The following is a 115,343-nucleotide window of genomic DNA, read 5'->3' as shown; positions in this document are numbered from 1 at the left end:
ATATCATATTTTCTTCTTTTTTCCTATTAATAAGTATAAACTAATTAGATAAAAATTTGATTTTCAAACTCATACTAGACTATATTTCCCATGCCGAACAACTGTATTTGGCATTTCGTATCCTAAAGTTTTTGCATCCTTACTTGAAATTTCGACTAATACACTATTAGTCCGAACAAGAAACACTTTACCTTCATATATGTTACTTTTTCTTTCAAAAAGAATAATATCCCCTGAATTTGCCCTCTTTTGATCAGAAAATTCGTTCTTTTCTTTTTGCATTTTCTGTTATTACGCTCCTATTTATATTATTCAAATGGCTGAATTCTTTTGACTATAAGGAAGAATATACTGTTTAGATGTTTAAAATCAACAGTAAAAAGATATGAGATCTTTTTAAAAAACACTTTTCTAAAATTATCTAAACTCAGACCGCTTCCTTATTTTGTGTTATCATACTAATTGCATATTTAAGATTTTCTAAACATTCTAACCGAATTCTTTCATCGCAAACAAAATCATCTAAAATTTCTTTTTTTAGTTTTGAAGTAATGACATATAGAGAATCTTCACTTATTTCTTTTAATTGATTCTCATTCAGATAGTTGTAAATTGCTCTTTCAAAGTATTCAACCGTACCAAATAACACAGTCAATTAACATTCCACCTCCTTTTTTTTCACTTACTCGATAGTCAAGCTTCGCCAAAACTATCTCAAAAAAAAGCCCACCAAAAAGATTGGTGGACTTGTATGATAAAGGCTATTCTATCATAGGTAACAGTATCCAATCATTTGGTAACCCGACTATCATAGCTAATCACCTTAGACTCGTGGCTTTGCGTCCTTATCTTTCAATAAGTTTGCCTTTATCAAACTGATACTTTTATAATAAAACTTTAGTATGGTAATTTCCAGTAAATTCGTCATTTTTCAACACACTTTAACAAAAATAGTAGTTTTATACCATTTATAGTATAAATAAATTGATGCTAAAGTCCTAATCAAGAAATGATGTATGAGAATTTTATAATTTGATAAAATTTTTGTCTTGTAAAGTATGTCTGAAAACTACCTTTAACCTAGCATTAATATAGATAAGAAAAATACTCACCGTGCTCCCCGCACCGTGAGTATTTTTTATCCATGAAGCTGGTATCATGAAGCCTATTTGAAGAAGATTACCGCCAAGTTCGAGCGGATAAAGGAGGATTACTCAAAAAGATTAACGCGTCGTTCCATTCACTACTACTTATTCACTTAACATTCTTCAAAAGTTAACTTCCTGAAATACGTAATAAAGGGTACCTCTAACCATGACAATACCGAACACAATTCCTATCACAACAGCTACAAGGTTTGATTTCCATGTGTAGCCTTTCATATCCAATTCGGAAGTGGAACGATCGACCTTTCTAAAGTGAATAATCATTCCAATATTTATCATAACTAAAAGGAAAAAGACGATCATTACCATAAACATAAGTTCAATACGAAGAACTTGATCTGGAGAATTACGATTCAAGAAAGATAGTAAAAATAGCAAACAACCTAATATTAAGTTCCAAACATATCCTACTCTTCGTAGTTTGGACCATTCACTTCCCATTTTTTGTTTTTCATAGATGGCGACTTGTTCAAAAATAGGAAAAATCGATTTCGTTGACTCACCCTTCATCAAGCCTAAAACTCCAAGAATGATCTGTAACACCCCAAGAACCAAGAAAAAGTGAGCAAATGAGAACGTAATATTACTGATGATAACGAAATAGATAATAAGGGCTGTTAATATTAGACCATTTGTAAAAGCAATCTGCTTCATTCTCATATTACGTAAATCTGTTGATTTCATCTATATCCCCTCTTTCCTAATTGATTAAATAGCTGTTGTCATTACCTTACAAACTATCTTGAAAAGATGATCGATAAGCACCTATATTATACCATTTTTACCGATTTACTAGAGGGCTGTTATTTAGAATATATCAAACCCTCTATCAGAAACCATATGTAATTTCTTATTCATTCTCTGTTCACATTCAAATTATAATCTAAGGATGTTAGAAAGAGATTGGAGGAATAAAAGATGAATATCGCTTGGAAAGAAATGAAAAAAAATAAAGCAAGATTTTTAATATTAGGTTCTATCGTTTTTCTCGTTAGTTTATTAACGTTAATTATATCTGGTCTGGCAAATGGATTATCACAAGACAATGCTGCATTAATTAAAGATTTACCAGATGGTCAATTTTATATGACGAAAGATTCAGACCAGACGTATACACTTTCAAAAATCGATAGCAACGTACAAGATAAAGTTTTAGCTAAAGAAAAAGATGCCGCTGCTTTTTCTATTCAAATGGGATTTGTGAATGATAGTGCTGATAAACAGCAAAGTGTCGTGTTTGTTACATCAACCGAGTCAGAGTTGTTCGAGAATGTGAAAAAAGGGGAAATCGTCCTAGATAGCTCAATGAAAGATAAAGGGATAAAAGTGGGAGATGTCCTGACAAATAATCAATACAGCGGCGAGTTTACTGTAAAAGGTTTTGTAGACCAAAAGAAATTCAGTCATGCCCCTGTTGCTTTTATTAATATGGAAGACTACAAAGAAATGTATCGTACAGAAGAAATGCAAATGCTTTTCGTTCCTGGAGAGGATTCACCACAAACAGTGGATGGATTACAAGCATTTTCGAAAAAGGAATTTCTTGATACCATTCCAAGTTATAGCGCTGAACAGATGTCCTTAAATATGATTGTTTGGTTTCTAGTCGTCATTAGTGGAATGTTGTTTGCTATCTTCTTCTACATGATGAACGTTCAAAAGATTGGATTATACGGTATTTTAAAAGCAATCGGTGTCAAAACAAGTGCTTTGTTTAAAATGATGTGGACACAAATGCTGTTTATTACAGTCATTGCTCTTAGTCTATCCATTGCACTCAGTCAAGTTTTTAATAAGATCGCACCTGAGGGTATGCCATTCCATTTAACCCCTGATACAACGGTAAAATTGTCAATCGTCTTCCTTATAATCGGATTTATTGGAGCTACTCTTTCAGGTATGCAGATAAAAAAAGTGGAACCATTACAAGCAATTCAACAAGGAGAGGTTTAATATGACAGTATTTACAATAGAGGACGTTAGAAAAACCTTCACAAATGGCGAAGTGACAGAAGAAATCCTAAAAGGAGTCAATCTTTCCCTTAAAGAAGGCGAGGTAACAGCATTGGTAGGTGCTTCGGGTTCGGGTAAAAGTACGCTTCTAACAATCGCAGCTGGACTTCAGCCAGCATCAGATGGACAGATATTGTTCGAAGGGACAAACTTGACTGAAATGAATGCAGAACAAGTTCGAAAAGTACGGGCAAACAAATTTGGTTTTGTATTTCAATTTGCCCATCTGGTCCCTTTTCTTACAGTAGAAGAGCAATTGATGCTGATGTTAGATGTAGCAGGCACTAAAATGAAGAAAAGTGAACAAAAAAAGGAAATTGACGAGATCCTTTCATTAGTTGACATGAGCCATCGGAAAAAGGCCTATCCATCTTCCTTATCTGGCGGGGAAAAGCAGAGGATTGCCATTGCTCGTGCCATTATCCATAAACCGAAAGTTCTCTTTGCAGATGAACCAACTGCCAGTTTGGATTCGAAAAGATCTAAAGATGTAATGGCATTAATCCGAGAATTAACCAAAACGCTTAACATTACTACTTTACTCGTGACTCATGATGAAGAAATGCTTGCATATGCTGATCGTATTATCAAAATGAGCGATGGACAGGTTGCATAGCACTAAGCTCGAAGAATGGATATTTAGATATGAAGAAGCAAGAGACTCTCCTCCTGCTTCTTTTATTTTAAATTTAAAAAATATTTTTTTACATATAGTTCTACTTCTATCGAAGTTTTCAATTGTAAAATATGTTCTAACTGGTCATTAAGTTGGTCTTTATTTAGCTTGGAAATTTGTCCCCTTGTCTTTAATATCGATGCTGAGCTCATCGAAAATTCATCTAACCCTAATGCTAAAAGAATTGGAATCGCCACTTCGTCTCCAGCCATTTCACCACACATCCCTACCCATTTTCCATGATTATGAGCAGCATCAATAACCATTTTAATAAGCCTTAATACAGCAGGATGATAGGGTTGATATAAATATGAAATTTTTTCATTCATGCGATCGGCTGCTAATGTATACTGAATTAAATCATTCGTTCCAATCGATAAGAAATCCGCTTCTTGAGCAAATAAGTCAGCTATGACAGCAGCAGATGGAATTTCAACCATCATTCCAATTTCGATTTGATCATTAACTAATGCCCCGCCATCCAGCAGCTTTTGCTTTTCTTCAAGCAAAATCGCCTTTGCTCTTCTAAATTCATCTAAGGTTGCTATCATAGGGAACATGATCTTCAAATTCCCATACATACTTGCTCTTAATAATGCACGTAATTGGGTGCGGAAAATACTCTGTTGATCTAGGCATAATCGAATGGCACGATAGCCTAAAAACGGATTTATTTCAGCTGGCAGCTTTAAATATGGCAGCTCCTTATCACCGCCAATATCTAATGTACGAACAACAGTGGGCTTCCCATCCATTTTCGAAAGAACGGTTTTATATGCATCAAATTGCTCTTCCTCCGTCGGTAACTCCATTCGATCCATAAATAAAAATTCTGTTCGAAATAAGCCAATTCCATCTCCACCATTAGCAATAATGGCATCTACATCATTGGGGTTACCAATATTACCGGCGATTTCCACAATATGACCATCAGCACTAATGCTTGGAAGTGTTATATACTTTTTAAGTAATTCATTATCTTTCTCAAGCTCCTTTGAGGAAGCTCTATACCGGGCCTGTACATCCTCTGTAGCATTTACAATGACTTTTCCTTTTAGTCCATCAATGATAAGTGGAGATCCATTGGTAATATTCTTCGACGCATTTTTGGTACCAACAATCGCTGGAATTCCCATTGCTCTGGCTAAAATGGCTGAATGTGATGTTCTTCCTCCAATATCAGTAACAAAGCCTCTCACAAATTGCTTATCTAATTGGGCTGTCATGGAGGGAGTTAAATCTTCCGCAACGATAATAACTTCCCTTGATATTCGACTATAATCAGGAAGCTCGACATGTAATAAATGAGCCAATATACGTTTGCAGACATCACGAATATCAGCAGCACGCTCCTTCATATAATCGTTATCCATTGATTCAAACATACATGAATACATTATACAAACTTCATCCAAAGCAGACTCTGCATTCATTTTTTCATTAATCTTCGCTTCTATTGCTGAAAAAATTTCAGGGTCTTCTAGTATTAATAAATGGGCAGAAAAAATCTCTGCCTTCTCTTCTCCAAATTTATACATGGCTGCATCACGAATGGCTATTAGATCCAGTTTTGTTTTGGCCATTGCTTCTTTTAATCTATCTATTTCAGAATCTACATGAGTGATCTTAACCTTATCGAAAGACAAATCTGGCTCTGCTAAACAATACGCAGGTGCTAAAGTGATACCCTTTGAAATAGAAATCCCATTAATCTCTAACATTCTTCACCAAGACCTTGTGAAATAATGACCTCTGTCACCTTACTGATTAACTCTTCCGCATCTGTCCCGTTGGCTGAAATAGTGACAACCGCACCTGCTGGAACAGCTTGTGCCATTACACCCATTATTGATTTTAAATTTACGGATTTATTATTGTAGAGCAATTCAACACTTGCCGTAAAAGGTGAAACGGAGGAAACTAATATTGTAGCTGGTCTCGCATGCAAACCTTCAGCTGTGGTAATTTTAAATGATTTTTCCATTTGTCATGTCCCCAATCGTTTATTTCATTAATTAGTTATTATTAAAATATGGGCTATGTTAAACTTCCCTGTTGAATTCCGCTGCAGGCACTCGCTTTCCGCGGGCGGTCCGGAAGCCTCCTCGTCGCTATCGCTCCTGCGGGGTCTCCCTTTGACTCGCTCTCCCGCAGGACATTGAATAAGCTTCCTAGAATAATCTCCGCACGAAGAAAATGCGTTAGCATTTTCGAGGAGCTCGCGCCTTCCGCTCCAATCAACAACAAAATAGCATTTTCAACACTGAGCTTTAACACAGCCAAAATATAAAAACTGTTTAACTAGTTTTTATTACTGCTAAACAGTTCTTATAAGTTTATAGCAGCCCCAAAATACTACTCTTAAAAACTAAAAATAAAAATTATTTATCTATTTATTACGGATTTTTTTAACTTCATCTGCTACAAATTGGACATTTGTCCCTACGATTACTTGAATGCTTTTTGGTCCGACAATCTTAATCCCATGGACTCCTGTATCTTTAATTTTCTTTTGATCCACATGATCCATATTTTCTACTTCTACACGTAAACGTGTTGCACAATTATCGACTGAAACAACATTAGTGTCCCCGCCTAAAGCATTATAAATCTTCGTTGCCATGTCATAAAACTTATTATTAGAATCATTACCAAGGCCGATATTAATCTCTTCTTCTGTGTCATCTTCTCTGCCAGGTGTTTTTAAATTGAACTTTACAATTAAGAAACGGAATAATACATAATAAATAACTGCAAAGACTAGTCCTTGAACGAGAAGCATTAGAGGCATATTGGCAATCGGTATGCGAAGACTTAAGAAATAATCAATAAATCCTGCACTAAACCCAAAACCAGCAGTCCAATGGAAAGTAGCAGCAATAAATAGAGAAAGACCCGTTAACAAAGCATGAACTAAATAAAGTGCTGGTGCTAAGAACATGAAAGCGAATTCAAGAGGCTCTGTAACACCTGTAAAAAAGGAAGCAAATCCTGCTGCCAACATTAAGGAAGCTGCTTGTTTTTTTCTCTTAGTTTTAGCAGTATGATACATGGCGAGTCCTGCAGCTGGTAATCCAAACATCATAATCGGGAAGAATCCAGCCTGGTACATTCCAGTAACTCCTTTTTCACCTGAACTGCTCCAGAAATTCCCGATATCATTGATTCCAATCGTATCAAACCAAAATACGGCATTAAGTGCATGGTGTAAACCTGTTGGGATTAATAGACGGTTAAAGAACCCATATAATCCTGCTCCTGCAGCACCTAAACTACTTATTCCTTCTCCAAATGAAACTAGTGCCCCATATACGATAGGCCATACATAGAATAATACGGCTGATGCAACTAGCATTGCGACAGCAGACATTATCGGGACGAGCCTCTTCCCGCTAAAAAATGCTAAGAAGTCTGGCAGCTTTACCTGACTAAATCGATTGTACATGATTGAAGCTACAATACCTGATAATAAACCAATAAATGCATTTTTTATTTTCCCAAAGGCTGGATCTACACTTTCAGCATCAACCCCCTGCAATAAGGCAACTGTGTCTGTCGATAACATCGTCGTTACAACTAGGAATGCAACGAGACCACTTAGTGCCGCGGATCCATCCTTTTCCTTAGCCAATCCAAATGCTGCACCAACCGCAAATAAGATAGGAATATTATCAATAATCGAACCGCCTGCTTTAATTAAAAAGGCAGCTAGTGCATTCCCTGCCCCCCATCCATCATGGTCAATCCAATATCCGATCCCCATCAAGATGGCAGCCGCTGGCAGCACAGCAACTGGAAGCATTAGTGAACCTCCAAGTCTTTGCAGATATTTCATCATCTTTTATTCAACTCCTATTCATAGTTTTTGAAAATAATAAAATGATAGCAGTTCCAGTTGAAAGCCTTACTTCCTTAAACGCTCAATATGAAGTGTGATATACCCTAGTTCTTGTTCTGGAAAATCTATTTCGTGAATCCTTCCTAAATCCTCAGCAACCTTCTTTGCACAATTGTATGAGGAAGGAAACTTTCTTTGAATCATGAATAGCATTTCTTCATCCAACCTGTGAAGCTCGTTTTGACTTAATCTTGTTAATGCAAAGCGAAGATGAGTAATAAGCCGCTGATAAGAAATATCGTCTTCTTCAATTGCAATGGCTAAATGTCTCTTAATTGATTGAACCATATCACGGACAATCGCCGTTTGCCTTACCGTCTGATGCAAATCACCTCCTTGGGGTTTCATTGTATGAAGGTGAAGCGCGATAAAAGCAGCTTCATCTTCCGGCATTTCCACTTGGCAAACTTTTCTTATATGTTGAAGCGCCCATAGACCAATTTCAAATTCTTTTTGATAAAGTATTTTAATTTCATTTAATAATTTATTATGGATATAAATGCCTTCTATTGTTCTTTCAATTGCAAATGAAAGATGATCTGTTAGAACAATATGAATATGATCATTTAATTTCGTACCCATACATTCTTCTGCATACGTAATAATTTCTTCTGATATGGTAAAATGCTCTTCAGGTATCCTGCTTAATAATTGTTCAAGCTTTTCATTTTCCCTCATGACAAATATCTTCTCTACTTTTTCAACATTTACAGGATCATTTCGTTTCTTGTTAAAAGCAATTCCAGAACCAATCGCAATTTTCTCACGGACATCGTCAATGACAATGACTGCATTATTATTAAGAATCTTTTTTATTTTGATTGCGAGCCTCCTCCTTTCTTTACCAAATAAGTTCTTATCTTATAAAGGCGAGACAGTCATTAACACTGTTTCACCAGCAAAACCCTGCTTGATATTTTCAAACTGGATGACCCTGTCACTACTATTTGTAATGACAATTGGAGTAATAATACTTTCGGCATGTTCTTTGAGATAGGACCAATCTACCTCTATTAGCAATTGGCCAATTGAAATTGAATCCCCCATTATTACATGTGTATTAAATCCATTGCCTTTTAATGAAACCGTTTCCAATCCAATGTGAATAAGAATTTCCGTTCCATCTTTAGAACGTATTCCTATTGCATGTTTTGTGTCTGGCATCAGAATAACAGTTCCCTCAATAGGAGCATGTATATTACCTTCATCTGGCATAATGGCGACTCCTTCTCCCATCATTTTTTCGCTAAAAACGGGGTCGGGAACCTTATCAAGTGAAAGGACCTCTCCATTAACAGGTGCGAATATTTGTAATTTACGTTTCTTAAATAAATTTGAAAACATTTTTAATAACTCCTTAATATTGAAATTGTTTAGACATAAAAAGGCATGGAGGTAAATGAAAGAACTAGTGGCTCTCCCGGTTTACCGCCATGCCTGATCGTATCAGTAACATGTGATCATTATGAAATCTTAAATATACAATACCAATAAATATAAAATAAATCAATATATATCGTTAAAATTATCTGAATAAATAATCAATTTGGCCAAAAGAGTATTTTGTCGTATTTATTTAAGATTTGTGGAATTTATCATGTGTCCTGCCTCACGACGCTTTTCCCTAATTGAACTCACTCCAATCAAACCAATCACAGAGAAGATTACTGGAGTAATGAAACCGTAGTAATAGCCATCAATTACACTTCCCGAAACAGCCTGAAAATGATCCAACATTTTTCCAAATATACTTGGCAGCAATACGGCACTTAAGAAACCACCCGTGTTCGCAAATCCAGAGACAATGCCAATTTCACGAATAGAAAAAGATTGACGAACGGCAGCAAAAGTTAAGGCATTTGCTCCATAGGCCAGGCCAATAATAAAGAAAAGCATCGTTAACAGGGAAAATGGCGGTTGCCCATTAAAAAAAAGAAAGATGGACCAGCTTAATAAAAGAATTATGTGAACAACAATATATGGCCGTTTAATGGTTTCTAAACGACTAGAAATCCAGCTGCCTAGAGGAGCTCCAATAAACGCCCCAATCAGGCTAAACATCATAAGCTGACTTGCAGCTGAACGTGTCATTCCATACACATTCATCCCGTAAGGCACTCCCCATGAACTGATAAATCCAACATACGTCCCGACAATCCCAAAATGACAAAAAAATAAAGCCCATGCTTGCCGATTCGATAAAATTCTTCGCAGCAAAACCATAGTTTTTTCACGTTGTATTTCCTTTTTAACAACTGCCGATCCGTTAGGAAAGAGTTGTCTTGTTTTTTTACCAAGTACAAAGTAAAGGAGGATGCCACATAAAGATAAAAGCAGCCCCGCTGAAAAGAATGATCCCCCCCAACCAAGATAGTCAATCAAGGTGGAGAAAGGGACGGTTGCTAAAAGGAAACCAAGGCTTCCTGTCATGGCTGCCACACCAATTAATCGTGTAAATTCCTTTGCATTAAACCATTGACTCAAAATTAACACCATATTGACCCAAATGGTCGCATCTCCCAACCCTGTCATAATTCTAGCAAAAAACAAGACAAATTCATGCGTGCCAAGACTATAAATAATTGTACCTAAACCTGTAAGAAAGGCACCGACAATTAGAAAAAAATTAGGCCCAAAACGGTCAGCCAATAACCCCATCGGAATTTGCAATCCAGTGTACACAAAAAATTGAATACTTGTCAGTAACCCAATCGTTGTTGCTGTTACTTGAAAATCAAACATCACTTGGTCGGTAATCAATCCTGGAGCCGTTCGCTGGCTCGACATAAGCACATACGTAAAAAGTACAGAACCAAATACAATCCATCTAAATCCGCTTTTTTGTTTGTCCAATGGTTTCTACTCCTGTTGGCTTTTACTTCTATATATATGGATTTTTTTGTGAGGGTAGAAATCGGTGCTAAAAAGAAATTTTAAAAAAAGGGTCCTGACCCCCAATAAATTTCTGTTTACCTACATGCTCCCATTTCATTCGTCACACCACCAAGTTCTAACAAAAGGCATTGAATGATTTTCCTACACTAATCATTTATAGAAATCTGAGAGTACTCTAAATTAAACAAGGGGAGAAAAACAATCGTTTTCTCTCCCCCTTCATATGATTTTAGTTTCAAGTAAATTTTTCAAAAATTAGATTAACATTATGAATTGAAATCGTACATTTTTCCTTTAATCAAATACGCTGTACTTTCAGCGATATTAGTTATATGGTCTGCTGTTCTTTCTAGATAACGATTTACAAATAATAATTGTACAAGCTGATTTGTTTCTTCTGGATGGTCACTTAGATAATTAGTAAGCCTCTTATATGTGTCAACATGATATTTATCAACTTCATCCTCTAAGCTACTAACCTCTTTAGCAAGAGCAATGCTTTCTTCCATAAAAGATTGTAGTGCTTTTTGTAACATATGAATAGATACTTCTTTCATCTGCTCAAGATGGGTAATATGCAATAAAGAATTTGTTTTACCAATCTTGATTGTTGCTTTAGCCATATTCACCGCAAAATCGGCAATGCGTTCAATTTCAGATGAGATTTTAAGTACACCAATAAGTACACGTAAATCTCTTGCAACAGGCTGTTCTTTTGCCATTAGCCAGATGACAAACTGATTTAATTCCATTTCAAGATCATCAATGTTTGCATCTTCATCTATCACTTTTAATGCGATCTCTACATCTTGCGTTTTTAAGGCATCAAAAGCTTTTTCTAGGGCGACAATGGAGAGTTCTCCCATTTCTGTGATTTTCCCTTTTATTTTCATTAAACTATTTTCAAAGTTCTCACGAATGACCATTTGTTACCTCCAATTATCCAAATCGACCTGTTACATAATCTTCTGTTCTCTTATCACTTGGTATAGAAAAAATCTTATCTGTAGTGTCATATTCGATTACTTCCCCATTTAAGAAAAACGCAGTTTTATCAGAGATTCGTGCAGCTTGTTGCATGTTATGAGTAACGATGACAATCGTATAATCTTTCTTCATATTTGAAATTAATTCTTCTACTTTTAACGTTGATATTGGATCTAGGGCCGAAGTTGGCTCGTCCATTAGAATCACGTCCGGTTTCATCGCAATAGCACGTGCAATACAAACACGTTGTTGCTGACCACCAGACAAACCTAGTGCTGATGTTTTAAGACGATCTTTTACTTCGTCCCAAATCGCTGCACCGCGCAAACTCTCTTCCACAATTTTGTTTAATTCTTTTTTATTTTTAATGCCTTGCATTCTTGGACCATAGGCAACATTGTCAAAAATACTCATAGGGAATAAATTTGGTTTTTGAAATACCATGCCTACTTTTGTACGTAATTTGATTACATCAGTCGTTTTATAAATATTCTCATGATCGATTTCAATATCACCGATAATTTTCACACCATCGATTAAATCATTCATACGATTTAAAGTTCGTAAAAAAGTAGATTTTCCACAGCCTGAAGGGCCAATTAAAGCTGTAACCTCTTTTTCAAGAATATCAAGAGATACTCCGAACAGTGCTTGTTTCTCGCCATAAAATAAATTTAAATCCTTCACACTAATTTTCGTTTTACCTTCCTCTATATGTGAAAAATCCTTCTCTATTTGATTTTGTTTAATCGCTCTCTCATTACGTTCCATTACTGATGTGCTCATAAACATACTCCTTATTTATCTGCTTTGTTTAATTTTTTTGATAAAAATGTTGCTGAAAGATTGATAGCCAAAATAATTACGATGAGAACAATACCAATTGCAGCAGCTAGTTCAATGTCTCCAGACTCTTGTGTTACTAAATAGGAATGAACAGTTAACGTTCTGGCTGATGAAAGGATACTCTCTGGCATAGCAGCTACTGTTCCAGCCGTCAAAAATATAGCAGCTGATTCACCAACAATTCGTCCAACAGAGAGAATGATACCAGATAATATTCCTGGCATCGCACTAGGTAAAATCACCTTATATAATGTTTGTAACTTTGTTGTTCCTAGAGCTAATGAACCTTCACGATACGACCCAGGGACTGTTTTTAATGCTTCTTCTGTTGTTCGGATAATAACAGGTAAAACGATAATCGTTAATGTTAACGAAGCAGCTATGATAGACATCCCTAATTTTAATGTCGTTACAAAGAATACTGCTCCAAACAAACCATAAATAATCGAGGGAATACCGGTTAAGCTTTCTGTTGCAAAGCGTATGATTTTTACTAATCGACCTTGTTTAGCATATTCTTGCAAATAAACGGCCGCTAATATACCGATTGGTGCTGCAATAATTAATGAAATCACGACTGTGTAAATAGTTGTTACAATCATTGGCCAAATACCGCCATCTCCAGTAGGAGAATAATCGCCAAAGATGAAATCGAAGCTAATCAAATTCATTCCTTTATAAAAGATATAGCCAACAATTATTACGAGAACGGCAACGGAAAGAAGAGCTGAAAGCCATAAAAGTCCACGTAACAAGTTATCTTTCAATTGTCTCACCTTAGTTACCGCCCTTCGCACTTATTTTCCCTAATACCAAATTCAAAATTAATATAAATGAGAATAAAACAATTCCAGTTGCAAACAGCATTTCTTGATGAATGCCAGCTGCATAACCCATTTCTAACGCAATATTTGTCGTTAGTGGACGAACACTATCAGTCAGGCTAGTTGGTACGATTAAACTATTGCCAGCCACTAATATAACAGCCATCGTTTCGCCGATTGCCCGGCCCAAACCTAATACGATTGCTGTCATTATCCCTGATTTAGCTGCTGGGACAACTACTTTAAAAATGGTTCCAATCTGTGACACACCAAGAGCTAGTGACCCTTCGCGGTATGTGTTTGGCACAGCACGAATTGATGTCTCTGCTACTGTCACAATGGTTGGTAACATCATGATGGCTAGGACAAGAATAACAGCTAATAAGCTTTGCCCCTTCACTAAGCCTAAAGTATTTTGTAAAAAAGGAACGATGATAGCAAGTCCAAAAACACCATATAAAACCGATGGGATACCAGCTAATAACTGAATCGCAGGTGAAATGATTTTGGCTACTTTTTTCGAGGCTATTTCTGCTAAGAATATAGCTGTAAATAATCCAATAGGAACCCCGATGATTAATGCCCCAATGGTTGCAAAAATTGATGCAACAATCATTGGGAATATGCCGAATTTTTCTTCACTTGGTACCCAATCGGTACCAAAAATAAAGTCCATAAAGCTATAGCCCCCAGCCACAAATGGATGTGAGCCTTTATAAAAAACAAATCCAATGATTAACAATAAAGAGATGACTGAAAGAAGAGCACAAATCAAGAACACTCTTGCTGATACCTTCTCTAAAAAATACTTCCTTTTATTGGCTTTGCCGATTTCTACATTGTGCTTTGTTGGGATAGACACACAGTATTCCTCCAAGATTACTTTTAGAAATTATGTTATTGTTTTTTACTTTACAGGAATTGCTCCTGCCTCTGCTACAATACGCTGGCCATCTGGACTTAAGATAAAATCAATAAATTGTTGGCCAGCCTTCGTTAGATTCCCATCTTTGTATACAAACAAGAATGGTCGTGACAAACTGTATTTTTTTTGCAGGACATTTTCTGCAGTAGCCTCTACGCCATCAATATCGATGGTTGAAATCGAGTCATCAATGTATTCAAAAGAAATAAAGCCAACTGCATGTTTATTGTTCGCAACAGTTGTTTTTATATTTCCGTTACCACTTGCGATAATGGCACTTCTAATTAATTCACCAGAGCTATAGCCTACAATTTCTTGGAACGCATCACGAGAACCTGATCCATCCTCACGAGAGACAACGACAATTTCCATGTCATCCCCACCCAGTTCACTCCAATTCGTGACTTCACCAGTAAAAATCTGTTTTACTTGCTCCATCGTAAGATTCTTTACTTTGTTACTTGGATGAGTCACTACAACAATTCCGTCATAAGCAATTACGACTTCATTCAACCCATTCGCTTTCTCTTCTTCTTTCAAATCCCGAGAAGACATACCGATTTCCGACACACCATTGATTGCGTTTGTAATACCGGCAGAAGAACCAATCTGATTTATTTCAATATTCGCATTATCTTTCTCTTTATATTTCATAGCTAATTTTTCAGCAAGCGGCCCAACAGACGTAGATCCTGAAATAGCTATTGTAGAACCACTGCCATTTGACGCTTGTGTATCCGTATCACTATTACTTGTACATGCTGATAATACTACTAGTAAAGATAGCAACAATAATCCCATTTTTACTTTTTTAAAAATAATCATTTATTTCCTCCAAGATCATTGGTTAGCGACGATTTTGTCGTATATTGTCTAATAGTAGATTAAATGTGTAATGTAAATTCTCTACACGGACTTTGTAAAGGTTTTGTAAATTTAATTAAAAACAAGATGTATCGTGTAAATTTTTGTTAAAAGAAGGAAATGTAGAATTTGAGGATGATCTGTACATAGTGGGTTTATATTTATTTCACAATGACTCCAATTTGTTTAGAAAAAGTATACTTCGTACATCAAGGCTTACGGGAAAAATCCGCCGGCAATTTTATTTATACACAGAAAAAGCCCGATCATTCAACTTTGAATCATCGGACTTTATTCTTACACATTGTTAAGTTCAAACGTCACAACCGCTTCCACTTGGCTTGGATGGTGATCGCAGATAGAATGATGTAGAGATGTTTACCCTAGTAACATTTATTACAAATTTAAATACTTTCATTTCAATACAATTTTACCATTATCAAAATATACATACTTATAGGATTATTTATAAAAATGTCCATACAGCTTTTGACAGATATATTCACCAATATCCCCCAGATATCTATCAGATCTGATAATCTCACTGTCCCTTAGCATTTTAATTGCATCGAAAAAGTTTACTAACTCTTTTTCTATCAAAATACTTATCCCCTATACCCAATCTAATTCCTTTGCTGTAACCTTTTTATCTAATAGACCTCTTCTTCCGAAATTAATAATTTCCAAATCAACTCTACCCCGATAATAGCATGTAGATGTCGTGTTTTCTTTCGGTAAATGCCACAATATCAATAACGATTCAACATCAGCTAATTTCTTAGCTGAATATCTTCCGCCATCAGGAAATTCTAATAACCCTAATCTAATCTTAATTTTCCCTTTTACATTCCATAACCAATCTTTATTATGTTCACTTATCCTTTGCCAAAAGTTCCTGCTAGTTTTTCCTATATAAAGTAAAGTTTCCTTTTCACCGTATACTCTATAAATTGCATAGATTCCTGAATGTAAAGCTATATCCTTAGTGTAAAAATGATCAAGGCTATATGCTCCAAACCATCTTATATGTACAGCTGTCACTATCTTCACCATACTTTTTTAGTAAATAAAACGTATTTGTCTAATTCTCTTTTATATTTACGTTGTAAAACACCTAAATAATTCTTATTGCATTATCCCCTGTATTTGACAGCTAACCCTTTTAAGAAATTCCTGGCATATTTATCTCCGCACTCTTTATAATTCTTATGCCCTTCTTTTCTTAATAAAGCCCCGAGTTCTCCTTTTGAAACCGTAATTCCTGCTTTTTCGAATATATCCAGCATATCTTCAGTAGTTAATGCCAATGCTATTTTTACTTTCTTTAACAGGAGATTATTAACGTTTGCACTTTTCTTTATGGACGGTTCTGGGGTATCGGACTGTGTTGGTTTTGGATCTTGTTTTCCTCGTTTAAAAATAATAAAACCATTTAAAAATGAATCTAACATACTGTTATTACATTTTATTTGATCGTCACTTTCATCATCATACTCGTCTGATTTGGTGAGAATCTTTATGACTTCTGGTACTGTTACATCCACACCGCCAAGTTTAAATATCTCTGCCATTTCTTTATTTTTAATCTCCATTGCATATCTCAATCGAATTAATATATCGTTATTATCCACAATGAACCTCCTATATGTAAAATTAGTTACAGACCTCTTAAACGACAGGCATTATTTTTTCGATCTCCGCACCTTTCCTCGACTGTGTTGTAGTAATTAAGTAATAGTGATAGTCATGTAGTTAGAGTCTCCATGCTTATACATTTATAACCTATATACTCAAACCAGTCAAAAAAGCTTATTTTTGCTGCTTGGACTATAGATGCATATAATCCTAATTCAGTCCCAACAATGCCACTTGATAAAACGAATACTACTTCGTCGTAAATACCATATCAAAAAAGTAAATAGGCAACTCCCTCAAAGGGTTTGTTGCCTTCGTTACAGCTTCAACATGGGTTTATTAGTAATCACATATCTCCCATCAACATTCTTTTTCAAAGTTATCAAGTAATGCACGCACTTCATCTGTTGATTTCGTGTTCATCAATTGATTTCTTAATTCAGCAGCTCCAGGGAATCCTTTGACATAAATTTTGAAAAAACGATGAAGCCCTGTGATGGAACGTGGTAGTACTTCCGCATATTGATCTTGAAGATCAAGCTGCAGTCTTAAAAGATCAAGGTATTCTTTACTGCTATGTTCTTTTGGTTCTTTTTCAAAAGCAAAAGGATTTTTGAAAATACCTCGCCCGATCATAACGCCATCAATACCATATTGTTCAGCAAGCTGCAGCCCAGTTTGACGGTCAGGAATGTCTCCATTGATTGTTATCAGCGTATTTGGTGCAATACGGTCACGTAATTTTTTGATTTCCGGAATTAGCTCCCAATGCGCATCTACTTGGCTCATTTCCTCTCTTGTACGTAAATGAATAGAAAGGTTCGCAATATCCTGTTTTAAAATATGTGTTAGCCACTCCTCCCACTCATTTACCTTCTTAAAGCCAAGTCGTGTTTTCACGCTGACAGGCAGTCCGCCCTCTTTTGCTGCTTGAATAAGTTCTGCCGCAACGTCTGGACGTAGAATAAGGCCACTCCCCTTCCCTCTCGATGCCACATTTGGAACCGGGCAGCCCATATTAATATCAATGCCTTTAAATCCTAGCTCTGCCATGCCAATACTCATTTGACGGAAATATTCGGGATTATCCCCCCAAATATGTGCCACCAATGGTTGTTCATCTTCTGTAAAAACTAAACGGCCACGCACACTTTTCATACCCTCTGGATGACAATAGCTATCCGAGTTTGTAAACTCTGTGAAAAATACATCCGGTCGACCGGCTTCACTTACTACGTGACGAAAAACAACATCTGTCACATCTTCCATTGGTGCAAGTACAAAAAATGGTCGTGGTAAATCACGCCAAAAATTATCTATCATTTCAAACTCAAATCCTCTCACTATGGATACACCTTCAAACTCTCGGTCAAAAAATATAAAGTGAAACTATAATCAGTGGGGGTTTTTCGACGCACAGGACGTGCTAGTGCCGACGTTGCCACATGACGTGGCGTTCTTAGTCGGCTTTCATCCCCCACCTAACTTCTTTGCTTTCGCTGAATTTTGAGGTGGGAGTATTACTGCCCGTTAATGCGGGTTAAAGCCAAATGTTCCACTTCTTTTACACTTATATCATGCTTAATAACTTATTATCAAACACAAGTACATTTGGGCATTTATAATTTATGAAAAAACTATTGTGAAAATCGGCAATGTTTATTTTAACGAAAATCGGTCCTGAATGGTATTTTTATAAACAAAAAAGCAGATGGTATAGATTTTTTCTATATCAACTGCTTTTCTATTATACCAGCTCCAACCACGCGACCGCTTCACAATGTGGTGAATGTTGAGGGTGGTGCAAAAATTTAAAAGATGTAGTAGAACACCCTTTATTATAGAGTTAGTTAAATAATCCTTCTAAATCCACGTTCAATCCTAATTTTTGATTTAAATTTGTTATAGCAATCACAAAGCCAAAAACACGGGGACGGTTCTCATGTTTCTGGGCGAAAATGTATTGCATATATCATACTTGCGGCTATATAAGATTAAACCAATAGGGAAACGCAGGAACAGTCCCTATGCCCTCATCGTTCTATATAAAAAATAAATTGTTCTTAAAAAGGGTTAAAATAAATGGATGAATGTATTATAATGACAATATGTTATTTATAAAGAACAAATCTGTTCTATAATAAGAAAAGGGGGGGATTCGAAAACAATGGGAAAATGGGTTAACTTCCTTTTTCTTTTCATATTAGCTGCTGGATTTTGGGTAAGTCTATATTTTATATATTTTGATGATAAAAAAGGAGAAGTAGAGAGTCCGGATTCGTTAAAGGGAATACACGACAATACTGAGATTCATGTAGATGAAAGTGAAGCTGAAACTGGCGAATCGGAGGTAGAAGAAATGGTGAGCCATAATGGGTGGGAGCTTGTTTGGGAAGAAGATTTCGAAGGCTTTCATTTGGATCAAAGCAAGTGGAATATTGAAGAATGGGCAGCAGAAAAGAATAATGAATTGCAATTTTACTCGCATCAAAATCTAAATGTTGAAAAGGGCTTTTTAAATATCATTAGTAAAGAGGAAGAGAAAGGTGATAGAAAGTATACATCTGGGGCAATCCATTCCAAGGATAAATTTAGTTTTTTATATGGAAAAGTTGAAATGAGGGCCAAACTTCCATCAGGCCAAGGGGTTTTTCCAGCTTTCTGGATGATGCCGAACGCGGATCATATTTGGCTGCCAGAAATAGATATTATGGAGATGCTAGGGCATAAACCAGAGGAAATTTGGATGGTGATGCATTGGCAAGGGGAGGATCGTTCTTTAAAAAGTCTTTCCAGTAACTATATAGGTGAGGATTATTCCAATGGGTTTCACGTTTTTGGAATTGAATGGACTCCAAAAGAGATTATATGGATTATTGATGGAGTTGAACGGTTTAGAGTTGATCATCATATTCCTCAAGAGGAAATGTATTTATACTTAAATACAGCAGTTGGTGGGGATTGGCCGGGAAGTCCCGATCACACAACCCAATTTCCAGTTCTTTTTCAAGTTGATTATGTCAAGGTTTATCAGCAAACTGGGGGATAGTTCGTTATTTTTTTTACCCAAACTGTTCTTAATAAAGAATATTTTTCTTGTTTGTTATTTAGTATAAAGAACAATCCATCAAACTATTCATAGTGGTCCGAGGAGGATGAAAAGTGATCTTAATAATGACAATCGTTCTTTTTTGTATTTTTGGCCTTTTTCACACTATATATATGTTTATTCCTTTATATACAAGCAGACCTCAAAAACAGAATGATCCAAGCAAAGAAACAGGAATTTGCATACTTATTCCTGCTTACAATGAGAGCCTTGTTATAAAAAATTGTCTTATGGGAATCCAAAATGTGAATTACACAAATCTTGAAGTTTTTTTCATAAATGACGGTTCGATTGACAATACATTAAAGATATTAGACGACTTGCTTACGCTTAAAAAAACTTTCAGAGGGAAATTAGGGCGATTAAATCACGAAAGGGTGAACGATCTGTATCGCTCTCAAAGATTTCCTAATATCTTTGTGATTGATAAAGAAAATGGGGGGAAAGCAGATGCATTAAACACAGGTATCGAATTTGCGGAAAAGGAAATTATTATTACTTTGGACGCTGACAGCGTATTAGAACCAAACGCGTTAAAAGAGATGAACAAAGCCTTCTCCAATAACAAAGTCGTCGCTGCCGGCGGGTTGGTGAACATTGTTCAAGGATATAAAAATGAAAGGAATGCCTTCACACCGTCTTTTAAAATTTCCGGACTTATTCGTTTTCAAGTTGTTCAATACATGACATCCTTTTATTTGCATAAAGCAACTCAAGCTAAATTACAGTCCATGACTGTTATCGCCGGTGCGTTTGGGGCTTTTCGCAAAAGCATTTTGCTTGAGGCTAAAGGTTATAGAAAAACGGTTGGTGAAGATATGGATATTACATTAAGAATTCAAGAATTGATTGGAACGAAAATGAAAGGTAAACGGATTGCTTTTGTCCCAGAAGCTGTTTGTTATACAGAATGTCCAGAAAGCTTCAAAAATTTATTTAAGCAGCGCATACGATGGCAAAAGGCATTTGTGGATTGCGTTATTACGTATCGAAAATCCTTTTATCGAAAAATGAACTTTACAGCATCAACTTATCTTTTATTCGATTCTCTTTTACTAGGAACTTTAAGTGCGTATTCAACACTTCTTGTCCCTGTTGTTGTCCTCATAACGATGAGTCATTTAAAATTAGCATTTCTTCTTTTAACCATTTCAATCTCACTAGCGATTTTGCAAAATATTGCTACTCTAATCGTTTCTAGTAGATATGGCCACCAATATGAAATAAAAGATTTTGTTTCACTTTTATTTTTTATCCCATTTGAGGTTATGTTTTATCGTGTAACAGGCCTGCTCTTTGTATCCATTGGCACAATTATCTATTTTTTTGATAAGGAAGGGTGGAGTCGATCTGAACGGATTGGAAAGCAGATCGTATTTCATAAAGAAGGAAATGTGACTAAAAATATTGGAGGTTAAATGAATGAAAAAATATGTTGTATCCAATGTTATTTTTACAACCCTTTTTTTGATGATTATTTTGCCTCTTTGTTATTTACTTTATGACTATATTATCCATTATGGAGCTATTCCTGCTGCCGCCAAAGGACCATTAAATGTATCAAATGTCCCATACAATACTGTGAATAAAGATTTTACGGGAATGGAGGAATATGCTAGTAAGGTTGTCGTGCTCATGTATCATCAAGTGATTCCAAAGGAAAAATTGGAAAAGCACCATTTCCAAGATAATGGAGAGTTAGAGGAGACGATTATCACTCTTGAAAACTTTCAATCCCAGATGGACTACTTAAAGGAGAATCATTATACGGTATTATCGTTAAAGGAATTCGAACTTTTTATGACTGGAGAGAAAAGGGTACCCGCTAAAAGTGTCTTACTTACCTTTGATGACGGCTTTAAAAATGTTTTTGAATTTGCCTATCCTGTATTAAAAGACCATGGTTTTCAAGCAGTACATTTTTTGATAACTGGCTTAATTACAAAGGAAGACGTCCATTATAAACCAGCTCTCCATCAATATGCCAGTATTGATGAGGTGAGAAAAAGTTCGGATGTATTTGATTACGGAAACCACACGAACATGTTCCATCAAAAAAATAAAAATGGTATGTCCTTCGTGACGGCCTACGATAAAGCAGAAGTCAAGGAGGATTTGGTTCGGGCAAATGAATGGCTTGGACAATCCATAACATTTGCTGCTCCATATGGAGAATATAATGAAGAAACGTTGGAAATTTTGCAGGAACTAAATACAAAAATGGCTTTTACCGTTAACCCTGGTTATGCTGAGCCATTTGGGCGATCATTGGAAATCCCAAGGTGGCAAGTATTCCCCAAATTATCATTGGATGATTTTAAAGATATTTTAGGTGAGTGAAAGGAAATTCCCTGAAAAGTCCCTGTCGCTCATCGAATTTTGTCGAAAGATCAGCTGACAAATAGTTAGGGAAAGCTCTGTGGAGATTACATCTCTGCAGGGCTTTCATTTTGTTTTTGGGAATATTGCTGTTAAATAAAGCATTGCTACAATCTAAACAAGTTCAGAAACAAATATACATGAAGCGAAAAGCCCTGCAAAAATTCATTAGCGAGAACATTTTAAAAGAGGATTATAAAAACCTCGTTAGTTTGGTACAAGATAAACTACTACAATTAGAAGTTGAAAAGCAAAAAACAAAAAAAATAATGGCAGAAAGTCACTCAACAAGTAAACTAACTACCATCAAAAAACATTTAGAATGAGTTTTTGTAATTTGATACTTTAACCCTAGAAATGCTATTGCGTAACTATGATAAGATTGAAGTGAACGAAAGCAAAGTTGTTAAAATATATAACAAATTCGCAAAGGTTGGGGGGGCAATAATCTCACTCAATCATTTTTTAAAACTATCTGTGAAATACACTCAACATGACTCGTCTGTGGAAACATATCCACCGGCTGAATCATATCAACCTTATAGCTAGCACTCAAAACCTCAATATCCTTAGCCAAAGTCGATGGATTACATGACACATAAACAACCTTCTTAGGCTTCACTTTCAAAATCGTTTTTATTAGTTGCTCATCAAGCCCCGTTCTAGGCGGATCCACAATGATCACATCAGGCTTCCATCCCTCTTTCACCCATTTCGGCAGCAATACCTCTGCTTTTCCAGTGACGTACTCAGCATGCTTAATACCATGTCGTGCAGCATTTTTCTTCGCATCCTCAATCGATTCAGGAATAATATCCATTCCACGGATATCAGCCGCTTGGTCAGAGACCCATAAGCCGATTGTGCCAACGCCGCAATAGGCATCCACTACTTTTTCTTTTCCCGTTAGGCCTGCCGCCTTCTTTACTTCATTATATAGTTTGACGGTTTGCACAGGGTTAAGCTGGAAGAATGTTCGAGCAGACAGTTCGAATGAAAGATCGCCTAGCGTCTCCTGGATAAAATCCTTTCCTTCAAGATTGATTGTTTCTTCTCCAAAAATTAAGGACGTTTTTTGCCCATTAATGTTTTGAATGATGGATTTTACTTCGGGCAGGCGTTTTTTGATTTCTTGAACAATCAATTGTTTTTTAGGCAGTTCTCTTTTCGTTGTGATGAGAACAATTTGCAATTCTCCTGTTTGGATGCCGACTCTTGTAACAATTGTTCTTACGAGTCCCTTTCTTGTTCTTTCATTATAGATTGGGATTTGTAAGTCTTGGAGAATTCGTTTCACCTTGCCAGTCGCTTTGCTTGTTTTCGGATGCTGAACAGCACATTGATCAATGTTGATAAGCTTATGGGAGTTCATTCCGTAAAGCCCAGCTAGAACCTTGCCATCTCTAGAGCCTACTTGGAATTGACTTTTGTTTCGGTAATTCCATGGATCTTCCATTCCAATAGTCTCTTTAATTTCAATCTGATCAAGACTCAGTTTTGTATGTCTTTCTAATGCCTGGATGACAATGTCACGTTTTTCTTTTAGCTGCTGGCTATATTGTAGATGCTGTAGCTGGCATCCTCCGCATTCCTCATATACAGGACAAAGCGGCTGTACACGATGCTCTGATTTCTTGCGGATTTTCTTAATTTTTGCTTCTGCAAACTTCGGATGGACTTTCAAAGCTTCTACCACAACTTCTTCTCCTGGTAAGGCACCTGGTACAAAGACAACCTGCTTTTTAAAATAGCCTACGCCTTCACCATTGATTCCGAGGCGTTTGATTGTTAGTGGAAAAGTTTGGTTTAGTTTTATTTTTACGGACTGTTCTTGTTTCATGATGATTATTCACTCCAGATTATTCGATGCTCCTCCATAAATAAAGGGAAGCATAGCTTAAGTAAGGTTCCCACCCTTTCGAGAATGTCTCCATTTCTTCTAAGGTTGGTTTTGCTTCTAATTGGTAAAGCTTTTTCAATGCATTTTGAATTCCAATGTCGGCAATTGGAAAAAGATTCAATCTGCCAAGCCCAAACATGAGGAAATTTTGGACGGTCCATGGACCTACCCCTCGAAGCTTGATCATTTGCTTAAAAATATCTTCATCAGACTTGTTTTTCATTTCTTCAAAGTTTAAGTTTCCATTTACGATTTCATTGGCAATGCCTATTACATATTCCGCTTTACGCCCGCTAAATTGCAGCTCCCGAAGATCTTCCACTTTAAGAGTAGCCACTTTTTCTGGCAGCGGATAGAACCACACGCCATCTTTTTCAAACCCAAATGTTTTAACAAACCGTTCTGTTAATGTATGGGCAAAAGCTAAATTCAGCTGCTGGTGGATAATACATTTTACTAAACAACTGTATGGAGAAAAATCTAATACGATGGGCGTTCCATAGTGCGTGTTGAATATTTCCTTGAGATCGGTATTTTTGAAATGCTCAGCGATGCTTTCAAGCGGGACATGCCATTGGAAAATTTCCGCGAGTCTCTGATCGGCTTTTTCTTTCCATCTTCCTACTGTTCCTTCGATCACAAATTCAGGTGCAAGAGTCGTTCCTGTTGCTTTCACCTCGGCTACTACCGGCTCGTTTTCAAATAACAACGGCACTTTTACCGATCGATTTTCCAGATTGACATGATTAAGAGGGTCTATGGATAGCCTGTCCAATACTAGATCAAAATTATATGGTCCTTTTATTTGTATTGTCTCCAAGAATGATCCGTCCTTTAACCATTTTTCCGTAATTATAGCATTATTTCATGAAAAATCTTTAATTAAGTTTTAATTAAAAGGTAATATGAGAAAATAAAAAACGTAAACGGTTGTCACTCTACTTTTCCCAAATCCTTAGCAGTAGGGTATCTCATTACCCTAATACGAAAAAACAATCTCGGTTACAACCGAGCAGTAATGTATTTAATCTTATTACCATTACTGCTCAAACATGCTATGATTCATTCTTAGAATCATCCACCAATATAACCTTTGCTGATTCAGGAAACGTTGCAACATCGTATTTTTCCTGCTGTGTAATAAGCTTTAATGTTGTATAAGCCAATAAGAGCATGAAAAACAAAATCGGAAAGCCTGCTATCGTTGCAATTTGCTTTGTAGCATCGATCCCGCTAATCTTTCCGCTGGCAGACAATAGATTGATAATAGCCATTGAAGACATAATGATTCCCCAATAGATTTTTACTCTGCCTGGAGCTTCAGAAACTCTGCCTCCTGAAGTTTTTACTGTTAAAGAAGAAATAGTAGTTGTCATCGAGTCAGCCATCGTAACAATTGATATATATACAGTAATGATAAAAACAAGGCTCGTTATTGTCGCTAAAGGGTAATGTTCCAAAAAGGAAAAAACGGATACTTCCATCCCATGTTTTTCAATGGATTCCCAAATACCTGCCCCATTTAATTGAAGATTAATAGCTGAACCACCAAAAATAGAAAACCATATTAGACCAAATATAGCTGGTACCCCAACGTTCATAATCATAAACTGTTTAATGGTTCGTCCTTTTGAAATTCTTGCTAAAAACATTCCCATTAATGGTGCATATGCCAACCATATGGCCCAGTAATAGATTGGCCACCATCTTGGCCATTCTGAACCATCTATTGGGCTCAAATACAGAGATCTAATGAAGAAGTCTTGAATGTAATGGCCAAATGACTGTGTTCCAAGTGATAAAATAAATGACATTGGTCCAAAAATAAACACAAAGATTGCTAAAACAATAAATATTTTCGTGTTTTTGTCAGCAAGCCAACGAATCCCTCTATTAATCCCGGTATAACTCGAAATGATATACGTAGCCACAATAATACTAACAATAATAATCCATGTCACTTTACCATTAGGGATACCGGTAATGATGTTTAAGCCTGTTGCAATTTGCATTGTTCCTACACCGAGTACAGCAGCTATACCACCGACTATAGCAAATAAACATAAATTATCGACTATGGCTCCCACGGAACCGTTAATTCTCTTTCCAAACACTGGATATAGTACAGAACTAACCTGGTAAGGAAGTTTTGCATTATATACAGCAAACGCGATCCCGACTCCTGCCAATCCGTACATCGCATAGGGAGAAAACGTCCAATGAATGAATGTTTGAGACAATGAGAACATTGCCGCCTCTTCACTTCCTGCCACTATTCCTAGTTCTATAGGAGGGTTCATAAAATGGGTGATAGGCTCTGCAATGCCCCAAAATAAGATCCCCGTTGCAATACCTGCAGTTAATGAAATCGTAAGCCAATTCCATGTTGACAATTCGGGCTTCGCATCAGGACCACCGATCCTAATTTTTCCATATTTTGAGGCCATTAAATAAATACAAATACCTAAAAATAACACACTTGATAGCTGAAATAACCATCCAAAGTTTTGGAAAGCAAACTGAACGATTGCATTTTCAATATTATAAAAAGATTCAGGCGCAACTACCCCGATAATGATTGCTAATAAAAGAATAACGGACATCGGTATAAAAACAGATAATCTTATATTTGTGAATAACTTCATAATAGCCCCCTTTTTTTGTAGCCATATAAATATTTATGTACAAATTTCTGTATCATTCAAATTTGATTATTAATTTACAAAAAGAAACCCGAAGTTCCTAAGAATTTCGGGTTTCTTTTGCATATTCAGAAAGAGAATTTTCCTTATATCGGTCACTTCTTCAATTATATCCGTCACTTTTTCAACTATATCGGTCAGTTTCCCTGAAATATCGGCCACTACCCAATTACATAAAACTTTTCTTCTACGATCATTCGATTATATCCGCGACTTTTGAGCATATATCCGCCAGATTTTTATTATATCCGCCACTTCTGTCGTTATATCCGCGACTTTCCAGATATATCCGCCAGTTCCCACTTTAGTAAAGCATTCGATCCTCAAAAGCCTCACTCATCATTAAATCATCCAAACTTTTAAAACTATATCCCCTCTTTTTCAAATCCTGGATGGCTTTTTCAAGGGCATCGGCATTGTCCTTCGAAATGCTATGTATCAATAAGATAGCACCTGGGTGGATTTGCTTCATAATATTATCATAGGCATATTGCCAGCCCTTTTGCCGGTCAACATCCCAATCCCTATAAGCTAATGACCAGAATACATGAATATAGCCTGCTTGTTTGGCCACTTCGATTGTCCTTTCGCTAAAAATGCCACGAGGTGGGCGCAAATATGCCATATGCTTAATCCCGGTTAGCTTTTCTGTTCCCTCTCGAACCATTTCTAATTCCTCAGCAATCCTCTCATTGCTAATCTTTGTCATATCGGGATGGTGCCAGGAATGATTTCCAATAATATGACCTTCCGCAGCCATTCGTTTGACGAGATCAGGGGCACTTTTTAAGTAATGGCCAGTAATAAAAAAGGCGGCAGGCACTTTTTCCTTTTTTAAAACGTCCAAAATTTTTGGCGTATACCCATTTTCATATCCATTATCAAAGGTTAAATAAATATCTTTTTTGCTTGGGTCACCTTTGTAATACGCTCCGAGTCTGTTAAGCATATCATCTAGCGGTTTTCCTGCATCTGCTGGCTGTTCGTTTGATCCCCTTTTAAACCCCCAATGAAGTGGAGAATTTGCGTAATCTGCATAAACAGTTGAAGAAAAAAATACAATAATGACACTCAGGATGACCAGATGCTTCATAACTTTCATCTGCGCTCCTCCTCTATTTTTTTCTTATTGTTTGTGCCGCTTAAACAAAACATTCACTGCATCCAATACCAAAAAACGCCATCAAAAAAGCTCCAGCCATATTAATGACTAGAGCTACCATTTCATTAAAACACACGCTCTTTAAACTGAGCTAACTTCTCTAAAGATGATTTATCCACATCAGCATGTAAGCTGTTTCCGTGAGAATCCATTGTAACAACTGCAGTAAAGCCTTCTACCTTCAAGTGCCACATCGCTTCTGGAATACCGAATTCCATTAAGTCAACGCCTTCAACGCCCTTAATACAATCTGCATAATATTGAGCCGCTCCACCGATTGCATTTAGGTACACACCGCCATGATCTTTGAGAGCTGCTAATGTTTTTGGTCCCATTCCGCCTTTTCCGATCACTGCGCGAATGCCAAATTTTTTCATGATATCGCCTTGGTATGGCTCCTCGCGAATACTTGTCGTTGGACCAGCAGCCTTTACATGCCATTTCCCTTCAGCGTCCTTTAGCATAACAGGACCACAGTGGTAAATAACTTGTCCATTTAAATCAACTGGTGCATCATGTGACATTAAGTGATGGTGAATTGCGTCACGGCCAGTGTACATTCTTCCGTTAATTTGAACAACGTCGCCAACCTTTAAGCTGCGAATTTGTTCTTCAGTAATTGGAGCTTGTAAAGTAATAACCTCCGCATTTGTTTCAGCAGCTGCAGCTGTCTCTTTTTCTGCTTCAGTCGCAACGAAGTCGATGTTTTCTCCTTCTTGGTACATCCATTCGTTGATTTCACCTGTTTCAGGATTAACCGCAACCCCTAGACGACGGAATGCCCAGCAGTTGTAAGCTACTGATACGAAGAAGCTAGCAGGAATACGGTTCATAACACCAATTTTACAGCCTAAAAGAGTTGTTTCTCCGCCAAAGCCCATCGTACCAATACCAAGCTTGTTGGCATTCTCCAAGACATATTCTTCAACCTTGCGAAGATCCTCATTTGGATTCACATCGTCGTTTGAACGGAATAACTGTTCTTTTGCAAGGTCATAGCCTGAAGAACGGTCCCCGCCGATGCCAACACCGATAAAGCCAGCGCTGCAGCCTTGTCCTTGAGCTTGATATACGGAGTGCATGATACATTTACGGATCCCATCAAGATCACGTCCGGCACGTCCTAATCCTTCAAGCTCGCATGGCAGGCTATATTGGATATTTTTATTTTCACAGCCGCCGCCTTTTAAAATTAAACGCGCATCAATATAGTCTTTTTCCCATTGATCAAATTTAATAACTGGAAGCCCTAAACCTAGATTGTCCCCGCTATTATCCCCAGTAAGCGAGTCAACTGAATTCGGACGAAGCTTACCATCCTTTGTTGCTTGTGCAATCGCATTCTTGATTGCTTCTTTCATAACAAGCTGGTTTGCTCCAACTGGAGTCTTAATTTTGAAGGTTGGAAGACCAGTATCCTGGCAAATCGGTGATACATTATCATCAGCCATTTTAATATTATTCGTGATTGTAGCTAAGCTCATCGCTGATCTAGTTCCAGCGCTTTCTCTTTCCTTTGCTGCCTTAATCGCACGGCGTACATCTCTTGGAAGCTTTGTTGATGTTTCAACAATCAGTTGATACATGCTTTCTTGAAACTTTTCGATATTCATCCTCGTTCCCCTTCCCCTTTGCTTCGTGTTTATATCTATTTCTTTATGAAAATTATAATAATTACCGTCCTTATTATACTCCTAACATAATGTTAATGAAAGACAAAGCTTCCAGTCCGGCGCGGGAAAAGAAGCCCAAAATAAAAAGAGCCCATTTTCAGGCTCTTACATATCGCGATGATTAAATTCACGGCATTTTGATTCGATATCATCAATCATCTCAATTAGACGATCGATATCATCAATATCAGTCTCTTCTGGCTCAATTGCCTCAAGAACATCAAGAAACATATTTAAACGCTGCTTTAAAAATTGAACTTGGTTGCTTTTATCTTGTATAGGACTTCCCAAAAAGCCTCTCTCCTTTCACTACGTTACCATCCTACCGAAAATTTCGGCTTTATGCAATTCCATTTCGCTTTTCTGTTATTATTTCCTTAAGTAAGCCGATCTTATTTGACGTATTCGACCAAAAGCTCTCCTTCTCGCTCCACCATTTGAATCCCTAGCCAACCCAGTGCAAGCTGCGATCGTTGAGCTGTAATTTCCTTCATGGGAATGAAGATACTATCACCCCATCCTTGCTCTCCCGATTCTTCCAAATCCTTCACAAAAATATAACGCATACTACCACCGTATTTTTCCTTCAATGCAGCAATTCGCATCCCTTGTGAAAATTTATCCTTCAAGCTGGGAATATTAAAGGGCGCAACCGTACAGCAAACATATCGATAGCTGTGACTCTGCTGTCCTAACTCTTTCATAATTAGCGATGCAAGAATTTTCTGCAGCTGATTCCCGCGATAAGCAGGCAGCACATTCGATAATTCCTGATAGATCACCTTTTTCAGCTCTGATTCAGGCAATCCAATATCTATCCCTAAATGTTCACTGTCAATAATAGGCTCTAACAGCGCCCGAAAAGCAATAAGCTCTTCCTCAACGAAAGCACCAATCATCAGCCCATTCCCCTCAAGAATGAATTGAAACTCTTCTTCTGTTAATGGCTGAAGTATATTTTTTTCATTAAGATGGGAGACAACTTGTTCTTGTACAAGTAAAATCTCTGGCAAATGATCCATCGTTAATAGTTGAACTGTATAGGGAAAGGCCTGACCATCTTTTATTAGCGTTCCTTCATAAATAGGATTCATTCCTTTCCCTCCTTAACGAACTATATCCTGATGTATTGTTAATTCTCCCAATACTTTTTCATTCATCTCTATACCTAATCCCGGCTTATCCGTTAAGTGGATAAATGGAACATCATAATGTAGATTACCTACATCCTTCGAAAATTTCAAAGGACCAGTCAGCTCTACACTTGTGATGATTTTCTTGGAAAAAGCAACATGAAATCCTGCTGCCGATCCAATAGATGATTCGACCATCGAGCCAATCTGACATTCAATTCCAGCAAGTTCTGCTTGATGAGCCAGCTTCACTGCTGGAAGAATCCCTCCACATTTCATTAATTTAATATTTACTTTATGTGCTGCACGTTTCTGGATGATCTCAAGCATTTCTCTCTGACCTCTTAATCCTTCGTCAATCATTAGAGGGATCATCGTCTTTGACTTGATTTCCACCATCCCATCTATATCATCTGCAACGACCGGCTGTTCAACCCAATCAAGATCACAATCCTGCAATTGCTTTAACGCTACAAGTGCTGTTGCACTGTTATTCCAGCCTTGATTGACATCCACACGAATGGCGATATCTTCTCCTACACATTCGCGAACAGCTTGTATGCGCTCAACATCTTTACTTACATTCGTTCCCACTTTCATTTTAAAAGATTTATACCCTTCCTCGACCATAAACGCAGCTTCAGCAGCCATCTGGTCAGGCTCGGCAATACTTAACACATGTGTAATCGGAAATTCGTCGTGATAACGTCCGCCAATAAGCTGGTAGACTGGCTGCTGCAGCTTTTTCCCCATAATGTCAAAACAAGCGATATCGATAGCCGCTTTTGCAGTCGGAGCCCCATAAATGGTTTTATTCATCAGGTCATGAATCTTCTCAATTTCTAATGGATTTTGCCCGATCAAAACAGGGGCTAAAGTGCTTTTAAGAATGTGGTACACACCTTCCAATGATTCGCCTGTTACATGCTCATCCGCTACTCCTTCACCATACCCAATAATTCCTTCATCCGTTTCGATTTTCACGATAATGGATGGCATATAATCGTATGTATGATAGCTAACGACAAAAGGAACATGGAGTGGCAAATGAATCGCATAAAGTTCGATTGTAGTAATTTTCATTAAAATAACCCCTTTTCTATTTTATAAAAAATTGATAAACTTGTCGGTAAATAGTCGTTTATTAATCAAAATTGCCCATAACTGGATGTGAATGTATGAATACAAAGATTGCAGTCATTGGCTCAGCAGAATTTATCGATAGTACAAAGTCTGTTGCCGATCAAGTAGCAGATATTGAGTTAGACTTTTATATGTATCAGCAGCCCCAGGAAGCATTAAAGCTATTAAAACAATTAATGCCATGCGATGCTGTGTTTCTATCCGGTGCACTGCCCTATTATTTCTCCAAAGATTATCACGAACAGCTGCGGATTCCTGTTTTCTATTTAGTTCAGGATGAAATGACCATTGCCTCTTCTTTATTGGCTGCATTATACCATAAAAAGATCTTACTTGAGCGAATTTCCATTGATTTATTCGACGCAGCCATTGTCTCGAATGTATTAACCGCTGTTGATATCGAAGCCACTCCGATGCATGTCATGGATTATGAGCATTTTTTACGGAAAGATCTTTATGATTTTAATCAGCTTGTTTCCTTTCATCAGTCACTTTGGGAAAAAGGTGAAATTGACTTAGCGATAACAAGTGTACATGCCGTTTATAATCAATTGCACCATCTAGGGATACCAGTCATGAGAATGGCGGACCCGAAAACAGCTCTTATTCGAGGGCTGGAAAATGCTAAAGAAAAAGCTGAATATAAGAAAAGCAAAGCATCTCAAGCTGCAGTTGGCTATATTTCAATCCATTCAGTCCATCAAAGAAAAAAATTGGAATCCTTTGCCCATGCTATTCATGCTACTGTCCAAGAAATAAATGATTCCTTGTTCGCATTATACTGTACGCGCGGAGACATTGAGGCTTTAAACTCAGATGTTCTCCAACAATTATTTACTGAAACAGAGGAAACAGCTGTTGGTTTTGGTTATGGTGTTTCCATCAAGGACGCCAATAAAAATGCCATGATTGCCCTAAGCTTCGCAGAGAAAGATCAAGAAAAAGATTGCTGCTATATTTTAACAGAAAGCAAGGAGTTACTAGGACCTTTCCCTCATAAGAAAATGCAGCAAAAACTAGTGAACACCCATCCTGATTTATACCTTATCGCCCAAAAGGCAAAATTAAGTCCTGCCAACCTATCAAAAATGATTGAATTTGCCAAAAACGAACAAATGCATCACTTTACCTCTGCAGACTTGGCAGATTATCTGCAGGTCACAAGGCGCTCCGCAGAAAGAATGATAAAAAAGCTTTCTGACCATGGATATATTCAGATTATCGGCGAGGAAATGACTTATCAGCAAGGACGGCCTCGCGCTTTATATAAACTTAATATCCCGATTTACTTTTAGAAAACGAAGCATTCTCCTGTATAGGCGTATGCTTCGTTTTTCTTTTGAGATCTTATTAGCTAAGAAAAAGGAAAGCTCAAGCGCACATGAACTTTCCTTTTCCTTTTATTTAGATATCATCCCTTCAGGATCAATTCATCCTTTTTCTGAAGTGCGATCTTCTCAGATTCGGTTAGTTTAACAATTGTAAAACCAGTCATAGCAAAAATGATTGAGATTACGGGAACGATAAAGTTTAATATTGCGTAAGGCGCATAATCAAATGCATTAACGCCAAGTGTACCCAAAATAAAGACACCACATGTATTCCATGGAACAAACACAGACGTTAATGTTCCCCCATCCTCAAGGGCACGAGAAAGATTTTTGGAATGAAGTCCTTTCTCACGATAGGCCTTAGCATACATCCTGGACGGAATAACAATCGAGATGTATTGCTCCGAACAGGATGCATTTGTTGCAAAGCATGATAAAACAGTTGAAGCGACAAGAGCTCCTGTTGACTTGGCAAGCTTTAGAATTTGTTTCACAATTGCTTCAAGCATGCCTGTGTTTTCTAGAATTCCTCCAAAGGTCATGGCGACAATCGTCATTGAAACGGTATACATCATGGAATCTAATCCGCCACGATTAAAGAGTTCATCAACCATTACATTTCCTGTTTTAATAACAAAACCGCTTTGCAGTGATGCAACCGCATCGGAAATAGATCCACCTTGAATGAAGATTTGTGATAAAAACCCTAATAAAATACCAACAATTAAAGCTGGAATCGCCGGAACTTTTTTAGCTACCAGAACGATAACAAGAACCGGAATAATTAATAGAAAAGGAGATATTACAAAGCTATCTTGAAGAACTTGAATGGTTTGTTCAATGTTCGCTGTATCCATTGCTCCATTTTTAAATTTCATCCCCATAATCGCATAGGCAATTAATGCAATTACAAGACCGGGAATTGTGGTAAAAAGCATATGACGGATATGTACAAATAAATCTGTATCTGTTAATCCTGCCGCTAAATTCGTTGTATCAGATAGGGGTGACATTTTGTCTCCAAAATAAGATCCAGAAATAATGGCTCCTGCAATCATTGGAGCAGGAATCCCCATACTCAGTCCAATGCCCATGCCTGCAACACCAATGGTTCCCATTGTTGACCAGGAGCTTCCGATCGCAAGTGATACAATCGCACAAATCACCGTGATGGAAACGAGGAAAAGCGAAGGGGTAATGATTTTCAATCCATAATAAATCATTGTGGCAACAATTCCACCGCCAATCCAAGCACCAATGGTCATCCCAACCAGCATAATGATAATTACTGCCGGAAGTGCCAGACGAATCCCCTTATACATGGCATCTTCAATTTCATTCCATTTATATCCACAGCGCCAAGCAACAAGTGAAGCAGTAGCTGTTCCCACTATTAGCGGAATATGTGGTCCTTGCTCAAGCACAACCACCGTAATCACCATCGTGACAATCATGACAAAAAGTGGAATGATTGCTACTATAAATGGCATCTCCTTCTTCATCGCTAACTCCCCCTTGAAATTTCACCCTAAAAATGTAATTTTTAGACTATTTGTAATTGTCGTTAAATGGTCGTTAATAGGCTTATAATAAACCTTCTTTGGCTTTGCGTCAATTTGTTTTTTTGATGATTTAAAGTGAACAAAAACAATACGTTTAAATAATACGTATTAAATCTGTGTTTTTAGGCATGAACGGTTGACAGAAGTTCATTTTAGATGAATAATTTTTCAAGGGATTTAATTTAAAAGGAGAAAACGATGATTTCTAAACATTTACAAATAAAACCTGAACGTGATCCGTGGGAAGCCTATCTTGATATGGACGAATATGGAAAGCTAACATTATCCAATATAGAATTTACTACAACCGTTTTATGCAATATGCGCTGTGAACATTGTGCTGTTGGATATACTCTTCAGCCAAAAGACCCGAATGCTCTTCCTGTTGAGCTAATGCTCAAAAGATTAGATGAGATTCCTCATTTAAGAGCACTAAGCATCACTGGTGGAGAACCAATGCTATCCACTAAATCAGTGGAAGAATATGTCGTGCCATTGCTTCGATATGCCCATAATCGAGGAGTCAAAACCCAAATCAATTCAAATTTAACACTCGAATTAGCCCGTTATGAAGCCATTATCCCTTATTTAGATGTTCTGCATATTTCACACAATTGGGGGACGGAAGAAGAATTTATTGAAGGCGGCTTTGCGATGATGGATCGTAAGCCAACGATCGAACAGAGACAAAAGCTGTTTAGACGCATTATTGAAAACAGTCGGGAGTTAGTGAATGCTGGCGTAATCGTTTCAGCTGAAACGATGCTGAATAAGCGGACCTTTCCCTATCTTGAAAAAATCCATAAGCAAATTGTAGAAGAAATGAAATGCCAGCGTCATGAAGTTCATCCAATGTATCCTTCAGATTTTGCTTCCAACTTAGAAACACTTTCATTAGATGAAATTCGATCAGCGATTCATCACCTATTAGATATACGTGATGAAAATACCTGGATGTTATTTGGAACTCTGCCTTATTACGCATGCAGTTCAAATGAGAAAGACTTGGAGCTTTTGAAACGATTATATTCTACAAAAAATGTAACGGTTCGTAACGACCCTGATGGACGTTCACGCTTAAATATTAATATTTTCACCGGGGATGTGATTGTGACTGATTTCGGTGACACACCACCTCTCGGAAATATTCAAAACGACATGCTCACAGACATTTTTGATAAATGGATGGGAACAAGCCTTGCGCAATCATTAAATTGCCATTGTCCGAATATTCGCTGCCTCGGCCCTAATGTTCTTGTGAAAAATAGCTATTATAACGATACCGACTTTCTTACGATGAAATCTAAAATAACCAGCTGTTAATTTTAACAGCTGGTTATTTTGTGTTTTACCTACCTTGGTCTCTCTGATGCTAAAAACCCAAATGATACATGATCCTGAATCGGGATCCATGCTCCCACTCCTTGGGATGTTACATTTTTAATGATAATCATTTTCTTATTGCCTTTTAACATTAAATACACTTCCCCATAAGTGACTTTTCCTTTTTCATTCACGGCAGGAGCATAGCCATATAGATAACCTAATCGCTTAGGAGGAATATTGTATTTATGATCCTTTTTTGTCCCTGCCCCGATAATCGTTTCGAATGCAAGAGGAAGACCCGATTTTTCCATTGCTTTTAATAGCATCATTTCTTTAACATCCTCTGTATTTGGAACTTTTGCAGTTAATCCCCCTCTTACGATTTTCTGAGCTTCTTGAACATAATGAATTTGATAAGGCATATTCGCGCCTCGATTATCATGATAATTTGTATTAATTTTTTGGTATTCCCAGTTTGGTGATGTTTCCGCTGATTCATAATTTAATGGCCATTGACCAAGGTAAATGATGGCGCGATACCCAATTGCAAACGGAGTGCTATTTACCGTTGTTTCATTTAATAATCGAATTAAATCTGGATTTTCAATCTTTACTTTCGCTGAATCAATGAGACTTTGTGCAAGCTCACTAGGCTGAAGAGTTGGCATATCCTGAGCCGGATTTGGATATGTGTTCTCTTTTGTGATTTTCAAAACAGAGTTTGGCACAGCAATCATTTTCTGTGTTTGCTCTGCTTTTTTCTCCTCTTTTTCTGCCCATATTTGCTGTTGAAATGAAAACATGGCTATTAGACCTAATAAGATAATGTACATGTATTTTTTCATGATGCGAACTCCTTTCAACTCACTATTCTTTTAGGTTTGCTTATAGTTTTTTCGGAGATTAGGTTTATTATCCATTTGAGAAAAAATATTTCTTTCTACAATAAATGAATTAAATATTTGTAATCATTTTGTAAAAATCAGAATATTTACAAATATCTAAAATCAATATATAATAAACCTACCTTTAAGAAAAAGGAGGGCCGTAAAGTCAATTCGCTTATCAAAAAGGAGGATGAATTTTTTATTGCATAGTAGTCATCATTCCCATATAGGTTTCATGGTCAAGTAACAACGTAAAGGTTGGTGATCAATGCCTTAAAGCGAGTAGATTTACATTCCTTTTTATTAGAAATTTTGTACGCTAGAAGAACTTCAACCTAAAGAAAACTCGCCGATTGGCGAGCCTTGGAAAGGCGAAGACAAAGGCGTAGTTGCACTTACACTTAATTCCTAAAATTAGAAACTGCGTCGAATCATCTTCTGCGCTGGCAGTTTATACTTACTTAATGTGTAAAAAAAGTCGAATTCCTTACTATGCTAAGGATTCGACTTTTTTTAAAACAGTTATAAAAATTGACTAGCATCTATCCTAGTAGGACTTTTTCCCTTAACCTGCTTTAACGTCGCTACTATAAGAAAGCTAACAATCACTAATAAGAGCCATGAACTCACCTTTCCTAAATGAACGAGGCTCCATGCATCGGCTTGGTTTGGATATTCCCAAGCTCCAAAGAACGTTGCAATATTTTCGGCTATCCATATAAAAAATCCGATGAGCACAAAAGAAAGTGCGAGTGGCATACGGTAACGAGTTCCATCAACCTCATATGTGACCCATGATTGCCAAAAGACGATAATGACAAGTCCAGATAACCACCAACGAACGTCAATCCAAAAATGGTGGGTGAAGAAATTCAAATAAATCGCAGCTGCAAGAGGTACAACGACCAAAAACGGTGGCCACTTAATCAGTTCAACCTTCAACCTCCTCCATGCCTGGCAAAGATAACTCGCTACACTTGCATACATGAATCCGCTATACAAAGGCACTCCAAAAATTTTGAAATATCCTTCCTCTGGATAAGACCATGAGCCCATGTTTACTTTGAAAAGTTCAAGAGCAAGGCCAATAAGGTGGAACAGTGTAATCACCTTTAATTCATCCCGTGTTTCAAGCCCAGAGCGCACCATCCACCACTGCATCAGCAGGCAGATGATGAGCATCCAGTCATAGCGTGGAAGGAAGGGAAGTGGCATAAATTTTGTAAAAGCCAATGAGGCAAAAATAACGACAGGAAACAAACATGATAGGGCCTGCTCCCAGCCAAAACGAACGAGCTGTTTTAGTGCCCTCATGGAATTGTGCCTCCAACTTTGAATGGTTAAATTCATGAGTAGCCCCCCTTTTCTAAATTTGATTCATTGAAAAAATGGAAAAAGTTATTAATCCTGAGTGTCTTCATCACTTCGGTATTCTAAAATATCTCCAGGTTGACATTCTAAAGCCTTACAAATCGCCTCTAAAGTTGATAATCGAATCGCTTTTGCCTTTCCATTTTTCAATATAGAAAGGTTAGCCATTGTGATTCCAACCCTCTCCGAAAGCTCTGTTACGCTCATTTTCCTTTTAGCCAGCATCACATCAATATTGATTATAATTGCCATATTATTCACCTCAGACCGTTAAATCATTTTCTGATTTTATATCAATCGCTTCTTGTAAAAGTTTTTGGAGAACAGCCGCAAAGACTGCGATAACCATCGAAGCAAAAGGAACAACCAATCCGATAAAGATAACACCTGGGGCGTCTTCTTTATCCGCAAAAAGATAGAAGAGCGGCAAGACTAGCACATGCAAAATACTGATTGTGATGGCACATTGTTTGATTTTCTTTAAAGCATTTACAGAAATTTGCGAGAAAGCTTTATTTTTATCAATATAGCGTAAAAGTTTGAAAGCCTGATACAAAGCAAAGTAAAAAGGGATCGCCGATGCATAAAAAACGATGGAAACGGGATATTTTATATAAGCTAACTCTGGTAGCAATTTTTCTGTAATATTCACTATCTCAGGTACCAAAAAGATGCACATTGCAAGAATCGGAATTCCAATAAGAATAACAGCTATCTTTAAAAAGAGCGTTGACACTTGTTTCATAAAAGCACCCCACACATTTATTGTTAATTTGAATTTAGCATATTATTTATCGTTTTACAATAAATTTTTATTTATTTTTATGATATTTTTATTGATATGAACTGTTATTTTAGACAAAAATAAAAAGCATTCCTCATTACAAAGAAATGCTTTATACAATTTAAACTATTCAATTTATAAAATGTTCAAATAACTTGCTAAAATAGAGTCTCATGTAAAGAATGGAGAAACAGAGAAATTATTTATGTGACGCTAGCAATAGTCCTTTCCAGTAATAAAAGCCTTGAGCTGTTGGTATAAAATAGATATTCGTGTCATTCCTCTAGAATCCCTTCATGCTTGTAAACATGATTAGTAAACCGTTCAAAAGCAATATTGCACTCCTCAAATAAAGCTACGGACATATCTTGTAATTCACATAAAAAATAATCCCTGCTCTTAATTAAAAGGAGCCATTTTTTTAATCTCCGCAATTCCACCTCATTTTCTTCAATCTCACTAAATGAAAAGTTAGCTTTTTTGCTTTCATTTTCTATTTCATCCAGGAATTTATTTGCTTCCTGAATGAATTCGGTGTATTCAATCATGCGCTCTTTATTGAATTCAGATAAAATCAATGGCTCAGATTGCGCTGAAAGTTTTTCTATTTTTAAAAAAGTCGTCTCTCCTCCATTTTCAGCAATAAGCAACTCCAATTTTTTTAATTTCTTCATTAATTCATCCCGGTATGGAAATATGCAAACTGATTGCTGGATGTAATGTACACCTAGTGTTTTCAAATTCCTCCACACCCTCACCCTAACAGAGGAAGGTTCAGCCGGTATTTTGTAAGAGAAAATAATCCAATGTAGCTCAGGCATGTGTTTTACCCCCTAAAGAAATTTTTTTTATTTTACCACAAAATAATAAATGTAACAGTTGTTGCATCTCGCAATAACATAAGATACAATTTATTTGAATTCAAACTTAGGGTGATTTACATGAAAGAAACTTTGTTAAAAATAAAAAAAAAGGCAAAGCATATAAAGAAAGAAGTTTTTGTGCTGGTCGAAGCCAATAAACATCCAAAAGTACCTTTGTATGTCAAACTCCTGTCAATTCTGATTGTTGCATATACATTCAGCCCTATCGATTTGATTCCTGATTTTATACCAGTTCTAGGCTATCTTGATGATATTATTCTTGTCCCCTTGGCTATTAATCTCGTCCTTAAATTAATTCCGGATGATGTACTGGAAGAATGCCGGGAAATTGTAAGAAGATCAGAAAAGGTAAAAAAGTAAAACTGGACAGCTGGAATCATCATTATACTGATATGGATTGCTGCACTATATTGGATTGCTTCATTTTTTTTGAATAAATAAAGATTTAAATTATAAATAGAAAACTGGATTACAGAGACAATAAATAATGATGGTTATGTGGGTATTCCTCTATTCATGGCTTTGGAGGATATTTTTTCATTTCATTAGAAGTCTTTTGGCGGATTCATGACGACAACCGAAGAATTAAGCATAGTCAGTTTCATTTTCGTTTCCACATTGTTGTTTTTTCGGATGGCAATTCGTTTTTCAAGAAAAAAGAAAGATTAAAAAAAGAGGCGCATCATGATTAACAGAAGAAATCAACTAATTTTGTGTTGTTTTTTTATCCTACTCGTCTTAACAAGTTGTTCACCCACGGAGTATGTAAATGATGTAAAGGTAGATCTCAGTAAACTTGATGTATACAGTAATACTGTGATTTATGATAAAAACGGTGAAAAGATCCAAGAACTCCATAATAAAGAACACCCGGAAGTCGTATTCCTGAAAGATCTACCGGAATATCTGAAAATGGCTTTCGTGGTCACAGAAGATAAACGTTTTTTTGAACATAAGGGAGTAGATCCAAAGGGGATCCTGCGGGCATTATACAAAAACATTGAATCAGGGAGTCGCACTGAGGGTGCAAGCACCATCACCCAACAGCTTGCAAGAAACGTTTACCTTTCAAACGAAAAGACAATCGAAAGGAAAACAAAAGAGATGGTAATCGCAGCAGAAATTGAAAGGAAATACACAAAGGAACAAATATTGGAGATGTACTTGAATCATATATACTTCGGCAGTGGAGCATATGGGATTCAGGCAGCAGCACAAGAGTATTTCGGGAAGGACGCAAAAGATTTAAATATAGCGGAATCAGCTTTATTGGCTGGGCTGCCAAAAGCACCGAGCAAATATTCTCCGCGCAGTAATATGGATCTTGCCAAAGAAAGAAGAGCAACCGTCCTTTCACTAATGAGAAAGAACAACATAATCACAGAGGTGGAAGAAAAAGAAGCCAACAAGGAGGAAATCAAACTTCCGCCTAAAACAACTCAAGAATATAGTGCCTATCAGTCCTACATTGATTACGCCTTGAAAGAGGCTACTTCGGAATACGGTGTGACATTGGAAGATTTATATAGGGGCGGTTATAAAATTTATACAAACCTCGATACCTCCATTCACCAAGCCATGAACCAGGCTGTTGAAAATTACCGTTTTACGGAAGATGAACCGGATCAGCAAGTCGAGGTCGGCATGACTGCAATTGATCCAAACAGCGGTGCAATCTTAGCCATGTATGGGGGAAGAAACTATGTGTACCAAGATTTCAATCATGCGACAGCAAAATACCAGCCAGGTTCAACGATTAAGCCGCTTGCTGTATATGCACCCGCATTAGAAACGAATGAATGGGAACCCGATTCTTTACTTAAAGATGAGCCGATGAATTTCGGAAACTACTCACCGGAAAATGCAGAGCACCGCTATTATGGTGATGTATCAATGGAGGAAGCGGTTGGACGTTCCTTGAATGTGCCTGCTGTTTACCTACTACAGCAAATTGGTATTAATAAGGGATATGACTTCGTAGAAAACGCGGGTATCGAGTTGGATCCTAATGACCGAAACCTTTCGCTAGCATTAGGTGGTTTAACATATGGTGCATCCACTTTAGACATGGCACAGGCCTATTCCGCTTTTGCAAATGGAGGAAAGATAACAAAGGCTCATGCAATTAAGGAAATAGTTGATTCGCATGGAAAAGTATTGCCATCGCCAGCAATAGAAACAAAAATCATCATGAGCGAAGAAACCGCCAGTGAGATGACAAAAATGCTGCAAGGTGTCATATCAAAACCTTACGGGACTGGAAGGCTTGCGGATATAGGTACACCTCTGGCAGGGAAAACAGGCACCACAGAAGCCAATCTTGAAGGAATTAATGGCAATAAAGATGCTTGGTTTGTCGGATACACGCCAAATTTAGTCCTATCTATCCATAGCGGTTTTGATAAAACAGACCGAAACCATTACCTTACAGGCGGCGGAGGAAAGACGCCTGCTGAATTGTTTAAATATGTAATGATGTATGGAATTTAAAAAATTTGACCTTAAAGTAGAACTGGGGAGGAAATAATTCTTCCCCACGTCAACTTCAAAAAATTCATTTGTCAGCAAGGGTGGTGGCTATAGGAAGTTCCCTCACCGTGATCTCACAGGACCATCTCCTGTGATCTAATTTCATAGAAGTATCTGAAAATGAGAATTTCAAGTTAGGGAGCAAGCCTGCATCCGTAATAGGCGGGACGAACATATTCGGATTTTGTAGATCCCGCATAATATTACGCTGTCCGGAATCAATCCCTCCAGCTCCATCACTTCGGATTGGTTGAGGCACATTCCCACCAGTAAGGACATTGGTTCTTCTTACCATCATTTGCTCCTCTTTAATGGGATTATTAAAAGAAAATTATTCATCATAGTGTAAGACTTGGGCTTCAAATGGTTACTGTGCCTATTTAAAATACCACTTTCCTATTCAAAACTATTGTTCAAGGAAAATAATCCAATACAAAAAGATGCCATCTTATTAAAGAATGGCACCCAATATTTCAAGATCGTACGCGATGCTAGGCAATCGTTTAACATCTTACATATTTTCGTTTGAAACCAAGCCTCTCTTTATCTACTTCCTTTTGAATATTTTCGGAAGCGTGTAGGAAGCTACTTTTTTTCTTGTCCCGTTTGACTTCTACTGGACCTACTGCCTTTGCAGTTTCGACCGCCTTTTCATGGAGCGGCAAATATGAAACCCCAACAGTGTATAGAAAATTATTCATAGCAGATTTCGTTCGTTCTGGCGAATCGTGAATCGTATTTTTCACAATTTCAAGCATGTTGGCAATTTTGCTTTCGGAAAATTCAATGTCCGGGCGATTCCCTAAAAGCCAACAGTAGCAACTCCAGCCCGCTGACATTCTCAGCTCTTCACCGCTTGCGATCCATTTATCTGCAACGTCTTGTGCAATATCTGCTTCCGCTAAAGTTACTGCAACCACATAATCTGACAGCATATAAAAATACGCTGAATCCATCCAACGATCATAATCCGATTCAGTCATTGCATTTGGATCTGCAATAATGCCGGCAAAGTACATCGCGTCGTAGTTCCCTGTGGCATAAAGCTCTTCAGCTAAAGGTTGATTTATTTTTATTTTCTTTGCTATTGGCTTCATTGCACCTGTAGCCACGCCAAAAAGCGGCTCATGCGCACCATTAGATATGTACATTTTTTTAGTTCGTTCCTTGCCGAGGGCTTCTAGCTCATGCATAACCATTTCTAAATTCATCCTTTAACACTTCCTTCTTTATCGAATTATCCCCGTAATATTTTGTCCATCATATACATCACCATTATCCTATAACGAACTACCATTTGTCAGCAAAACTACCGTTTCATTAAGCTAGTTCAACAAAAAAGAGCATTGATCCTGTCTGGATCAACGCCCCTATTAATTGAAGAAATAGCGCATATTTCTCTTTAATAGAAATCGACAATTCGTTTATTCGCTATACGTTTAGCGTGACGCTTTTGGAGGTTGGCACACGTCACATTTACGTTGATGATTATTCTTAAATTTCGTAAACGTTTTTTCAAAGTTGCTACCACATGCACATTTAAATAGTAACTTTTGAGAAAAACCGTGATATTCTGTCGTAAGCAACTTACTTTCCGAATTGTTCTCAACAAATTCTTTAATTTTACTAATCGTCCATCGTTTGTTCATTCTCTTACACCTCTATATTTTACGCTTGCGCGGAGGCTTTTCTCGGCATCCGTTCAATCATGAGTAAAATTCGTAATTATCCTAAGTTCCTTATTATAACATGAGCTGGTACATAATTAAACAGATGGAAGGTATCTTATTAAACGAATGCTACCCGTTAGCCTACATATTTATTTATTTTTACTTTATAAAGGTATCGCACATCCATTTGTTAAATTTTTCCTTCTCTTCAAATTGTGGATAATGAGCTGATTGCTCAAAAGGAATAAATTCCTTTTTATCCGCTTCAATCATATCAAAATATTTTTTTGCTGCATTAGATGAAGTCATACCGTCGTATTTACCCATTACAAAATAAAATGGTAAATCGAGTTTTGTAACTATCTTAGTTAATTGCTTATCAAAAGTATCTTTTACAAGTTGTTCTTGTGTCTTAGCAAGTCCATAATTATAGCGAATTAAATCCAATAAATTATATTCACTACTTAATAGCATTCCTAGTATATCGCCATCCGGCATATCAATAAGCCTTGTAGCTCCGCCGTACTTACCCACATAATCTCTTGGTGTAATTGCCTCACCATTATATATTTTTTCAGTAATCCCCTCTAAATACTTCACATCTTCTGTATTTCCGGCTTTCTTCGCTTCACTTATTGTATAATTTAAATTATCTATTTCGCTTTCTTTCATATTACTCAGCTGACCAATCCCAATATAGGCTTCATATTTTTCTGGAGCTTTATAAGCAGCTTTTGTTGCAACGTATGTACCGTAAGAATGACCAATTAAGATCACTTTCTCTTTACCAAATCGTTCCGAAATATAATCAGTAAGTTCTAATAAATCATCTACAAGTAAATCTGCAGTTAAATTAGAATAATCCTCATTAAAATGATACGACTTGCCGCTTCCTCTTTGATCGTAATTAACGACAGTGAAATCCTTTTCTAATAAGTTTTGGTACTTAGCTGCATAAGGAATTTCGGAACAGCCCGGTCCCCCGTGTACATAAATAATGACTGGGTTATTTTGATCACGACCTCTAATCATTATTTGCTGTTTTGTACCATTGATCTTAACTTGTTCTAAAACACTAATACTGTTATCACCTTTTATATTCGAAGTCCATGTGGGGCGAAAAAGTGTTATTGCCAGAATTATAATAATAAATATTCCAATATATTTTATTAATCTCTTTATATTTTTCATCTAATCCCTCCTACTAAATACTCTACAAATGAAAAGTAATATACTGTAGTGCCGGTAAGTCATAAAAAAACGACAAATTATGACCATTGGCTAATATTTATAACTTCAAAAAAAAAAAGCGTAGAAAAAGTCAATTGAACTTTGTCTACACTCTCTTACTTCAATTTTTCTTTTTTTCTATAAGACTCTCTTCCATAGCCTTAATAATAGCGGAAGATCTATTTTTTACATTTAATTTCGAATAAATGGTAGAAATATAGTTTTTCACAGTTCCCATTGAAAGAAACATCTTTTCTGAAATGTCTTTATTGGATAATCCTTGAGTTAAACATTTTAAAACTTTTAATTCTTGATTATTTAAATCATATGGATGATTCATAGAGTTATGGTCAAGTTGTTCTGAGTGTGCGGTATTATTTAATTGTATCTGACCAAACACCTCTTTTGCTAATTGTTGAGGAATGAGGGAACCTCCGTGATACACCATTTTAATTCCTTGAACTAAAAATTCAGGATCAACAGCTTTTAATATATACCCCTCCGCACCAGCATTTAAGGCATTCAAAACGTGTGTAACATCTTGAAAAGTAGTAAGGATGATAACTTTTATATTGGGCCAACGTTTTTTAATTTCATCTGTCGCCTTTACACCATCCATCACCGGCATTTGAATATCCATTAAAACAATATCAAGGTTTTCCTTTTCGCATAGAGCAATTGCCTGTTCTCCATTTTCCGCAGTTCCAACAATCTTAATGTCTGAAATACTTTCAATTACAATTTTTAAGCTTTTTCTTAAAATCTCTTGATCTTCAACTATTGCCGCATTAATCATTATTATTAAACTTCCTTTGCCATAGGTATGTTACACGTTATCCTCATACCGTTATTCAATTCAAAATAAAAGTTAACTGTACCCGCTAATGCCGATATTCGATCTTTCATTGAGCGTAAGCCAAACCCTATATTTAATTCATTACAACCATTTCCATTATCTTCAATAAGAACAATCAATTCTTCTTGTTTAAACGAAATATTTATTTTAATAAAACTTGCCTGACCATGTTTTTTCGCATTTGTAAGTCCTTCTTGTATACAACGAATAATAGCTAACTTTATTCTTTCACCTACTTCGGTCACATCCCCTTCGACATTAAGTTGTATATCCGTTGATGTATGTTTCATAAAATCAGCTATCAATTCTTTAACCGATTCAACAAGCGTTTGATGATTCGTTGGTGACATATGGTGAATTGTTTTTCTCACATCGTTCAATCCATTTCGTGCTAAATCTGAAATCTCTTTTATACTTTTTTCTGCTTCTTTTTTATCTGCCTGATATAGAAAAGGAAGGGCATCTAAACTTGTTATGACCGATGTGAAAATATGGCCAACTGTATCATGCAAATCTTGAGAAACTCTATTTCGTTCTTCCTTAATCGTCAGTTCCTCAATCTTTTTTGAGTAATATTCCAAATCCTTGTTTTTTTCCTCAATAGAGGCAATTAAATCTTTATTTGTGTTATTGACAATGGTCATCCTTCCTAAACAAAACCCAATGCCATAAAAAATAGTTGTGTCAACAAAAAGTGCATAGATATCCATATCAGTGAAGAGATTGCCGACCCATGTACCAGCTAATAAGGAAAGTCCTAACCAATTTAACGGCTTAACTTGACAAGCATAAGCAACAGTAAGAATAGGCACGAATAAAAAACTGTAAGTCACAGATAATTCATATTGACTCGATAAGTAAATAAACAAAGAACCCGTTAACAACACCTCTGCAATTAAATAATATTGGAATCTAATAAGCCCAGGACGATAAAATAGATGGGGTATTATATAAGAACAACTAGCCCATAAAAGTAAAACCCACTTTCCCGAACCTGTCGTACTAATAAATATCGAATAGCCATTAGAAGTAATCCATATCGTTCGAATGAAAAAGAGAAAATAGTCCAACCAATGCCATTTCCTTTGATCCATTACTGCTTTCATACTTTTATCCCCCATCTTCGGTGTCTATACCATCGTGTATTTTCAATTGAAATAAATTTACGACCGTTTAATTTATCCAATAAAATCTGCTTTCCCTTTTACATTTTTCTTAAATTATACCATTTCCTTCTTCATCTATACTGCACCGTTAGTCGAATAAGAAAGAAGGATTACCCAGCCCCCCTCTATCTTCAACACTTGCCCCAAATAGTTTAAGTACAATTTTTCACAATCTTGTTTTCCTCATAAAAAAAGAACTACCTAAGTAGTCCATGGTGTTCGAAGGTTATTGGTCAAAATTATCAGCAAGACACACAACCGTGAATTTGTATATCCCCTAGAAAGCTACAAGTACTTTCTGGTGAATGCTTCAATCATTTCCCTTACATGTTTGTTCAGTATAATCTTTAGGAGTCCTCAACACTGTTTGTTCTTCTTCAGATACAATTTGATGTGCCAATACTTGTTCTGCCATCAATTGATTTGCGTAGTCAGGATTATTACCTGAACGTACTTCTTCAAAAAATTCTCTAACAATTTGTTCTGCCGTCATTACAAAAAAAACGACGTGTGCCAATTCACACGTCATTCCTTATTCCATTTATCAAAAGTGCACCCGAAAACAGAACCCTTTTGATTTCGTCAGAGCCGTTTTTGTGTGGGACATATCATAATAAATAAAACCCGATTCCCATAATAAAATACGCTGCTAATAGGGTGGCTCCTTCAAACCAGTTGGTCTCCCCATCATTCGAAATCGTAATCATCAGGAGAGCCGCAGTAACCATCGTGATTAACTCTGGTAATGTGAAGACTAAAGGCATGGCTACAGGAAACATCAATGATAAGAGAACTAGCAATGGGGCAACAAACATCGCAACCTGTAATGTAGAGCCGACTGCAATTTCAACCGCAATATCCATTTTATTTTTGTACGCCATAATAATAGCGGTTGCATGCTCTGCTGCATTTCCAACAATGGCAACAATCACAACACCAATAAACAACTCTGACCATCCAAAGGCCTCTCCTACAGATTCAAAAGTATGAACTAAATTTTCGGAAACATAAGCAACAGCTAGTGTGGCTAGCGCGAGTATTATTAATGCCTTTCTTGTTCCCCACTCAGGCTCTTCCTCGTGATTCCGACTTTCATTCTTATCATCTGTCAAATAAACTCCTCGATGGGTGACAAGCTTGAAAAATAATGCAGCCAAATATAAAGTAATTAAAATAATCGATATCCCTACACTAAAGTTGAGCGTATCATTCTTTGTCATTGTCTTTGTAAAGATTTCTGGAATAACAAAAGCAACAATGACACCAAACATCAACAATCCTGAATTATGCCTTGCATCAAAGACATTGAAGGACTGGCGTTTATACTTTAAGCCTCCAACAAAAAAAGACAAACCAGCAACTAATAGCAGATTTCCAAGAACAGAGCCTGTTAATGACGCTAGGACTACCCCAATTAATCCCTCTTTAAGGGCGAAAATTGAGATAATTAATTCAACAGCATTTCCAAAAGTTGCATTCAGCAATCCCCCAATTCTAGGACCTGCCACAACGGCCAGACTCTCAGTAGCCCTTCCCATAAAGCTTGCAAGAGCAATAATCGTTATACAATAAATGATAAAAAGTAAGATACTAGACCAATGCATAAATGTACCTACGACAGAAAGAGGCACACCAATAAAAACAAGCGCGGTAAATATTTTGTTCATATAAAAGATCCTCCCAACATCAAAACCAGGTCTAATGACTATTTCCATTCATTACCACGAGGGATCATTCCCTTTTAATACAAATTCGCAATTGGCTCATGAGCGGTGATTTGAGTTCACTCTTCGGTCAAACCTGTCTCGCCCTATTCTTCCCTAAAAACTGAAAAAAATGATTTTTCTTGCCAAGGATTCTAATTACAGATACCATTTTTATTGTGGCTCTTTTTCCGTGAAAAAATGAAATTGTAGTAGGATTCGTTGAGCAAGCCTTGATGTAGAAGAATTCACCAGCGCAGAGAATGAAACCGACGACATTTTGCATACATAGATATTCATGATTGTTTTTTAATTTGAAATTTTTATTCAGAGTAGAGGTTAAGAAAATGATTAAAGAAAATATGAGATTTTGGATTTTGGTAAGTATTGTTGCAATTTCAGGATTTAGCCAGGGCATGCTGCTGCCATTAATCGCAATTATTTTTGAAAACGAGGGCATTTCCTCCAGTTTAAATGGACTAAATGCTACTGGATTATATATTGGCATCTTGCTTGTATCCCCATTCATGGAACATCCTTTAAGGAAATATGGCTATAAACCAATCATTGTTTTGGGAGGACTGCTTGTCGTTGTATCACTCATTTTATTTCCAGTTTGGAAGTCCTTCTGGTTTTGGTTTTTCCTGCGGCTTTTAATCGGAATTGGCGACCATGCCTTGCATTTTGGAACACAAACATGGATAACTTCTTTCTCTCCGGAGCATAAGAGGGGCCGTAATATTTCAATATATGGACTGTTTTTCGGAACAGGGTTTGCGGTCGGACCTTTGATGGCACCGCTGATCAAAATGAATGAGGCTCTTCCTTTTATTATTTCTTCAGCATTATGCTTAATTGCTTGGTTATTTTTATTTACTTTAAAAAATGATTATCCAGAGCAAACGGTAGAGGTAAATTCATTTAAGGAAACGATGAAGCGGTTTTCAAAAGCAACAAAATATGGCTGGGTAGCCTTTCTTCCTCCATTAGGATACGGTTTTCTTGAATCATCATTAAATGGAAGCTTTCCTGTTTACGGGCTGCGGATTGGTCTTGATGTTTCGAGTGTCTCCCTGCTTCTGACCTCATTTGCTATTGGAGGGATTGTTTTTCAATTACCGCTTGGACTATTAAGTGATCGATATGGGAGAAGAAATATTTTAATGGTCATTTTATTTGCTGGATTTTTAAGCTTTGCTGCTGCAAGCCTCTTAGAAGAAATGATGATTGCTCTTGCCGTATGTTTATTTATAGCTGGCATGGTTGTCGGATCCACTTTCTCCCTTGGCATCAGTTATATGACCGACTTAATGCCGAGAAATATGCTTCCAACCGGGAACCTGCTTTGCGGGGTAGCATTTAGTATCGGCAGCTTAATAGGCCCCTATTTCGGGGGAGTATTCATCCAATACTTTAAATCAATCAGCTTTTTTAATATTATTAGTGCTATGCTTTTCCTTATATTCTTAACAGTTGTCATATTTGGACAAAAACAAATGGTCTCAAAAAAAGAATCGTATATGTAACTTTTTCCCAACATAGACGTCAATTGGTATGAGGTGAATGAGATGAAAAAATTTCAGTTTATTCTTTTCGTACTTTTATTCCTATCAGGTTGCTCAAATCTAAATCCAGTTCCAAGTTCCACTACATACGAGCCACAACAGAAAGATGTTATTAACAATCACGGAGGAATTGAAAATATCGAACAAATTGATCAATTTGTCAATAATATAAACAATGGAGAAAACGATGAAGTTCGGATTATTCATTATACAATTGAAGGGGACCCCATAATATGGGATTTAACGTACGATGGGACATCCATTCAATCAAGATACGATACTACCTATGACAAATTCGGATCTGGTAAAGTTGAAAAACACAGTTGTGAAAGAATAACTAAAAGTGAGATGGATACTGAAATTGCGTATAAATTAGAATGTAACGGGCAACAGGAAGATGTGTTAACCGTTCAATATGATACTGAAAAACAAGATAAATTCGAATTTCATTTCAAGTACGGGGTAGATAAGAAAAACGAAGTAGATACGGCTAATCAACGACTAGTAAAGGACCTCCAAAATGGGGAAGTTTCGACCGTCAGTGATTTCCAATTTAATCGTAAAGAATTAAACCAAATCTACAAGGCAATGGTATTAACAAATTATCTTGATCAAAAGGACTTATCAAATAGCTGTAACAAAAAGCCATATGAAAGCTATGAACTTACGATTTGGATTAATGGTGGAGAAAGACATTTTGAATGGACAGAATGTGATATTAGCAAACATGGCTTGCAAATGAATAAGATGAAAAATAACATCCTTCATGTAATCCGGGATAACGAAACATATAAATCTTTACCTCCAACAAAAGGGGTCTACCAATAATAAAATTTCTAATTTAATAATTATTTTTAATTAAGGAACATTTTTCTGTTCATTTCATAGCTTATATAGTAAACTATAAATAACTTGAAATATCTTCATCTGTAGTATCTATATTTTTTGCTGTCGCCTATTCGGTGGCAGCTTTCGTCGTTTTATAGGGGTATTGATTGTGATTATTTTTCTCAATTATAAAAAATAATTGAAAACAATATTCATTTAGGGGAGGAAAAACACATGAATGCAGAGGCTAAAGTAATATTAAAAAGCACGGTAAATGAAAATGAAAGTATGTTTGCTAAAGTAAAACAGCATGCCGAATTAATTGCCGCCCTTTTAAGTGGGGTCCTTATTGCGGCAGGTTGGCTATTAGATAGAAATGAACTTACTACTTCTTCGATTGTCACCTATCTATTTGCCTTTATTATTGGAGGCTTTGCAAAAGCGAAGGAAGGTATTGAAGAAACGATTGCCAATAAGGAATTAAATGTTGAAATGCTCATGATATTCGCCGCCGTTGGTTCTGCTATCATTGGCTACTGGACAGAAGGAGCCATCCTTATTTTTATCTTTGCTGTAAGTGGTGCTCTTGAAACATATACGATGAATAAAAGTCATAAAGAAATTTCCGCGTTAATGGAAATTCAGCCAGAGGAAGCTTTAAGAATTACAGGTGGGAATGAAGAAAAGATTCATGTATCTAAATTATCTATCGGAGACCTTATTTTAGTAAAACCTGGGGAAAGAGTTCCTTCTGATGGAAAAATTATTAAAGGGCATACAACCATTGATGAAGCTGCCATTACAGGTGAGTCACTCCCTGTTTCTAAGGATAGTGGGGATTATGTTTTTGCTGGAACAGTCAATTTAAATGGATCCATTACTGTTGAAATAACAAAACCGAATAGTGAAACCCTGTTTCAAAAGATCATTCAGCTCGTTCAGTCTGCACAAAGCGAGAAATCTCCTTCTCAGCTGTTCATTGAACGATTTGAAGGTACGTACGTGAAAGTCGTATTAGCCGTAGTTGTCCTTATGATGTTCGTCCCCCATTTTCTATTAGGGTGGAGCTGGACAGAAACCTTTTATCGGGCGATGATTTTACTTGTTGTTGCTTCACCATGCGCCCTCGTTGCTTCGATTATGCCGGCAACACTGTCTGCCATTTCGAACGGTGCAAGGCACGGTATTCTTTTTAAAGGCGGCGTTCATTTAGAAAATTTAAGCCATCTGAAAGCCATTGCTTTTGACAAGACGGGAACACTTACAAAGGGAAAGCCTGAAGTAACAGATATTATTGCTGCGGATGGCCTTTCAAAAAATGAAATCTTACGAATTGCTTCATCCATCGAAAGTCACTCGACTCATCCATTAGCAAATGCGATCGTTAAATATGCTAAAGAAAACCTAGAAGAATCTCTCATTCATCCTGAAAGTATTGAAGATGTAGCAGGATGGGGTGTAAAGGCTCATATTGAAAACGAGGAATGGAAAATTGGGAAAGCAGCATTTGTTGGCATTGAAGCAGCCCAAAGCTTTAAAGACGGTGCGGCAGCTAAAATGGCTAGTGAAGGTAAAACCGTTGTCTTTGTACAGAAGAGTGAAGAAATTGTCGCAATCCTTGCCCTTCAGGATGTTGTCCGAGAAGAAACAAAAAAAGCGATTGATCAATTAAATAATCAAGGAATTTATACGATTATGCTGACTGGAGATAGCCGAAATACCGGTATGGCAATCGCAAAAGAGTCCCATGTTCATGATTATATCGCTGAATGTTTACCAGAAAATAAGGTAGAGCATCTTAAGAATTTACAGGAAAAATACGGAACCGTTGCAATGGTCGGAGATGGAATTAATGATGCACCTGCTTTAGCAACAGCAAATGTAGGAATTGCCATGGGGGAAGGAACGGATGTTGCCCTTGAAACAGCCGATATCGTTCTTATGAAAAATGACCTACCTCGTATTGCAGAAGCCATTAACCTTTCAAGAAAGATGAATAGCATCATCAAGCAAAATGTTATTTTTTCAATCACCGTTATTATGATGCTGATCGCTTCAAATTTCCTCCAGTTTGTTGACCTTCCTTTTGGGGTCATTGCTCATGAGGGAAGTACAATATTAGTCATTCTTAATAGCTTAAGATTACTGAAATAATAGGATGATGATCGTTATGAAAATAGAGCTTGAAGAATTGTTCTTCAAGCTCTATTTCATTCATACATTAATGATATCCATTTTGTCCGTTAGCAGAACCTGAGGTTTTTTGTTTTGGTTTATTCTGACCCTTTTGCTTTGTTCCGCCGTCTTTTTTCGTTTTCTTCGTCATAAATATAAGCCTCCTTTAAAGACCAATATCTTTCCCCTTTCTTATTCTTTGATAATGGCCCCATATTATTGTAGGAAACTTATAGCATTTTCTTAACAATCCTTATTTTTGTATTTACTATATATAGCATTGATTTCTCCACCTATTATGATGATAACTCCGGTTATGTAGAACCATATCATAAGGACAATTATTGCTCCAATACTTCCATATGTTGCAGAGAAATGGCCAAAATTAGACACATAAAATGAAAAGGCAAGAGAAGATAATACCCAGCCTATCGTGGCAAAAATGGCTCCTGGAATAGCACTTATACAAGTTATCTTTTTATTTGGACCCATCCAATACAAGCCTGTAAAGACAATAAACAGTATGATGGAGCTTATTAGCCAGCGGAAAGTGTTCCAAAGAGACATAAACTCATCCGAAAGGCCAAATTTAGCGAATAAATATATTCCAAGATATTCTCCGAAGACTGGTAGCAGCAATGCCATAATAAATACAAAGAGCATAGCAAAAGTAAATAAAATAGCCATTCCTCTAGCCCGGAAAAATGGACGGCTTTCTTTCACATCATATGCTTTATTGAAGGCTCGTACAATGGCATCAATGCCATTGGATGCTGACCATATCGTAGCAACAAACCCGAAGGAAAGCAGATTTAGATTTTTTTGTGAAAGCTGGTTAATATTGGACTCAATTAATTCCATACTATCCTCAGGCGCGAAATCTCGAATAACTGCTAGTATATCCTCTTGAGTAATTGGTAAATAAGGCAGGAGTGTAACTAAAAAAAGAAGTAATGGAAAAAGCGATAGCAGGAAGAAATAGGCCAACTGTGCAGCAAGCCCAAATAAGTCATCTTCCATCACTCTTTTCCATATTTGCGAAAGCAAAGTTGAAAAGGCTCGTCCCATTCCATCGCCTCACTAAATGATGTACTAATTCAAAGATCTTTTATAAGATGTCTCGTTATTATTTGGTTCATCCTGATCTTCTTCAAAAAAGGCATCTTTTGTATCCTCAACTAGCCGAGAAACCTGAGGAGAGCTCTCTTTCAACTCCTCTACTTTTTCTACAATAAAAGAAAGATCCTCACTTACTTGTTCATACGTTGATTTTAAGTTATTGGTCATTTCTTTCACCTGACCGATCGCTTCACTTGGGTTCTTTACATAATAAGAAAGCTCGCTCGTTGCTTTTTTACAATTTAACATAACAGATTGACGCGTGTTTTTATCAAAAAGGGTTACTGCACCACCCGCAATGGCTCCAAAAATAACACCCTTCCAAAATAATGATTTCCCCATTTCATTCACTCCATTTTTCTATAGTTTTAGGTATTTCCGAATGGTTCTCCTCAGTATATAAATCAAGCACCCATCCTATATATTATGTGTTGTACGAAGTTGTTTTAGCAATTGTTCACAGCCTTTTTTCACAAGCTCGTACACTTCTTCAAAGTTACCGGTAAAATACGGATCAGGGACATTTTTATCTACAGCATCCTCTAAATAATCAAGCAGTCTAACAATATGTGCTGTAGAATTACTCTTCTTTAACTTTTCGATGTTTTGAATATTAGATGTGTCCATCGCCACGACGTACTGGAAATCATGTAAATCCACTGGACCAATTTGTCTAGCTTTTATTCCATCTGAAGATATATTGTATTTTTTTAATATATTTCTTGTCCCTTCATGGGGCGGATTTCCAACATGCCAATCCCCTGTGCCTGCGGAATCTACAATGATCATATGCTCTAATCCTTCCTTCTTTACTAAATCACGAAACATCGCCTCAGCCATTGGCGAGCGACAAATATTTCCTAAACAAACAAATAATACTTTAATCATATGTAAACTCCCTCCTTGCATCCATTTTCTTTTATATTTTATTCTTCTGCAACCTTGAAACACTTATTTTTCCGTTGACATTTAATAAGGAACATGGAAAGATGAGTATACTTATAAGAAAAATGATGTACAAATAACAAGGAATAAAAAGCTAGCTGCAGCCATAAAGTGAAACTTTAATCTGTGGGGGTTTTCTTCATCCCCCACTGATTATTAGTTGAACCAATCACGCTCAAAACACCACGTCCTGTGGCTTTCGCCTGACTAGGACATCCTGTCCGTCGTCGGGCTTTTACGGGCAGTTTATCTCCCACCTAACTTCTTTGCTTTCGCTGAATTTAGAGGTGGGAGTATTACTGCTCGTTAATGCGGGATAAATATTTCCTAATTAGAAAAATTTGGCATTCGCCAAGTCCTTTTTGGGGAATGTCTTAGTTTTTCTTATGCGATCTTATTAGCAGATAATTAATTGATAACACACTTTACTTTAGCACATTAATAAACTTAAACATTCCTATTAGCCAAGAAAAGCGGACGTCCTGTACGAACGCTAGACATTAAAGGAGGAGAGCAGAATGAATTTAGCTCAAAAATCAACTGAGAATGTAGAATATATGATTGAAAAAATCAAAGAAAAGCTTAAGGTTCTGAACTTTGGAGCCATTAAGCCATCACATTTTGATGAGGAAATGTACGAAGAATTAAAAGATATTTATGATCTCGTTATGAAAAAGAACCATTTCAGTCCGAATGAAATGCAAGCTTTAGCAGAAGAATTAGGCAATTTAAGAAAAAAATAAAGCAGCATCGATAGCTGCTTTATTTTTATATGATTGTAAATTTTGACAAACCCTAATTAAGCCGCTTCCTGCCAATCTTCTTGCATCATTTTTATATAAAATGATAAAAACTCTTTAAAAAATGAATGCTTTACTTTAGTCAGAGCATTTTTCTGTAGTGTTGGGAGAATGGGCAAAATATAATTACATATAACAAATTGTTTTAGTTCTGCTAGTTTTCTTTTGTATTCTTCATCCTTTTCAACATCAGCTTTTATGCTCTCCTGGATTAAAGAACCGAGAAAAGCAGTAATGCACCCAAAATGATCCGGATAAATTTCTTTTTCAAGCGGATACAAGAAGCCTGTCTTCTCATATAAACCAATCAGGCATAACAAATCTTTTTTCCGTTCTTCGTGTTCATCATGTCCCTTTTTAATATAGGAAGAAAAGTAAGGCGAGACAAAATAGTCACCTGGAATGAAAAAATAATTTTCATACCATAACTTGACGTCTTCCTGATCATAATGAGAATGAAAAGGGAAATTCTCTTTCAATTTATCATCCATATTCTGAAATAACTCTTCATAACGATCCCATTCTCCAAGCCATATGCATGATAAAATATTAATTAGGACAAGCTGTCCATATTGTTCCTCTTTCGTCATTTTCATCATTATCACCTTTTGTTTAAACTTTTTTAATGTCGACAAAAACGTCCTGCTGAGCTGGCCCTCCGATTAAAAGGTCTGCTAAAAACCCTTCAAAATAACTATCGTCTTTATCAGCAAGAGCATTTACAGAGAATCCATGTCCTCTTCCTCTCGCATATCCAGATTCTTCATGCATAGGTGTATTCGTATCAAATGGCAGATGACCGTATTTCTGTGCCGGTTTTATGGTTTTCCCATCAATTTTTTCCTCTTTTGAACCGTATGCATAGTGGCCAAAGCTAAAGTTTGCTCCTACAACACCTGGTTTAATCCCTGGTGTAACGAGCACTTTTGCCTTTTCTTTTGTACTGTTGGAAATGATATAGACAAAATCAGCCGTTTTAATTCCTTTTTTCTTTGCATCTAAAGGGTTCACCCATAAATAGTTCTCATCTCGAACTTCACGAAGCCAGGCATTACTTTCATTTCGATGGGTTCCCATATTTCTTGATTTCCAGTTAATAAACTGAAAAGGTTTATTGGATGTATATACTTCACCGTTATATTTTCTAATTTCATCTGCAAAAGGAACTCCCTCAAAAAACTTGCCTGTAAAAGAACTTTTAAAACCTGCTGCCTTTTCATCATAGAAATGAACGAGATTTGCCCATTGATATTTAATATGAGGTCCGATATGTTCATCACCCTGAGCCTCAAATCTTCCTCCACGATTGAGGACATATACAACTTTTTTCCATTCCTCTGGTGTAACAGCACTTTTCAGCTTATTCAAATCAAAATACTTTCCTAAAGCTAGTTTTCTTGCTTTCTCAAAAATAGCCATTTCTTCAGAACTTGCATCATTTACTGGTTTTTTGCCATCAAAGGCAATATTCGCAGCCATTTTAATATAATAATCTTCTGGACTATGAATGGAAGATCCATCTGGAAGTGCTTTATCTCCAACACCCGGAAGACCCATTTCTTTCAAAAGATCAATATACACTTGTTCTGTTTGTCTTGCATTTGGTACAACCCGAGTTACTGGCTGAATAACACTCGCAAATTTATATTTCACTATCGGGAAAATAGCCTCTGTATTCCAACTTTCTAAATAAGATAAATCAGGTAATACATAATCTGCATATTTCGTTGATTCTCCAATGACAATATCAGAAGAGATGACAAGTTCGACTACTTTTGTATCTTTTAGAAATTTCTCCTGCATATCTGACCTTGGACCTGACACAATCGGTGATGTTCGGTTCATAATAAGTGCTCTAATCTTATACGGGTAGCCTTCCGCAGAACTTGGAAGAACATCTTGAATTAGTTTGTTCCCTAAAGGATACCAAGGACGTTTTGCCGGATAACCATCTTTTTTGAACAATGACGTTTTTTCATACGGAGTTTTATGACGAGTAACTGCAATTCCCCAAGAATTATTTGGATTTGGTACAGCAGCTAAATCATAACGTCCTTCAGTTATTTTAAATTTTGCACCTAGTGAAGTGTCACCACCTACCCAGTCATGATTTCCTACTAAATGATTTAGCATATTTATTGCACGAGTACTGTAATATCCATTTGTGTGCATGGCTGGTCCTCGATAGGAGTGGATTCCCACCTTCTTGCCATGGGAAGTGAACTCTTTCGCTATTTGGACAATTAAATCTACGGACACATCACACTGCTTTGAATATTCTTCGATTGTTTTTTCAAGCACTTTTTCTTTAAAAATTGTAAATGTAGATTTCACCTTAATCCCATTAATTGTTGTACTTACCTCTAAGTCACCATTTGTCGCTTTTATATGTGGAACAGGTTTTCCATTTTCAAGAACGACAAACTCTTCTTCACCTAATCCCAAATCCTTAGCCCTTACAAAAGGTCTCTTTGGATCTCCTACATTTACAAGATAAGTGGCATCACTCCAGGTTGGTTCATTATCTAAATGTGCCGCTTTCTCATTAGGGTTGCGTAGGTATGTCTCATCATAACGATTATTCTCAATGATCCATCTGCACATTGCCATTGCAAGAGCCCCATCACCACCCGGCTTTACCGGAACCCATGTATCTGCTTTTTCAGCCGTCTTGCTATAACGAGGATCAATGACAACCATTTTCATCCCGCGATCTATCGCATTCGTAATTTGTGGTGCAAATGTAGTTGGGCCACGATTAGCTATCATCGGATTTGTTCCCCATACTAAAACATATTCCACTTTTTCATAATCAGGGATCATCCGTTTCTTCTGCTTTGTTGAATCGTAAGAACGAACATTTCCCATTACACTCGTAATTCCACAATAACCGCCATGATCATAATAATTCGCCGTACCTAGACTTTTCGTTGCTATACGTTCAATGAAATCTCTTCGATGTCCAGACATGATCGCAATTTGATTTGATTTAGGTCCAAAATCAGGATGATTCGTATCGATTAATACATCTTTATATTTTTGATCGAAAGCGGATTTTTCCATTTCTCCTGCTTGTACTTTTTCCCAATCAGCCATAACACCTTCTTCAGGAACAAATGCCCATATTTCTTTTAATCCCGGTGTTTTTAAATCCTTGCTGCCTTCTAATATCTCTTTATAGGCTTCTTCCCAGCTGACTGTTTTCCAAACTCCGCTGCCTCTTTCCCCTACACGCTTTAATGGCTGCTGTACACGAAATGTATCATACGTTGTCTGAATTCCAGCTTGACCTTTTAAGCAAGTTCGTCCTCCACGGAAACCTCTCCCGCTTTTAGCCACATCTCCGGTTCCTTTTACAGCTTGTTCAAGTGGAGTATCATAGTTAATATGACCGTAAGGAACCATATTGATCGGACTATATTGATTTCCCGCAATTTTTCTAACGATCGATGAGTATGCTCCTCCAGCACTTCCAGCAACAACATAGGCTTTAATTGTACATGTGGAGTTACATTGCTGACATGATGTAAAAATGACATTTTCTGCTGTGTAGTCCTGATAATCCGTCCCTACTCCATGTAAATCATCTGTCCATACTCCGTTTATTACCTGTTTGACCGGACCAACAAACGCAGGACCAATAACGGCAACCGCTCCAAATGCTCCTAATGCTTTAAGAAAACCTCTTCGATTCACTTTATCTTTACTCATGTTTACTCACTCCATTTTCATGAGAGTCAATTTCATCAATTGGAAATAGCTTCTCGCCAATTGTATACAGGATTAAACACAATGCGATAATACCAAAAGATGTCAGCCACTCTGAAAGATTCATATAATAATTTCCATACGGCATTCCATCTATTTTTGGCATAATTAAAGTTGGAATGACCATATTGAACCTTACCCCAACAACTCCAATTAGCACCATAACTGAGGCACCTAGAATCCAATTTATCGATTCTCGTGTTTTTTTGATTAATAATATGACCAATGGGAAAAACAAAGCAAATCCCATTTGGAAAATCCAGAAGGACCATGAATATGGGCTTCCCATTATTAATTGAAGTGTTCCTAGTTCTTCATGCTCTAAACCATAAAAACCAACTAAAAATTCATACCAGACCATAATGATTTCAATGACGATAAATAAGGAAAGCATGCTTCCAAGAGATTTAATCATTGAAATATCCACTTGCTGTTTTTTTACTTTGCATTTAATCACATAAATGGCAATGGATAATGCTGTACCAGATACTAATGCAGATATAATAAAAATTAATGGGAACAATGCAGAATTCAAGTAAGGCTGTGCTTTAAGAACCGCAAAAATGGACCCTGTTCCACCATGTACACCAAGAATGGCAAGCGGAATCCCAATAATACCCATTATTTTTAGTCGCTTTTTATCCTTTACTTTATCGATATCTGTATATTCCTTTTTATTGAAAGTAAGGAATCGTGATAATTTTCCTTTGAAATTATCATTTTTGGCTACAACGATAAGGTCATTTCTCATTGAAAAATACAACTCAACTATTAGAAGAACAAGATAGACAATATAGAAATGAATTTCCCATGACATTGTACTCGTTACATTCCAATAAATGACTGAGTTCATGACGTGATCCGGGCGACCGATATCCAAAAAAACAAACAAAATGCCCGTAATCATACAGACAATCGCAGAAAGTAAAGCAGATCTGCCGATTTTTTCGAATTTCTCCATCCCAAATCCATAAACTAATGTGGATAATAAAAAGGAACCAGCACTTAAACCAATAAAATAAATATAAAAGGCAATCCACCCACCCCAAGGTACTATATTAGATAGATTAGTAGATTCCATTCCTTCCATAAAATACCCAGTAATGATTGAGTAAATTCCTATACCAAAAACGATTAAGATGGAAATCCAGTATATTTTTTCAAGCTTCCCATTCTTTTGTTTAGGAGCATGCATCTTGTTATCTATATTTTCTTTCAAAATCATTAAAACCACTCCTTTTATTGAAGCTATAATGATTGCTTCTTTATCTTAAATACACAACTCTCGGCTTTGTACCTAGTTCTTCCTTCAGACGAAATGCTCTTGGGCTTGCTGCGAGCTTCGACACAACACTATTCGGGTCATTCATATCTCCAAAATAACGTGCATCTCCAATACAAGTCTCCACACATGCAGGCTCTTCGCCCCGCTGGAGGCGATGATAACAAAAACTGCACTTTCTAACCGTTTCCTCAGGGATTGCTCCTTTTTTGCGTTTCCCGCGATCTACTCCATATTCCGGGCTGGTTACATCATTAAAACCAACCATTTCTTGTTCATAGCTAGTGCCAAAGTCATAAGATCTTGAACCATATGGACAAGCTACCATGCAATAACGACAGCCAATACAGCGATCATTATCAATTGTGACGATTCCATTCTCCATTTTATAGGTTGCCCTTGTTGGGCATACTTGAACACATGGAGGATTGTCACACTGCATACAAGGCTTCGGCAAATTCGTTATTGAAAAGTTAGGAAAATCACCTTTAATCGTTTCGAGTACAACATTATAAGATACTCCTGGTGGTGTTCTGTTTTCTGCTTTACAAGAAACCGTGCATGTATCACAGCCAATACATTTTTTTAAATCAATGACCATCCCCCATTTGGGACCTGTTCCGGATTTAGCTTTAGAGCTTTGATTAGTATCAATCGGTCCACTAGCATATTGATCACCAAATTCTTTGATAAGCGATGCTGAATAAACTTTATGAAAATCTTCAATTTTTAAATTTCCATTAATGACCTTTCTTGCATCTCTTGCCATATTCTTACCTAACTCAGAATCATACGGACTAGAAGCAAGCACTTTATTGGAATCAGGAACAAATTGATCTGCTAGTTTTGAGTAATCTTCAGGTTGTAAATGATTATTTGAATTGAAGGCCATGATGATAACTCCTTTCTATTTAGATAATGTTTCTTTTGCCTCTTTTATATCTTCCTTAATGTCCTCTGTAACTTCACTTGTCAGTTCACGAGCTGATTTTTTAAACTCTCTTAATGTTTGTCCTACTGCCCTCCCTATTTCAGGAAGCTTTTTCGGGCCAAAAATGATAAGTGCCAAAACTAAAATTAATATTAAACCTGGAATACCTATGTTTGATAACATCGTCTTTCACATCCTTTTTTATTGTTCATTTATTATTTTTGCAAGTTTCGTGCCAAAATGTAGATTCTTAAAAAAAACGCTATATCCTCATTCTTTACAGCAAAAAAAAGACAGACAGAAATAAGTAATTTCTGTCCGTCTTCATGAATCATGACTTTTTGTCATACTATGTCGAATTGTCATATGCCATTTTGTCATTCTTCAATTAAATTGTATTGATCAATTTTCCGGTATAAGTTTCTTACACTAATCCCTAACACCTCAGCCGCCTTGGTTTTGTTCCAATTCATATTATTTAGCACACTTTCAATATGTTCTATCTCCAATTCCTCTAATGAGCAAAGAAGATCTTGCTTTATTTGACCATTTGCTCTGCTCCGGTTCGGAAGCAATAAATCTTCCACTTCAATTTGCTTACCAGCCGATAATAACTGGCCTCTTTCTATCAAATGATGCAGCTCTCTTACATTCCCCGGAAACTCATAGTTTTGGAGCTCTAGCAGAGCTTCATCAGAAATCAATTTCTCTGGAGACTTTCCATTCTTAATGAAGTGGTGAATTAATAACGGAATGTCTTCCTTTCTATTTCTTAGAGGTGGAATCGATAACCTGACGACATTTAATCTGTAAAATAGATCTTCTCGAAAATGCCCCTCTTCCACCGCTTTCTCCATATTACGATTCGTTGCCGCAACTACCCGCACTTTTACTCTTCTTTCCCTTACGTCTCCAACCCGTCTAAATTCTCCTAGTTCTAAAAAACGAAGTAGCTTTACTTGCAGTGCTAGAGGCATTTCCCCTAATTCATCCAAAAACAATGTTCCCCCATCAGCTGCCTCGACAAGTCCTTTTTTGTCTTGATTTGCTCCAGTAAAAGCCCCTTTAACATGCCCAAATAGCTCACTTTCAAGCAATTGCTCCGGAAGGGCGCCTGAATTAACAGCTACGAAAGGCTCTTCTGCACGGCAGCTCCAATAATGTAAAGCCTTCGCAAACAGCTCCTTTCCTGTTCCGCTTTCACCTTCAATAAGAACAGGGACATCACTATCTGCAATTCTGCGGGTTAATGCGAGCACTTCTTTAAAAATTGGGCTTTCTCCAATAATATGAAATTCATTATGCTGCTTAATAATTTTTTTCATACTTTCATTTTTTACTTTTAGCTTTTTATTTTCCTCAGCTTTCTTAATCGTTAATTCTAGTTCTGATAGATTATAAGGTTTTGTTAAATAGTCAAACGCGCCAAATTTCATTGCTTCTATAGCAGTCTCTATCGTTCCATGACCTGTCAGCATTAAAATTTCCGTCTCAGGCTCCATTTTCTTTGTTTCCTTTAAAAGGGAGATTCCATCCATCTTTGGTAGACGAATATCGTAAATAGCAATATCAAAAAATTGCTGTTTTAATAATACCAAGGCATCCTCTGCCGTTTCAGCGAAATGAACCTCATACCCTTTTCTCGTTAATCTTTTAACAAGCAGGTCGAGCAGATCCTTTTCATCATCAACAACTAAAAGTCGCACTCGACTCATGACACTTCCCCCTTTTTCATATTTCTAACTGGTATTCTAATTTTTACAGTTGTCCCTATACCTACTTTACTCTCAAATTCGATCGTACCTCCAAATTCCTCCACAATCCCATAGCATACAGATAATCCTAATCCCGTTCCTTTTCCAACTGGCTTCGTCGTATAAAACGGATCAAAGATCTTGCCTAATCTATCTTTCGAAATCCCGCAGCCATTATCTATTACAAGGATGGATACAAAATTCTCTTCGGCTTTTGCTTCAACACCTATTACGCCTGTTTCTTCAACTGCATCCCTCGCATTATTAATTAAATTCACAAGAACCTGCATAAGCTTTAAGCTATCACCGAGCAGGAGAGGCAATTCTTCTGCAATTTTAATCTTTAGTTTTATTTGCTTCTTTTTTAATGATGATTCCACGAGACTTATGCTATTTTGAATCGTTTTATTCACATCGATCTGAGATAATGTCCAGTTTGTCTTCCGAGAGAAATTCAATAGATTACTAGTTATTCGCTTGCATCTTTCCGTGTTTTCTTTAATTTTACTTAAGTAAAAGGACATTTCAGTCACATCTAGTTCTTCATCTGGAGAAGCTAATCTGTCACTTAAATCCTCAGCATAAACATTAATAGTGGCAAGTGGATTATTGACTTCGTGGGCAAAGCTTGATGCCATCAAGCCAAGTGCACTAAGTTTATCCGTTTGAATGATCTTTTCTTCCCATTGTTTTTGTTTCGTAACATCCTCAATTACAACGAGGAATTCCCCCTCATCCTGAATCGCATGATTTAACGCAAATACCCTATGGCGAAAAAGCCTATCTTCCCCCCCTTCCCTACTCATATTCATAATCATCTCTCCATTTCTCTCAATATCAGGATAAGTAATCGGACAATTTTCACACGGCGCATTCTTTCCACCTATTAATGTATAGCACGGCAAATGAATTTCCTCATTTGAAAGCCAGTTGCTCAGACGTGGATTCATCCAAGTTACGCTATAATTTTTCCTTACAAGCGCTAAGCCTGCACCAATGCCATTTACGACAACATTTAATCTTTCCTTTTCCTGCTCGAGCCGAAGTGACTTTTCTTGAAGTTCCTCACTCATTTCGTTAAATGCTTGTGAAAGCTTTCCTAACTCATCATGACGGATTAATCCAATCGGAGATGGCCTTTTTCCAGCTTTTAAATGATTCATCCCTTTTTCTATGTGGATAATTGGTGTTGTGAAATAAAACCCTGCATAAATACTAATTAGGCTGACGATAAGTGTAACAAGCGCTACAGCGAATAATCCATTTTGAAACATATTATTGATTGGTTCATATATTGTCTCTGCGGGCTGTTCCATTACCATTGTCCAACCTAGATCACTAATTTCCGTTTTTAACCCCAGTACATCGCGATCTGTTTCCACAGTTCTTTTTTGCCATAGTTTGCTGTAGTCCTGATGGGCAATTACTTTTCCCTCTCGGTCCATAAGATATAAGTAGGCAGAATCCTCCTGTCTCATGGAAGAAATGTGACCTATGATCTTCTGGAGCTGAATAACTACTCCAATCCCTTCCCTATTTCCATTTTCTACATATGGGATCGCAAGCTTCATCACAGGCTGGCCATATCTATTAAATTCGACTTCTCCATAAACTTTATTTTTCGTTTGGAAGTCAAGCCACATAGTATCAGAGAACCATTGCTCATTTGATTCAGGCATATTTAGGTTATACCTGGAAACCTTTTTTTCGACGAATCCTTTGTGATCGGTCACGACTACTTCTTCTATTGATTCATTTTGCTGGAGAAGTTCATAGAAAGCTGCTTTATTTTTCTCATGCTGTTTAAGAGAAGAGAAAATTTGAAGTTGCTGGAATGTTTGATTAAACTCCATTTCAATTTCGCTTGATAAGATCTGAAGCATTAATTCTTGTTTATCCAGAATTCTTACTTGTAGATCTGCTTTAACATGTGAGTAATAGTAATAGCTAATGAATAATAGAGGAATGGTTGACATGATTACCCCAAAGACAAGTACCTTAATTCGAATCGGTTGTGAAAGAAACCAATTTATTAGACGCTTCATCATCATTGGCCTGCCTCACTCTCATCATCAATGAAATCAGCAATATCCATAAGATCATTATTTAATTCAATCCCTAGCTCATCCTTGATTTTGGGGTTTACGATAAAGCGGATGCTGTCAGGAAGCTCGACAGGAATATCAGCAGGCGAATTCCCTTGAATGATAAGACTTACATATCTTGCAGCCTGATAACCTTGGTCATAAAAACTCGTTCCATAGCTTGCTAGAAACCCTTCCTCTACTTCATCGCCATATATCCCCATTACAGGTACTTTGTGTTTCTTTGAAAACTGAGAGATATCTTTTATAAGAGATTCAATTCGGAAACCTGGCAAGATTATCATTGCATCATTTTTTTGTAAATTTCGTCTTAAATTTTCTGCAAAATTTGGGTCGCTTACATTCGTTGGGAGAATTTGAAGCGAAAGATCTGCAGCAGCCTCGATTGTATTCTCCAAGCTCAATACACTTACTTCAGTGTCCTTGTCATAAAGAATGTGAAACCTCTTTACTGACGGGACTAATTCATGAAAAAGCTCCAATCTTTTTCCTGCTAAACCCGTGTGAAAATTATTTATCCCTGTAAAAAGACCGCCTGGAGAACGATAATCATTAATGATTCCAGTTTCCTTTGGAGCAGCTACTCCAGCAAAAACGACTGGAATTGTTATTTTCTGCTCCTCCATTTTTTCCTTTAAGGCTAATGTTTCAACTCCGCCGAGAGTGACGATTAGAGCTGGCTTCTTTTTTAGTAATTCATTAATTTTGTTATCTAGCAATGCCTCATCATCCTTAGCATTTTTCACTTCAAAATCGATTGCATTTTCCTCATACCCAAGGTCTTTCAACCCTTTTTTTAATCCAGTTAGCTTTTCCTGTCTGCTATCGCCAATCATCAAAACACCCACTTTAAATGGAGTATTTTCATGTACGTTAAGATAGTTATTAATAAAGACTGAAACAGTCACAATCGTCAGAATGAAGAAATACCATTTGGTTTTCATTGTAAAACTCCTTGTACTAAAGTCGTTTTGTTATCTCCCTCCACTATACCGAATCATCTTCATATTCCACCTTCATAAAAAGGATAATTATATGAATTTTCTTTTATAAACTATGATAAACTTCTCTGTTGATTTCCGCTGCAGGCACTAAAGCGTAGCTGGCGGTCTGGAAGCCTCCTCGTCGAAGAGCGCTCCTGTGGGGTCTCTCTCCCTTGACTCGCTTCTCCCGCAAGACATTGAATTATCTCCCCCGAATAAACACCACACGAAGGAAATGCGCATGCATTTTCGAGGATCTCGTGCCTGCAGCAAGAATCAACAACAAAATAGAAATACCAAAACCGAGCTTTAACACAGCTTTTAAAAAACAGAAAATAAACATTTTTAATTCAAAATGCAATTGGGTTTTCAATCTGTTCATGAATGGATAAAATAAACTTATAGATGTAGACTCGGAGGAAATAGTATGAGAGAGATAAGTATTGACCAATTCCTTACCTTAAAAGATGCCGTTCCTGTTGATGTTAGATCACCAGGTGAATTTGACGAGTTTAGAATTCCTGGAGCGGTTAATATTCCTTTATTTACAAATGAAGAGCGAATAACCATCGGAACTGTTTATAAGCAGGAAGGATCAGATGCAGCAAAATGGATGGCTATGGAAGTGGTATCACCAAAACTCCCTTCTATATTAGGTCAAATAAAAGCCTTGAAGGAAAAAGGCATGCAACCTGTCATCTATTGTTGGAGAGGCGGAATGCGAAGTAAAGCCGTTGCTACATTTCTATCATTTGCAGGTATATCCATCCCTCGATTAATAGGAGGATACAGAGCTTATCGTCAATTTATATTAGAGGAAATTCCAAGCTTATTACCTGAAAAGGCCATTACGATACATGGAATGACAGGCGTGGGAAAAACAGAGGTGCTGGAAAAGCTAAGAGAAAGAGGCATGCCTGTTATAGATTTAGAGGCATGCGCAGGCCATCGTGGCTCCATCTTTGGAACATTTGGATTATTCGAGGGTCATAATCAAAAAACCTTTGACTCGCTGCTTTTTCAAACATTAAATGAAATCAAAGATTCACCATTTTTCTTAGTAGAAGCTGAAAGTAAACGGATCGGAAAAGTAGTTCAGCCTGATGAATTACAAGATAAAAAGCATCAAGGCTTCAATATATACCTTCAAGCATCATTATCCTCACGAATAGAGCGAATTTATCGTGAGTATGTGAAGCCATATCTTCATGATAAATGGTTTCATGAAAAAGTAATCGAACGCTTATCCCATATAGATAAACGTATCAAAGATAATGAAATCATTGCCGCATTAAATGATGCAGCAATGAGCCAAAACTATCAAGTAGTCATTCAAATTCTATTAGAAAAATATTATGATCCCCGATATGCACATAAACAGCTTGACTACGAAGGGCCCTTTCACCATATCAATGCAGAGGATACTGATGTGGCAGTTGAAGAAGTCATTCAAATCATTCAATCACAAAGTGCCCTCGTCAGATGACGAGAGCACTTTAATTTTTCTTTATTCGATTAGCCCAGTTAATTTGACTCATGTACAGTCTATGCACACGATAAATCCTTTTAAATTTTTTCGATTTCTTTTCAAAAAATATGTATATATTCTTTTTAATCTGTTAAAATTTTATGTTAATATGTAAATATATATTTTGAACAATTCGTTCTTGATATAGAACCACCTATTTGCTTTGATGATTATTTTATTCTTATTGATAAGGTGTGTGAGATTGGATGATCGGTAATCGTGTAAAAATACTTCGCAAAGAAAAGAAAATGTCGTTATCCGAGCTTGCAGAACAAGCTGGCGTTGCCAAGTCTTATTTAAGTTCACTCGAAAGAAACTTACAAACCAATCCTTCTATACAATTTCTTGAAAAAATTGCTGCAGTACTCAATATACCTGTAGATCATTTAATACATGAACAGCCAAATACAGATGAATTAGACTCTGAATGGATTGATATTGTTCAAGAAGCAATGAACTCTGGGGTTACAAAAGAACAATTTAGAGAGTTTCTCGAATTTAATAAATGGAGAATTGATCAGAGTAAAAAAGAATAATCGATTGCTTACATAGATTAAGGCTATTTCATAAATGATCAAACTTTTTAAAAAAGACGTTAGGATCAAAGGGTTTACTCCCGCTTCTACGTCTTTTTCTTTCGAATAAAAAAAGTATTTCTTAAATAGCTATATGCCCAAAAAGTATTTCTTAAATAGCTATATGCCCATTAAGAAACACTTAAGCATATCAGCCAATTTTTTGGCAACCTTCTATAATTAGCTCCTTAGCTCCATTTTTCAGAAGAAATTCCCTTATTTCTTCTTTCTCTATTCCCATATTCTTAGCTTCAACGATTAATTTCATCCATTCAAAATCTAATTCTTCCATTTTCACTGTAGTCCCCACCACATTATTCCCCCTAAAATACTTATCGTATCTCAGGCAATCCAGCCATCTTAGTATGGAGCTTAGATCTATCTAAGAGATTGTTGCCATACTATAAAATATGCAACAATACCTACAAACATTACCTAATCTCTAATTCATACCTTAGATCTGTGACTTTGCGTCTCTATTTTTCAATAGGTTTGCCGTTTTCTGAATATTTATTATTAGGAAATTTTTCATCTATTTGTATTTTATTGAATTCCCAAGGATTAATAGTGTTATTTTTTGTCTTCCAATTAAAAAGTTTAAGGTCATTTTTCAACATTAATTCGACATTTTCCCCTCCAAAAGACTCTTGAAGGATTTTAGATTGGATTTTAACTAAGAAAAGCTTTAATTTAATTGCGGATAAATAGAAGAATTTGCAAGAACTAGTCGAGTGATTTTTTGAACAAAAAGAAAAATATGTAACTTAAGTCACTGACTAATTAAAAATACCTATATCTTTTGATAGGTAATTAGAAGCGAATATTTAGAATTGAAATATTTGTAGGATCCATACCCCATGATAGAGGCAAACAAATGTGTATAATAATGATGCTCCAACTGCCAAATATTTAATTGAATTGCTCAAAGGCATCTTTTTCAAAATGATAAATGCAAATAATATACATGAAAGAATTATTTTATATGCAAGAAAGCAAAGGGGATTATATTTATACAGGGCATCCATAAAAGGATTACTTTCCTCGATTAAGGAGAAATGAAGCCCGAAAAAGGTGAATGCCCCATCAAATAAATTCAATAAAGCTAGATAGGAGAAAACCTTCTTCATTTTCATCACCTCTTATTACGATAAGTGCTATCAGAGTATGAATTTGTATGCTAGCTTTATTAATATAAATACTAGCTTAATTTATTTTGGTAACAATCAATTTTCTTTTGAAACGGTAGGACCTTAACATTTATTCTTTCCAATGTCATCGCGTCGAAGAATGGATACTCTGTTAAATCATTTTTACAAATTGGACATAACCAAATACCGATTTCACTGCTGCTAAATGATGGCCGAAAGCAACGATCACAATTCTTTTGATACATATGACACCTCCTTATTAGTAAAACTAAAGCCTTAATGATTAATAGTTTTTCGTCAGCCCCTATTTTTAATGCTCTTGACGAAATTTTCTGAAGTATAAAAGTAATAGAATACCTCCAGAACCAAGAAGAACTCCACCGATAAGAAGAATGTTATAATTATTTGTTGCTGTATTTGGAAGAAGTTTTTCTTTCATTTCAGGGGAAACAATAATTTGGTTCTTTGAATCCACTGGATTCGTTTCTTCACCACTAACCTCTTCAGCCTCATTCCCTTTCTGTGGATCTTCGTCACTTGGAGGAGTGGTATTTTCTGAAGGATTCTCTTCTTTTGGTGTGTTTTCTTCACCTGATGGATTTTCATCTCCAGGCGGATTCTCTTCTCCAGGAGGTCCTGGCGGTTCGCCGCCACCCGGTTCACCAATTGCTTCAGCTACGAATAAAATCTCTACTTCTGCCTCAGAGCTTTGAAAGCTATTCCCTAGGTCATATGGCACTGTAACTTGAAAAAAGAGAGTTTCAGTACTTCCCTTTGCTAATTTTCTTGGTGTAAAGCCCTCAAATTCATTCATTTTTCCTTCGTATAAAACATCCTCACCTTTTTTCACAACTAGATCCAGCTCTTCTAGTAAGTTTTTAACAGATTTTTTCTTACCCAAGACAGCCATATATTTAAAATCCTGGATACCTTCGTTTAATATGGTGATATCCCTTGGCATCCAGTCACCTGGTTTTAAATTTCCTACTTTAAAAAGGTAGCCGTGCGGAATTGTATTAATATCAATCTCTCTTTTTGCTGCATTGACGTTGATTTCTTGAAAAAACATAAAAAAGACAAGACCAGCTACAATATAGATTCTTATCGATTTTGCCAGAATATCTAGGTTACTCATGCTTTACCTCACAGAATTTGATTTAACAAAAGGTGGGAACGAGTTCCCACCTTTTTGAATAAATATCGGCCTTGATTATCTTAGCTCACCTTCAGTTTGGTGTGCTGTAAATGTCCATTCAAGGTTCAATTTATCACCTTGGAATTCGTTTTGATCTTTATCATTGTCAACGAATTCAAAGGCTACATACATTTGATCGCTAGTGCCAGCTTCCATGCCGCTATCTTCACCATTTAATCCAAAGAACCATGTAATCCAATGCTGGACGTTCTCAACCGCATCAGGAGTCATATTTTTCAGGTCATATAATGTTGTTTCAGAAATGACATCATTATAATCGCCAATAACCCAACCATCACCTGTTTTATCTGCATTTTCAAGGAAAAGCACCTTAATATGTTTACCAAAATCATCCTTGTTGTTACCTTTAGCATCGACAACATCATATAAAGTTTTTATATCAACAGAGGAGATATCTAATGAACCGTTGTTTTCTAATTTAAATGCTCTAACCATGACATCCCCTGGTTTAATGTTTTCAACATTAATGACAGTTGTTGGATTTACTGCTAGATCCAATGTACCAGCTGCAAATGTATTGTTTGTTACTTCTGTGTCGCTAAAGTATGCAAATGTTCCTCCTCCAATTAATGAAAGACCTAGTGCTGCTGATGCAATTCCCATTCCTAATTTTTTCTTAATACTCATTTTCTTTTTTCCTCCTCTTACCCTTTGGGTATGTATAATATTTTTTATATTGACCCTTGTATTAACAAGGTGTTCAATCAAGCTAAGCAGTCTTTTCTTCGGTATCTTTCTTTTTGGATTTCGGATCAAGCTCTCTCAATCCTTGCATAATACTAATTGCTGCATATCCAAGTAGTAATACTCCTGGTCCAATTAGTAGAATAGTGCTTCCCTCTTTGGATTGGGCAAAATCTATAAAATATCCAATATAAGGAATTGTAAAACCAGTGTAAACGGCAGTAACATTATCAGACAGGACTGGATCCAAGTCAGCAGCATTATTGTTATCCCCTTTTGTTTCGTACATGACATGTTCCCCACTAGTCTTTATTCCAATTACACGGTGAGTTATTAATTTTTCATCACTAGCTACAAAGGTAATGACATCTCCCTTTTGGAGATTTCTTTTTTCATCCTTTTCCAGTGGCTTTACTGCTATTACAGACCCTGTTAAAAAGGTCGGCTCCATTGATCCAGATAAAACGGTTTTAAGCTGGTAGCCCATAATTTCAGGTTCTCCTCCTGATGCTTTTGAGGATACGACTAAAACAGCCATTACTATGAGATTAATAAACAATATTGTTGTCACTAGATTACTAATAAACTTTCTTGTTTTTTTCCAAAAAGATTTCACAGCTTTTCCACCTTTCTGATTTAGCGTTTAAGTATTCTCTATTACATATAAATATTTTTGTTCTTTAACTAAGACCCTATCGTTCTCTTTATCGAACTCACAAATTGAGTATAGTTCAATCGGATTATTTTTTAAAATTCCAAATTCAGCCGTTTTTTCGTTTTAAAGAACAATTTTCAATCATTTGCTCAATTTTTCTTCATTTTTCTCAATATTTTGTATTTTTTATTGAACAAATTGTTCGTTATAATGAATTAAAATATAACTTCATATTCATAGTGGAAAATATATTGCCTGTAATTTTAGGATAAAAGGGGAATTCATTATGGTGGGGATGCGTATAAAACGATTACGAATAGAAAAAGGATATTCTATTAATGAGCTTTCTGAAAAATCAGGAATATCTAAGTCTTATTTAAGCTACATTGAAAGGGGAATTCAACAGAATCCTTCCTTGCAAGTCTTATCAAGATTAGCGAATACTCTTGAAACAAATGTGGAGGATTTACTAGATAATAAGAAAAAAGAGGATACTATTGAGCTACAAAATATTGACGATGCCTGGATTCAGCTAGTCCATGAGGCCATTCAAAATGGAATTACAAAGGAGGATTTTGCCTATTATTTAGACTTTATTAAATTTAAGAAACTGAATGGGGGCAATAATCATTGAGAATTGGAAAAGGTATTTTCTTAATAGCTGCCTTTCTCTTATTAATATCTGGCTCTAGTCTTGTTTATATATCCATTTATGATATTTATAAGCTAGAGAAAAATAAAGATATTTCATTAATTGCAGCAAAGGAGAAAATCCAAATAATTAAAAAAGATCCAACTCAGCCTATGCTAAATAATGAACAACTGGGTGATTATTCATTTAAAAAAGGGGAAGCAATTGGAATATTAGAAATCCCACGCCTTAATGCTGAGCTTCCCATTATTGAGGGAACAGGTGAATACGAACTAGAAAAAGGAGTCGGTCATTATTCAGGCACTGTTCTTCCTGGCCAGCCAGACCAAATATTGCTTTCTGGTCATCGTGAAACTGTCTTTCGCCAGCTTGGAGAATTAGAAATGGGTGATATTTTTCAAGTCATCATGCCATATGGAACATTTAGCTATGAGATCACACACGCACAAATTGTTGAGGCTGATGACTCAACTGTTATTAAGTCCACTGCACCAACCGAAACACTGACCGTCTCAACCTGCTACCCCTTTTCATACATCGGTGATGCACCATATCGATATGTATTAACTGCTGATCGAATAGATAATCCGGTTACAAATTAAAAAAGGCCAGTCCGTCCAATGCATCGCATCTGACGGGACATGGCCCCATTCTTATTTCTGTAGATTCACAGCAATTTTTGAACCAACTTCAGCATTATGCTTAACAAGTGCAATATTTGCTATTAAGCTTTTACCCTCGGTTAATTCCTTCACTTTTCCTAAAAGGAACGGCGTAACTTTTTTACCTGAAATATTATTTTCTTTTGCTTCTTCCAATGCTGTAGCAATTACATTTGTAATAAAAGCCTCTTCTAGTGCATCTGCTTCTGGGATTGGATTTGCGATAACCACACCGCCATTTAGTCCAATCTCCCATTTCGTACGAATCATATCCGCTACTTCTTTTGCAGTATCAACACGATAGTTAACACTGAATGGGCTTGTACGTGTGTAGAATGCTGGTAAAAGATCAGTTTCAAAACCGACAACTGGTACTCCATGTGTTTCTAGGTATTCCAATGTAAGTCCAATATCAAGAATTGACTTGGCACCTGCACATACAACTGCAACATTTGTTTGTGCCAATTCTTGAAGATCCGCTGAGATATCCATCGTTGTTTCCGCTTCACGGTGAACCCCGCCGATTCCCCCTGTCACAAACACTTCAATGCCTGCTAGCTGAGCACAAATCATTGTAGCAGCAACCGTTGTTGCACCATTTTTCTTTTGTGCTAATAAAAATGGAAGGTCACGTCGGCTAGCTTTTTCAACATCCTTGCTTTGAGCTAAAAATTCAAGCTCATCATCTGAAAGACCAATTTTTATTTTTCCATTTATAATAGCAATTGTTGCTGGGATAGCACCATTTTTACGAATAATTTCTTCAACTTCTTTTGCTGTTTCTACATTTTGCGGGTATGGCATCCCATGTGAAATAATCGTTGACTCCAATGCTACAATTGCTTTATTTGCTTTCTTAGCTTCTAGTACCTCAGTTGAATATTCTATCCAGTTTTCTAACATGATGTCATAACTCCTTATTAAAAGTATTGTTTAAACGTTTCTTGTAATCGAAGATGATTTAAATTTGGATTAACTGTTTCATGTGATTGAAGAGTCAATATGGAGCAGGCAATTCCAATTTTACAAGCATTTTCAGTCTCTAAGCCTTTCAAATGAGCATACATAATTCCTGCGACAAGGGAATCACCTGCACCTGTCACATCCTCAACATTGACCTTTGGAGGAAGAAGTACGCCTGCTTCGCCCATTTTTGTAAAAAAGATTAACCCCTTATCTCCTCGAGTGATAACGACTTTTTCTACCCCTTTTTCCAGGAGTTTCTGTGCCGATTTGAAAAAATCCCCCTCATCATTGATCTTCATTCCTGACAATGCCTCAGCTTCATCTTTATTTGCAATCAACCATGTGACCCCTTGTAGATCTTCAGGTAGCTTTTTTGCTTTTGGCGAAGAAACAGGTGTAATGCAAAGGGGAATTTTTTCCTCTTTACAACGAACAATGATTTGTTTTAACACTATGTCTGGAAAATTCGTATCGATGACGACCATTTCCGATGATGCTAGATAGCCCCACCTTTTTTCAATAAAATCAATATCAACAGAGTCATAAATAGACATATCTGCAAGAGCGACAGCCATTTCCCCTTCATTATCAAGAATCGCTGTATAGGTTCCTGTAGTCGAATGGGAAGTTACGAGAGATGGGCTAATATCAACATAGGATTTTGTATCTTCTAGAAGCCATTTCCCTTCATGATCGTCCCCAACAATCGTCACAAGAGCGACATCACAGCCAAGTCTTCCTAGATTTTCTGCAATATTTCGTGCGACCCCTCCGCATGATTGAGAGCTTTCGGCAGGATTAGACGTTCCAAATTGAAGATTACTTAAAGCTTGAATTTTTCTGTCTACATTGGACCCGCCAATACAGACAATATCCTTTTTTTCCGGAAGAACATAGGCTCTTCCAAGCAGCTTCCCTTCTTTTGTTAGCGAAGAAATATAACCTGCAACAGCTGATCTGGACAGCCCTGTCTTTTCCGCTAGTTCAATTTGCGAAATAAATGGGTCATCTTTAATAAGCTTTAATATTAACAGTTCTTTTTCATTCATCATCCTTCAGTCCTCAGTAGTAAACTTATGTTTATATAATAAACTTATGTTCGTAATAAAGCAATAGTTGTTTTTAAATTTGTAATAATTTCCTTTATAACCTCACTTTTATTCCTTAATCTTCTCATTTTTTTATCACAATTATTCATTAAACTGTTCTTGAGAATAATTACTGGGGGTAAAACAAATGAGGAAACTAGGTTTATTATTGCTAAGTGGATTGACAGTAATCGCTTTAGCTGCCTGTGGAGACAAATCGTCTGAAAGTGGGACAGCCAAAGACAAGCCAAAAGTAGAAACTGAAAATATGAAAGAGGGGACGACGGCTCAAACAGCTAGTTCAATTGAACCGACAGAAGAACATAAATGTGCTTTTTGTGATATGAAAATTTATTTAAAGGACGAAACAATGGGTGTCTTTACTGCCCAAGCGCTTAACTCTAAAGGGGAGAATCTTTTTTTTGATGATTCTGGCTGCCTGTTAAACTATGAAAGAAAAACTGGTGAAAAACTAAATGAAAAGTGGGTTCGGGACTATCTATCAACCGATTGGATTGACGCAGAGAAAGCAATTCCAGTCCACTCTGACATACAAACACCGATGAAATATGGATATGCTTTTTTTGGAACACAAGATAGCGCAGATAAATTCACAAGTGAGAATACAAATACGAAAGCTACTCTTTCAAGTTGGGAAGAAATAGATAAGGTTTCAAATGAAAGATATATAAAAAAGATGGAAAAGATGAAAAATAAAGAAGCAGGCGATCATAATGAGCATGACGATGAATCTGAAAATAGTCATTAAACATTAATATTCGAATAAAGTGAAACTTCCATCAGTGGGGGTTTTTCGACGCACAGGACGTGCTAGTGCCGACGTTGCCACAGGACGTGGCGTTCTTAGTCGGCTTCATCCCCCACTGATGGTTAGTTGAACCAATCGGGCCTTTACGGGCAGTTGATCCCCTAGTTAGGTTTCTTTGATTCTCTCGTAACCTTGAAGTGGGGGTCTACTGCCCATTAATCTGCGATAAAAACCGCTGCAAACTTTGCAGCGGTTTTACTATTTTACACCGACTATTTGTTTTTCAAAAAATACTTTTTCTAGAGAATTATACTTTCCAGCAGTATTAGTTAAAACATCTATATTCTCATGATATATTAGCTTACCTTCTTCAAGGAAGACGGCTGTATCAGCAATCTCCTCTACGATTGACAGAATATGAGTGGAAAAAAGAATCGTTTTCCCTGCCTCTTTTTCTTCTTTTAATATTTCTTTAAAACGAAATACCCAGAAAGGATCAAGCCCGTTCGTTGGTTCATCAAGGATAAGGAGGGGCGATGCTGAAAGGAGAGCCTGAGCAAGCGAGAGCCGCTGCTGCATTCCTTTTGAATAATGCTTAATTAATTTCCGACGATCTTCAAATAAACCAACCCTTTTTAGCACTTCATCGACTCTAGACTTTGCAATCCCTTGCAATCCAGCAAAAAAATGGACCATTTCCAATCCTGTTAGCTGATTAGGAAAAATCATATCATCAGGCATATAAGAAAAAAAAGCCTTATATCGCTCACTCATTGGATCAACTGGTTTCCCATCTGCCTTCAATGTCCCGCTCGTTGGCTTTATTATCCCCGTCAACAATTTAATAAGCGTACTTTTTCCAGCTCCATTTCCACCACAAAGAGCTGTTATTTCTCCTTTTTTAATAGGAAAAGAGATTTCTCCAATTTGCTTATGTTCAGTATAACGTTTCGTTATACCTTCTAATTCTATTAAATATTCTTTACTCATTTCCTATTCTCCTTTTAACAAACAGGTGGCTAAAATAAAATGGTAGCGTTACCCATAAGAGTGATGCAATAACAAATAGACATTGCCCTATCCAGTTATTTGCCCATACTGTTAAATCGTACAAATTTGGTCCAAAAACAGACGCTCCATCTAAAGAAAGGATCGCCCATACTCTAATTAGTTCCACCGGGTTTAAGAAGATTGAAATCGACATTATTGTAAGAATCCACTCTTTGGCAACAAATATACTCAGTCCCATGACAATGAACTCATAAAATAAAACTGAGATGGCCCAAACAATTAAACTCATACCTAATGCCTGAAAACGCGTTCTCGACCATAAACCAATCATCATCGACAATGCTAAATAAAATACCGCTAATAATAAAGATAGAAAATAGAATAAAAACATTACAGAAATAGAGGTATCTGCATTTCCAATAAACATGACAATGGCCGCTGCCCCATATCCAAAAGTAATAACAGACCATAGCGACAAGAAAAGACCTATATATTTTCCGACTAGAACAGATTTGACTGAAACAGGATAGGTTAAAAGCAGTATTAACCCCCTATCTTCTTTTTCGCCGGCAATAAATAAGCTCCCTATTAGAAGTGCTATTAATGGAATTAATAATAGGTTTAAATTAAGGAGGCTGGCAGTCATGCGGCTGAATCCAGTATAGCCTGATTGGCCTGAATTTCCAAAATATGTGACAAATACAGCTAAGAGAGCAAACAGCATACCAAAACTGCCAAGCCACTTACTTCTCATAATAAGAGTCAGCTGCTGTTTAGCAATTTTGTATATACTCATTGTTTCCAACTCCATTGGTGCTTGAGAAATCGTTCGTAATTATATAACTCACCTTTTCCCTGCTCCTTCATATAACTTTCTGCCCTTTCTTGATCTTTAAAAGTGACGATGCCATTTGCCATCGGGGTCCAAAACTCAGGGTGAAAGGCATGAAAAGCGTCTTTAAGCTCAAGCCATTCTCCTGTTTCCGAATCTCTAACGAATTGTTTTGCTACTTTATCCTTAGCAAGGGACTTATCCTTTTCTAAAAACTCAACCATGCATCCAATATCATCAAACTTAAATACATCTCCTTCAGATGAAATAATTTCAGTTGCATAATTTTCATGGGCAATGCTCATATTGCATATTTCGCAAACATCAATTTCTGGATTAATCTCTACCGGCTCAAAAGACTGTGTTCCTGCACAGCCAGAAAGTATTATAATTCCGATAAAATAGACTAGTATTTTTCTCATTCCATACGTCTTCCCTTCAATAGAATAAATACTGACGAACTCGTTAATATTAGGCCGAAAATTAATAATGATAACTTGCTTTTCTCTTTTTGATTTTTCTTTTCTTTTTCAAAATGCACCGGTAAGATTAGCGGTTTTTCATCATATACATTTGCTGTCCCGATGGAGGGAAACATTGATTCTGCTTTACTCCATATTTTGATAGCAGGGCTTTCAAAATAAAACTGCCAATACGGATGACTCTTTAGAATCTGATCATAAATTGAGCCTGCTTTATATGGTATTTCCCCAATACCATCACCTGTTAAATCATAGCTGCTATAATCATCCCAGTAGTTTCCTTTTTGTTGTCCATTAAGAAGCATATCCTTATCGGCAATCTTCGACTGGACTACATTCCCGATAAAGTTATTTTCCGTCAACACGTTATCTATGTTATCTCCCTTAAACTCTATCCCTACTTGATTCGCAGCTATTAAATTTTGCCTAATATGTGTCTGCTCCGCATTTTCAAAATAAAGCCCTGAGCTATTCTGCCTTATTTCATTTTCTTCGATAACAATATTGGAAGAATCATAAATGAGAATGCCAAAGCCTCTAAAATGAAAATGATCGGTAATTTGATTTCGATTAAACTGAAGATTTTTAGAATCCATGATCATAAAACCGGTCACATTTTTTTGAATGACGTTATCTTCTGCTGAAATGTCTTCACTGAACATGAAATGAAAGCCGTATCTTGAATCTTGAACGGTATTATTCTGAATGTTACTTTTTGTAGTAGAATCAAAATAAATCCCATCTTGGACATTTTTTATCCGATTATTCACAATGAAATTCCCATGCCCATAATAAAGATGGATGCCATTGCCTCGCTTAGAAAAATGGGTATCAAAACTTTCGATGTCATTATTTTTGATAATATTGTTCGAACTTTTTTCAGAATAAATCCCAAACAATACATTAGAAATATGGTTAGAATCTATTACAACGTCCTTTACTTCCTTCAATAATATCCCGCTGTTATCCTTATCCTTTCCGCTATTCTGGATCGTAAATCCCTTTATGGCAACTCCATCAGAAGCAATCGTTATGACATTTCCATTTCCTCTTCCATCAATGATTGCTCCATTTTGTGCGACGAGAGTTATTGGTTTAGAAATTGTGATAGATCCACGATATAACCCCTTTTGAATATTTAATGTATCACCAGGTTCTGCATGATCAATCATTTCCTGAAGATTCATATCAGATTCCACTGTCACTTCTGCTGCTGCAGCATCCGTATACCAAGGGATGAACAAGAAAAATATGCACCCATAGAACAACAGCAGCCCATTATTTATCACTTTCCCCATTGTCCACACCCTCTGCCTTATATATTTACCAATCTAGCAAATACTTGTGAAAGAAAGTTGAAAATATTATGGTAAATCGATGAAGTGAATATGTGTCTTTATAATCACATGTGTAGACATTTCACATATAAAACTATATAGTTAGCTAGGTAACTATTATTCAAAGGGGATTATATGAAAAACAATCAAAGCGAGCTATTTCATCAGATTAACCAATTTACACGCCATTTTTCGAAGCTGTTAAACGAAAATCTTGTGCCGCTAGGTCTATATTCCGCACAATGGGCCATAATCTATCGGCTAAAAACAGAAGGTTCGAGTACACAAAAAGAGCTGTCTTCTTATCTTGGAGTGGAGGCTCCTACTATGACACGGACATTAGGAAGGTTAGAAAAGTCAGGATGGATTGCAAGGATACCTGGCACAGATAAACGTGAAAAGAAAATTAAACTAACTGATGCAGCACTTACAGAGTATCCTAATTGGTTAAAAGCTGTTCGTTCATCAGAAGAGCAAGTTCTACACCGAATTACCAATACAGAAATCGTACAGATGTTGGATTTAATGAAAAGAATGAAAGATAATTTTTATTGAAGAAAATAATGAACTAAATAATTAGAGTCAAACCTTTTAGTTGGAGGACATCATGAAGAAACAAACATTATGGACAAAAGACTTTTTAAGTATTTCAATTACAAGCTTTTTTCTTTTTATAGGATTTTATATTTTGCTTACAACATTACCTATTTATGTATTAGAGGATTTGAGTGGCAATGAAACACAGGTCGGGTTAGTCCTTTCTGTTTTTCTCATTGCAGCTGTGCTATGTAGGCCTTTTACAGGCAAATGGATTGATGAGTTAGGACGCAAAAAAATATTGATTTTTTCAATGGCTATTTTCTCAATATCCTCGATTCTTTATTTCTGGACAGATTCTCTCCCTTTATTACTCGGTTTACGATTTTTACATGGAATCGGTTTCGGAATGGCTACGACTGCTACAGGGGCCATTGTTGCTGATATTATTCCAAATGAACGTAAAGGCGAAGGTCTTGGTTATTACGCTATGTTTATGAACTTGGCGATGGTTATTGGACCTTTTGCAGGCTTAACCATTATTCAGTATGCAAGCTTTAATTGGATATTTGGCTTATGTACAATCCTTTCCATTTTTGCTCTGCTAATATCCTTACTAGTCCAAGTTCCAAAAAGCATGCCAAGTCCTAAAAATACTGCAAATGCTAAATTTTCTCTTTCTAGCTTCTTCGAAAAAAGTGCTATTCCTGTTTCCATCGTTGCCGGTATTCTAGCCTTTGGTTATTCTGGGATCCTTTCATTCATTTCTGTTTATGCTAAACAGCTTGGCTTACTGACAGCAGCAAGCTTCTTTTTTGTTGTTTATGCTGTGTTCATATTAATTTCCCGACCATTTACTGGACGATGGTTTGATGTATACGGAGAAAATAAAATTATTTACCCAACAATTATTTTATTTGCAATCGGGATGCTGTTGCTAAGTCAGGCTAATAATACGTTTCTGTTTTTACTCGCAGGTGCCATTATTGGGCTAGGCTATGGTACTCTTACTCCAAGTCTGCAAACAGTTGCGATAAAAAATTCTGATCCTTCAAGGAGAGGATTAGCAACATCAACCTTCTTCACATTTTTAGATTTAGGTATAGGACTTGGCTCCTATACTCTTGGAATAATCGTTGTCTATACTGGTTTTTCATCCCTATATTTGATTCTTGTTGGCGTTATTTTGTTTGCTTTCATGATTTATTACTACCTGCACGGCAAAAAAACCAATGAAGATCAACCTGTTACATCGAAAGCAGATTTACCAATATAAAGTGAAACTTCAATCAGTGGGGGTTTTCCTTCATCCCCCACTTAGAAATTTATTTTTAACTCAACTTCTTGAAGTGGGGGTCTTACAGCCCGTTAATCTGCGATAAAGTGGAATTTCAATCTGCATGTGGAAGAAATCGGCTAACTTGCCGATTTCTTTTTATATAACGGATATTTTCGTAAATGGTGTGGCTTTTTACAAAGTTTAAAATTGCACTTTGTCAGCGAGTTTCATTTATTTTTCAGCCAATGGGTGTTTGTCAACCAAATCCCACTGGTTATCAGCCAAATTGGGTGTTTGTCAGCCAATCAATGAAAACATCAATCTTTTTATAATATGACTTTAAAAAAATAAAAAAACTAAACCTACTTTGTAAAATTAAAGATAAGTGAATGTATGTTTTTATTATGATAATAATAACTTGTCCTTAATGTCACACATAATATAAAAATTAGTACATCACTTATATATTTGTGGTGTACTTTTTTATTTATATGACCTCAGTTACTACTACAACAAAGTGTAAGAAAATTATGGAAATACAACAACATTTTATGCTAAAATAAAATAAGAACATATATTCCTAGAACGTATATTCTTAATTAGGTGGTGTGGGTATTTGAAAGAATACACTGTCAAAGAGGTAGCTGATCTCTTAGGTAAACACGAAGAAACTATTAAACGTTGGATACGTTCAGGCAAGTTACCTAACTCTTACAGAAACAGTGACAAAGAAGGTTGGAGAATTATTGAATCTGATTTATTGAGCCTTAACAAGGCTATTCCAGTTAACAAACCTGGACAAGATAATGACGATGTAAAATTGGAGGCTGATGAATCAGAGTTAGTTAAATTAGCATATCAAGCGGTAACGCTTACTACTCCTTCTGATGAAGTATTATCTATTCTATCTTTTGTTGGAATCAAAAGAACATTAGAAATACTGCTTATTATGCAGCAATCCACTACCAAAGCTAAAAACCCTGACGGGTTCATTCGAAAGGCGATACGGGAAAATTGGACACCAACTTCTACTCTAATTAAATTAGCTAGGAGAGATAGAAATAAAAGAGTTTACGATTTAACACCACAAGAATTTAATGGAAGATTTGGCACAGAGGAAAACCAAGTATCAAGGGTACCCTTTTATAATTGGCTTGAAGAATAACGAAGGGAAAGTAGGGATTACCCCATGTCTAAGTATTCATATTTTTATCGTCCTGAGGGTATTGAAAGTCGTTTTGAACTTTTAGTATTTGATTGTCAAAACCAACCATTCCTTCCGTTAACAGAGCATTACCATGATTGTATTGGGAGAATCGATAAAAGTTCTGCCCTTTCGTATATTCAGTGCCTTCTTCCCTTTTTTACATGGTTAGATCAATTTAGTAACTATCAAGGAAGACAGGTTCAATGGGATGATTCACCTGACATTATACGAATAGCCATCGAAGATTACCTTATGAATGAAATGGCCTGTAAGGTTAGAGAAAATGATACATTCCGTTTTGTGAATCGAACAAATAAAAGTCCTAATACAGTTAATCGCTTCCTTTCTGCATTAAAGTCATTCTATAAGTCTCTTATTCGATTAAAGCAATATAATCATTCAAACCCATTAATAGATTCATATGCGATTTTAAATGATTATAAGGGGCATACCGAAGGTGTTAGGAAGGACAAGCCGCGTATGCCATTAGAAGCTGGAACAGAGGACGCAACACCACACAGAAGATTAACGGATTCTTATTTCAAATTAATTAATGAAGAATGGCAACCTAAAATCATTGGTGATATTCAACTTCCCTATCAAGTTTATCAAGCAGGTAAAAAAGTGAATTGGTCATTAAGAGAAGTAGTGATTGCTCGGAAACTATTTGAAACAGGTGCAAGAGCTTCTGAAATCATTGAATTGACTATCGGTGATTACCGTTCCAGAAAGTCACTTCAAGAAGCCCGAACATTCAATAAAGGCAGTCATGGGAAAAGGGTAAAATTTATTCGTTTTAGTAAAGATACTGTTAAGCTATTAATGCGGTACATCAATAAAGAAAGAATACATTATGATGAGCTTCATCGTAAGTTCAATGATTTGCCTGATGAAGCACCATTGTTTCTTACAGAACTTGGAACACCTTTAACCTATGAAGCTTGGTATTACCATTGGGATAAGGCTATGAAAGAATGTGAGATTAAGTTAAATCCACATAAAACAAGACATTGGTTCGTTACTTCAAGGTTAAGTGAAATCTATCGTACCACTAAAACTGAAGCAGAAATCAAGCAAAAGAAAAAGGAACTCATTAAATATATCAAATGGAAAGATGAAAAAACCATTGAGGTATATGAGCATTACTTTGACGAAGAAAGCCATCGTAAAGCCCACGATGGGATGTTGGAGAGTATGGCACAAAAAGAAAAAGAATACATGGAACAAAAGAAACCTAAGTATAGGAAGAAGTCTAAATTAACAGTCATAGAAACTAGCCTTGATCGTATTGAAATAGATGACGAAATACAAGAATTATTAGATGGATTGGAGTGATTACACTGACTGTATTAACAGATAATCCACAATCACCTTTTTATGAACAATTATTGTGTGCAGTTGATAAACAACTTCTTCATTTGCAGGATGCAAGAGGAAAATTCCTTTTAGATAAGGTTCATGAAAGAAATATGAAATACTACATTCATAATGTAGTAGACAAACCTTGGAACAATCATTTATTACTCGTAATTTATGTTTATTCCGATAATAATGCTGATGTAGGAACAATTTACAATGTAATTGGTAATATCCATTCAAGATTAAAAGATATATTTGATGTTTTTCAGTTGGAAAACATGACAGAGTTTGATGTTGAAACTCATATGTATCAGTATTTAAAGGGTTCCTATTATCAAGAACATTCAGATAGCAAGAGAAAAGAGTTATTAAAATGGTATAGAGCTGTTTCTTATAATAAAAAGAAATGGATAACAACAAAATTAAACAGTAGCAAACAATCTTATTTTGACCAATACTTATTCCCTATGCCATCTTACGATTCAAGAGATTTCCCATTTACTAAATCAGCTACGGAACAGGCTCATAACACTCGAAAAAATGAAACAGATGTTATTGTGCCTTTACTCCCGCAAATTAGAGCAGAAGGACACTTCCGGTGGAATCAATTAAATCGGTTACGACAAGCTTTTTTAAAGGCGTGTGAACAGGCTAAAAAAACAAATTGTCCACTCCCCTTAGAGTTTCATTATGATGAACCTGAACGTATTGGAGAACGCTTTTATTTTCGTCTGTGGGACAAACCTGCATTTGCTTTGCTTCATCCAGACCAATTCCCTTCTTCATCTTTAAAGTCAGCATATAAACGTATAGGTGCATATTCGGAGGATAACAATCAATATTTCGTTGAATTTATAAAAGCAGAATGCCTAGAAGAAGACGATGAAGCTGAAGGTCTTTGGTTTATGGAACTCTTTGAAAAAGGGGTTATTGGACAATGGTTTGCGAATGCCACTGATGAAGAAATCAAACAAAAACGTGCGTTGTTATATTCATGGGGATATGGCGAGGAAGGCAAGGGAAGAAACCCTCAACCTTTTTCTAGTAGGCATAAAGGAGTGCTTGCAACTAGCACCTTTATTTCTAGATACCAACATATAGCGGAAGGAACTTTGTTGGATGTAGAACCACTGTATGCAGCAGTAACCTTTGGTTTACTAGCTGTAGACATTTTTACTACAACTGGTGCAAGACTAAATGAATTATTGCAGATTAGTAATACAAGGGAATGTATCCGAAAAGTTAAAGTGGAGAACAAATTAAATTATTCTTTTTATGCTATTCCAAAAGGTCGGGACGAAGTAGAACCTTTTTATATAAGCGAACAAACGATGAAGTTAATTCAATTGGTAGCAAAACTTTTAAAGGATCATTATGGTAGCGAAAAGATACCAAGTGTTAAATATCGTTATTCAAGAAGTCACTTATTTCCTGTTCCTAAACCATATTTCTTTCAGTATCATAACAACTCTTTCACTGAGTTTACTGTTTGGGCATGTCTTCGATTTTTACTTCATGGGCTAAATTTTGAATCAAAGGAAGGCAAGCCAGTTGTAATTAAGACACATTTACTCCGTCATGCGTTCGCTACTGAAGCAGTGCAACGACAAGGACTTCCTATCGACATTGTAGCTAAGATCCTACATCAACGTGATATAGGAGTTACAGAATACTATGCAGAACCTACCCCAAGTCAAGTTGCTCAATCTGTTAGTGATTTACATGATGTTATCTCGGATTATGTAGACTTAGATGAAACTGTTTTACGAAGTCCTGAAGAACTTGAAAAAGAACTGGAAGAATATAAACAACAAGTTGGAGTATTTAATAATGTTTTGGGCGGTACGTGTGTTACAGCTTTTGTATGTCCTACTAAAATGCAATGTTTGGGATGCCAAGCCAAAGTTCCTCAACCAGAAAAGAAGCAAGAGTTAGAAGAAGTCATTGAACTTTCAAAAGATATGGAGAAGCGTTTTACAAAAATGAACTTGCCAGTAGAAGTTAAGAAAGCAAAAACAATGCGGAAATACGCTCGAAATGAGTTGAAAGAGATTGAACTCATTGAGAAATATAGGGAGGAACAAAAGTATGAGCCGCACATTCAATTCGACAGAAGATAGACCGTGGCTTAAAGAAAGTCATAAAAAACGTATTAACCGTTCAGTTGATATAGGTAAAAAAGCGATTGATTTATTGATTAAGAAAGGTGAACTTATAACATACACTAATATAGCTAATGCATCCAAAGAAATTGATCCCGAAGGGAAAGGGATACATCCAAATACCATACGAACAAATGAACAGTTGTATGAGTATTACAAGGAACATAGTCTAACGTATAAGCAAAAAGTGAATAGCAAAAATATCAAACCTAACCCCAAAACTAATATGGAAGTTATAGATTTTCGAAAAAAAAAACCAAATCGAAGTGTTGAGAATACACAAAGAAAGTACATGAAGTTATCCAAAAAGGAACTTGTGCAACGCCTAATCCTTGCAGAACAATACATTGCAGAGAATAACTCAAAATGGGTAGCGAATTATTTTGAAATGTTTAAGTAGATGATACTTTACCTGTATCACCTCATGTTCCATAATCGGGCCATTTAATGGAATAAGACTTTAAACAAAAGTTGGATATTTATGTGGGATTGTGAAGAAATGTACTTAAACTAAAGAAGCAGGATAGTTGAAGAAGGGTGGATTCAAAACTCTTGAGTATTGACATCACTTAATGTTGGTTATTGAATTAACGTAAGAATCACTGTTAAAGCGATGTCATTTTATATAGTAAAAAATTAAGAAAGCTCTAGCTTACTTTAGACTAAAGCATTTCTTTTTCTTTTTTCTTCTTATCATCATGTTTAGACTTTAAGTGCGAGATTAACTTATATCCACCATATCCAATAGCGCTAATAGCACTTACACCAATAAGACCTTTACGCAAAACGATTGCTCGAACTATTTTATCATCAGGGTTTCCGTACCTGTGATTATCCCATGCATTTATTTGTTCTAATGTTTTCATTTTACCATATCTTAAAACTACCTTTTTAGGGTCATAGTCAGGACCATAATACCAATCTTTTTCAGGATATTTTTTCATTATTTTAACTTTAAATTCATCCCATGTTTCTCCCATAATTCTCACTCCTTTAAGCAGATATTTTTAAAAATGAAAAACCTTATCTATACTCAAATTATACTACAAAAAATATTAAGGAGCATAGGGAAGTAAATGCTTTAGTTCAATAACGATCTTCAACAATCGGGCGCGTTTATTTAGGAACGTGTCTTTTTTATTTATAGGGCCATTTAATGGAGGAAGTATATCAAGAAAAATTAAATACTTATGGTAATGATAGTATGGTGTTTGTGAAAAATTGTACTTAAACTCCATCAGTTTAATAAGATTTTCTCCCGAATACTCGCTTATTCGCAGGATTTCATACAACTTGATAACCAGTAATGATTAAATGAAGGGGAGGACAGATCCGTTAAAGGCACGTGAAGGCATAGTGAAATAAAGGAGTTTTATAAAACTCCATGATTTACCATATAATGTACATTCTCCACGCCGCCCCTGGAGGCTTTCCCTCCCATGTCTCAACGGGTCAATTGCCCTTTCATTCCTTCGTCATGCCTATCCAAGAGGTGGAGGCCAGTTTTGCTATCGGGATGGGTCTGTGCCCTTTTGTTTAAGTAATCTGGTACTCCGTACATATTTGAAATCCTACGAATAAGCCAATAATTGACTTGTGTAAACTCTATTTAATACAGAAAAAGTTTATTTTTAAATGTCTAATTAAAACTTGAGTTCTAAGCTGCTAAAAGTGTTAAAGCTTGTACCTTATCAGGGTTATAAGATTCATTTCGACGAGCGATTCCCACTAAAACTCTAGTAAATTTACCAATCAATTTCATAATTGATTTCATTTTCTTCATTTTTTTAACCTTAACATTCTGGGTGTGGATTGCCTGAAATTCTGGGTTATTCACCACAAGGCTTATTGTGGCTAAGTAAAGGAATCGCCGTAGCCTTGACCTTCCTCGTTTTGATAACACAATTTGCCCTTTCCACTTTCCAGAACTAGCTTCAGCGAGGTGTAATCCTGCATGTCGAAGTAGCGAATTACCGTGAGAAAATCCACTAATATCTCCAGCTTCACCTAAAATGCCAGCTAAGGAAATTTCACTAATTCCTTTAATGGTAAGCAACTTTTTGGCATAAGGGATTTTATTCAATACATCGGTAACTTGCTTTTCAACTCTTTCGAGTTGAATTACTGCTAAATCATATTCTTCAAGTAATTGCTCCAAATGAAATTTATAAGCATCGAGTGCTTGTCTTGAACCGATAGAGGTCTTGGCTACCTGAAGAAGTAATTGAGCCTTTTTTAATCCAGGTTGCCGCTTCATCAGTGATTTCCAGCCCATAATAATCTCATGAGGCTGCTTGGTGGCCAATTCCATCGGAGTAGGAAAAAGACGAAGGGTTGCGATTGCCCCTTTAGCAGTAATGTTTTTGAAAACTTGACGGAGTTCTGGAAAGACAATATCTACCCAGCGATTTAATTGATTAACAGAACTAACAAGTCGTTTAACAACTACATCACGGTTAGACATAAGAACTCTTAGTTTTTCAAATGATTCTGATGTGAATCTAACCTCGGAGTAGTAGCCGTTCTTTACCATATCAGCTATAACTAAGGCATCTTTTTTATCGCTTTTTGACTGAGTATTATCACGGTTTTCTTTATTCCTTTTTACTAAATGTGGGTTCACAGTTACTACTTCAATATTTTGTTTAAGAAGCCATTTTGAAAGATTGATCCAGTAGTGTCCAGTTGGTTCCATCCCAATAATAACTTCATCAAGGTTGTTTAAACTTTGAAGATTTTTAATCCATTTTAGCAAACTAGTAAATCCTTCTTCGTTATTTTTGAACGTAAGTGGATCTCCGACTACAATACCACGGAAATTTACGGCTCTGGCGACGTGAAATTGTTGAGCAATATCCACGCCAACAACAAGATGTTTAACGGAAATTCTTTCTATTAGTTGATTTTGTTTGTTCTGCATTTTAAACTTCATTGTAGGGTTCCTCCTACAGTTGTGAGTTAGAGTGGTGTCTATACTCATATCTTACTGAGGAGCCCTATTTTTTTCAAAATCGAAAAATAACGATCTACAGGAATGCTATCGGGGCAGTTTAGTAAAAGAAGGTTTATTTTTTAACTCCTAATAATTAGAATATTGTGAAACTAATCAGGTTGTTATTCGTCTAAAATAAGAGGAGGTTTTATATAAAATGAATGTTATAAAAAAGATTTCAGCATTATTAGTTTTAGTTGGAGTGGCACTGTTAATAGGTTGTACATCAAATAAAGCAAATAGTGAGGTATTGCTGCCTGAAGGTATTCCTGATTTCGTTCAAGAAAGTGATTTTGAGGGTATTGATTGGGACAAAAAAGCGGACACATTTAATGATAATATTATAGGTAATGAAAACAAATCAGGTGTAATTGGTGCAGATGCACCGAGTTTAAATGGGCAAAAATGGATGTGGCATCTTTGGGGAATCGAAAATCCAAGGCAAACAGAATTAACAGTAGTCGGTTATCATAAAGAAACAGGTACTGTTCATCAAGTATTAACAACTGGTTGGACAATAGGACTTGGAGGAGAAAATAATGGAGCAGATGCTCACGCACCTTCAAGTGTAAAGATCCCTAAGTCGGGAGAATGGGCAATTCTACTTTATACTGATGGAAAATTATTTGATACATTGATTTATGAAATCAATGAATAATTTAAATTGTTTTATTAAAGTAACAGGGGCGTTGGTTTAACAAAAAAATTAGTTAAGAAATTTCAACAATCGGGCGCTATTCTGAAATAAGAATAGCGTCTTTCTTCATGAAAAGGGCCAGATTGTTTAATAACGCTAGTAGGATAAAGTGAAGAAGTACAATTAAACTAAAATACATTTACTTCAATAAATTATGTGGATTGACAATAAGAATAATGTAAAAAAACGGACATACCTTCTTAATAGGAGGCGGTATTTTGAAAAAAGTACTAATAGGTTTTGTTGTGTTATTACTCATAATTACGGCATCTTATATGTTACTTAAAAAAGATTCAAATAAATCAGCATCTGTAAATACGGAAAAAATAGAAAATACTTTAGTTAAAAGTATGGAAGAAAGTAAAACGGAAAAAAAGAAGTTAGAACAGTTTTTAACAAAGAGTTCACAGGTACTAAACGATAATGGGTATCAAATTGGTTTAGGTTTTTCACATGAAGAACGAAACTTAACTGTACAAGTTCAGGATAAGGCGTTTTTAGAAGCCAATAAAATGAACATTGAAAAGATCATTCATAACACTGCAAAAAAGATTGGATTTCAAGATTTTAAAGTAGATTTTCTCACTTTCGATAGCTATCCTACATTAAGTGAAGAAGATGAAAAGTTAAGGAAATCTATGATGAAAGTATTTGAAGAGATTTCGGCTTTATTAAAGGAAAAGGGATACCATTCTAACTCAATCTCAACTAATCCGATTAATGAAATCATTATTGAAATACAAGGAACGAAGGAAGATTTAGAGAAAAGTAAAGAAATTGAAGAACTCGAAAAAATCATCGATCAAACGATTCACTCAAAAACGGACTTAGATTTTACGGTTAAGATACGAAAAAAAAGCGAAAGTGCAATACGTGATCAAGAATGGCAACCAATCTTTGATGCAATAAGAGAAGAAACGAACAAGAAGTTTAATGAATATCGGGGGTTTGCCTATTCATTCCACCCTGAACCATTACAAATTATTATTAAAACTAACATCAATTCAGCTAAATGGTTCGGGAATTCTGATAAAAAGATAAATCAAATTACAGAGTATGTAGATAAAATCATAGAGTTGAAAAGAGAAGAGTTTTTGATTGAAGAAATTCCATACGAAATTATTATTAGGGATAAAAATAATAAGGAAGTAAATTAGTTAGATTTAGGGCAATTGTATTTTCTAAAGCTCTTTTAAATATTTTTGTTATTCAATAAAAGGGCGCGTTTATTTAGGAACGTGTCTTTTTTATTTATAGGGCCATTTAATGGAGGAAGAATCCCAAGAAAAATTGAATACTTATGGCAATAATAGTATGGTGTTTGTGAAAGTTTGTACTTAAACTAACGGGACATTTAGTTTAACAATGAAGAAGTTTTTCCCCCCTTTTAGTATAAGTGCAGTAAGGAGTGATTTTTTGAATATAAAGGATAGACCCTAGATCCTATATATATCACACTTTAGAAATGGGAGGGATTATAAGTGAATTTGAAGAAAAACTTTAAAACATATACTCTTGCATTATTAGTAGTATTAGCGACGATAGCTATTTTAGATAACCTAAGAATTTCAGATTTAGTAGAGGAAATGCAAGAGGATAAAGACAAATTAGCTGATAAAGTCGCAAGCTTAGAAAAAAAATTAGGAATTAGTTCTAATACCTCAGACGAGTTGGAAAAAGAAAATAAACGATTAGTAGAAAGTCTTTTTCAATTAGAAGAAGAAGTTGATGCTTTAAAATCTACCGTTGAATATCAAGACTTTATTGATGCTACAAGTACCATTGAATCTTATATGGCAATGGAAACATTCAAGGAAACATGGGGGTTTATTGCACTTAAAAACGGGACGAGTTTCTCGATGAGAGACAGTGTAGGTAATTGCCCTTGTAGCTTTGCATTTTATGGAAAAAGTTTTGAATGGGTACCTAATACAGTTCTTACTCTGAAGGAATTTAGAATTGAAAAAGAAAAAATACTTCTCACCTATAATACGGTTGCGGATATTAAACATAATTATCAATTTGTTATGACCAAGGCGGCAGGAAGGAATGACAAAGTAGAAAGATGGAGGATAGAAGAAATTAAACTTAAAGTAAAGGGAAATTAAAATAAGAGTTGTGTTTTTTAGTTATTTAGATGCATAAACGAGAAATTTATTTCTTTAATATTGCACACTTGACACATAATGCGCATTACGAAAACATGAAATCTGCTAACTTTATCGTTTTTGTCTTATTAAAAACAGTTCTCTTATAAAAGCACCAATAGATCCTGAAAGAAGAATAATAGTTAAGATATTTATGAATCTGATAATTGGATTATGTGATATAACCACCTGAATGCTAGAAATGACAATTATTATTCCAAAGAGTATTGACATAAAAATTAAAAACTTTGTGGAATTTCCCTTCAACTTACTCACTCCCATTCTCAGAAAAGATCCAGTATTATCAAAATTATTATAACTCGAAACAGTAGTTCTTGCTGAACATTTCAATGACAATGTGCAATTAAAGAGTAGCTTATTCAATAAAAGGGCCAGATAATGGAGGAAGAATATTAGGGGGATTTTTATAATTGTGGTAATGATAGTTTCGTGTTTGTAAAGGATTAGAAAGAAAAAATAATTTATTTATGATTGAGATCATATTTAGTTATTCCATTAAAGGAGCAATTCGAGAGTAAGAATTGCCTTCTTTCTTTGTAAATGGGGCAGGAGATGATTATTTTTTAAAAAAATAAAAAGACCACCTGATATAAAAGTGGTCTTTATAATATAAAATTACAGAACATACTTTCATTTTAATTCAATGGGTTTATCACTTAAAGGGATTGCAGAATTCGTTAAAGTTTGACCAAATACTATCTTCCATTGACCATTTTCCTTACAAACAGCATAGTTTTGCATGGATCTGAAATGTTCATATTTTGTCTCTATTTGTGCAACAGCGAATGTATCAGATATAACACTTATTCCAAATGTAGTAACCTCTGGTATCGGCTCTGAGCTTACTGCTTTAAGATGTTCTTCTGTCTTTTCTTTATCTGTTAGAGGCAATATTTTTATATACTTTTTCATTTCGGTTAAATTTCCAGACTTTAAGGCTACAAAGTAGTCTTTGATGGCCTTTTCCACTTCAACTACTTTCTTGTCTCTGTTCGATTTTTTTGAAAGGTCAACAAATCCAGGACCAGTCATTCCTTTGATGATTTTCCATTGTCCATCCCTTTTTATAACTGGTGATGTACCAATAAAGATCCTATCTTTGTATGTTGATATAATAGATACCATAGCTGAAGTCTCATTAATAATGCTAATGTTAGTAATTTCAGCTTTTTGTAAAGGATGTTCTCTACACATATTAGTATACATTTCCTTTATATTACTCATTCTGGGATATTCCGAGTAATATACCATTCCATCAACATTACAATTTTTTTGAGCGTTGAGGAACTTCACTACTGTATTTAACACATCTTCATTTGTTTCTGCATTGCCACTCGGTAATATGCTAAAACCGTTTAAAACTACGATAAAAATCAAGAGGATAGTTATTCTGCTAATCCAACTTACTACACCCTTGGTATGTTTTACCACTGCACTACATCTCCTTTATAATAACCTCCCTTGTAATCTTTACAAAAAGACATAAATTATTCATTGGAAGGACATTAAAGTAAGTTTTAAGAAAACATATATTAATCACCTATTAAAAATACTCAACATATTCCATTAAAGGGCCAGATTGTGGAGCAACACTTTAAAAGAAAATCGGATACCTATGTTCCATTCTAGAAAAGATTGTGAAGATTTCTTGAAGAATAATAAAGTTTAAAGGTAACTTATATGTTAGAATTAAGTAACAGTGGAAATTATTGGTAATGATGATTTTGTGAGAAAGTTATTAGCATTCCTTGTAGGTATCATTTTGTTATCTGGATGTAGTTCAGAATTATCTTTTTCCGCGGTAAGTGTGAAAGGTGTTAATAAAGATATTCAATCGTTTATTATCGATGTTAAGAATGAAAATGGCATTCATCTCTATTTTGATAACCAAAAAGCTATTTATATGTATTTGAATGGTGTAAACGTAATACAGGGTGAAAAGCTTTTCATTTTACTAATTTTAATGTTGAAGAAGACGATGACACATTAAACATTTTATATAGCAATGCTGAAACAACTGACTATTCAAACCAGTCTTTAAACCATGAACTTTTATATAAGGTGAATTTAGAAAGTAATTATCAGTTTTGTATAGTAACTCCCCTAATTAACTATTATCAAATTTTAAACTGAATAAGGGTAAAGATTACAAGCTAAAATATTGAACTAATGGGTGCGTTAATCTAAGAAGGATTAACGCTTGTTTTTGTTGAAGTTATTTTGCTAACGAACAAGTTAGTTAAATTATGGTAAATAATAATGTGGTAACTAAATAAATAAAAAATCGAGGTGCCCTATGGAAATTGAAAAAGTATTCATCGATTTACCTACCATAGAAACAGAACGTATTAAACTTAGAAAAATAACTTTAGAAGATGTTGATGATATATATTTATATGCTTCAAATGAAGAAGTTTCAAAGTATGTTCCTTGGGACACTCATAAAACTTTATTTGATACACAAAAATTTGTGGAGTTTATATTAAAGCAATATGAAAACAAATTGATAATCCCTTGGGGTATTGAGAATAAAGGAAACGGAAAGCTTATTGGAACGATAGATTTATTTTCTTGGCAACCAAAACATCAAGTTGCTGAAATCTCCTATGTACTCTCACAGGACTATTGGAGAAAGGGTATAACTACGGAAGCAACTAATGAAGTTATTAAATTTGGATTTGAAAAAATGGGCTTAGTTCGTATTCAAGCAAGAAGTTTCTTAGATAACCTAGCTTCGGAGTTGGTAATGAAAAAGGTGGGAATGTCATTTGAAGGTGTAATTAGAAAAGGTATGTTTATAAAGGGTAAGCATCAAGATTTAAAAATGTACTCTATTTTAATAGAAGAATTTCAGAAAGATTGTGAATAAACATACTTAAACTCCCTCAGTTTAATAAGATTTTCTCCCGAATACTCGCTTATTCGCAGGATTTCATACAACTTGATAACCAGTAATGATTAAATGAAGGGGAGGACAGATCCGTTAAAGGCACGTGAAGGCATAGTGAAATAAAGGAGTTTTATAAAACTCCATGATTTACCATATAATGTACATTCTCCACGCCGCCCCTGGAGGCTTTCCCTCCCATGTCTCAACGGGTCAATTGCCCTTTCATTCCTTCGTCATGCCTATCCAAGAGGTGGAGGCCAGTTTTGCTATCGGGATGGGTCTGTGCCCTTTTGTTTAAGTAATCTGGTACTCCGTACATATTTGAAATCCTACGAATAAGCCAATAATTGACTTGTGTAAACTCTATTTAATACAGAAAAAGTTTATTTTTAAATGTCTAATTAAAACTTGAGTTCTAAGCTGCTAAAAGTGTTAAAGCTTGTACCTTATCAGGGTTATAAGATTCATTTCGACGAGCGATTCCCACTAAAACTCTAGTAAATTTACCAATCAATTTCATAATTGATTTCATTTTCTTCATTTTTTTAACCTTAACATTCTGGGTGTGGATTGCCTGAAATTCTGGGTTATTCACCACAAGGCTTATTGTGGCTAAGTAAAGGAATCGCCGTAGCCTTGACCTTCCTCGTTTTGATAACACAATTTGCCCTTTCCACTTTCCAGAACTAGCTTCAGCGAGGTGTAATCCTGCATGTCGAAGTAGCGAATTACCGTGAGAAAATCCACTAATATCTCCAGCTTCACCTAAAATGCCAGCTAAGGAAATTTCACTAATTCCTTTAATGGTAAGCAACTTTTTGGCATAAGGGATTTTATTCAATACATCGGTAACTTGCTTTTCAACTCTTTCGAGTTGAATTACTGCTAAATCATATTCTTCAAGTAATTGCTCCAAATGAAATTTATAAGCATCGAGTGCTTGTCTTGAACCGATAGAGGTCTTGGCTACCTGAAGAAGTAATTGAGCCTTTTTTAATCCAGGTTGCCGCTTCATCAGTGATTTCCAGCCCATAATAATCTCATGAGGCTGCTTGGTGGCCAATTCCATCGGAGTAGGAAAAAGACGAAGGGTTGCGATTGCCCCTTTAGCAGTAATGTTTTTGAAAACTTGACGGAGTTCTGGAAAGACAATATCTACCCAGCGATTTAATTGATTAACAGAACTAACAAGTCGTTTAACAACTACATCACGGTTAGACATAAGAACTCTTAGTTTTTCAAATGATTCTGATGTGAATCTAACCTCGGAGTAGTAGCCGTTCTTTACCATATCAGCTATAACTAAGGCATCTTTTTTATCGCTTTTTGACTGAGTATTATCACGGTTTTCTTTATTCCTTTTTACTAAATGTGGGTTCACAGTTACTACTTCAATATTTTGTTTAAGAAGCCATTTTGAAAGATTGATCCAGTAGTGTCCAGTTGGTTCCATCCCAATAATAACTTCATCAAGGTTGTTTAAACTTTGAAGATTTTTAATCCATTTTAGCAAACTAGTAAATCCTTCTTCGTTATTTTTGAACGTAAGTGGATCTCCGACTACAATACCACGGAAATTTACGGCTCTGGCGACGTGAAATTGTTGAGCAATATCCACGCCAACAACAAGATGTTTAACGGAAATTCTTTCTATTAGTTGATTTTGTTTGTTCTGCATTTTAAACTTCATTGTAGGGTTCCTCCTACAGTTGTGAGTTAGAGTGGTGTCTATACTCATATCTTACTGAGGAGCCCTATTTTTTTCAAAATCGAAAAATAACGATCTACAGGAATGCTAATGGGGGCTTTTGTTCAATAAGACTTTATTATAATCTTCAACAATCGGGCGCAATTCTTCAGCAAGAATTACGCTCTTTCTTTATGATAAGCGCCAGATTGTTGAACAACACCTTTATAGAAAACTAGATCTTTATGGTAAAGTAATTGGTGATTGTGAAGAAGTGTACTTAAAGTAAAGCAGCAGTTAAGTTGAAGAAACACTGAAAATAAAGGGGCTTTTAGAAATGAAATATTTATTATATGAATTGCATTTAGCTCAAAATATGGATGGCACGAATGATGAAGAATTGGATAAATTAGATAATCAGTGGATGGAAAAAGCAAAGAAATACAAAGAGGTATTCAGTACATTATCTGATAGATTACCTCAAGATATTTTTAATCGTTTTAACTCTTGGGGGTTTCATGATTATCGACTTGTAAAAATGGAAATTGAACATAAAAGTCTCCTTCACTCAAACATTCACTTCACTGTTTCCAGTGACGATGTTTGGATATTGAGTTTTAACAATGTCTCTTTCTTTCAATTTCAACATTTGAATTATGATAACGATAAACCTATTTACAATCGTGAAATAGATGACTGGTTGTATGAAGAAATATTACCAATTAACGAATCAAAATTATCGTTTGAATTCATCTTGTCATCAGGAGGAAATGTACTATTACACTTCCCAGATAAATCGGTATCGATGCAAAAGTTAAAATAGCTACTGCATTCTTGTTCGACTGCATGGGTGTCTACCATGAATGAACAAGTATCTTTCAGTCTCTGTGGTGAATTTCTGATTCATGGAAGGCTAACGGGGGCTTTACTTCAAAACAATATTCAGCAAACGGGCGCGATTGTTGAAGAAACAAATGATTATTTATTGTGGTATTGTGGTGAAAAATTTAATGTTGTAGTAGTAAATGTGGTCATATGTTGTACAAAAAGGATAGATACAAGCAGGTATAATTCCTGTTCATCTATCCTTTTCTTAATACCTTATATAATGTGTGACATTATAATTGGATATTTAGTTATCGGGTTCTTTAATTATTTTCTTGACTTTTAATAAAACGCTAAGGTTTAGTTTCCCGTTCTTGGTAGTATCAATATTTCTACCCTTCTATTTCTGGCTTTTCCTTCTGTTGTATCATTAGAGGCCACCGGTTGAAATTCTCCAAACCCTTTGGCACTAAACCAACTTGGATCTAACTTTTCATTTTGTAATATGATTTTCATGAAATTAATTGCCCTCATAACACTTAATTCCCAGTTCGATTCAAAAGGAGCATTCCCGATTGGTACATTATCTGTATGTCCACTTATAATAATATTTCTAGGTGGATCCATCACAAGAAGATCTGAGATTTCTTTTGCAACCTTTATATCTTCCTCTCTAACTTCAGCGCTTCCTGGAGCGAATAAAACATTATCTCTAATTGAAACCAATAATCCTTCGTCCGTTAATGACGTTTCTAATTTTTCACCCAAGTTGTTTTTATTAATATAAGAGTTTACTTTATTTTGAACCACTTGAAGCTCTTCACGATCAATTTGCTGCTGTAATTTTTGTTCTTTTTCCTTATCTTCGTTCTCATCTTTCTTCTCACCTTCATCAACACTCGAAGTTTCCATTTCTCCATCAGGCATCGGACTAGGGAATTCAAACATTCCTGTTCCTCCTGAAAAGGCGCTATTAAATGCTTTTGAAAGTTCTTGGAATTTTTGTGCATCAATAGAACTCATCGCAAAAAGTACGATAAATAAGGCTAGAAGCAAGGTTAATAGATCCGCATATGGAAGCAGCCATGATTCATCGACATGTCCATCATCATGACCCTTCTTTTTTCTTTTACTCATCTTTCTTCACACTGCCTTCTTCAAGAAAAACCTTTCTCTCTCCTACAGGTAAATAAGAAGCTAGTTTTTGTTCAATTACTCTTGGCGCCTCACCTTCGAGAACCGACAATACCCCTTCAATCATCATTGCTTTCAACTTTGCTTCCTGCCTGGATTTCCGCTTTAACTTATTGGCAAAAGGGTGCCAAAGCACGTATCCAGTAAAAATCCCCAATAAAGTAGCTACAAAGGCTGCACTAATGGCATGACCTAATGTATCCGTATCACTCATATTCCCTAATGCAGCAATTAGACCGATAACGGCTCCCAATACCCCTAAAGTAGGAGCATAAGTTCCTGCCTGAGTAAAGATTAGTGCACCTGCCTGATGTCTTTCCTCCATTGCATCAATCTCTTCACTCAAAACATCACGTATGTAATCAGCGCTTTGTCCATCGACAGCAAGTGAAAGTCCATTTTTTAAAAATGGGTCATCAATTTCACTCGTCTTCGCTTCAAGGGCAAGTAAGCCTTCTTTTCTAGCAAGCTGAGCCCAATCAGAAATCATTTTTATTAAATCGACTGGATTCATTTGCTCTTTTTCCTTAAAAATAATGCCTAATAATTTTGGGATTCTTTTTATTTCACTCGTTGGAAACGCGATTGTTACTGTCGCTACTGTTCCAAGTAAAATAATTAATATGGCAGCTGGGTTAATTAACACTGCTGGACTGACTCCCTTTAAGATCATTCCAACCCCAACCGCGATGATTCCTAAAATAAGACCAATTATCGTTGTTTTATCCATATTCTCTCACCTATCTTAAATAAAGATTCTCTATTGTTATTTCGACATTTTTCTCGCAAACTTTAGAATCAAATTAATTATTTGTTATTAACAATAGAAAACACACTTTAATTTAAGGATAATAGAAATATGAATAAAGCTAATCACAAAGAAAAGAAAGGAATATAACTCCCTACCTTCCTTTGATCATAGCCTTTTCTAAAAAATTTTTGCCCTAATAAATAGCTTTTATTTCCATTACGATATGCTTATTCCGTTTGAGGTAAGCCATCGTGAAGCAGTATCTTACCTAACAATCTCTCTTTGAGTATTACTAGAAGAAGAAACCTCTACAAAAACATCTTCTTCTGCAGCAAAAATCACTTCTTCGTCTTCTACAATCAGTTCGTCTTCTATCAGTTCTACGATCTGTTCGGCGGCGATCTGTTCTACGATCTGTTCGGCGACGATCAGTTCTTACAATAACTCTATTGGCGAAAATTGTAATTTCATTGGCCTTAATGACTTTTCTTCTTCCTGTTTGCTGGGACATTAATATCCCCCCTTTCGGTTTCACTAATATAGAATATGTTATAGGTTTAATCTGGCATGGACAAAAACCCAGATTCATTTACCTATTTTCTAAAAATGCTCATCTTTTTTTGATTTGATAAACCACCTTATCCCTAAACTAGTTGAGGCCTAGTTTTTTCAGTTCATTCTTCATATAGTTGTTTCTATCCGTAATATATTGGCATATGAATTCCGGCTCCATGTCAAATTGTTTGATATAATCTTTTTTATATGGATCTTTTAAAACAAAAGGGCGGAGAAGTGTATGCAGTTCCTGTATTCTAGGTTTCATAAAGTCGACTGTAAATTGATTTTGGAGGATTTTAAGGAGGATTTTATAATATAATTTTCTAAATGAAGGAACATCGAGCAATCTTGCTGATAATGTATTAAATCCATCTATTCGAACAAAGTCAAATTCCATAATATCCCCATGAACATCTCTTCCCCAAGTGCCATCATAATCCCATGGAAGGACCTCGAATAAACCTGAGTCTCCTGTCCTGCACAGGGCATAGTTTTGAACAAATCCATCGAAGTTCTGGGTACAGACTACGCCTGCAAGCCAACGCAAATACTTTTCAACATCAATGTAATTTCCTATCACTTGTTCAAATTCTTTCCTTAAGAGTGTATTTACTTTAAAAATAAATTCTTGTAAGATCAATCGTTCTTCGTCCATTCCATACTTTATTTCATAGCCCATTTCTAGAGATTTTTTAGGAGCATTATCATATTCACTAATCAGCGAAAAATTAGCATCTCCATCAATTGCATAGAAAATCGACTCTACTGGAATATTCCTTTTCTTGAAATAGTACTCATCTACTGACTCTAATTGCAGATAAACACCTTCTGGCTTTCCATTTAAAACAAGAAAAACATGCTCTGCCGAGGGAGTCATTACACCAATTTCTGAAAAAAAATCAAAAGAAAGCTTATTTCTTAATAATGAATGGTCTTTATATTCTGCATTTAAATGCAGCTCTTTTGCCCCTTTCCATGTCTTAGGTTTATAAAAGTGAATATGATACGATTTCTTATTTAATTCTCGAACATAAAATCCTCGGAACATAACATCGATGTCATACTTTTTATTATCAATGTTTATTTTTCCTATCACAGAATTTTCGGACCAAATATTCTTCTTTAAATCGGTGAGACTTTTCGGATTAATAAACAAATTATAGATAGGTATATCTTCTTTTTTCAAAATAAATCCCCCCTAACTGAACCGTTATTAAATCGTATGACAGACATACGTAGGGTGACAGTCCCTAACCATCCATTTTACTAAAATACACAATAGTCTAAGTCAAAACCCCACTAAAGTCCGTATGCTATTAATACGAAAAAGAATGATGTTTTTAGAGTGCAAATTAATAAGGAGGATTTGATTTTGAGAAGGTATACTGAAACGGAAATTCGCCGTGCAGTTGCTGAAGTAGTAGCTGCAGGAATGGAAAAGTTTCTTTATCAAGAGCCAATTTCTTCAGAGAGTTCGAGGCAGTCTACGGGAAGGAAAAGTAATAACACTTTTGACAGGAAAAAAAGTACATGAGAATTTAAATTTAAAAATAGGCAAGGGACTGTCCCAAAGCAAAGGTGTCAGAATCCAAAAGCAAAGAGCTTCTCAAAATTGAGAAGCTCCTCTCTTTTAATTTCAAAACCATTTTAGGATATTAAAACATTTTTTTACTTATTTTTTGGTCATAGTTTTTAAAAAGAGAAGAATTCGTGTTTTTTCCCCTCTTCGCCATCATACTGTTAAAGCGAAGCATTTTTTCATTTAATTTCTTTTGCAATTTTTGTTTTTCATCTGGATCCTCACATTTTCTTATTAATTCCTCTATTGTAAGCATTTCTTTTTTTAACTGATTATCCTCTTCGGTATATCCTGCATTTTTCAATACCCGATACGCCATCCGTATATCCTCTGGAACTGATGCTAAGTCATCAAATGGAAGTGGTTTCCCGTAGCCGGGTAAATTTTCAAATTCCTTTTCTTTATAAGCCTTTTTTATCCGATCTTCAGAAATAATTGAAAAAAAGTCCATGCCAATAACCTCCCTCTTCTGTTTCCAAGGTGTATACGTTCATTGTTACCTTTATTATATACTTTAATAAATGAACTGACATGACTTATGCAAGAAGAAAGACATTTTTCGTTGTACATAGGATTTTTCTAATTAGGAGAAACTACATAAAGAAATATGAAAGGAGTTGATACTTTGGCTCGCGGTGCAAACTTTAATCACAAAAATAAAAACCATCCAGGCAATTTCCCTAAAAAATCAATTATAGAGAACAAGGCAACTGAGGCACAGGAGGATGAAGAGTTTCTCGTTGTTCAGGAAGCCTTTAAAAACCGAATAGAGGGACATGACGGAACAGAATTTAGAGATAAATGAATGTAAAAATAGGGTCTGGCAGACCCTATTTTTTGCATTTTTACAACATAAACGAGTTAATATCAAGCTTCTTCAGCCATGTAGAACATGCCTCAGTATCTTTTGAGAATATACGATCCTTCGTAATAGAAGGCACTATTTTTCTTGCCTCTAAATAGAAGGCCTTCGTCTTGTCTGCCATTTTCTCAACTCCCTTGAACTCTGCAGCCTGTAAGGCACAGATCAGTTCAATTGAAAGGACATTATTAGCATTTTGAATAATTTGATAAGCATGTCTGGCAGCGATTGTTCCCATGCTGACATGATCTTCTTGGTTAGCTGAAGATGGAATTGAATCCACACTTGCCGGATGGGCTAATGTTTTATTTTCGGAAACAAGGGCAGCTGCACAATACTGAAGAATCATTGCCCCTGATTGCAAACCAGGCTCCGGACTTAAAAATGGCGGCAGATCATTTAATTGAGGATTGACTAATCGCTCAATTCTTCGCTCCGAAATGTTGGCAAGTTCTGCTACAGCGATTTTCATGAAATCCATTGCAAGTGCAATCGGCTGTCCATGGAAATTTCCGCCTGAAATGACACTTTCCCCTTCATCAAAAACAAGCGGATTATCTGTCGCAGCATTCATTTCAATTTCTAACTTTTCCTTTACATAGTCAAGCGCTTGCCATGAAGCTCCATGTACTTGTGGGATACAACGGATGGAATACGCATCCTGTACACGAATTTCCCCTTGCTTTGTAATTAACTGACTGCCTGATAAATAGGCTCTTATTCTTTTGGCAGTATCAACCTGCTGCTGATAGCCTCTTGCAAGATGAATTTTCTCGTTAAAAGCATCGATAATTCCATTTAAGCCTTCCATTGTAACAGCAGCAATTAACTCACTTTGATAGGCAAGCTTTTCTGCTTCAAGATAAGCAACTACTCCCATAGCTGTCATTGCTTGAGTTCCATTAATGAGAGCTAGTCCTTCCTTTGCTTCCAATGTAAGTGGAGTTAATCCTTCTTCCATAAGAACTTCAATTGAAGGTCTTCTCTTTCCTTTATAAAAAACTTCTCCTTCTCCTACAAGAACTAATGCTAAATGTGAAAGTGGAGCTAAATCCCCACTTGCACCAAGAGAACCCTGCTGCGGAATAACCGGATGAATTTCTCTGTTCACCAGTTCAAGTAATCTTTCAATGATAATTGGTCTAGCTCCAGAAAAACCTTTCAGTAAAGCATTCGCTCTTAATAACAGCATTGCTCGTGAGACAGACTCAGGAAATGGCTCTCCTACTCCACAAGCATGTGAACGAATTAAATTTAGCTGAAGGTCTTTGACATCCTTCTGGTTAATTAGCACATCACTAAACTTTCCAAAACCAGTGTTGATTCCATATATGACTCTTTCTTCCTCAACAATTCTTTTTACTGCGTTATAGCTTTCTTTTACGGCCAGCATACTTTCTTCAGTTGGCTCGACTTTTTCTTTCTCAAATAATACCTTCTTAATTTCTGCAAGCGTTAACGTGTTTCCTGTTAGAATAACCATTTTTATTCCTCCTCAGTACATTAGCGGGATAAAGAAAAGGCTGTACTTCAAACAGGAGTTTGAAATACAGCCTTTTTGTATGGTTCATTATTCAATAGAAAGCTTTGAATCATGATCATCAATCCCAATTAAAAAATTTTCCGAATATAATTAATTGTATGTTTATAATTCAAGCCTTGTCAATTATTATTTTACATTTTATAACAAATTAGATCATTAGATTATTAGAGTGATAAAGTGAAACTTCCATCAGTGGGGGTTTTTCTTCATCCCCCACTGATGGTTAGTTGAACCAATCGGGCCTTTACGGGCAGTTGATCCCCCACTTACTCTTCTTTGTATACGCGAATCCTTGAAGTGGGGGTCTTACTGCCCGTTAATCTGCGATAAAGTATTAGTAAAAAATTTTTTACTTGTATTTTTAATCGAATCTCGTATTAATACATATAAGAGGGTGTCCAGCCGGAGCAACGTAGATTCTTACTGGTGCAATTAACAGCGTTCCTTCTTAATAAAAAAGCTGTGTTAAAACTCAGTGTTGATAATGCTATTGTGTTGTTGATTCTCGCTGCAGGCGCGAGCTCCTCGAAAATGCTAACACATTTTCTTCGTGCGGTGATTATCGGGGAAGATTATTCAACGTCCTGCGGGAGAAGCGAGTCAAAGGGTGACCCCGCAGGAGCGCTCTTCGACGAGGAGGCTTCCGGACCGCCCGAGATCGCTAAGTGCCTGCAGCGGAAATTAACAGGGAAGATTAACATAGACAATAAAAATTGAACTTAAGAAATTTGTAAGGTTTGAGACAGAAAAAAGAAAATTTTGAACTGTAAGATAAAAATATAGAAGGAGGGAACAGTATGAATCATGTAGTAAAGACGACTGGACTTACTAAACGAGTTAAAGGGAAAAATCTTGTAACGGATATTAATCTTCATATACAAAAAGGTGAAATTTATGGGTTTCTTGGGCAAAATGGTGCAGGTAAAACGACCATTATGAAAATGCTCACAGGAATTACAAAGCCAACAAGTGGTGAAATAGAATTATTTGGCCAAATGCTTAACGAACGGTCTAAGACGGTTTTAAAGAGAGTAGGCAGTATCATCGAATATCCGATATTGTTCGAACATTTGACAGCGTTAGAAAATTTAAAGCTTCACTGTGAATATTTAGGATATTACGATGAAAAAGGGATGAAGCATGCGCTTGATATGGTTCATTTAAGAGGGATTGAAGACAAAAAGGTGAAGGAATTTTCACTTGGGATGAAGCAACGGCTTGGTTTTGCAAGAGCAATCGTAGTGAAGCCTGAACTCATTATTTTGGATGAACCGACAAATGGGCTAGACCCAATTGGTATTAAGGATATTCGAGATTTAATCTTTATGCTTAATAAGGAATATGGGATCACCTTTCTTCTATCCAGCCATATTTTAGGCGAAATAGAGCAGGTTGCAGATCGAATTGGCGTTATTAAGGATGGAAGGCTTTTGAATGAAGTAGCCTTAGCAGATATCCGAAATCAGCAAACTGATTATATCGAGCTACTGACAACAAATGCAGAAAAAACTGTATATTTACTTGAAAAAGAGCTTCATATATCAAATATGAAAATAATCCAAGGAAACAGAATTCGAATCTACGATTTGTCTCATACTCAAAATGACATTTCCAAACTATTGATTCAAAATGATATCGGACTGGAAGAAATCCAAAAACATTCAAGTTCATTAGAGGACTATTTTTATAAGCAAATTAATGGGGGTGGGTTGGATGACTAATTTGATTCGATTGGAATGGAAGAAATTAAACCAAAAAACCGTTTGGATGGAATTATTCATTTACATGTTGATTCTTATCTTTTTTCCTACATTTTTTATCAAGGTGGTAATACCTGCGTTCGGGCAAAGCTATGCTGCTGCAATTGAATTAAACGGGTTTATCCAAATGGGCTATGTTTTGTTTGGTGGATCGCTTATCAATCATGTTTTCATTGAAGAATATAAAAATAAGACCATCTCGCTTTCTTTCGGGTATCCAATAAATCGAAAAAAATTGTTTACAGCAAAAGTGCTGTTCATCGCCCTGTTTGTCTTTTTTGCCACCATTATTTCATTTATTTTATCTGGATTGACAACTTATTTGCTTGATCAGTTTTTTCCCATTATTAATGGAAAGCCGACAACTTCGGATATGTTAGAATTTTTAAAAAGCATGATGATTGGTTCCGTTTTGATTACTCTAATTAGTTTCATTCCTCTCTTTTTCTTTGGAATATGGAAAAGGGCAGTCGTACCAGCCATTATATGCTCCCTATTTATTATGCAATTGCCTAATTTTTCATCATTTTTCAATATCGAACCAGATGTGGTAGTCATCATACTGAGCATTTTAGGCGCAATAAGCATATTTCTTTCTTTAAAGACTGCGGAAAGTGTTGGGGAGATATAGGAGAAAAGTTTCCGCAAACCTTTCCGGTTTATATGATTTTCAACAATGGGGAGTGTTAACCAATGAAGGATTAACGCTCTTTTTTTGATGAAGTATAAGTAAAAAAATCGCCAAACATTTTCTATAATAAGCTTTAACATAAGACTATGATTCGATAAGGTGTGGTTTTGGCGGGGACTCTATTTGTAACAGGCCCATAGATAACAATTAGATCTCGGTTGGCAGGGTTTCTTGAAAAGAGCTGCCCATTTGTTAATAAAACCTTCGTAAATGGAGATATATTTAATTGTAATCGTCCATCACTACTCACCAACTGACTATTAAAATAATCTACTTTTACATTCTGATTTGGGGTATCTTTAACCATAACAAGTGCTTGATATTGCGGAGGGTAAATAAGAAGGGCTGGTGCATCCCCATCATAATATCCAGTTACGCGATCTCCTACTGTCACCATTACATGGTCTACAAAGTAAGTGGCAGGTGACACCACGAAATTTACTATGGCTCCTAATCCGTTTTCTACAGTTATTAATTTATAACAGCCTTCTCCTTTACCATTTTGACCTGTAAAAAAATCACTAATCAAAGTGACAGTCCCATGAAAAGAATAAAAATTTGTCATACAATACCTCCATTTCATTAAAAAATTGTACATATGTTTGTACTTGAAATTGCCTGTACAAATAACCTCTCTATAACATTAGAAAATGACTTTGTGTACCATATGTAGGTTAATACCTAAATGAATGTGCTGGTGCCTAAAGAGCTAGCCATTTTTAGGGTCTAAAGGAACACTTAAGAAATAACTTTTTTATAGGTAAATACACATTTATGTGTGAACAAGCTGTTAGGTTAATGACTAAAGAATATAATGATTTGAGATCAAAAAAAGTAATGGAATGCATTTTATTTATCCAAGTCAAATGTATCTGTATTACAACAATCCATTTAATAATGAAGCATATTTATATTCAACTCCATTCCAAAAGGAGGAATAATTTTGCAAAATGCTCAATATACATCGGTTAGTTTGCCCTTTCCGTCAAGATGGGGACTTAGTACTAATATTGCAGGAAGACCGATTTTTAGGGGGGAACTTACTATCAACTCTGTCTCAGGCAACACGGTAATAGGTACCGCCAATTTTCGAGGTTCACCGATTCCGATCAATGGCTACTGGGACGAAAATACGAAACAACTAAAGTTTGAATCACCTTATGCATCGTTTTCTGGTAAATTAAATATTTTTGATGACCCAACAATTAAAGTTCGTCATTTAATTTTAATTGGACAGTTTGTTATGAAAACCACTTCAGAGCAAGCAGGAGATAGCGGAGATTGGATTGCTACAACTAATAGAGTTCTTACTGGGCCTCCAATAAGCACGGGTGCCCTGCCGCCTGTCGGAGCGTTTTTAACATCCACTCTCCTTTTTGGAAGTCAAAGGGAATTTTAGCAACATACTAATATGAATTTTCTCGCTAATAAAAGTTCCTCGTTTATCATTCAGCTATTAGACGTGCTGCTTTAAAACAAATCACCGTCTTTTTATGTTTTAGGCCCATATTTTAGCTAAAAAAAAGAGATGTTCCCATGGAACATCTCAGAAGTTTTAATATGAAATTTGCTTAAAAAGACAAGTGAATCTCGTTTTTTCATATGGCTTGCTATCTAAGTGAATCGTACCCTTCATCGCTTCTGTTAAGTATTTTGTAATACTTAGGCCTAGACCGCTTCCTTGAAAATGAGGATTTCTGGCATCATCTAATGTGTATAACCGCTCAAACACCCGATCTTGATGAATCTCTGCAATACCTTTCCCTCTATCCCAAATCTCAATCACAACAAACTCATCAACTTCCCTGAGTGTTAATCCAAAAATCCCTCCATCACTTCCATATCGGATTGAATTTGAAATTAGATTGTTTAATATACGTTCTAAAGCATCTTCATTTCCCCAAATATATAATGGCCGATCTGGAATATCAATCTCTACTTGAAGTCCTTTAGAGAAGAGCAAATCATAAAACTCCAAAACACTTTTTCTACAAATTTCATTAAGTGGTATTTTACTTAAAGGCATGACATAATCATCTGATTCTAACTTTACTAAGTCAAAAAACTGATTCAGCAAACCAGTTAAACTTAATACTTTTTCATGCAGACGAGTCATAAGCATTTTATTTTCGTCAATTGTCATACTTTCATCTAGTTTCAACTTTTCCACATACCCTAAAATAACCATAAGAGGTGTTTTCAAATCATGAGACATATTGGATATTAGCTTTCTTAAACTATCTTTTGTTTTTGCATAGTCCGCAATGACCTTTTGGTTATAATCCAGAAGCTTGTTAACTTGTATAAGCAATAGTCGAACGGCTTGCCAATCCGTAGGAACCAATACTTTTTCCGCTGTCTCCTGTTTGATGATATCACTTATCTTATCACTGATTTCATTAATATCTTGTGTAAGATTCCTCCGAAACAAATATTGTAATATATTCATAATAAGCAAAACAAAAATGATTATACAAAGAATAGGAACCATGGTTTAATCACCTAATTTATATCCAATGCCCCAAATCGTTTTAATGTATTGTGGGTTGGACGGATCCACTTCAATTTTTTCACGTAGCCTTCTTATATGTACGTTAATGACATTTTCATTGCCGAAATAATCATCTTCCCAAATCAAATGGTAAATTTGTTCCTTTGTAAATACTCTACTTTGATTAGTCAAAAACAACTTGAATATCTGAAATTCTTTTGACGTTAGCTGGACCGTTTTATCCCCTATATTTGCAGTGAATGAATGCATGTCGAGGGTGATATCTTTATAATGAAGATTATTTTGGTAAGAGCTGCTATCCTGTGGAAGATATTCCGTTGACCTGCGAATGGCCGCATGGACTCTCGCTGTTAACTCAATCATCGAAAATGGTTTGCTTATGTAATCATCCGCTCCAAAGCCAAGTCCAAGTGCTTTATCAAGATCACTTCCTTTTGCCGAAATGATCAATATAGGAATCTTGCTCTTTTCTCTTACTTTTTTCAATAATTCCGTGCCGCTCAATTTAGGGAGCATTAAATCAAGTAAAATTAAATCTGGTTCTTTTTTATTAAAAAATGCTAATGCCTCCTCTCCATCAAATGCAGCAGTTACTATAAAACTCTCATTCACAAGAGTATCGGCTATCAATTGACTAATTTCTATGTTGTCCTCCACTAGCAGAATGCTTTTTTTCATACTTCCACATCCAATCTCACATGTCCAATTGTAATATAATAATATTTCTATATTTTTTAGATAATTCCTTTTTAAACTAACCTGCTGAGAATGATTCAAATTAACCAATCTTTATTTATAAATAACACAAAGGCGAAGAACATTTGAATGCTTCTTCGCCTTTACATTTTATTTAATCCAACTTCATTCCTTTTAATAATTCGGCAAACGGATTATTAATTGGTTCAGCTTCTTTTTCTTGCTGCTTTAAATACTTTTGTACAGTACGTTTATCAACTTTTCCACTGCCTTCTTTTTTGCGACGAGCTTCAAAAGCAGATAACTTTTCACGATAACCACATTTACATGCGAAGATTTGACCTTCCCCTTCACCACGAAGTTCTAATTTCTTTTTACACTGTGGACAGCGTGCGTTTGTGACACGAGCCACGTTCTTTCGGTGACCACATTCACGATCCTGGCAAACAAGCATTTTACCTTTTTTCCCATTCACTTCAAGCATTGGCTTTCCGCAGTCAGGACATGATTTTGTGGAAATGTTATCGTGTTTATATTTTTTATTACTTGCTTTAATTTCGGACACGATTTCTTTCGTGTAGCCTTTCATTTCTTTAATAAAGACTTCTTTTTTCAGCTTGCCTGCAGCAATTGCTTCAAGTTTTTGTTCCCACTCAGCTGTTAAAGCAGGAGATTTTAATTCTTCTGGCACTAAGTCAAGCAACTGACGGCCTTTAGATGTAAGATGAATGTCTTTGCCGCGTTTTTCAATTAAGAATGAGTTAAATAGTTTATCGATAATATCTGCACGCGTTGCAACCGTACCTAATCCGCCTGTTGATTTTAATGTTTCAGCTAATCTTTTATCTTGGGTATTCATATATTTCGTCGGGTTTTCCATCGCCGATAATAAGGTTGCTTCATTAAAACGAGCTGGTGGTTTTGTTTGACCAGAAGTTTGCATAATTAATTTTACGTTTAATACATCGCCCTTCTCAAAGCGAGGTAAAATTTGTTCTTTTAAATCATCCGTTTCTTCTTCATCGACAAAACGGTTGTCATATACTTCTTTCCAACCAGCGTTAATAATCGTCTTTCCACGGGCAACGAAGTTCTCATCTCCTATTTTTGCACGAAGTGTTAATTGCTCATATTCGTATGCTGGGAAAAGTACTGCTAAAAAACGTTTTATAACCAAATCATAAATTTTACGTTCTTTGTCTGTGAATTTCGCCATTTGTACGAAGCCTTCAGTTGGGATGATGGCATGATGATCTGATACTTTACTATCATCTACAAATGCTTTAGATGTTTTTATCGGTTTACTTAACACCTTGTTTGCTAATGGACGATATTCCCCTATTCCACATGCTTTTAAACGCTCTGGAAGTGTTGCGATAATATCTGATGAGATATATCGTGAATCTGTACGAGGGTATGTTAATACTTTGTGCTGCTCGTACAGTTTTTGCATAATATTTAATGTTTCTTTTGCAGAGTAGCCGAAGATTTTATTTGCATCACGCTGCAGCTCTGTTAAGTCATAAAGACCCGGTGAGAATGATTTCTTCGGTTTTTTCTCAATTTCAGTAACAATCGTCTTTTCCCTAGTGAGTTTTCGAATGATTGTATCGATCTTCTCTTTATCGAAGTTACGTGTATTTCCGTTTGCATCTTGCCAAGTAAGCTTAAGTTTATCAGCTGTTTGTGCTTCAATACCGTAGTATGTTTGCGTTTTAAAGCTTTTAATTTCCTCTTCACGTTGGGCAATCATGGCAACAGTTGGTGTTTGCACACGTCCACAGTTAAGCTGAGCATTGAAGCGCGTTGTCAGAGCACGAGTAGCATTTAAACCGATATACCAGTCAGCTTCTGAACGTGCGACTGCTGATTGATACAAATTGTCATAGTTTTTACCTGGCCTCAAGTTGGCAAACCCATCTTTAATCGCTTTGTCAGTGACAGATGAGATCCACAAACGTTTTATCGGTTTATTGATTTTTACTTTATCAATAATCCAGCGAGCGACTAGTTCTCCCTCTCTCCCGGCGTCTGTCGCCACGATTATTTCACTAATATCCTTTCTAGTCAGTTGACTTTTAACGGCATTAAACTGTTTTCCAGTCTGCTTTATGACTGTCAATTTCAAACGATCAGGCAGCATAGGCAGATCTTCTAAATTCCATGTTTTATATTTCACATCGTAGCTTTCTGGCTCAGCAAGTGTGACTAGATGTCCTAGTGCCCAAGTTACGATATATTTATCTCCTTCTAGATATCCATTTCCCTTTTTATTACACTTCAGCACACGTGCGATATCTCGTGCGACAGAAGGTTTTTCAGCAATTACAACACTTTTTGCCATATTTATAACATCCTTTCGAGTTTCCGTAAGATAAATATAGCATACGTCTCTAATTGATTCAGTTATTCCGATCATTCTAATAAAAGGGCTACTACGGAAAACAAAGCCAAAAATGAATAATTAGACAGTTAGTTGATTAGAAAATTGTTCTATTAAAGGGATATTCAATGAAAAAAGGATTATTGCAGTTCAACTTTGTAATGGATGATCAAATTTATTTCCCTGAATAATTCCCCTTATAAAGGTAACCCTAAATTTTAGAAAAATCTCCAGACTTCTATAATTAAGGTGGGATTTGTAATGAAGAATCTAATTTCCTATATTCCAGAATGGAAGGTGTTTTTTCAAGCTAGTATCGTGTTTATTGTCCCCTATTTTTTTTCGAAAACTTTTAAATCCGTGAATCAAGCAGCTGAGCAAAGAAAATGATATGGAACAAACACAGCAAAAAATCCCATCTCTCCCAAAATGTAAATACTCATGTTACAGGAAATTATCATTTGGATTTAACAGCGATTAAACAAAAGCTTGGTGAAAATTCAGATGTTCAATACCGAGAGTTTAAACTAAAAAAATCTGATATATCAGCTGTTCTCATCTTTCTTGATGGCCTGTCAGATAAAGAATTGATTGATACCGATTTGCTTCGACAATTAATGATGCCCTTTAACTTAGGTGACCTTGAGATACTTGAAAAAGTTGGAACTAAGGATTTTATTAAGAATTATGTCCTATCCATAAGTGATATTCAAGAATCAAACGATATTAAATTCATAACTACTAAAATCCTGAATGGATCGGCAGCCTTATTTATCGATGGATCGCAGGACGTATTAATATTGGGGCTAAAGAAAGAAAAAACCCGAAATTTGATGGAACCATTATCAGAGTCATTGGTTCGAGGTCCAAGGATTGGATTTACCGAATCTCTTAGTGATAACACCGCCATTCTTCGTAACAGTGGTGAAAATGAAGATTTAACACTACTTAAAATATCTGTCGGGAAACGTTCGAAGAAAGATTTAGTCATTGCTTATATAAATGAAATTGTAAATCCAAAATTGTTGGAGGAAATAAAGAGAAGAGTCAAATCCATTGATCTTGATTATTTGGCAGAATCCGGCTATGTAGAACAGCTTATAGAAGATAATTTTTTAAGTCCTTTTCCTCAAATCCAAAGTACAGAACGACCTGATCGTGTAATAAGTGCTCTTATGGAGGGCCGAGTAGCAATATTACTTGATGGGTCACCCTTTGTATTGATTGCCCCTGTTACCTTTGGTATGTTACTTCAATCACCAGAAGACTATTATGAGCGTTGGATTCCTGGTTCTCTTATAAGGATGCTTCGATTTATAACAGCTTTTATCTCATTGTTTGCACCTGCCCTTTATATTTCATTTGTTTCCTTCCATCCTGGTTTGATTCCAACAAAGCTTGCCATATCCATGGCCGGCTTCCGACAAGGGGTTCCATTTCCAGCCTTTATTGAAGCGATAATAATGGAAGTAGCGATAGAAATACTTAGAGAAGCAGGACTCCGTCTGCCAAAGCCAATCGGACAGGCAGTTGGAATAGTTGGGGGTTTAATTATCGGAGAAGCAGCTGTGCAGGCAGGGATTGTTAGCCCTATTATGGTCATTGTCGTTGCATTGACAGCTATATCTTCCTTTGCTATTCCGCAGTATAGTTCTGCTATTGCTTTACGTTATTTGAGATTCATTGCTATGTTAGGGGCAGCCATGTTGGGGCTTTACGGAGTGGTTTTGTTTTTCCTATTGCTCTGCAGCCATTTAGTCAGGCTCAAGAGTTTTGGTGTACCTTATACCAGCCCTGCAGTACCTTTTCGCCTTAGAGATTTGCAAGATTTTATCATTAGGATGCCAATGTTTATGATGAACCGTCGACCAATGATACTTGATACTAAAGATTCTAAACGTAAGGAATAGAAAGAGGGCTGA

Annotated in this window: 111 protein-coding genes, 2 pseudogenes and 2 riboswitches; of the genes and pseudogenes, 38 read left to right on the top strand and 75 right to left on the bottom strand. The window is 36.1% G+C overall.

All coding sequences use genetic code 11. From position 1 onward, the window contains the following. Window positions 1-69 precede the first annotated feature (69 nt). The 3 genes from FSZ17_RS05920 to FSZ17_RS05910 form a co-directional block, all read right to left on the bottom strand. Window positions 70-282: a DUF2187 family protein gene (locus FSZ17_RS05920; RefSeq protein WP_057775252.1), complete on the bottom strand. Its 213-nt coding sequence runs from the start codon at window positions 280-282 to the stop codon at window positions 70-72. A 145-nt stretch (window positions 283-427) separates the two neighbouring features. Continuing rightward, a complete protein-coding gene (locus FSZ17_RS05915) occupies window positions 428-655 on the bottom strand; it encodes a hypothetical protein (protein WP_057775255.1) in 228 nt (75 codons plus the stop codon). 137 nt (window positions 656-792) lie between these two features. Then, window positions 793-876: riboswitch (cyclic di-GMP riboswitch) on the bottom strand. 392 nt (window positions 877-1,268) lie between these two features. Next, window positions 1,269-1,850 (bottom strand): hypothetical protein, encoded by a 582-nt coding sequence (locus FSZ17_RS05910; protein WP_057775257.1) that lies wholly within the window; start codon window positions 1,848-1,850, stop codon window positions 1,269-1,271. 234 nt (window positions 1,851-2,084) lie between these two features. On the opposite strand from FSZ17_RS05910, the gene FSZ17_RS05905 reads away from it, so the two are divergent. Both FSZ17_RS05905 and FSZ17_RS05900 read left to right on the top strand, forming a co-directional pair. Beyond that, window positions 2,085-3,119, top strand: a complete 1,035-nt coding sequence (locus FSZ17_RS05905; RefSeq protein ID WP_057775259.1) for an ABC transporter permease — start codon at window positions 2,085-2,087, stop codon at window positions 3,117-3,119. A gap of 1 nt (window position 3,120) precedes the next feature. Further along, window positions 3,121-3,795, top strand: a complete 675-nt coding sequence (locus tag FSZ17_RS05900; protein WP_057775262.1) for an ABC transporter ATP-binding protein — start codon at window positions 3,121-3,123, stop codon at window positions 3,793-3,795. Between the two features lie 62 nt (window positions 3,796-3,857). Here FSZ17_RS05900 and ptsP read toward each other — a convergent pair whose 3' ends face one another. The 14 genes from ptsP to FSZ17_RS05830 form a co-directional block, all read right to left on the bottom strand. Continuing rightward, window positions 3,858-5,576 carry a phosphoenolpyruvate--protein phosphotransferase gene (gene ptsP, locus FSZ17_RS05895; protein WP_057775263.1) on the bottom strand — a complete coding sequence of 573 codons (1,719 nt, stop codon included), beginning with the start codon at window positions 5,574-5,576 and terminating at the stop codon, window positions 3,858-3,860. Continuing rightward, a complete protein-coding gene (locus FSZ17_RS05890) occupies window positions 5,570-5,839 on the bottom strand; it encodes an HPr family phosphocarrier protein (RefSeq protein ID WP_057775266.1) in 270 nt (89 codons plus the stop codon). Before FSZ17_RS05890 ends, ptsP begins: the two co-directional genes overlap by 7 nt. Window positions 5,840-6,244: 405 nt before the next feature. Next, window positions 6,245-7,693: an N-acetylglucosamine-specific PTS transporter subunit IIBC gene (nagE, locus tag FSZ17_RS05885; RefSeq protein WP_057775268.1), complete on the bottom strand. Its 1,449-nt coding sequence runs from the start codon at window positions 7,691-7,693 to the stop codon at window positions 6,245-6,247. 66 nt (window positions 7,694-7,759) lie between these two features. Further along, entirely contained in the window at window positions 7,760-8,575 is an 816-nt protein-coding gene (locus tag FSZ17_RS05880) for a PRD domain-containing protein (RefSeq protein ID WP_057775269.1), read from the bottom strand. 39 nt (window positions 8,576-8,614) lie between these two features. Further along, window positions 8,615-9,097: a PTS sugar transporter subunit IIA gene (locus FSZ17_RS05875; protein WP_057775271.1), complete on the bottom strand. Its 483-nt coding sequence runs from the start codon at window positions 9,095-9,097 to the stop codon at window positions 8,615-8,617. 228 nt (window positions 9,098-9,325) lie between these two features. Beyond that, window positions 9,326-10,606 (bottom strand): MFS transporter, encoded by a 1,281-nt coding sequence (locus FSZ17_RS05870; protein ID WP_057775273.1) that lies wholly within the window; start codon window positions 10,604-10,606, stop codon window positions 9,326-9,328. A 308-nt stretch (window positions 10,607-10,914) separates the two neighbouring features. Continuing rightward, on the bottom strand, window positions 10,915-11,574 hold the full coding sequence (phoU, locus tag FSZ17_RS05865) for a phosphate signaling complex protein PhoU (protein WP_057775275.1): 660 nt from the start codon (window positions 11,572-11,574) through the stop codon (window positions 10,915-10,917). A 13-nt stretch (window positions 11,575-11,587) separates the two neighbouring features. Then, on the bottom strand, window positions 11,588-12,406 hold the full coding sequence (pstB, locus tag FSZ17_RS05860) for a phosphate ABC transporter ATP-binding protein PstB (RefSeq protein WP_082625355.1): 819 nt from the start codon (window positions 12,404-12,406) through the stop codon (window positions 11,588-11,590). A gap of 26 nt (window positions 12,407-12,432) precedes the next feature. Then, complete coding sequence (gene pstA, locus FSZ17_RS05855; protein ID WP_057775277.1) at window positions 12,433-13,257, bottom strand: phosphate ABC transporter permease PstA; 825 nt, start codon at window positions 13,255-13,257, stop codon at window positions 12,433-12,435. Between the two features lies 1 nt (window position 13,258). Further along, a complete protein-coding gene (pstC, locus tag FSZ17_RS05850; RefSeq protein WP_057775281.1) occupies window positions 13,259-14,167 on the bottom strand; it encodes a phosphate ABC transporter permease subunit PstC in 909 nt (302 codons plus the stop codon). Window positions 14,168-14,212: 45 nt separating this feature from the next. After that, window positions 14,213-15,055, bottom strand: a complete 843-nt coding sequence (locus tag FSZ17_RS05845; protein WP_057775284.1) for a phosphate ABC transporter substrate-binding protein — start codon at window positions 15,053-15,055, stop codon at window positions 14,213-14,215. Between the two features lie 651 nt (window positions 15,056-15,706). Further along, window positions 15,707-16,144 carry a GIY-YIG nuclease family protein gene (locus FSZ17_RS05840; RefSeq protein WP_057775427.1) on the bottom strand — a complete coding sequence of 146 codons (438 nt, stop codon included), beginning with the start codon at window positions 16,142-16,144 and terminating at the stop codon, window positions 15,707-15,709. Window positions 16,145-16,227: 83 nt separating this feature from the next. Next, the gene (locus tag FSZ17_RS05835) at window positions 16,228-16,725 is read right to left on the bottom strand and encodes a YehS family protein (RefSeq protein WP_082625349.1); all 498 of its coding nucleotides are present in this window, start codon (window positions 16,723-16,725) and stop codon (window positions 16,228-16,230) included. A gap of 364 nt (window positions 16,726-17,089) precedes the next feature. Further along, on the bottom strand, window positions 17,090-18,073 hold the full coding sequence (locus FSZ17_RS05830; RefSeq protein WP_057775286.1) for a tRNA dihydrouridine synthase: 984 nt from the start codon (window positions 18,071-18,073) through the stop codon (window positions 17,090-17,092). An 823-nt stretch (window positions 18,074-18,896) separates the two neighbouring features. Between FSZ17_RS05830 and FSZ17_RS05825 the strand changes: the two genes are divergently transcribed. The 3 genes from FSZ17_RS05825 to FSZ17_RS05815 all read left to right on the top strand — a co-directional run bounded on the left by FSZ17_RS05825 (window position 18,897) and on the right by FSZ17_RS05815 (window position 22,178). Then, a complete protein-coding gene (locus FSZ17_RS05825; RefSeq protein ID WP_057775288.1) occupies window positions 18,897-19,778 on the top strand; it encodes a glycoside hydrolase family 16 protein in 882 nt (293 codons plus the stop codon). Between the two features lie 113 nt (window positions 19,779-19,891). After that, a complete protein-coding gene (locus tag FSZ17_RS05820) occupies window positions 19,892-21,256 on the top strand; it encodes a glycosyltransferase family 2 protein (RefSeq protein WP_057775289.1) in 1,365 nt (454 codons plus the stop codon). Between the two features lie 4 nt (window positions 21,257-21,260). After that, window positions 21,261-22,178: a polysaccharide deacetylase family protein gene (locus tag FSZ17_RS05815; protein WP_057775291.1), complete on the top strand. Its 918-nt coding sequence runs from the start codon at window positions 21,261-21,263 to the stop codon at window positions 22,176-22,178. A 493-nt stretch (window positions 22,179-22,671) separates the two neighbouring features. Here the strand turns inward: FSZ17_RS05815 and rlmD are convergent, their stop codons facing one another. From rlmD to FSZ17_RS05775, 8 genes are all read right to left on the bottom strand, one after another. After that, a complete protein-coding gene (gene rlmD, locus FSZ17_RS05810; protein WP_057775295.1) occupies window positions 22,672-24,057 on the bottom strand; it encodes a 23S rRNA (uracil(1939)-C(5))-methyltransferase RlmD in 1,386 nt (461 codons plus the stop codon). A 19-nt stretch (window positions 24,058-24,076) separates the two neighbouring features. Then, window positions 24,077-24,937, bottom strand: a complete 861-nt coding sequence (locus FSZ17_RS05805; protein WP_057775297.1) for a DNA-3-methyladenine glycosylase family protein — start codon at window positions 24,935-24,937, stop codon at window positions 24,077-24,079. A 235-nt stretch (window positions 24,938-25,172) separates the two neighbouring features. Further along, window positions 25,173-26,762, bottom strand: a complete 1,590-nt coding sequence (locus FSZ17_RS05800) for a BCCT family transporter (RefSeq protein ID WP_057775300.1) — start codon at window positions 26,760-26,762, stop codon at window positions 25,173-25,175. 361 nt (window positions 26,763-27,123) lie between these two features. Then, a complete protein-coding gene (gene pdaA / locus FSZ17_RS05795) occupies window positions 27,124-27,912 on the bottom strand; it encodes a delta-lactam-biosynthetic de-N-acetylase (protein ID WP_057775431.1) in 789 nt (262 codons plus the stop codon). A 134-nt stretch (window positions 27,913-28,046) separates the two neighbouring features. Continuing rightward, window positions 28,047-29,594 carry a fumarate hydratase gene (locus tag FSZ17_RS05790; RefSeq protein ID WP_057775302.1) on the bottom strand — a complete coding sequence of 516 codons (1,548 nt, stop codon included), beginning with the start codon at window positions 29,592-29,594 and terminating at the stop codon, window positions 28,047-28,049. A gap of 165 nt (window positions 29,595-29,759) precedes the next feature. After that, window positions 29,760-29,945 carry an SE1561 family protein gene (locus FSZ17_RS05785; protein ID WP_057775304.1) on the bottom strand — a complete coding sequence of 62 codons (186 nt, stop codon included), beginning with the start codon at window positions 29,943-29,945 and terminating at the stop codon, window positions 29,760-29,762. A gap of 101 nt (window positions 29,946-30,046) precedes the next feature. After that, window positions 30,047-30,748 (bottom strand): hypothetical protein, encoded by a 702-nt coding sequence (locus FSZ17_RS05780; RefSeq protein WP_057775307.1) that lies wholly within the window; start codon window positions 30,746-30,748, stop codon window positions 30,047-30,049. Between the two features lie 12 nt (window positions 30,749-30,760). Next, window positions 30,761-31,870, bottom strand: a complete 1,110-nt coding sequence (locus FSZ17_RS05775) for a mandelate racemase/muconate lactonizing enzyme family protein (protein WP_057775309.1) — start codon at window positions 31,868-31,870, stop codon at window positions 30,761-30,763. Between the two features lie 95 nt (window positions 31,871-31,965). Here FSZ17_RS05775 and FSZ17_RS05770 point away from each other — a divergent pair, with 95 nt between their 5' ends. Continuing rightward, a complete protein-coding gene (locus tag FSZ17_RS05770) occupies window positions 31,966-33,225 on the top strand; it encodes a helix-turn-helix domain-containing protein (protein WP_057775311.1) in 1,260 nt (419 codons plus the stop codon). Between the two features lie 116 nt (window positions 33,226-33,341). On the opposite strand, the gene nhaC is transcribed toward FSZ17_RS05770, so the two are convergent. Then, window positions 33,342-34,763, bottom strand: coding sequence for a Na+/H+ antiporter NhaC (gene nhaC / locus FSZ17_RS05765; protein WP_057775312.1), 1,422 nt, complete (start codon window positions 34,761-34,763; stop codon window positions 33,342-33,344). 258 nt (window positions 34,764-35,021) lie between these two features. Between nhaC and yfkAB the strand changes: the two genes are divergently transcribed. Further along, the gene (yfkAB, locus tag FSZ17_RS05760) at window positions 35,022-36,146 is read left to right on the top strand and encodes a radical SAM/CxCxxxxC motif protein YfkAB (protein ID WP_082625350.1); all 1,125 of its coding nucleotides are present in this window, start codon (window positions 35,022-35,024) and stop codon (window positions 36,144-36,146) included. Between the two features lie 29 nt (window positions 36,147-36,175). On the opposite strand, the gene FSZ17_RS05755 is transcribed toward yfkAB, so the two are convergent. The 5 genes from FSZ17_RS05755 to FSZ17_RS05735 form a co-directional block, all read right to left on the bottom strand. Next, window positions 36,176-36,994 carry a YfkD famly protein gene (locus tag FSZ17_RS05755; protein WP_057775314.1) on the bottom strand — a complete coding sequence of 273 codons (819 nt, stop codon included), beginning with the start codon at window positions 36,992-36,994 and terminating at the stop codon, window positions 36,176-36,178. Window positions 36,995-37,558: 564 nt separating this feature from the next. Continuing rightward, complete coding sequence (locus tag FSZ17_RS05750) at window positions 37,559-38,350, bottom strand: DUF817 domain-containing protein (protein ID WP_082625356.1); 792 nt, start codon at window positions 38,348-38,350, stop codon at window positions 37,559-37,561. A gap of 87 nt (window positions 38,351-38,437) precedes the next feature. Next, entirely contained in the window at window positions 38,438-38,659 is a 222-nt protein-coding gene (locus FSZ17_RS05745) for a helix-turn-helix domain-containing protein (RefSeq protein ID WP_057775318.1), read from the bottom strand. 10 nt (window positions 38,660-38,669) lie between these two features. Beyond that, window positions 38,670-39,152, bottom strand: coding sequence for a DUF2975 domain-containing protein (locus FSZ17_RS05740; protein WP_057775320.1), 483 nt, complete (start codon window positions 39,150-39,152; stop codon window positions 38,670-38,672). Window positions 39,153-39,466: 314 nt separating this feature from the next. Next, window positions 39,467-40,012, bottom strand: a complete 546-nt coding sequence (locus tag FSZ17_RS05735) for a Chromate resistance protein ChrB (protein WP_057775322.1) — start codon at window positions 40,010-40,012, stop codon at window positions 39,467-39,469. A 120-nt stretch (window positions 40,013-40,132) separates the two neighbouring features. Between FSZ17_RS05735 and FSZ17_RS05730 the strand changes: the two genes are divergently transcribed. Together FSZ17_RS05730 and FSZ17_RS05725 are read left to right on the top strand one after the other, a co-directional pair. Continuing rightward, window positions 40,133-40,435 (top strand): YkvA family protein, encoded by a 303-nt coding sequence (locus tag FSZ17_RS05730; RefSeq protein WP_082625351.1) that lies wholly within the window; start codon window positions 40,133-40,135, stop codon window positions 40,433-40,435. 324 nt (window positions 40,436-40,759) lie between these two features. Beyond that, on the top strand, window positions 40,760-42,565 hold the full coding sequence (locus FSZ17_RS05725; protein WP_057775325.1) for a transglycosylase domain-containing protein: 1,806 nt from the start codon (window positions 40,760-40,762) through the stop codon (window positions 42,563-42,565). Between the two features lie 73 nt (window positions 42,566-42,638). On the opposite strand, the pseudogene FSZ17_RS05720 reads toward FSZ17_RS05725, so the two are convergent. The 8 genes and pseudogenes from FSZ17_RS05720 to cax all read right to left on the bottom strand — a co-directional run. Then, window positions 42,639-42,902: pseudogene (locus FSZ17_RS05720) on the bottom strand (oxalate decarboxylase); the annotation flags it as partial. Between the two features lie 205 nt (window positions 42,903-43,107). After that, window positions 43,108-43,815, bottom strand: coding sequence for a DNA alkylation repair protein (locus FSZ17_RS05715; protein WP_057775328.1), 708 nt, complete (start codon window positions 43,813-43,815; stop codon window positions 43,108-43,110). Between the two features lie 228 nt (window positions 43,816-44,043). Further along, complete coding sequence (locus FSZ17_RS23635; protein WP_057775330.1) at window positions 44,044-44,253, bottom strand: hypothetical protein; 210 nt, start codon at window positions 44,251-44,253, stop codon at window positions 44,044-44,046. A gap of 180 nt (window positions 44,254-44,433) precedes the next feature. Further along, a complete protein-coding gene (locus FSZ17_RS05705; protein ID WP_057775333.1) occupies window positions 44,434-45,465 on the bottom strand; it encodes an alpha/beta fold hydrolase in 1,032 nt (343 codons plus the stop codon). Between the two features lie 160 nt (window positions 45,466-45,625). Beyond that, window positions 45,626-46,300, bottom strand: coding sequence for a response regulator transcription factor (locus tag FSZ17_RS05700; RefSeq protein ID WP_057775335.1), 675 nt, complete (start codon window positions 46,298-46,300; stop codon window positions 45,626-45,628). Window positions 46,301-46,305: 5 nt separating this feature from the next. Next, window positions 46,306-47,466, bottom strand: coding sequence for a sensor histidine kinase (locus FSZ17_RS05695; protein WP_057775337.1), 1,161 nt, complete (start codon window positions 47,464-47,466; stop codon window positions 46,306-46,308). 363 nt (window positions 47,467-47,829) lie between these two features. Continuing rightward, window positions 47,830-48,019: pseudogene (locus FSZ17_RS05690) on the bottom strand (ester cyclase); the annotation flags it as partial. A 115-nt stretch (window positions 48,020-48,134) separates the two neighbouring features. After that, window positions 48,135-49,193, bottom strand: coding sequence for a calcium/proton exchanger (cax, locus tag FSZ17_RS05685; protein WP_057775339.1), 1,059 nt, complete (start codon window positions 49,191-49,193; stop codon window positions 48,135-48,137). Window positions 49,194-49,576: 383 nt separating this feature from the next. Here cax and FSZ17_RS05680 point away from each other — a divergent pair, with 383 nt between their 5' ends. The 3 genes from FSZ17_RS05680 to FSZ17_RS05670 all read left to right on the top strand — a co-directional run bounded on the left by FSZ17_RS05680 (window position 49,577) and on the right by FSZ17_RS05670 (window position 53,776). Continuing rightward, window positions 49,577-50,755 (top strand): MFS transporter, encoded by a 1,179-nt coding sequence (locus tag FSZ17_RS05680; RefSeq protein WP_057775340.1) that lies wholly within the window; start codon window positions 49,577-49,579, stop codon window positions 50,753-50,755. A 42-nt stretch (window positions 50,756-50,797) separates the two neighbouring features. After that, on the top strand, window positions 50,798-51,622 hold the full coding sequence (locus tag FSZ17_RS05675; RefSeq protein ID WP_057775342.1) for a DUF4362 domain-containing protein: 825 nt from the start codon (window positions 50,798-50,800) through the stop codon (window positions 51,620-51,622). A 234-nt stretch (window positions 51,623-51,856) separates the two neighbouring features. After that, window positions 51,857-53,776 carry a heavy metal translocating P-type ATPase gene (locus tag FSZ17_RS05670; protein WP_057775344.1) on the top strand — a complete coding sequence of 640 codons (1,920 nt, stop codon included), beginning with the start codon at window positions 51,857-51,859 and terminating at the stop codon, window positions 53,774-53,776. Between the two features lie 264 nt (window positions 53,777-54,040). Here FSZ17_RS05670 and FSZ17_RS05665 read toward each other — a convergent pair whose 3' ends face one another. The 3 genes from FSZ17_RS05665 to FSZ17_RS05655 all read right to left on the bottom strand — a co-directional run bounded on the left by FSZ17_RS05665 (window position 54,041) and on the right by FSZ17_RS05655 (window position 55,804). Continuing rightward, complete coding sequence (locus FSZ17_RS05665; RefSeq protein WP_057775347.1) at window positions 54,041-54,865, bottom strand: YihY/virulence factor BrkB family protein; 825 nt, start codon at window positions 54,863-54,865, stop codon at window positions 54,041-54,043. 24 nt (window positions 54,866-54,889) lie between these two features. Then, window positions 54,890-55,258 carry a YtxH domain-containing protein gene (locus FSZ17_RS05660; protein WP_057775349.1) on the bottom strand — a complete coding sequence of 123 codons (369 nt, stop codon included), beginning with the start codon at window positions 55,256-55,258 and terminating at the stop codon, window positions 54,890-54,892. 75 nt (window positions 55,259-55,333) lie between these two features. After that, complete coding sequence (locus tag FSZ17_RS05655) at window positions 55,334-55,804, bottom strand: low molecular weight protein-tyrosine-phosphatase (RefSeq protein ID WP_057775351.1); 471 nt, start codon at window positions 55,802-55,804, stop codon at window positions 55,334-55,336. 575 nt (window positions 55,805-56,379) lie between these two features. On the opposite strand from FSZ17_RS05655, the gene FSZ17_RS05650 reads away from it, so the two are divergent. Then, window positions 56,380-56,604 carry a DUF1128 domain-containing protein gene (locus FSZ17_RS05650; protein ID WP_057775353.1) on the top strand — a complete coding sequence of 75 codons (225 nt, stop codon included), beginning with the start codon at window positions 56,380-56,382 and terminating at the stop codon, window positions 56,602-56,604. Between the two features lie 56 nt (window positions 56,605-56,660). Here the strand turns inward: FSZ17_RS05650 and FSZ17_RS05645 are convergent, their stop codons facing one another. From FSZ17_RS05645 to FSZ17_RS05610, 8 genes are all read right to left on the bottom strand, one after another. Continuing rightward, complete coding sequence (locus tag FSZ17_RS05645) at window positions 56,661-57,296, bottom strand: molecular chaperone TorD family protein (protein ID WP_228460285.1); 636 nt, start codon at window positions 57,294-57,296, stop codon at window positions 56,661-56,663. Next, entirely contained in the window at window positions 57,274-60,372 is a 3,099-nt protein-coding gene (locus tag FSZ17_RS05640) for a molybdopterin-dependent oxidoreductase (RefSeq protein WP_057775355.1), read from the bottom strand. Before FSZ17_RS05640 ends, FSZ17_RS05645 begins: the two co-directional genes overlap by 23 nt. Then, on the bottom strand, window positions 60,365-61,654 hold the full coding sequence (nrfD, locus tag FSZ17_RS05635; protein WP_057775357.1) for an NrfD/PsrC family molybdoenzyme membrane anchor subunit: 1,290 nt from the start codon (window positions 61,652-61,654) through the stop codon (window positions 60,365-60,367). Before nrfD ends, FSZ17_RS05640 begins: the two co-directional genes overlap by 8 nt. A gap of 40 nt (window positions 61,655-61,694) precedes the next feature. Beyond that, window positions 61,695-62,603, bottom strand: coding sequence for a 4Fe-4S dicluster domain-containing protein (locus FSZ17_RS05630; RefSeq protein ID WP_057775359.1), 909 nt, complete (start codon window positions 62,601-62,603; stop codon window positions 61,695-61,697). A gap of 15 nt (window positions 62,604-62,618) precedes the next feature. Then, window positions 62,619-62,825 (bottom strand): twin-arginine translocase TatA/TatE family subunit, encoded by a 207-nt coding sequence (tatA, locus tag FSZ17_RS05625; RefSeq protein WP_057775361.1) that lies wholly within the window; start codon window positions 62,823-62,825, stop codon window positions 62,619-62,621. A 194-nt stretch (window positions 62,826-63,019) separates the two neighbouring features. Beyond that, window positions 63,020-64,357: a sigma-54-dependent transcriptional regulator gene (locus FSZ17_RS05620; RefSeq protein ID WP_057775363.1), complete on the bottom strand. Its 1,338-nt coding sequence runs from the start codon at window positions 64,355-64,357 to the stop codon at window positions 63,020-63,022. Continuing rightward, window positions 64,354-66,447 carry a PAS domain-containing sensor histidine kinase gene (locus tag FSZ17_RS05615; protein ID WP_057775366.1) on the bottom strand — a complete coding sequence of 698 codons (2,094 nt, stop codon included), beginning with the start codon at window positions 66,445-66,447 and terminating at the stop codon, window positions 64,354-64,356. The genes FSZ17_RS05620 and FSZ17_RS05615 overlap by 4 nt, the downstream gene beginning before the upstream one ends. Then, entirely contained in the window at window positions 66,444-67,445 is a 1,002-nt protein-coding gene (locus FSZ17_RS05610; protein ID WP_057775368.1) for an ABC transporter substrate-binding protein, read from the bottom strand. Before FSZ17_RS05610 ends, FSZ17_RS05615 begins: the two co-directional genes overlap by 4 nt. 466 nt (window positions 67,446-67,911) lie before the next feature. On the opposite strand from FSZ17_RS05610, the gene mnmH reads away from it, so the two are divergent. Both mnmH and FSZ17_RS05600 read left to right on the top strand, forming a co-directional pair. Then, window positions 67,912-68,970 carry a tRNA 2-selenouridine(34) synthase MnmH gene (gene mnmH, locus FSZ17_RS05605; protein ID WP_057775370.1) on the top strand — a complete coding sequence of 353 codons (1,059 nt, stop codon included), beginning with the start codon at window positions 67,912-67,914 and terminating at the stop codon, window positions 68,968-68,970. A gap of 248 nt (window positions 68,971-69,218) precedes the next feature. After that, window positions 69,219-69,548, top strand: a complete 330-nt coding sequence (locus tag FSZ17_RS05600) for a helix-turn-helix domain-containing protein (protein WP_057775372.1) — start codon at window positions 69,219-69,221, stop codon at window positions 69,546-69,548. Between the two features lie 190 nt (window positions 69,549-69,738). Here FSZ17_RS05600 and FSZ17_RS05595 read toward each other — a convergent pair whose 3' ends face one another. The 6 genes from FSZ17_RS05595 to sipW form a co-directional block, all read right to left on the bottom strand. Beyond that, on the bottom strand, window positions 69,739-69,879 hold the full coding sequence (locus tag FSZ17_RS05595) for an anti-repressor SinI family protein (protein ID WP_082625357.1): 141 nt from the start codon (window positions 69,877-69,879) through the stop codon (window positions 69,739-69,741). Window positions 69,880-69,929: 50 nt separating this feature from the next. After that, window positions 69,930-70,094, bottom strand: a riboswitch (cyclic di-GMP riboswitch). A 317-nt stretch (window positions 70,095-70,411) separates the two neighbouring features. Then, on the bottom strand, window positions 70,412-70,714 hold the full coding sequence (locus tag FSZ17_RS05590; protein WP_057775374.1) for a DUF5658 family protein: 303 nt from the start codon (window positions 70,712-70,714) through the stop codon (window positions 70,412-70,414). 71 nt (window positions 70,715-70,785) lie between these two features. After that, a complete protein-coding gene (locus FSZ17_RS05585; protein ID WP_057775376.1) occupies window positions 70,786-70,980 on the bottom strand; it encodes a hypothetical protein in 195 nt (64 codons plus the stop codon). Window positions 70,981-71,045: 65 nt separating this feature from the next. Beyond that, window positions 71,046-71,870 (bottom strand): TasA family protein, encoded by an 825-nt coding sequence (locus tag FSZ17_RS05580; RefSeq protein ID WP_057775378.1) that lies wholly within the window; start codon window positions 71,868-71,870, stop codon window positions 71,046-71,048. A 75-nt stretch (window positions 71,871-71,945) separates the two neighbouring features. Continuing rightward, window positions 71,946-72,578, bottom strand: a complete 633-nt coding sequence (locus FSZ17_RS05575; protein WP_057775380.1) for a CalY family protein — start codon at window positions 72,576-72,578, stop codon at window positions 71,946-71,948. An 82-nt stretch (window positions 72,579-72,660) separates the two neighbouring features. Further along, window positions 72,661-73,251 (bottom strand): signal peptidase I SipW, encoded by a 591-nt coding sequence (sipW, locus tag FSZ17_RS05570; RefSeq protein ID WP_057775382.1) that lies wholly within the window; start codon window positions 73,249-73,251, stop codon window positions 72,661-72,663. Between the two features lie 325 nt (window positions 73,252-73,576). On the opposite strand from sipW, the gene FSZ17_RS05565 reads away from it, so the two are divergent. Continuing rightward, window positions 73,577-73,924 carry a helix-turn-helix domain-containing protein gene (locus FSZ17_RS05565; protein WP_057775384.1) on the top strand — a complete coding sequence of 116 codons (348 nt, stop codon included), beginning with the start codon at window positions 73,577-73,579 and terminating at the stop codon, window positions 73,922-73,924. After that, window positions 73,921-74,544, top strand: coding sequence for a class D sortase (locus FSZ17_RS05560; protein ID WP_057775386.1), 624 nt, complete (start codon window positions 73,921-73,923; stop codon window positions 74,542-74,544). The genes FSZ17_RS05565 and FSZ17_RS05560 overlap by 4 nt, the downstream gene beginning before the upstream one ends. A gap of 51 nt (window positions 74,545-74,595) precedes the next feature. Here the strand turns inward: FSZ17_RS05560 and FSZ17_RS05555 are convergent, their stop codons facing one another. Continuing rightward, window positions 74,596-75,507, bottom strand: coding sequence for a pseudouridine-5'-phosphate glycosidase (locus FSZ17_RS05555; RefSeq protein ID WP_057775388.1), 912 nt, complete (start codon window positions 75,505-75,507; stop codon window positions 74,596-74,598). A gap of 17 nt (window positions 75,508-75,524) precedes the next feature. After that, complete coding sequence (locus FSZ17_RS05550) at window positions 75,525-76,619, bottom strand: carbohydrate kinase (RefSeq protein ID WP_057775437.1); 1,095 nt, start codon at window positions 76,617-76,619, stop codon at window positions 75,525-75,527. A 187-nt stretch (window positions 76,620-76,806) separates the two neighbouring features. Between FSZ17_RS05550 and FSZ17_RS05545 the strand changes: the two genes are divergently transcribed. Next, the gene (locus FSZ17_RS05545) at window positions 76,807-77,427 is read left to right on the top strand and encodes a nitrous oxide reductase accessory protein NosL (RefSeq protein ID WP_057775390.1); all 621 of its coding nucleotides are present in this window, start codon (window positions 76,807-76,809) and stop codon (window positions 77,425-77,427) included. A 258-nt stretch (window positions 77,428-77,685) separates the two neighbouring features. Here FSZ17_RS05545 and FSZ17_RS05540 read toward each other — a convergent pair whose 3' ends face one another. Genes FSZ17_RS05540 through nosD form a run of 4 tightly spaced genes read right to left on the bottom strand, consistent with a single transcriptional unit; the run spans window position 77,686 to window position 81,050 of the window. Continuing rightward, window positions 77,686-78,417: an ABC transporter ATP-binding protein gene (locus FSZ17_RS05540; protein WP_057775392.1), complete on the bottom strand. Its 732-nt coding sequence runs from the start codon at window positions 78,415-78,417 to the stop codon at window positions 77,686-77,688. Further along, entirely contained in the window at window positions 78,410-79,234 is an 825-nt protein-coding gene (locus tag FSZ17_RS05535) for an ABC transporter permease (protein WP_057775394.1), read from the bottom strand. Before FSZ17_RS05535 ends, FSZ17_RS05540 begins: the two co-directional genes overlap by 8 nt. Continuing rightward, window positions 79,231-79,692 (bottom strand): nitrous oxide reductase accessory protein NosL, encoded by a 462-nt coding sequence (locus tag FSZ17_RS05530; protein WP_057775397.1) that lies wholly within the window; start codon window positions 79,690-79,692, stop codon window positions 79,231-79,233. Before FSZ17_RS05530 ends, FSZ17_RS05535 begins: the two co-directional genes overlap by 4 nt. Then, window positions 79,689-81,050 carry a nitrous oxide reductase family maturation protein NosD gene (gene nosD / locus FSZ17_RS05525; protein WP_057775398.1) on the bottom strand — a complete coding sequence of 454 codons (1,362 nt, stop codon included), beginning with the start codon at window positions 81,048-81,050 and terminating at the stop codon, window positions 79,689-79,691. The genes FSZ17_RS05530 and nosD overlap by 4 nt, the downstream gene beginning before the upstream one ends. A gap of 174 nt (window positions 81,051-81,224) precedes the next feature. Between nosD and FSZ17_RS05520 the strand changes: the two genes are divergently transcribed. The 6 genes from FSZ17_RS05520 (at window position 81,225) to FSZ17_RS05495 (ending at window position 88,033) form a co-directional block, all read left to right on the top strand. Then, window positions 81,225-81,644 (top strand): MarR family winged helix-turn-helix transcriptional regulator, encoded by a 420-nt coding sequence (locus FSZ17_RS05520; protein WP_057775400.1) that lies wholly within the window; start codon window positions 81,225-81,227, stop codon window positions 81,642-81,644. A gap of 52 nt (window positions 81,645-81,696) precedes the next feature. Further along, entirely contained in the window at window positions 81,697-82,902 is a 1,206-nt protein-coding gene (locus FSZ17_RS05515; protein ID WP_057775402.1) for an MFS transporter, read from the top strand. Between the two features lie 619 nt (window positions 82,903-83,521). Beyond that, window positions 83,522-84,070 (top strand): helix-turn-helix domain-containing protein, encoded by a 549-nt coding sequence (locus FSZ17_RS05510; RefSeq protein WP_057775404.1) that lies wholly within the window; start codon window positions 83,522-83,524, stop codon window positions 84,068-84,070. Between the two features lie 24 nt (window positions 84,071-84,094). Then, the gene (locus tag FSZ17_RS05505; protein ID WP_057775406.1) at window positions 84,095-85,447 is read left to right on the top strand and encodes a tyrosine-type recombinase/integrase; all 1,353 of its coding nucleotides are present in this window, start codon (window positions 84,095-84,097) and stop codon (window positions 85,445-85,447) included. A 5-nt stretch (window positions 85,448-85,452) separates the two neighbouring features. Further along, a complete protein-coding gene (locus tag FSZ17_RS05500) occupies window positions 85,453-87,591 on the top strand; it encodes a site-specific integrase (protein ID WP_057775439.1) in 2,139 nt (712 codons plus the stop codon). Continuing rightward, the gene (locus FSZ17_RS05495; RefSeq protein ID WP_057775408.1) at window positions 87,560-88,033 is read left to right on the top strand and encodes a hypothetical protein; all 474 of its coding nucleotides are present in this window, start codon (window positions 87,560-87,562) and stop codon (window positions 88,031-88,033) included. Before FSZ17_RS05500 ends, FSZ17_RS05495 begins: the two co-directional genes overlap by 32 nt. Before the next feature lie 262 nt (window positions 88,034-88,295). Here FSZ17_RS05495 and FSZ17_RS05490 read toward each other — a convergent pair whose 3' ends face one another. Both FSZ17_RS05490 and FSZ17_RS05485 read right to left on the bottom strand, forming a co-directional pair. Beyond that, the gene (locus FSZ17_RS05490; protein WP_035443795.1) at window positions 88,296-88,613 is read right to left on the bottom strand and encodes a hypothetical protein; all 318 of its coding nucleotides are present in this window, start codon (window positions 88,611-88,613) and stop codon (window positions 88,296-88,298) included. A gap of 677 nt (window positions 88,614-89,290) precedes the next feature. Continuing rightward, window positions 89,291-90,565, bottom strand: a complete 1,275-nt coding sequence (locus FSZ17_RS05485; RefSeq protein WP_057776989.1) for an IS110 family RNA-guided transposase — start codon at window positions 90,563-90,565, stop codon at window positions 89,291-89,293. A gap of 217 nt (window positions 90,566-90,782) precedes the next feature. Here FSZ17_RS05485 and FSZ17_RS05480 point away from each other — a divergent pair, with 217 nt between their 5' ends. The 3 genes from FSZ17_RS05480 to FSZ17_RS05470 all read left to right on the top strand — a co-directional run bounded on the left by FSZ17_RS05480 (window position 90,783) and on the right by FSZ17_RS05470 (window position 93,430). Further along, entirely contained in the window at window positions 90,783-91,283 is a 501-nt protein-coding gene (locus FSZ17_RS05480; RefSeq protein WP_322107601.1) for a DUF4871 domain-containing protein, read from the top strand. Window positions 91,284-91,540: 257 nt separating this feature from the next. Further along, window positions 91,541-92,479: a hypothetical protein gene (locus FSZ17_RS05475; protein WP_057776983.1), complete on the top strand. Its 939-nt coding sequence runs from the start codon at window positions 91,541-91,543 to the stop codon at window positions 92,477-92,479. Between the two features lie 324 nt (window positions 92,480-92,803). Further along, window positions 92,804-93,430 carry a hypothetical protein gene (locus tag FSZ17_RS05470; RefSeq protein ID WP_228460284.1) on the top strand — a complete coding sequence of 209 codons (627 nt, stop codon included), beginning with the start codon at window positions 92,804-92,806 and terminating at the stop codon, window positions 93,428-93,430. A 690-nt stretch (window positions 93,431-94,120) separates the two neighbouring features. Here the strand turns inward: FSZ17_RS05470 and FSZ17_RS05465 are convergent. Next, complete coding sequence (locus FSZ17_RS05465; protein WP_057776982.1) at window positions 94,121-94,921, bottom strand: hypothetical protein; 801 nt, start codon at window positions 94,919-94,921, stop codon at window positions 94,121-94,123. Window positions 94,922-95,216: 295 nt separating this feature from the next. On the opposite strand from FSZ17_RS05465, the gene FSZ17_RS05460 reads away from it, so the two are divergent. Continuing rightward, complete coding sequence (locus FSZ17_RS05460) at window positions 95,217-95,480, top strand: hypothetical protein (RefSeq protein ID WP_146846394.1); 264 nt, start codon at window positions 95,217-95,219, stop codon at window positions 95,478-95,480. 306 nt (window positions 95,481-95,786) lie between these two features. Continuing rightward, complete coding sequence (locus FSZ17_RS05455; protein WP_057776980.1) at window positions 95,787-96,359, top strand: GNAT family N-acetyltransferase; 573 nt, start codon at window positions 95,787-95,789, stop codon at window positions 96,357-96,359. A 436-nt stretch (window positions 96,360-96,795) separates the two neighbouring features. Here FSZ17_RS05455 and FSZ17_RS05450 read toward each other — a convergent pair whose 3' ends face one another. Further along, window positions 96,796-98,070, bottom strand: a complete 1,275-nt coding sequence (locus FSZ17_RS05450) for an IS110 family RNA-guided transposase (protein WP_057776989.1) — start codon at window positions 98,068-98,070, stop codon at window positions 96,796-96,798. A gap of 334 nt (window positions 98,071-98,404) precedes the next feature. Here FSZ17_RS05450 and FSZ17_RS05445 point away from each other — a divergent pair, with 334 nt between their 5' ends. Next, window positions 98,405-98,890: a hypothetical protein gene (locus tag FSZ17_RS05445; protein ID WP_057775905.1), complete on the top strand. Its 486-nt coding sequence runs from the start codon at window positions 98,405-98,407 to the stop codon at window positions 98,888-98,890. A gap of 36 nt (window positions 98,891-98,926) precedes the next feature. Continuing rightward, window positions 98,927-99,238, top strand: coding sequence for a hypothetical protein (locus FSZ17_RS05440; protein ID WP_057775906.1), 312 nt, complete (start codon window positions 98,927-98,929; stop codon window positions 99,236-99,238). 14 nt (window positions 99,239-99,252) lie between these two features. Here the strand turns inward: FSZ17_RS05440 and motB are convergent, their stop codons facing one another. The 3 genes from motB to FSZ17_RS05420 form a co-directional block, all read right to left on the bottom strand. Continuing rightward, a complete protein-coding gene (gene motB / locus FSZ17_RS05435; RefSeq protein ID WP_057775907.1) occupies window positions 99,253-100,029 on the bottom strand; it encodes a flagellar motor protein MotB in 777 nt (258 codons plus the stop codon). Continuing rightward, window positions 100,022-100,816, bottom strand: a complete 795-nt coding sequence (gene motA, locus FSZ17_RS05430) for a flagellar motor stator protein MotA (protein WP_057775908.1) — start codon at window positions 100,814-100,816, stop codon at window positions 100,022-100,024. Before motA ends, motB begins: the two co-directional genes overlap by 8 nt. 670 nt (window positions 100,817-101,486) lie before the next feature. Then, entirely contained in the window at window positions 101,487-102,584 is a 1,098-nt protein-coding gene (locus tag FSZ17_RS05420) for a CotH kinase family protein (protein WP_057775909.1), read from the bottom strand. 183 nt (window positions 102,585-102,767) lie between these two features. Here FSZ17_RS05420 and FSZ17_RS23295 point away from each other — a divergent pair, with 183 nt between their 5' ends. Beyond that, window positions 102,768-102,929, top strand: coding sequence for a CotG/ExsB N-terminal domain-containing protein (locus tag FSZ17_RS23295; RefSeq protein WP_156416271.1), 162 nt, complete (start codon window positions 102,768-102,770; stop codon window positions 102,927-102,929). A 121-nt stretch (window positions 102,930-103,050) separates the two neighbouring features. Here FSZ17_RS23295 and FSZ17_RS05415 read toward each other — a convergent pair whose 3' ends face one another. Next, window positions 103,051-103,425 (bottom strand): DnaJ family domain-containing protein, encoded by a 375-nt coding sequence (locus FSZ17_RS05415; protein WP_057775910.1) that lies wholly within the window; start codon window positions 103,423-103,425, stop codon window positions 103,051-103,053. Window positions 103,426-103,599: 174 nt separating this feature from the next. Here FSZ17_RS05415 and FSZ17_RS05410 point away from each other — a divergent pair, with 174 nt between their 5' ends. After that, window positions 103,600-103,779, top strand: coding sequence for a hypothetical protein (locus FSZ17_RS05410; protein WP_057776053.1), 180 nt, complete (start codon window positions 103,600-103,602; stop codon window positions 103,777-103,779). 40 nt (window positions 103,780-103,819) lie between these two features. On the opposite strand, the gene hutH is transcribed toward FSZ17_RS05410, so the two are convergent. Further along, window positions 103,820-105,319 carry a histidine ammonia-lyase gene (gene hutH, locus FSZ17_RS05405; RefSeq protein ID WP_057775911.1) on the bottom strand — a complete coding sequence of 500 codons (1,500 nt, stop codon included), beginning with the start codon at window positions 105,317-105,319 and terminating at the stop codon, window positions 103,820-103,822. 857 nt (window positions 105,320-106,176) lie between these two features. On the opposite strand from hutH, the gene FSZ17_RS05400 reads away from it, so the two are divergent. Together FSZ17_RS05400 and FSZ17_RS05395 are read left to right on the top strand one after the other, a co-directional pair. Then, window positions 106,177-107,100 (top strand): ABC transporter ATP-binding protein, encoded by a 924-nt coding sequence (locus FSZ17_RS05400; RefSeq protein ID WP_057775913.1) that lies wholly within the window; start codon window positions 106,177-106,179, stop codon window positions 107,098-107,100. Continuing rightward, window positions 107,093-107,770, top strand: a complete 678-nt coding sequence (locus FSZ17_RS05395; RefSeq protein ID WP_057775914.1) for an ABC transporter permease — start codon at window positions 107,093-107,095, stop codon at window positions 107,768-107,770. The genes FSZ17_RS05400 and FSZ17_RS05395 overlap by 8 nt, the downstream gene beginning before the upstream one ends. Window positions 107,771-107,903: 133 nt before the next feature. Here the strand turns inward: FSZ17_RS05395 and FSZ17_RS05390 are convergent, their stop codons facing one another. Next, window positions 107,904-108,395: a hypothetical protein gene (locus FSZ17_RS05390; protein WP_057775915.1), complete on the bottom strand. Its 492-nt coding sequence runs from the start codon at window positions 108,393-108,395 to the stop codon at window positions 107,904-107,906. 378 nt (window positions 108,396-108,773) lie between these two features. Between FSZ17_RS05390 and FSZ17_RS05385 the strand changes: the two genes are divergently transcribed. Then, window positions 108,774-109,229 carry a hypothetical protein gene (locus FSZ17_RS05385; RefSeq protein ID WP_057775916.1) on the top strand — a complete coding sequence of 152 codons (456 nt, stop codon included), beginning with the start codon at window positions 108,774-108,776 and terminating at the stop codon, window positions 109,227-109,229. A gap of 156 nt (window positions 109,230-109,385) precedes the next feature. Here FSZ17_RS05385 and FSZ17_RS05380 read toward each other — a convergent pair whose 3' ends face one another. The 3 genes from FSZ17_RS05380 to FSZ17_RS05370 all read right to left on the bottom strand — a co-directional run bounded on the left by FSZ17_RS05380 (window position 109,386) and on the right by FSZ17_RS05370 (window position 113,382). Continuing rightward, on the bottom strand, window positions 109,386-110,321 hold the full coding sequence (locus tag FSZ17_RS05380) for a sensor histidine kinase (protein ID WP_057775917.1): 936 nt from the start codon (window positions 110,319-110,321) through the stop codon (window positions 109,386-109,388). A 3-nt stretch (window positions 110,322-110,324) separates the two neighbouring features. Next, window positions 110,325-111,020 (bottom strand): response regulator transcription factor, encoded by a 696-nt coding sequence (locus tag FSZ17_RS05375; protein WP_057775918.1) that lies wholly within the window; start codon window positions 111,018-111,020, stop codon window positions 110,325-110,327. A gap of 172 nt (window positions 111,021-111,192) precedes the next feature. Continuing rightward, complete coding sequence (locus FSZ17_RS05370; protein WP_057775919.1) at window positions 111,193-113,382, bottom strand: DNA topoisomerase III; 2,190 nt, start codon at window positions 113,380-113,382, stop codon at window positions 111,193-111,195. Window positions 113,383-113,682: 300 nt separating this feature from the next. On the opposite strand from FSZ17_RS05370, the gene FSZ17_RS23885 reads away from it, so the two are divergent. Together FSZ17_RS23885 and FSZ17_RS05365 are read left to right on the top strand one after the other, a co-directional pair. Beyond that, window positions 113,683-113,811, top strand: a complete 129-nt coding sequence (locus FSZ17_RS23885; RefSeq protein ID WP_267128897.1) for a hypothetical protein — start codon at window positions 113,683-113,685, stop codon at window positions 113,809-113,811. Further along, complete coding sequence (locus FSZ17_RS05365) at window positions 113,808-115,331, top strand: spore germination protein (RefSeq protein ID WP_057775920.1); 1,524 nt, start codon at window positions 113,808-113,810, stop codon at window positions 115,329-115,331. The genes FSZ17_RS23885 and FSZ17_RS05365 overlap by 4 nt, the downstream gene beginning before the upstream one ends. The last annotated feature ends 12 nt before the right edge of the window (window positions 115,332-115,343 follow it).

The sequence above is a fragment of the Cytobacillus dafuensis genome (assembly GCF_007995155.1).
In the GTDB taxonomy this organism is placed as follows: domain Bacteria; phylum Bacillota; class Bacilli; order Bacillales; family Cytobacillaceae; genus Cytobacillus; species Cytobacillus dafuensis.
Note: the sequence above shows the minus strand (reverse complement) of the source record. Positions and strands in the feature narration are given on the sequence as shown.

Bases quoted from the DNA above. Each gene is read 5' to 3' on its own strand.
- FSZ17_RS05920 (WP_057775252.1), bottom strand. From the start codon at position 282: ATGCAAAAAGAAAAGAACGAATTTTCTGATCAAAAGAGGGCAAATTCA.
- FSZ17_RS05910 (WP_057775257.1), bottom strand. From the start codon at position 1,850: ATGAAATCAACAGATTTACGTAATATGAGAATGAAGCAGATTGCTTTT.
- FSZ17_RS05905 (WP_057775259.1), top strand. From the start codon at position 2,085: ATGAATATCGCTTGGAAAGAAATGAAAAAAAATAAAGCAAGATTTTTA.
- FSZ17_RS05900 (WP_057775262.1), top strand. From the start codon at position 3,121: ATGACAGTATTTACAATAGAGGACGTTAGAAAAACCTTCACAAATGGC.
- ptsP (WP_057775263.1), bottom strand. From the start codon at position 5,576: ATGTTAGAGATTAATGGGATTTCTATTTCAAAGGGTATCACTTTAGCA.
- FSZ17_RS05890 (WP_057775266.1), bottom strand. From the start codon at position 5,839: ATGGAAAAATCATTTAAAATTACCACAGCTGAAGGTTTGCATGCGAGA.
- nagE (WP_057775268.1), bottom strand. From the start codon at position 7,693: ATGATGAAATATCTGCAAAGACTTGGAGGTTCACTAATGCTTCCAGTT.
- FSZ17_RS05875 (WP_057775271.1), bottom strand. From the start codon at position 9,097: ATGTTTTCAAATTTATTTAAGAAACGTAAATTACAAATATTCGCACCT.
- phoU (WP_057775275.1), bottom strand. From the start codon at position 11,574: ATGGTCATTCGTGAGAACTTTGAAAATAGTTTAATGAAAATAAAAGGG.
- pstB (WP_082625355.1), bottom strand. From the start codon at position 12,406: ATGGAACGTAATGAGAGAGCGATTAAACAAAATCAAATAGAGAAGGAT.
- FSZ17_RS05845 (WP_057775284.1), bottom strand. From the start codon at position 15,055: ATGATTATTTTTAAAAAAGTAAAAATGGGATTATTGTTGCTATCTTTA.
- FSZ17_RS05825 (WP_057775288.1), top strand. From the start codon at position 18,897: ATGGGAAAATGGGTTAACTTCCTTTTTCTTTTCATATTAGCTGCTGGA.
- FSZ17_RS05815 (WP_057775291.1), top strand. From the start codon at position 21,261: ATGAAAAAATATGTTGTATCCAATGTTATTTTTACAACCCTTTTTTTG.
- rlmD (WP_057775295.1), bottom strand. From the start codon at position 24,057: ATGAAACAAGAACAGTCCGTAAAAATAAAACTAAACCAAACTTTTCCA.
- FSZ17_RS05800 (WP_057775300.1), bottom strand. From the start codon at position 26,762: ATGAAGTTATTCACAAATATAAGATTATCTGTTTTTATACCGATGTCC.
- pdaA (WP_057775431.1), bottom strand. From the start codon at position 27,912: ATGAAGCATCTGGTCATCCTGAGTGTCATTATTGTATTTTTTTCTTCA.
- FSZ17_RS05790 (WP_057775302.1), bottom strand. From the start codon at position 29,594: ATGAATATCGAAAAGTTTCAAGAAAGCATGTATCAACTGATTGTTGAA.
- FSZ17_RS05780 (WP_057775307.1), bottom strand. From the start codon at position 30,748: ATGAATCCTATTTATGAAGGAACGCTAATAAAAGATGGTCAGGCCTTT.
- FSZ17_RS05775 (WP_057775309.1), bottom strand. From the start codon at position 31,870: ATGAAAATTACTACAATCGAACTTTATGCGATTCATTTGCCACTCCAT.
- FSZ17_RS05770 (WP_057775311.1), top strand. From the start codon at position 31,966: ATGAATACAAAGATTGCAGTCATTGGCTCAGCAGAATTTATCGATAGT.
- nhaC (WP_057775312.1), bottom strand. From the start codon at position 34,763: ATGAAGAAGGAGATGCCATTTATAGTAGCAATCATTCCACTTTTTGTC.
- yfkAB (WP_082625350.1), top strand. From the start codon at position 35,022: ATGATTTCTAAACATTTACAAATAAAACCTGAACGTGATCCGTGGGAA.
- FSZ17_RS05755 (WP_057775314.1), bottom strand. From the start codon at position 36,994: ATGAAAAAATACATGTACATTATCTTATTAGGTCTAATAGCCATGTTT.
- FSZ17_RS05750 (WP_082625356.1), bottom strand. From the start codon at position 38,350: ATGAGGGCACTAAAACAGCTCGTTCGTTTTGGCTGGGAGCAGGCCCTA.
- FSZ17_RS05745 (WP_057775318.1), bottom strand. From the start codon at position 38,659: ATGGCAATTATAATCAATATTGATGTGATGCTGGCTAAAAGGAAAATG.
- FSZ17_RS05740 (WP_057775320.1), bottom strand. From the start codon at position 39,152: ATGAAACAAGTGTCAACGCTCTTTTTAAAGATAGCTGTTATTCTTATT.
- FSZ17_RS05735 (WP_057775322.1), bottom strand. From the start codon at position 40,012: ATGCCTGAGCTACATTGGATTATTTTCTCTTACAAAATACCGGCTGAA.
- FSZ17_RS05730 (WP_082625351.1), top strand. From the start codon at position 40,133: ATGAAAGAAACTTTGTTAAAAATAAAAAAAAAGGCAAAGCATATAAAG.
- FSZ17_RS05725 (WP_057775325.1), top strand. From the start codon at position 40,760: ATGATTAACAGAAGAAATCAACTAATTTTGTGTTGTTTTTTTATCCTA.
- FSZ17_RS05715 (WP_057775328.1), bottom strand. From the start codon at position 43,815: ATGAATTTAGAAATGGTTATGCATGAGCTAGAAGCCCTCGGCAAGGAA.
- FSZ17_RS23635 (WP_057775330.1), bottom strand. From the start codon at position 44,253: ATGAACAAACGATGGACGATTAGTAAAATTAAAGAATTTGTTGAGAAC.
- FSZ17_RS05705 (WP_057775333.1), bottom strand. From the start codon at position 45,465: ATGAAAAATATAAAGAGATTAATAAAATATATTGGAATATTTATTATT.
- FSZ17_RS05700 (WP_057775335.1), bottom strand. From the start codon at position 46,300: ATGATTAATGCGGCAATAGTTGAAGATCAAGAGATTTTAAGAAAAAGC.
- FSZ17_RS05695 (WP_057775337.1), bottom strand. From the start codon at position 47,466: ATGAAAGCAGTAATGGATCAAAGGAAATGGCATTGGTTGGACTATTTT.
- cax (WP_057775339.1), bottom strand. From the start codon at position 49,193: ATGAACAAAATATTTACCGCGCTTGTTTTTATTGGTGTGCCTCTTTCT.
- FSZ17_RS05680 (WP_057775340.1), top strand. From the start codon at position 49,577: ATGATTAAAGAAAATATGAGATTTTGGATTTTGGTAAGTATTGTTGCA.
- FSZ17_RS05675 (WP_057775342.1), top strand. From the start codon at position 50,798: ATGAAAAAATTTCAGTTTATTCTTTTCGTACTTTTATTCCTATCAGGT.
- FSZ17_RS05670 (WP_057775344.1), top strand. From the start codon at position 51,857: ATGAATGCAGAGGCTAAAGTAATATTAAAAAGCACGGTAAATGAAAAT.
- FSZ17_RS05665 (WP_057775347.1), bottom strand. From the start codon at position 54,865: ATGGGACGAGCCTTTTCAACTTTGCTTTCGCAAATATGGAAAAGAGTG.
- FSZ17_RS05660 (WP_057775349.1), bottom strand. From the start codon at position 55,258: ATGGGGAAATCATTATTTTGGAAGGGTGTTATTTTTGGAGCCATTGCG.
- FSZ17_RS05655 (WP_057775351.1), bottom strand. From the start codon at position 55,804: ATGATTAAAGTATTATTTGTTTGTTTAGGAAATATTTGTCGCTCGCCA.
- FSZ17_RS05650 (WP_057775353.1), top strand. From the start codon at position 56,380: ATGAATTTAGCTCAAAAATCAACTGAGAATGTAGAATATATGATTGAA.
- FSZ17_RS05640 (WP_057775355.1), bottom strand. From the start codon at position 60,372: ATGAGTAAAGATAAAGTGAATCGAAGAGGTTTTCTTAAAGCATTAGGA.
- nrfD (WP_057775357.1), bottom strand. From the start codon at position 61,654: ATGATTTTGAAAGAAAATATAGATAACAAGATGCATGCTCCTAAACAA.
- FSZ17_RS05630 (WP_057775359.1), bottom strand. From the start codon at position 62,603: ATGGCCTTCAATTCAAATAATCATTTACAACCTGAAGATTACTCAAAA.
- tatA (WP_057775361.1), bottom strand. From the start codon at position 62,825: ATGTTATCAAACATAGGTATTCCAGGTTTAATATTAATTTTAGTTTTG.
- FSZ17_RS05620 (WP_057775363.1), bottom strand. From the start codon at position 64,357: ATGAGTCGAGTGCGACTTTTAGTTGTTGATGATGAAAAGGATCTGCTC.
- FSZ17_RS05615 (WP_057775366.1), bottom strand. From the start codon at position 66,447: ATGATGATGAAGCGTCTAATAAATTGGTTTCTTTCACAACCGATTCGA.
- FSZ17_RS05610 (WP_057775368.1), bottom strand. From the start codon at position 67,445: ATGAAAACCAAATGGTATTTCTTCATTCTGACGATTGTGACTGTTTCA.
- mnmH (WP_057775370.1), top strand. From the start codon at position 67,912: ATGAGAGAGATAAGTATTGACCAATTCCTTACCTTAAAAGATGCCGTT.
- FSZ17_RS05600 (WP_057775372.1), top strand. From the start codon at position 69,219: ATGATCGGTAATCGTGTAAAAATACTTCGCAAAGAAAAGAAAATGTCG.
- FSZ17_RS05595 (WP_082625357.1), bottom strand. From the start codon at position 69,879: ATGGAAGAATTAGATTTTGAATGGATGAAATTAATCGTTGAAGCTAAG.
- FSZ17_RS05590 (WP_057775374.1), bottom strand. From the start codon at position 70,714: ATGAAGAAGGTTTTCTCCTATCTAGCTTTATTGAATTTATTTGATGGG.
- FSZ17_RS05585 (WP_057775376.1), bottom strand. From the start codon at position 70,980: ATGTATCAAAAGAATTGTGATCGTTGCTTTCGGCCATCATTTAGCAGC.
- FSZ17_RS05580 (WP_057775378.1), bottom strand. From the start codon at position 71,870: ATGAGTAACCTAGATATTCTGGCAAAATCGATAAGAATCTATATTGTA.
- FSZ17_RS05575 (WP_057775380.1), bottom strand. From the start codon at position 72,578: ATGAGTATTAAGAAAAAATTAGGAATGGGAATTGCATCAGCAGCACTA.
- FSZ17_RS05565 (WP_057775384.1), top strand. From the start codon at position 73,577: ATGGTGGGGATGCGTATAAAACGATTACGAATAGAAAAAGGATATTCT.
- FSZ17_RS05555 (WP_057775388.1), bottom strand. From the start codon at position 75,507: ATGTTAGAAAACTGGATAGAATATTCAACTGAGGTACTAGAAGCTAAG.
- FSZ17_RS05550 (WP_057775437.1), bottom strand. From the start codon at position 76,619: ATGAATGAAAAAGAACTGTTAATATTAAAGCTTATTAAAGATGACCCA.
- FSZ17_RS05545 (WP_057775390.1), top strand. From the start codon at position 76,807: ATGAGGAAACTAGGTTTATTATTGCTAAGTGGATTGACAGTAATCGCT.
- FSZ17_RS05540 (WP_057775392.1), bottom strand. From the start codon at position 78,417: ATGAGTAAAGAATATTTAATAGAATTAGAAGGTATAACGAAACGTTAT.
- FSZ17_RS05535 (WP_057775394.1), bottom strand. From the start codon at position 79,234: ATGAGTATATACAAAATTGCTAAACAGCAGCTGACTCTTATTATGAGA.
- FSZ17_RS05530 (WP_057775397.1), bottom strand. From the start codon at position 79,692: ATGAGAAAAATACTAGTCTATTTTATCGGAATTATAATACTTTCTGGC.
- nosD (WP_057775398.1), bottom strand. From the start codon at position 81,050: ATGGGGAAAGTGATAAATAATGGGCTGCTGTTGTTCTATGGGTGCATA.
- FSZ17_RS05520 (WP_057775400.1), top strand. From the start codon at position 81,225: ATGAAAAACAATCAAAGCGAGCTATTTCATCAGATTAACCAATTTACA.
- FSZ17_RS05515 (WP_057775402.1), top strand. From the start codon at position 81,697: ATGAAGAAACAAACATTATGGACAAAAGACTTTTTAAGTATTTCAATT.
- FSZ17_RS05505 (WP_057775406.1), top strand. From the start codon at position 84,095: ATGTCTAAGTATTCATATTTTTATCGTCCTGAGGGTATTGAAAGTCGT.
- FSZ17_RS05495 (WP_057775408.1), top strand. From the start codon at position 87,560: ATGAGCCGCACATTCAATTCGACAGAAGATAGACCGTGGCTTAAAGAA.
- FSZ17_RS05490 (WP_035443795.1), bottom strand. From the start codon at position 88,613: ATGGGAGAAACATGGGATGAATTTAAAGTTAAAATAATGAAAAAATAT.
- FSZ17_RS05485 (WP_057776989.1), bottom strand. From the start codon at position 90,565: ATGAAGTTTAAAATGCAGAACAAACAAAATCAACTAATAGAAAGAATT.
- FSZ17_RS05480 (WP_322107601.1), top strand. From the start codon at position 90,783: ATGAATGTTATAAAAAAGATTTCAGCATTATTAGTTTTAGTTGGAGTG.
- FSZ17_RS05455 (WP_057776980.1), top strand. From the start codon at position 95,787: ATGGAAATTGAAAAAGTATTCATCGATTTACCTACCATAGAAACAGAA.
- FSZ17_RS05450 (WP_057776989.1), bottom strand. From the start codon at position 98,070: ATGAAGTTTAAAATGCAGAACAAACAAAATCAACTAATAGAAAGAATT.
- FSZ17_RS05445 (WP_057775905.1), top strand. From the start codon at position 98,405: ATGAAATATTTATTATATGAATTGCATTTAGCTCAAAATATGGATGGC.
- FSZ17_RS05440 (WP_057775906.1), top strand. From the start codon at position 98,927: ATGAATGAACAAGTATCTTTCAGTCTCTGTGGTGAATTTCTGATTCAT.
- motB (WP_057775907.1), bottom strand. From the start codon at position 100,029: ATGAGTAAAAGAAAAAAGAAGGGTCATGATGATGGACATGTCGATGAA.
- motA (WP_057775908.1), bottom strand. From the start codon at position 100,816: ATGGATAAAACAACGATAATTGGTCTTATTTTAGGAATCATCGCGGTT.
- FSZ17_RS05415 (WP_057775910.1), bottom strand. From the start codon at position 103,425: ATGGACTTTTTTTCAATTATTTCTGAAGATCGGATAAAAAAGGCTTAT.
- hutH (WP_057775911.1), bottom strand. From the start codon at position 105,319: ATGGTTATTCTAACAGGAAACACGTTAACGCTTGCAGAAATTAAGAAG.
- FSZ17_RS05400 (WP_057775913.1), top strand. From the start codon at position 106,177: ATGAATCATGTAGTAAAGACGACTGGACTTACTAAACGAGTTAAAGGG.
- FSZ17_RS05395 (WP_057775914.1), top strand. From the start codon at position 107,093: ATGACTAATTTGATTCGATTGGAATGGAAGAAATTAAACCAAAAAACC.
- FSZ17_RS05390 (WP_057775915.1), bottom strand. From the start codon at position 108,395: ATGACAAATTTTTATTCTTTTCATGGGACTGTCACTTTGATTAGTGAT.
- FSZ17_RS05380 (WP_057775917.1), bottom strand. From the start codon at position 110,321: ATGGTTCCTATTCTTTGTATAATCATTTTTGTTTTGCTTATTATGAAT.
- FSZ17_RS05375 (WP_057775918.1), bottom strand. From the start codon at position 111,020: ATGAAAAAAAGCATTCTGCTAGTGGAGGACAACATAGAAATTAGTCAA.
- FSZ17_RS05370 (WP_057775919.1), bottom strand. From the start codon at position 113,382: ATGGCAAAAAGTGTTGTAATTGCTGAAAAACCTTCTGTCGCACGAGAT.
- FSZ17_RS23885 (WP_267128897.1), top strand. From the start codon at position 113,683: ATGAAGAATCTAATTTCCTATATTCCAGAATGGAAGGTGTTTTTTCAA.
- FSZ17_RS05365 (WP_057775920.1), top strand. From the start codon at position 113,808: ATGATATGGAACAAACACAGCAAAAAATCCCATCTCTCCCAAAATGTA.